General features: G+C 73.3%; 99 protein-coding genes and 6 pseudogenes. 38 read left to right on the forward strand and 67 right to left on the reverse strand.

From position 1 onward, the window contains the following. The coding region (locus ACIQD7_RS29235) for a sigma-70 family RNA polymerase sigma factor (RefSeq protein ID WP_401501730.1) at nt 1-381 on the forward strand (381 nt) is incomplete at its 5' end. Here the strand turns inward: ACIQD7_RS29235 and ACIQD7_RS29240 are convergent. Further along, complete coding sequence (locus tag ACIQD7_RS29240) at nt 341-805, reverse strand: ATP-binding protein (protein ID WP_402445457.1); 465 nt, start codon at nt 803-805, stop codon at nt 341-343. The genes ACIQD7_RS29235 and ACIQD7_RS29240 overlap by 41 nt on opposite strands. Continuing rightward, nucleotides 798-1,211, reverse strand: a complete 414-nt coding sequence (locus tag ACIQD7_RS29245) for an STAS domain-containing protein (protein ID WP_402445458.1) — start codon at nt 1,209-1,211, stop codon at nt 798-800. The genes ACIQD7_RS29240 and ACIQD7_RS29245 overlap by 8 nt, the downstream gene beginning before the upstream one ends. A gap of 263 nt (nt 1,212-1,474) precedes the next feature. On the opposite strand from ACIQD7_RS29245, the gene ACIQD7_RS29250 reads away from it, so the two are divergent. Beyond that, complete coding sequence (locus ACIQD7_RS29250; RefSeq protein WP_402445460.1) at nt 1,475-2,065, forward strand: isochorismatase family protein; 591 nt, start codon at nt 1,475-1,477, stop codon at nt 2,063-2,065. A gap of 40 nt (nt 2,066-2,105) precedes the next feature. Here ACIQD7_RS29250 and ACIQD7_RS29255 read toward each other — a convergent pair whose 3' ends face one another. Both ACIQD7_RS29255 and ACIQD7_RS29260 read right to left on the reverse strand, forming a co-directional pair. Further along, complete coding sequence (locus ACIQD7_RS29255) at nt 2,106-2,465, reverse strand: hypothetical protein (RefSeq protein WP_121833790.1); 360 nt, start codon at nt 2,463-2,465, stop codon at nt 2,106-2,108. Between the two features lie 43 nt (nt 2,466-2,508). Continuing rightward, nucleotides 2,509-4,545, reverse strand: coding sequence for a tetratricopeptide repeat protein (locus ACIQD7_RS29260; RefSeq protein ID WP_402445461.1), 2,037 nt, complete (start codon nt 4,543-4,545; stop codon nt 2,509-2,511). A 264-nt stretch (nt 4,546-4,809) separates the two neighbouring features. Here ACIQD7_RS29260 and ACIQD7_RS29265 point away from each other — a divergent pair, with 264 nt between their 5' ends. Beyond that, nucleotides 4,810-4,986 carry a hypothetical protein gene (locus tag ACIQD7_RS29265; protein WP_402445463.1) on the forward strand — a complete coding sequence of 59 codons (177 nt, stop codon included), beginning with the start codon at nt 4,810-4,812 and terminating at the stop codon, nt 4,984-4,986. Between the two features lie 125 nt (nt 4,987-5,111). On the opposite strand, the gene ACIQD7_RS29270 is transcribed toward ACIQD7_RS29265, so the two are convergent. The 4 genes from ACIQD7_RS29270 to ACIQD7_RS29285 form a co-directional block, all read right to left on the reverse strand. Next, nucleotides 5,112-6,113 carry an LGFP repeat-containing protein gene (locus tag ACIQD7_RS29270; RefSeq protein ID WP_402445464.1) on the reverse strand — a complete coding sequence of 334 codons (1,002 nt, stop codon included), beginning with the start codon at nt 6,111-6,113 and terminating at the stop codon, nt 5,112-5,114. A 329-nt stretch (nt 6,114-6,442) separates the two neighbouring features. Then, complete coding sequence (locus ACIQD7_RS29275; RefSeq protein ID WP_402445466.1) at nt 6,443-7,141, reverse strand: 4'-phosphopantetheinyl transferase family protein; 699 nt, start codon at nt 7,139-7,141, stop codon at nt 6,443-6,445. Nucleotides 7,142-7,151: 10 nt separating this feature from the next. Then, the gene (locus ACIQD7_RS29280; RefSeq protein WP_053642658.1) at nt 7,152-7,382 is read right to left on the reverse strand and encodes an acyl carrier protein; all 231 of its coding nucleotides are present in this window, start codon (nt 7,380-7,382) and stop codon (nt 7,152-7,154) included. A 68-nt stretch (nt 7,383-7,450) separates the two neighbouring features. Then, a complete protein-coding gene (locus ACIQD7_RS29285) occupies nt 7,451-8,308 on the reverse strand; it encodes a hypothetical protein (RefSeq protein ID WP_401423842.1) in 858 nt (285 codons plus the stop codon). Nucleotides 8,309-8,777: 469 nt separating this feature from the next. On the opposite strand from ACIQD7_RS29285, the gene ACIQD7_RS29290 reads away from it, so the two are divergent. The 7 genes from ACIQD7_RS29290 to ACIQD7_RS29320 all read left to right on the forward strand — a co-directional run bounded on the left by ACIQD7_RS29290 (nt 8,778) and on the right by ACIQD7_RS29320 (nt 20,474). Then, nucleotides 8,778-9,866: a phytanoyl-CoA dioxygenase family protein gene (locus ACIQD7_RS29290; RefSeq protein WP_402445468.1), complete on the forward strand. Its 1,089-nt coding sequence runs from the start codon at nt 8,778-8,780 to the stop codon at nt 9,864-9,866. Beyond that, a complete protein-coding gene (locus ACIQD7_RS29295; protein WP_402445470.1) occupies nt 9,848-11,167 on the forward strand; it encodes a DUF6271 family protein in 1,320 nt (439 codons plus the stop codon). Before ACIQD7_RS29290 ends, ACIQD7_RS29295 begins: the two co-directional genes overlap by 19 nt. A gap of 46 nt (nt 11,168-11,213) precedes the next feature. Beyond that, nucleotides 11,214-12,986 (forward strand): condensation domain-containing protein, encoded by a 1,773-nt coding sequence (locus ACIQD7_RS29300; RefSeq protein WP_402445472.1) that lies wholly within the window; start codon nt 11,214-11,216, stop codon nt 12,984-12,986. Beyond that, a complete protein-coding gene (locus ACIQD7_RS29305; protein ID WP_402445474.1) occupies nt 12,983-14,257 on the forward strand; it encodes an MFS transporter in 1,275 nt (424 codons plus the stop codon). Before ACIQD7_RS29300 ends, ACIQD7_RS29305 begins: the two co-directional genes overlap by 4 nt. A gap of 128 nt (nt 14,258-14,385) precedes the next feature. After that, on the forward strand, nt 14,386-15,363 hold the full coding sequence (locus ACIQD7_RS29310) for a hypothetical protein (protein WP_402445476.1): 978 nt from the start codon (nt 14,386-14,388) through the stop codon (nt 15,361-15,363). Nucleotides 15,364-15,626: 263 nt separating this feature from the next. Further along, nucleotides 15,627-17,489, forward strand: a complete 1,863-nt coding sequence (locus ACIQD7_RS29315; protein ID WP_402445478.1) for an HSP90 family protein — start codon at nt 15,627-15,629, stop codon at nt 17,487-17,489. Further along, nucleotides 17,490-20,474 (forward strand): hypothetical protein, encoded by a 2,985-nt coding sequence (locus ACIQD7_RS29320; RefSeq protein ID WP_402445479.1) that lies wholly within the window; start codon nt 17,490-17,492, stop codon nt 20,472-20,474. 56 nt (nt 20,475-20,530) lie between these two features. Here ACIQD7_RS29320 and ACIQD7_RS29325 read toward each other — a convergent pair whose 3' ends face one another. Beyond that, nucleotides 20,531-21,835 carry a ricin-type beta-trefoil lectin domain protein gene (locus tag ACIQD7_RS29325; protein WP_402445481.1) on the reverse strand — a complete coding sequence of 435 codons (1,305 nt, stop codon included), beginning with the start codon at nt 21,833-21,835 and terminating at the stop codon, nt 20,531-20,533. 212 nt (nt 21,836-22,047) lie between these two features. On the opposite strand from ACIQD7_RS29325, the gene tpx reads away from it, so the two are divergent. Next, nucleotides 22,048-22,548, forward strand: coding sequence for a thiol peroxidase (gene tpx / locus ACIQD7_RS29330; protein ID WP_053642641.1), 501 nt, complete (start codon nt 22,048-22,050; stop codon nt 22,546-22,548). A 169-nt stretch (nt 22,549-22,717) separates the two neighbouring features. Here the strand turns inward: tpx and ACIQD7_RS29335 are convergent, their stop codons facing one another. Further along, nucleotides 22,718-23,134, reverse strand: coding sequence for a Fur family transcriptional regulator (locus ACIQD7_RS29335; RefSeq protein WP_402445483.1), 417 nt, complete (start codon nt 23,132-23,134; stop codon nt 22,718-22,720). Between the two features lie 249 nt (nt 23,135-23,383). Here ACIQD7_RS29335 and katG point away from each other — a divergent pair, with 249 nt between their 5' ends. The 7 genes from katG to ACIQD7_RS29370 all read left to right on the forward strand — a co-directional run bounded on the left by katG (nt 23,384) and on the right by ACIQD7_RS29370 (nt 32,510). Beyond that, nucleotides 23,384-25,636 carry a catalase/peroxidase HPI gene (gene katG, locus ACIQD7_RS29340; RefSeq protein WP_402445485.1) on the forward strand — a complete coding sequence of 751 codons (2,253 nt, stop codon included), beginning with the start codon at nt 23,384-23,386 and terminating at the stop codon, nt 25,634-25,636. A gap of 247 nt (nt 25,637-25,883) precedes the next feature. Next, nucleotides 25,884-28,694, forward strand: coding sequence for a hypothetical protein (locus tag ACIQD7_RS29345; protein WP_402445487.1), 2,811 nt, complete (start codon nt 25,884-25,886; stop codon nt 28,692-28,694). 195 nt (nt 28,695-28,889) lie between these two features. After that, the gene (locus ACIQD7_RS29350) at nt 28,890-29,297 is read left to right on the forward strand and encodes an amphi-Trp domain-containing protein (RefSeq protein ID WP_402445488.1); all 408 of its coding nucleotides are present in this window, start codon (nt 28,890-28,892) and stop codon (nt 29,295-29,297) included. 129 nt (nt 29,298-29,426) lie between these two features. Next, nucleotides 29,427-29,897: a DUF6325 family protein gene (locus ACIQD7_RS29355; protein ID WP_237529114.1), complete on the forward strand. Its 471-nt coding sequence runs from the start codon at nt 29,427-29,429 to the stop codon at nt 29,895-29,897. 58 nt (nt 29,898-29,955) lie between these two features. Next, on the forward strand, nt 29,956-30,240 hold the full coding sequence (locus ACIQD7_RS29360) for an SHOCT domain-containing protein (protein WP_402445490.1): 285 nt from the start codon (nt 29,956-29,958) through the stop codon (nt 30,238-30,240). Between the two features lie 15 nt (nt 30,241-30,255). Next, the gene (locus tag ACIQD7_RS29365; RefSeq protein ID WP_402445492.1) at nt 30,256-31,548 is read left to right on the forward strand and encodes a DUF2254 family protein; all 1,293 of its coding nucleotides are present in this window, start codon (nt 30,256-30,258) and stop codon (nt 31,546-31,548) included. Between the two features lie 128 nt (nt 31,549-31,676). After that, nucleotides 31,677-32,510, forward strand: a complete 834-nt coding sequence (locus tag ACIQD7_RS29370) for a class II glutamine amidotransferase (RefSeq protein WP_402445494.1) — start codon at nt 31,677-31,679, stop codon at nt 32,508-32,510. 34 nt (nt 32,511-32,544) lie between these two features. Here the strand turns inward: ACIQD7_RS29370 and ACIQD7_RS29375 are convergent, their stop codons facing one another. Then, complete coding sequence (locus ACIQD7_RS29375) at nt 32,545-33,120, reverse strand: hypothetical protein (RefSeq protein WP_402445496.1); 576 nt, start codon at nt 33,118-33,120, stop codon at nt 32,545-32,547. 433 nt (nt 33,121-33,553) lie between these two features. Between ACIQD7_RS29375 and ACIQD7_RS29380 the strand changes: the two genes are divergently transcribed. The 5 genes from ACIQD7_RS29380 (at nt 33,554) to ACIQD7_RS29400 (ending at nt 38,415) form a co-directional block, all read left to right on the forward strand. Continuing rightward, on the forward strand, nt 33,554-34,537 hold the full coding sequence (locus ACIQD7_RS29380) for a ScbA/BarX family gamma-butyrolactone biosynthesis protein (protein WP_402445497.1): 984 nt from the start codon (nt 33,554-33,556) through the stop codon (nt 34,535-34,537). After that, nucleotides 34,531-35,658 carry an acyl-CoA dehydrogenase family protein gene (locus tag ACIQD7_RS29385; protein WP_402445499.1) on the forward strand — a complete coding sequence of 376 codons (1,128 nt, stop codon included), beginning with the start codon at nt 34,531-34,533 and terminating at the stop codon, nt 35,656-35,658. The genes ACIQD7_RS29380 and ACIQD7_RS29385 overlap by 7 nt, the downstream gene beginning before the upstream one ends. Before the next feature lie 80 nt (nt 35,659-35,738). Then, complete coding sequence (locus tag ACIQD7_RS29390; protein WP_402445501.1) at nt 35,739-36,404, forward strand: HAD family hydrolase; 666 nt, start codon at nt 35,739-35,741, stop codon at nt 36,402-36,404. Nucleotides 36,405-36,539: 135 nt separating this feature from the next. Then, nucleotides 36,540-37,742: a sulfotransferase family protein gene (locus ACIQD7_RS29395; RefSeq protein WP_402445502.1), complete on the forward strand. Its 1,203-nt coding sequence runs from the start codon at nt 36,540-36,542 to the stop codon at nt 37,740-37,742. Nucleotides 37,743-37,908: 166 nt separating this feature from the next. Beyond that, nucleotides 37,909-38,415: a MarR family winged helix-turn-helix transcriptional regulator gene (locus tag ACIQD7_RS29400; protein WP_402445503.1), complete on the forward strand. Its 507-nt coding sequence runs from the start codon at nt 37,909-37,911 to the stop codon at nt 38,413-38,415. Between the two features lie 58 nt (nt 38,416-38,473). Here the strand turns inward: ACIQD7_RS29400 and ACIQD7_RS29405 are convergent, their stop codons facing one another. After that, a complete protein-coding gene (locus ACIQD7_RS29405) occupies nt 38,474-39,352 on the reverse strand; it encodes an NADP-dependent oxidoreductase (RefSeq protein ID WP_402445505.1) in 879 nt (292 codons plus the stop codon). A gap of 41 nt (nt 39,353-39,393) precedes the next feature. Beyond that, a complete protein-coding gene (locus ACIQD7_RS29410; protein ID WP_402445507.1) occupies nt 39,394-40,602 on the reverse strand; it encodes an MFS transporter in 1,209 nt (402 codons plus the stop codon). Nucleotides 40,603-40,660: 58 nt separating this feature from the next. Here ACIQD7_RS29410 and ACIQD7_RS29415 point away from each other — a divergent pair, with 58 nt between their 5' ends. Then, a complete protein-coding gene (locus ACIQD7_RS29415; RefSeq protein ID WP_402445509.1) occupies nt 40,661-41,035 on the forward strand; it encodes a MerR family transcriptional regulator in 375 nt (124 codons plus the stop codon). 59 nt (nt 41,036-41,094) lie between these two features. Here ACIQD7_RS29415 and idi read toward each other — a convergent pair whose 3' ends face one another. The 18 genes from idi to ACIQD7_RS29505 all read right to left on the reverse strand — a co-directional run bounded on the left by idi (nt 41,095) and on the right by ACIQD7_RS29505 (nt 58,771). Further along, nucleotides 41,095-41,622, reverse strand: a complete 528-nt coding sequence (gene idi, locus ACIQD7_RS29420; protein WP_402445788.1) for an isopentenyl-diphosphate Delta-isomerase — start codon at nt 41,620-41,622, stop codon at nt 41,095-41,097. Nucleotides 41,623-41,648: 26 nt separating this feature from the next. Continuing rightward, nucleotides 41,649-42,500: a class I SAM-dependent methyltransferase gene (locus ACIQD7_RS29425; protein ID WP_402445511.1), complete on the reverse strand. Its 852-nt coding sequence runs from the start codon at nt 42,498-42,500 to the stop codon at nt 41,649-41,651. Then, the gene (locus tag ACIQD7_RS29430) at nt 42,494-43,300 is read right to left on the reverse strand and encodes an alpha/beta fold hydrolase (protein ID WP_402445512.1); all 807 of its coding nucleotides are present in this window, start codon (nt 43,298-43,300) and stop codon (nt 42,494-42,496) included. Before ACIQD7_RS29430 ends, ACIQD7_RS29425 begins: the two co-directional genes overlap by 7 nt. Beyond that, nucleotides 43,297-43,959, reverse strand: a complete 663-nt coding sequence (locus tag ACIQD7_RS29435; RefSeq protein WP_402445513.1) for a LysR substrate-binding domain-containing protein — start codon at nt 43,957-43,959, stop codon at nt 43,297-43,299. Before ACIQD7_RS29435 ends, ACIQD7_RS29430 begins: the two co-directional genes overlap by 4 nt. A gap of 2 nt (nt 43,960-43,961) precedes the next feature. Next, nucleotides 43,962-44,789: a DUF6182 family protein gene (locus tag ACIQD7_RS29440; RefSeq protein ID WP_402445515.1), complete on the reverse strand. Its 828-nt coding sequence runs from the start codon at nt 44,787-44,789 to the stop codon at nt 43,962-43,964. After that, entirely contained in the window at nt 44,786-46,000 is a 1,215-nt protein-coding gene (locus ACIQD7_RS29445) for a hypothetical protein (protein WP_402445517.1), read from the reverse strand. The genes ACIQD7_RS29440 and ACIQD7_RS29445 overlap by 4 nt, the downstream gene beginning before the upstream one ends. Next, on the reverse strand, nt 46,000-47,463 hold the full coding sequence (locus ACIQD7_RS29450) for an NAD(P)/FAD-dependent oxidoreductase (protein ID WP_402445518.1): 1,464 nt from the start codon (nt 47,461-47,463) through the stop codon (nt 46,000-46,002). The genes ACIQD7_RS29445 and ACIQD7_RS29450 overlap by 1 nt, the downstream gene beginning before the upstream one ends. Continuing rightward, nucleotides 47,460-48,317 carry an SAM-dependent methyltransferase gene (locus tag ACIQD7_RS29455; protein WP_402445520.1) on the reverse strand — a complete coding sequence of 286 codons (858 nt, stop codon included), beginning with the start codon at nt 48,315-48,317 and terminating at the stop codon, nt 47,460-47,462. The genes ACIQD7_RS29450 and ACIQD7_RS29455 overlap by 4 nt, the downstream gene beginning before the upstream one ends. A 114-nt stretch (nt 48,318-48,431) precedes the next feature. Beyond that, nucleotides 48,432-50,012: a GH3 auxin-responsive promoter family protein gene (locus ACIQD7_RS29460; protein WP_402445791.1), complete on the reverse strand. Its 1,581-nt coding sequence runs from the start codon at nt 50,010-50,012 to the stop codon at nt 48,432-48,434. Nucleotides 50,013-50,134: 122 nt separating this feature from the next. Then, the gene (locus ACIQD7_RS29465; protein ID WP_402445522.1) at nt 50,135-50,770 is read right to left on the reverse strand and encodes a hypothetical protein; all 636 of its coding nucleotides are present in this window, start codon (nt 50,768-50,770) and stop codon (nt 50,135-50,137) included. Next, entirely contained in the window at nt 50,763-51,812 is a 1,050-nt protein-coding gene (locus ACIQD7_RS29470; protein WP_402445523.1) for a ketoacyl-ACP synthase III family protein, read from the reverse strand. Before ACIQD7_RS29470 ends, ACIQD7_RS29465 begins: the two co-directional genes overlap by 8 nt. A 97-nt stretch (nt 51,813-51,909) precedes the next feature. Beyond that, nucleotides 51,910-52,980, reverse strand: coding sequence for a ketoacyl-ACP synthase III family protein (locus ACIQD7_RS29475; RefSeq protein WP_402445524.1), 1,071 nt, complete (start codon nt 52,978-52,980; stop codon nt 51,910-51,912). A gap of 67 nt (nt 52,981-53,047) precedes the next feature. After that, entirely contained in the window at nt 53,048-54,151 is a 1,104-nt protein-coding gene (locus ACIQD7_RS29480; protein ID WP_402445526.1) for a VOC family protein, read from the reverse strand. Between the two features lie 94 nt (nt 54,152-54,245). Further along, nucleotides 54,246-55,031, reverse strand: a complete 786-nt coding sequence (locus ACIQD7_RS29485) for an SDR family oxidoreductase (RefSeq protein WP_351973077.1) — start codon at nt 55,029-55,031, stop codon at nt 54,246-54,248. Nucleotides 55,032-55,081: 50 nt separating this feature from the next. Then, nucleotides 55,082-56,221 (reverse strand): zinc-binding dehydrogenase, encoded by a 1,140-nt coding sequence (locus tag ACIQD7_RS29490; RefSeq protein ID WP_402445528.1) that lies wholly within the window; start codon nt 56,219-56,221, stop codon nt 55,082-55,084. Beyond that, nucleotides 56,218-56,655: a cupin domain-containing protein gene (locus ACIQD7_RS29495; protein WP_351973075.1), complete on the reverse strand. Its 438-nt coding sequence runs from the start codon at nt 56,653-56,655 to the stop codon at nt 56,218-56,220. The genes ACIQD7_RS29490 and ACIQD7_RS29495 overlap by 4 nt, the downstream gene beginning before the upstream one ends. Then, nucleotides 56,652-57,494, reverse strand: coding sequence for a cupin domain-containing protein (locus ACIQD7_RS29500; protein ID WP_402445530.1), 843 nt, complete (start codon nt 57,492-57,494; stop codon nt 56,652-56,654). The genes ACIQD7_RS29495 and ACIQD7_RS29500 overlap by 4 nt, the downstream gene beginning before the upstream one ends. Beyond that, entirely contained in the window at nt 57,491-58,771 is a 1,281-nt protein-coding gene (locus ACIQD7_RS29505) for a sedoheptulose 7-phosphate cyclase (RefSeq protein WP_402445531.1), read from the reverse strand. Before ACIQD7_RS29505 ends, ACIQD7_RS29500 begins: the two co-directional genes overlap by 4 nt. Nucleotides 58,772-59,032: 261 nt before the next feature. Between ACIQD7_RS29505 and ACIQD7_RS29510 the strand changes: the two genes are divergently transcribed. From ACIQD7_RS29510 to ACIQD7_RS29535, 6 genes are all read left to right on the forward strand, one after another. Beyond that, nucleotides 59,033-60,238 carry an MFS transporter gene (locus tag ACIQD7_RS29510; protein WP_402445533.1) on the forward strand — a complete coding sequence of 402 codons (1,206 nt, stop codon included), beginning with the start codon at nt 59,033-59,035 and terminating at the stop codon, nt 60,236-60,238. A 77-nt stretch (nt 60,239-60,315) separates the two neighbouring features. After that, nucleotides 60,316-61,560 carry an acyltransferase family protein gene (locus tag ACIQD7_RS29515; RefSeq protein WP_402445534.1) on the forward strand — a complete coding sequence of 415 codons (1,245 nt, stop codon included), beginning with the start codon at nt 60,316-60,318 and terminating at the stop codon, nt 61,558-61,560. An 11-nt stretch (nt 61,561-61,571) separates the two neighbouring features. Continuing rightward, nucleotides 61,572-62,486 (forward strand): TIGR03619 family F420-dependent LLM class oxidoreductase, encoded by a 915-nt coding sequence (locus tag ACIQD7_RS29520; protein ID WP_402445536.1) that lies wholly within the window; start codon nt 61,572-61,574, stop codon nt 62,484-62,486. 38 nt (nt 62,487-62,524) lie between these two features. Then, nucleotides 62,525-63,427 carry a hypothetical protein gene (locus ACIQD7_RS29525; RefSeq protein ID WP_402445537.1) on the forward strand — a complete coding sequence of 301 codons (903 nt, stop codon included), beginning with the start codon at nt 62,525-62,527 and terminating at the stop codon, nt 63,425-63,427. Beyond that, entirely contained in the window at nt 63,417-64,397 is a 981-nt protein-coding gene (locus ACIQD7_RS29530; protein WP_402445539.1) for an aromatic prenyltransferase, read from the forward strand. The genes ACIQD7_RS29525 and ACIQD7_RS29530 overlap by 11 nt, the downstream gene beginning before the upstream one ends. Then, a complete protein-coding gene (locus tag ACIQD7_RS29535; protein ID WP_402445541.1) occupies nt 64,394-65,257 on the forward strand; it encodes a class I SAM-dependent methyltransferase in 864 nt (287 codons plus the stop codon). Before ACIQD7_RS29530 ends, ACIQD7_RS29535 begins: the two co-directional genes overlap by 4 nt. On the opposite strand, the pseudogene ACIQD7_RS29540 reads toward ACIQD7_RS29535, so the two are convergent. Both ACIQD7_RS29540 and ACIQD7_RS29545 read right to left on the reverse strand, forming a co-directional pair. Then, nucleotides 65,217-66,798: pseudogene (locus ACIQD7_RS29540) on the reverse strand (hypothetical protein). The gene ACIQD7_RS29535 and the pseudogene ACIQD7_RS29540 overlap by 41 nt on opposite strands. After that, nucleotides 66,772-67,029, reverse strand: a pseudogene (locus ACIQD7_RS29545) (hypothetical protein); the annotation flags it as partial. The pseudogenes ACIQD7_RS29545 and ACIQD7_RS29540, both read right to left, overlap by 27 nt. 62 nt (nt 67,030-67,091) lie before the next feature. On the opposite strand from ACIQD7_RS29545, the gene ACIQD7_RS29550 reads away from it, so the two are divergent. Further along, complete coding sequence (locus ACIQD7_RS29550; protein ID WP_402445542.1) at nt 67,092-67,274, forward strand: hypothetical protein; 183 nt, start codon at nt 67,092-67,094, stop codon at nt 67,272-67,274. Nucleotides 67,275-67,871: 597 nt separating this feature from the next. On the opposite strand, the gene ACIQD7_RS29555 is transcribed toward ACIQD7_RS29550, so the two are convergent. From ACIQD7_RS29555 to ACIQD7_RS29610, 12 genes are all read right to left on the reverse strand, one after another. Next, a complete protein-coding gene (locus ACIQD7_RS29555) occupies nt 67,872-68,684 on the reverse strand; it encodes an ABC transporter ATP-binding protein (protein WP_402445543.1) in 813 nt (270 codons plus the stop codon). Then, nucleotides 68,684-69,712 carry a FecCD family ABC transporter permease gene (locus tag ACIQD7_RS29560; RefSeq protein WP_402445793.1) on the reverse strand — a complete coding sequence of 343 codons (1,029 nt, stop codon included), beginning with the start codon at nt 69,710-69,712 and terminating at the stop codon, nt 68,684-68,686. Before ACIQD7_RS29560 ends, ACIQD7_RS29555 begins: the two co-directional genes overlap by 1 nt. Before the next feature lie 82 nt (nt 69,713-69,794). Further along, nucleotides 69,795-70,826 carry an ABC transporter substrate-binding protein gene (locus ACIQD7_RS29565; protein WP_402445544.1) on the reverse strand — a complete coding sequence of 344 codons (1,032 nt, stop codon included), beginning with the start codon at nt 70,824-70,826 and terminating at the stop codon, nt 69,795-69,797. 118 nt (nt 70,827-70,944) lie between these two features. Next, on the reverse strand, nt 70,945-71,928 hold the full coding sequence (locus ACIQD7_RS29570) for a PLP-dependent cysteine synthase family protein (RefSeq protein ID WP_402445545.1): 984 nt from the start codon (nt 71,926-71,928) through the stop codon (nt 70,945-70,947). Next, entirely contained in the window at nt 71,925-73,067 is a 1,143-nt protein-coding gene (hisC, locus tag ACIQD7_RS29575) for a histidinol-phosphate transaminase (RefSeq protein WP_402445547.1), read from the reverse strand. The genes ACIQD7_RS29570 and hisC overlap by 4 nt, the downstream gene beginning before the upstream one ends. Further along, nucleotides 73,064-74,515, reverse strand: coding sequence for an MATE family efflux transporter (locus ACIQD7_RS29580; RefSeq protein WP_402445549.1), 1,452 nt, complete (start codon nt 74,513-74,515; stop codon nt 73,064-73,066). Before ACIQD7_RS29580 ends, hisC begins: the two co-directional genes overlap by 4 nt. Next, a complete protein-coding gene (locus tag ACIQD7_RS29585; protein WP_402445550.1) occupies nt 74,512-75,492 on the reverse strand; it encodes an ornithine cyclodeaminase in 981 nt (326 codons plus the stop codon). Before ACIQD7_RS29585 ends, ACIQD7_RS29580 begins: the two co-directional genes overlap by 4 nt. Nucleotides 75,493-75,539: 47 nt before the next feature. Further along, complete coding sequence (locus tag ACIQD7_RS29590; protein WP_402445551.1) at nt 75,540-76,949, reverse strand: amino acid decarboxylase; 1,410 nt, start codon at nt 76,947-76,949, stop codon at nt 75,540-75,542. Between the two features lie 432 nt (nt 76,950-77,381). Then, on the reverse strand, nt 77,382-78,383 hold the full coding sequence (locus ACIQD7_RS29595) for a DMT family transporter (RefSeq protein WP_121829268.1): 1,002 nt from the start codon (nt 78,381-78,383) through the stop codon (nt 77,382-77,384). Next, on the reverse strand, nt 78,361-79,386 hold the full coding sequence (locus ACIQD7_RS29600; RefSeq protein WP_402445552.1) for a TauD/TfdA family dioxygenase: 1,026 nt from the start codon (nt 79,384-79,386) through the stop codon (nt 78,361-78,363). Before ACIQD7_RS29600 ends, ACIQD7_RS29595 begins: the two co-directional genes overlap by 23 nt. Continuing rightward, complete coding sequence (locus ACIQD7_RS29605) at nt 79,383-80,123, reverse strand: SDR family NAD(P)-dependent oxidoreductase (protein ID WP_402445554.1); 741 nt, start codon at nt 80,121-80,123, stop codon at nt 79,383-79,385. Before ACIQD7_RS29605 ends, ACIQD7_RS29600 begins: the two co-directional genes overlap by 4 nt. 41 nt (nt 80,124-80,164) lie before the next feature. Further along, nucleotides 80,165-81,166: an isopenicillin N synthase family dioxygenase gene (locus ACIQD7_RS29610; protein WP_402445556.1), complete on the reverse strand. Its 1,002-nt coding sequence runs from the start codon at nt 81,164-81,166 to the stop codon at nt 80,165-80,167. Nucleotides 81,167-81,824: 658 nt separating this feature from the next. Between ACIQD7_RS29610 and ACIQD7_RS29615 the strand changes: the two are divergent. After that, a pseudogene (locus ACIQD7_RS29615) lies at nt 81,825-81,875 on the forward strand (hypothetical protein); the annotation flags it as partial. A 257-nt stretch (nt 81,876-82,132) separates the two neighbouring features. Here ACIQD7_RS29615 and ACIQD7_RS29620 read toward each other — a convergent pair. Beyond that, nucleotides 82,133-82,255: a hypothetical protein gene (locus tag ACIQD7_RS29620; RefSeq protein ID WP_402445803.1), complete on the reverse strand. Its 123-nt coding sequence runs from the start codon at nt 82,253-82,255 to the stop codon at nt 82,133-82,135. Between the two features lie 135 nt (nt 82,256-82,390). On the opposite strand from ACIQD7_RS29620, the gene ACIQD7_RS29625 reads away from it, so the two are divergent. Next, nucleotides 82,391-82,975 carry a DinB family protein gene (locus ACIQD7_RS29625; RefSeq protein WP_402445558.1) on the forward strand — a complete coding sequence of 195 codons (585 nt, stop codon included), beginning with the start codon at nt 82,391-82,393 and terminating at the stop codon, nt 82,973-82,975. Nucleotides 82,976-83,493: 518 nt separating this feature from the next. Here the strand turns inward: ACIQD7_RS29625 and ACIQD7_RS29630 are convergent. Next, nucleotides 83,494-84,825: a PP2C family protein-serine/threonine phosphatase gene (locus tag ACIQD7_RS29630; protein WP_402445796.1), complete on the reverse strand. Its 1,332-nt coding sequence runs from the start codon at nt 84,823-84,825 to the stop codon at nt 83,494-83,496. Nucleotides 84,826-85,127: 302 nt separating this feature from the next. Here ACIQD7_RS29630 and ACIQD7_RS29635 point away from each other — a divergent pair, with 302 nt between their 5' ends. Continuing rightward, nucleotides 85,128-85,271 carry a hypothetical protein gene (locus tag ACIQD7_RS29635; RefSeq protein WP_402445560.1) on the forward strand — a complete coding sequence of 48 codons (144 nt, stop codon included), beginning with the start codon at nt 85,128-85,130 and terminating at the stop codon, nt 85,269-85,271. Nucleotides 85,272-86,078: 807 nt separating this feature from the next. Here the strand turns inward: ACIQD7_RS29635 and ACIQD7_RS29640 are convergent. Continuing rightward, the gene (locus ACIQD7_RS29640) at nt 86,079-86,546 is read right to left on the reverse strand and encodes a hypothetical protein (protein ID WP_402445561.1); all 468 of its coding nucleotides are present in this window, start codon (nt 86,544-86,546) and stop codon (nt 86,079-86,081) included. Nucleotides 86,547-86,550: 4 nt separating this feature from the next. Continuing rightward, nucleotides 86,551-89,097: a molybdopterin-dependent oxidoreductase gene (locus ACIQD7_RS29645; protein WP_402445563.1), complete on the reverse strand. Its 2,547-nt coding sequence runs from the start codon at nt 89,095-89,097 to the stop codon at nt 86,551-86,553. A 363-nt stretch (nt 89,098-89,460) separates the two neighbouring features. Here ACIQD7_RS29645 and ACIQD7_RS29650 point away from each other — a divergent pair, with 363 nt between their 5' ends. Next, nucleotides 89,461-90,795, forward strand: coding sequence for an APC family permease (locus tag ACIQD7_RS29650; RefSeq protein ID WP_402445565.1), 1,335 nt, complete (start codon nt 89,461-89,463; stop codon nt 90,793-90,795). Between the two features lie 15 nt (nt 90,796-90,810). On the opposite strand, the gene ACIQD7_RS29655 is transcribed toward ACIQD7_RS29650, so the two are convergent. From ACIQD7_RS29655 to ACIQD7_RS29695, 9 genes and pseudogenes are all read right to left on the reverse strand, one after another. Next, nucleotides 90,811-91,653: a glycosyltransferase family 2 protein gene (locus ACIQD7_RS29655; RefSeq protein ID WP_402445567.1), complete on the reverse strand. Its 843-nt coding sequence runs from the start codon at nt 91,651-91,653 to the stop codon at nt 90,811-90,813. Further along, a complete protein-coding gene (locus tag ACIQD7_RS29660; protein WP_402445569.1) occupies nt 91,638-92,660 on the reverse strand; it encodes a glycosyltransferase in 1,023 nt (340 codons plus the stop codon). Before ACIQD7_RS29660 ends, ACIQD7_RS29655 begins: the two co-directional genes overlap by 16 nt. Beyond that, nucleotides 92,657-93,751, reverse strand: a complete 1,095-nt coding sequence (locus tag ACIQD7_RS29665) for a glycosyltransferase (RefSeq protein WP_402445571.1) — start codon at nt 93,749-93,751, stop codon at nt 92,657-92,659. Before ACIQD7_RS29665 ends, ACIQD7_RS29660 begins: the two co-directional genes overlap by 4 nt. Further along, nucleotides 93,748-94,452, reverse strand: a complete 705-nt coding sequence (locus ACIQD7_RS29670) for a hypothetical protein (RefSeq protein ID WP_402445573.1) — start codon at nt 94,450-94,452, stop codon at nt 93,748-93,750. The genes ACIQD7_RS29665 and ACIQD7_RS29670 overlap by 4 nt, the downstream gene beginning before the upstream one ends. A 381-nt stretch (nt 94,453-94,833) precedes the next feature. Then, nucleotides 94,834-95,037, reverse strand: a pseudogene (locus ACIQD7_RS29675) (DUF5133 domain-containing protein); the annotation flags it as partial. A 384-nt stretch (nt 95,038-95,421) separates the two neighbouring features. Then, nucleotides 95,422-96,372 (reverse strand): helix-turn-helix transcriptional regulator, encoded by a 951-nt coding sequence (locus ACIQD7_RS29680; RefSeq protein WP_402445575.1) that lies wholly within the window; start codon nt 96,370-96,372, stop codon nt 95,422-95,424. Nucleotides 96,373-96,684: 312 nt separating this feature from the next. Further along, nucleotides 96,685-98,958 carry a catalase gene (locus ACIQD7_RS29685; RefSeq protein ID WP_402445577.1) on the reverse strand — a complete coding sequence of 758 codons (2,274 nt, stop codon included), beginning with the start codon at nt 98,956-98,958 and terminating at the stop codon, nt 96,685-96,687. 435 nt (nt 98,959-99,393) lie between these two features. Then, nucleotides 99,394-99,636: pseudogene (locus tag ACIQD7_RS29690) on the reverse strand (hypothetical protein); the annotation flags it as partial. A 39-nt stretch (nt 99,637-99,675) separates the two neighbouring features. Beyond that, nucleotides 99,676-100,233: an isochorismatase family cysteine hydrolase gene (locus ACIQD7_RS29695; RefSeq protein WP_402445579.1), complete on the reverse strand. Its 558-nt coding sequence runs from the start codon at nt 100,231-100,233 to the stop codon at nt 99,676-99,678. Between the two features lie 467 nt (nt 100,234-100,700). Between ACIQD7_RS29695 and ACIQD7_RS29700 the strand changes: the two genes are divergently transcribed. Further along, nucleotides 100,701-101,573, forward strand: a complete 873-nt coding sequence (locus tag ACIQD7_RS29700; RefSeq protein WP_402445799.1) for a DUF2231 domain-containing protein — start codon at nt 100,701-100,703, stop codon at nt 101,571-101,573. A gap of 368 nt (nt 101,574-101,941) precedes the next feature. Here ACIQD7_RS29700 and ACIQD7_RS29705 read toward each other — a convergent pair whose 3' ends face one another. Further along, nucleotides 101,942-102,544 (reverse strand): phosphodiesterase, encoded by a 603-nt coding sequence (locus ACIQD7_RS29705; protein WP_402445581.1) that lies wholly within the window; start codon nt 102,542-102,544, stop codon nt 101,942-101,944. A gap of 606 nt (nt 102,545-103,150) precedes the next feature. Further along, a complete protein-coding gene (locus ACIQD7_RS29710) occupies nt 103,151-103,621 on the reverse strand; it encodes a universal stress protein (RefSeq protein WP_402445582.1) in 471 nt (156 codons plus the stop codon). Nucleotides 103,622-103,954: 333 nt separating this feature from the next. Between ACIQD7_RS29710 and ACIQD7_RS29715 the strand changes: the two genes are divergently transcribed. After that, nucleotides 103,955-104,290: an SAV_915 family protein gene (locus ACIQD7_RS29715; RefSeq protein WP_121829276.1), complete on the forward strand. Its 336-nt coding sequence runs from the start codon at nt 103,955-103,957 to the stop codon at nt 104,288-104,290. A gap of 10 nt (nt 104,291-104,300) precedes the next feature. Next, nucleotides 104,301-105,635 (forward strand): diaminopimelate decarboxylase, encoded by a 1,335-nt coding sequence (lysA, locus tag ACIQD7_RS29720; RefSeq protein ID WP_402445584.1) that lies wholly within the window; start codon nt 104,301-104,303, stop codon nt 105,633-105,635. A gap of 329 nt (nt 105,636-105,964) precedes the next feature. Here lysA and ACIQD7_RS29725 read toward each other — a convergent pair whose 3' ends face one another. The 7 genes and pseudogenes from ACIQD7_RS29725 to ACIQD7_RS29755 form a co-directional block, all read right to left on the reverse strand. Further along, complete coding sequence (locus ACIQD7_RS29725; protein WP_402445586.1) at nt 105,965-108,508, reverse strand: ATP-binding protein; 2,544 nt, start codon at nt 108,506-108,508, stop codon at nt 105,965-105,967. A 13-nt stretch (nt 108,509-108,521) separates the two neighbouring features. Next, nucleotides 108,522-108,644: pseudogene (locus ACIQD7_RS29730) on the reverse strand (DNA-binding response regulator); the annotation flags it as partial. 82 nt (nt 108,645-108,726) lie between these two features. Continuing rightward, a complete protein-coding gene (locus ACIQD7_RS29735) occupies nt 108,727-109,398 on the reverse strand; it encodes a potassium-transporting ATPase subunit C (protein WP_161372265.1) in 672 nt (223 codons plus the stop codon). Between the two features lie 6 nt (nt 109,399-109,404). Further along, complete coding sequence (gene kdpB / locus ACIQD7_RS29740; RefSeq protein WP_402445801.1) at nt 109,405-111,513, reverse strand: potassium-transporting ATPase subunit KdpB; 2,109 nt, start codon at nt 111,511-111,513, stop codon at nt 109,405-109,407. Between the two features lie 29 nt (nt 111,514-111,542). Further along, on the reverse strand, nt 111,543-113,207 hold the full coding sequence (kdpA, locus tag ACIQD7_RS29745) for a potassium-transporting ATPase subunit KdpA (protein ID WP_402445589.1): 1,665 nt from the start codon (nt 113,205-113,207) through the stop codon (nt 111,543-111,545). A gap of 8 nt (nt 113,208-113,215) precedes the next feature. Continuing rightward, a complete protein-coding gene (kdpF, locus tag ACIQD7_RS29750; RefSeq protein ID WP_402445591.1) occupies nt 113,216-113,305 on the reverse strand; it encodes a K(+)-transporting ATPase subunit F in 90 nt (29 codons plus the stop codon). Then, nucleotides 113,302-113,439: a hypothetical protein gene (locus ACIQD7_RS29755; RefSeq protein ID WP_163013782.1), complete on the reverse strand. Its 138-nt coding sequence runs from the start codon at nt 113,437-113,439 to the stop codon at nt 113,302-113,304. The genes kdpF and ACIQD7_RS29755 overlap by 4 nt, the downstream gene beginning before the upstream one ends. Nucleotides 113,440-113,577: the final 138 nt, after the last annotated feature.

Here is a 113,577-nt window from a genome sequence, read left to right on the forward strand (position 1 = left end):
CGCACCGAACTCGCCCACCACCTCCACCTCACCGAAGAAGAAGTCGCGGAAGGACAGCTCGCCGCCCACGGATACGCCACCCGCTCCCTCGACACGCCCGCGGGGGACGACGAGGAGACCTCCGGTGCGAAGCCCCGGCATCTGGCGACCGCCGAGCCCGCCTACGAGCTGATCGAATCCCTGGCCGCGCTGCGGCCCCTACTCGACCGGCTCGACGAGCGCGACCGGCGGATCCTGTCGCTGCGGTTCGGCGAGGAGCTCACGCAGGCCGAGATCGGCCGGCGGATCGGGCTCTCCCAGATGCAGGTCTCGCGGCTGCTCACCCGTGTCCTCGGTGAGCTCAGAGCAGCTCTGCTGGAGGACGGTCGGGAACCCGGCTGATCTCCAGCCACACCACCTTGCCCGCCGCCCCCGCGCCCCTGGCCTCGTGGCCCCACGCCCCCGCCAGCCTGTCCAGCACCATCAGGCCGTGCCCGCCGGGCAGTGCGGGCGAGCGGGGTGCGCGCGGTCGGGGCGGTTCGGGGCTGAGGTCGGAGACCTCCACCCGCAGACGTCCCCGTTCGTGCCGCAGGACGAACTCCTCGGGGCCCCCGGCGTGCAGGCAGGCGTTGGTGACGACCTCGGACACCAGCAGCAGCACGTCCTCGGCCCGCTCCTCCCCCGCCTCGCTCGTCGCCGGGAGCCACCCCCAGTCCGTCAGCGCCTCCGCCGTGAAGTCCCGGCAGCGCGACACCACCCGCCGCGTTCCGCGCAGCAGCAGTCTGCGGACCTGGACGCCGTCCGCGCCGGCGTCGCCGTCAGTCACGGCCGGCTCCGCCGTCGTGCGGCGCCGAGTCGGCCAGGGCCCGGTCGGTGTCCTCGTACACCCGGAAGACGGCCCTGACCCCGGTGATGTCGAACATCCGGTCCACCGGCGGGCGCAGCCCGGCGAGGTCCAGGCGTCCGCCGGTCTCCCGCATCCGCAGGCGGGCCTTCAGGAGGGCGTTGAGCCCCGTCGAGTCGCAGAAGCCGAGGCCCGAGCAGTCGACGACGATCCGCCGGGCCCGGGCGTGCTCCTCCACCGCCTCGCGCAGGGGCGCGACCGTGTCGTGGTCGAGCTCCCCGCCCAGTTCGAGCACCACCACCCCGTCGGCCGTCCCGGGCCGGACCCGTACGTCGAACCGGGCACGGCCGGGCGTCCGCCACGCCCCTGCGCCGCCGTCCACGTCCATGGGCTCGCCTCTCTCCTCGTCCCTCTCGGTGGCTCTTCCCTCCCCCCAGTTTCGGGCAGGTGGCGCCGGATGACCTCCCTGGAGCGCACGGCGGGGCCGACGGCCCGGCCCGGGGCGTTCGCCGGGGATCCGGCGGTTCCCGCCCGGGAGCCCCGTTTCCATGATCCCGATCGGGTGAACGGCGGGCGTGCGCCCCACCCGGGGCACCCCGGGAGCGGGACGATGCCGGGGACTCTTCCACCCCCCGAGGAAAGGCCGCTCCCGTGCGCCGTGCCCTGATCGTCGTCGATGTACAGAAGGACTTCTGCGAGGGGGGCGACGTCCCCGTGAGCGGCGCGACCGAGCTGGCCGTCGCCCTCGCCTGCCTGGTCCGGGACGCCGGCGGCCGGTACGCGCACGTCGTCGCCACCCGTGACCACCACATCGACCCGGGTGGGCACTTCTCGGACGAGCCCGACTTCGAGGACTCCTTCCCGGTGCACTGCGTCGCCGGCACCGAGGGCGCCGAGTTCCACCCGGACTTCGCGGCCGCCGTCGCCTCCGGGGCCGTGGAGGAGGTCTTCTTCAAGGGCGCCCGCTCCGCCTCGAAGAGCGGCTTCGAGGGCGCGACCGGGGACGGTACGCCGCTGGGCGACTGGCTGCGCGCCCGTGGGGTGGACGGGGTCGACGTCGTCGGGATCGGTACGGACCACTGCGTGAAGGCCACCGCGTTCGGCGGGGTCCGGGAGGGCTTCGACGTACGGGTCCTCCTCGACCACACGGTCGGCGTCGCCGCCGACACCACGGACCGCGCGCTCGACGAGCTGCGCGCGGCGGGCGTCGGGCTGAGCGGGCGGCCGGTGGTCCTGGTCTGACCGAGGCCGTACGACGGGGGCCGCCTCCGGCGGGCGGCCTTCAGATGCCGGGGCCGTAGCCCGGGTCGGGGTCCTGGCGCGGGTGCCACACGGCCGACAGGAGCCAGAGGCCCAGGGCCACGACGGCCGCGCAGAGGAGGGCCGCCGCCCACGGGCGGAGCCACCGCGTGGCCGCCGCCCAGGTCAGGGGCGGGACGACGAGCCCGGCGAAGAGGATGAGCGGCAGGTCGACCAGGATCACGCCCCAGTCCCGGGCGTGCGCCTCGAAACCGCCCTCGATGCTGTACGCGGCCCGGGGCAGCGCGAAGGCGCCCGCGACCGTGACGCCGAGGACGGCGAGCAGACAGCCGACGGCGCTCTCCATCCGGTCGCGGGACTCCTCCGAGGGGTTCTCGCTCATGCCCGGGAGGGACGCGGGGCGGCCCCGTACGGTTCCGTGCGCCCTACCGCCCCGGTTCCGGGGCGCGGCGGCGCAGCTCCCCCGCCGCGCGCTCGGTGTCGCGGGCCGTGTCGCGGTGCCCGTGTCTCCGCAGGTACCCGCCGAGCCAGGCCAGGGATTCGGCGAGTGCGGCGACGTCGTTGTTCGGGTGGATCCGGTCCAGGTGCCGCAGGTGGCGGACGGCCTCCGCCGTGGGGGCCGTCACCTCGTCGTGCCGGTCCAGGCGGGCGAGGCGGAGGGCGAGGTTGGCGAGGGCGTGGACGAGTCCGGGCAGGTGGGCCGCGGGGTCTTCGCGGTGGAGGCTCCGCTGGATCTCCAGGGACTCCTCGGTGGCGGCGAGTGCCTCGGCGTGGCGGTCGGCGTCGCAGAGCCGGATGCTCAGGTTGTTGAGCACCCGGGCCAGCTCGTCCCGGTACGCGGCCGGGTCGGCGTGGGCGAGCTGCCGGAAGAGCGCCGCGGACTCGGTCGCGGGGGCGACGGCGTCGCGGTGGCGGCCGAGCACGGCCAGCCGGCTGCCCAGGCTGTCGGTGGCGTCGGCGAGCAGGGGCCGTACGGTCTCGGGCGCGTCGACCAGATGCCGTCGGCAGAGGTGCACGGCCTCGTCGACCGCCTCCAGCGCCTCCGTACGGCGGCCGGACCAGGCCCGTGCGAAGGCGAGGTGGTGCAGCGTACGGGCGAGCGAGACGGCACCGGCGGCCCCCGTGCCGACGGCCGCCGTCCGCCCCAGGGCGAGGGCCTCGGTCAGGGGCTCGACGGCGAGCCCGGGCCGCCCGGAGTCGGCGAGGGCGAGGCCCCGGGCGTTGAGTCGGTCGATCCGCTCGAAGAGGGCGGGGCCGGCCGGGCCGGGGGTCGTGGAGTTGCCCTGGTCGGAGGCTGCGGAGGCGGCCGGACCGAGGCTCGTGGGACCGCCCCGGCCAGGAGCCGCGGGCTCGGCAGGGCCCGAAGTCGCGGGGCCCTCCTCGGCGGAGGCCGTCGGGACGGTGCTGGCGGAGGCCTCGGTGCGGGCAGCGGTCTCGTCTCCGGCGGAGGTCTCGGTGCGGGCGGAGGCCTCGGTCCAAGTGGTGGTCCCCGTCCGGGCAGGGGGCGTGGCGTCGGGCCTGTCGGGAGCCTCCGGGCCACCCGAAGTCGCGGGACCGTCCTCCGGCCGGTCGGAGGACGTCGTCCCGTCCGGGGTCCGCGTCCAGGCCGCGATTCCTCCCTCGTACGTGAGGCGGTGGCCGTGGAGGGCGAACAGGTGGTCGAGGAAGGCGGTGGCAGCCGGTTCGCGGGCGGTGATCTCGGTGTGGAGGGCGGCCGCCTCGGCGAAGTACGGGCGTGCCTCGTCGGTGCGGCCGAGGCCGAGGAGCGCGCGGCCCGTCGCGAACGCGGCCACCGCGTGCCCGCCCAGGTCGCCGACCTCTCGTCCGCCCGCCGTCCCGGCCGTTTCGCGGTACGCGGCGACCGACGCGCGCAAGGGGACGAGGGCCTCCTCCTGGCGTCCCATCTCCCCCAGTTTGACGCCGAGTTCCTGGAGGGCCGAGGCGAGTTCCGTCCGGCCCGTCCCGTCCGCCCGGTCGACGAGGAGGCGCCGCGTCTCCACCGCCTCGTGGATGCGGTCGAGGGCTTCGTGGTGACGGCCCGTCTCGGCGAGCCGGCCGCCGAGGACGAGGAGCGCGCCGGCCAGTTCGGCCCTGCTCCCCTCGACGCCCTCCGCCGCGAGTCCGCGCCAGACCTCCACCGCTTCCCGGGCCGCCCCGAGCCCCTCCTGGTGCCGGCCGAGGGCGCCGAGGCCCAGCGCCTGCCGCTGCAGCGCGATGCCCAGGCCCGGGAGGTGCTCCCCGGAGAGCCGCCGGTACACCTCGGCGGCCTCTCCCAGGACGTCCACCGACTCCGCCATGCGGCCCGGTTCCGTCGCGAGCAGCGAGCCGAACCGCAGGAGGGTGTAGCCGAGTCGGGGAAGGTACCGGCCGGGGTCGGCGCGTGCGGCGCGCCGGAGGGCGGCGACGGTCCGCCCCAGTTCGTCGGGCGGCGTCCCCGCCCCCGGTGTCTCCCGCTCCGCCATGACGCTCCCCCTCGTCCGTCCGTGCCGGAGGCCGTGGTCGCCCGTGCCGGTGAAATCCGCGTGAAGCCGCCGCTCACCGGCCGGAGGCCGCCCCGAGGAGCGCGCGCTTCGCCGGCGTTCGCCGTCCGGGGCCCGGCGGGCGACCATGGAGGACGGGGTCCTGCGGGGGCGAGGAAGCGTCGGAGGTACCCGTGGCGCACCACCGCACCACCACCGACGTCCTGGTCGTCGGCGCGGGCCCGGTCGGGCCTCGCGTCCCTGCCCGTGCCCGTGTACCGCGACGCCGTCGGGGAGTTCGCGCGGCTCCACCTCCCCGACGGCGCCACCGGCTTCGTCGTGCGCCCGGACGGACAGCTCGGCGCCCGGTCCCCCCTCGGGGGTGCCGCGGCCGTCCTGGGCGACTGCCTCAGGGCCCTGTCCGTACGGCCGCGGGACGCGTGAACTCCCCGGGTTCCAGCGCGCCTACGGGGCCCGGTGGTTCCTCGGGGCCGTGACCATCGCCTGGGGCCGGCCACCGGCCGAGCAGCGACTGCCGCTGTCGGCCGGGGTGTTCGGCACCGGTCCGCTCAGGCCTGGGACACCTGTCCGGTCGCCGCGTTCCAGAACAGCCTTCCGTTCTGGAAGTTCTGGATCCGGCCGCCGGGTGCGTCCTGCTCGGGCGAGACGGGACCTCCGATGCCGGATCCGCCGGCGCCCATGGACCTCCAGTGCGCGTGGATGGCGCCGAAGATCTCGACCGCCCCGGTCTGCGGGGTCCAGAAGATCGAGGCCTCGGGCTTCCCCTGGAGGTGGAGCGCCTTGAAGGTGCTCATGCGACCGCTGCCGCTGCTGAACTCGTCGGTGATCGGATACCCGAACTGTTCGCGCCCGATCTGCAGCCAGCGGTCATTGATGGCGCCCCACACACCGTGGGCCCCCGTCTCCGGGTGCCACGAGATGACGCCGGCCGAGAAGTTCATGAAGCGACCCTGCCCGTCGAAGGTGGGGATCTCTCCGGAGACCGGCCGGCCGACCGGTGAAGTGCCGGCGCCCAGCGCGATCCAGCGGTCGCGGATCGTCCCGAAGATGTCGGGCGACACGTCGAACGTCACGCGGTAGCGTCCGCCGTCGCCGTTGTACGAGAGGACCTTGGGCACCAGGTCTCCGGCGGCCCGCTGGAGTTCGGGCGGTTCGTACCGAAGTTCCTGGGTGCCGACGTGGTCGTCGTCGGGGGCGAACGGGATGGGAAGGTCCACGCCGTTCAGCGCTTCGTCGATCTCCCTGACCAGCTTCGACCGCACGAGGTCGAGCGGCTCTCCGATCGACGACGCCAGCGACTTGGGAACGACGAGGCGCAGGAGGTGCTGGTACTGCTCCGGCACGCCGTTGTCGTTCTCTATCACCGAGCCGACGAAGATCGCCTGATCCGGGTCGGCCAGCGGCGCCGTCCAGAACGGCTGGAAGGGCTGCCCCTTCGTGTCGCCCTCCGCGAAGCCTTCGAAGATGCCGAACCGCCAGACGTCGAACGAGGGAACGGGGATGGGGATCCCCTCGACGTTGACGTGTGCCCCGAGGTTGACCGTGCTCATCAGGACGTAGATCTCGTCGTCACCGACCTCGTCCGTTTCCTCGTCGCAGTGGATGTCACGCAGTGAGACGAATGTCGTGATTCGCTCCCGACCAGTCTTGACCGATACGAGTCGTCCAGTCACCGGCGTCCGCGGTTCCGACGGAACGGCACTCGTGCTCCGCCGCATCGGGGATCGAGCGAACAGTGGACCGGAAACCGGCACTTGCGTCCTCCGTGAGGGTTCGCCGCGAACAATGACCCTTCGTCTGCGGCATTGTTCGCGCTGAGCTGCGCCTGCGCCCGGTCAAGGGCACGTGAAGCGGCCCGTCGTCTGCGGCAAGGCCGCTGTCACCGGTCTTCGCTCCGTTGTTCTTCAGCCCCCATGCCTTCGTCCCGGCTTCGTGTCGCGCCGTAGAACGCCCCTCCTTTCCACCCTGCACCCGTTCGTCCGACATCGCGAATCACGGGGGCCCCGGTCGCGACCGCCGCGACCGCTCCCCGTTCGCCGTCGGTCCATTCGAGGAGCCGGAGGCCGGGTCCGCCGCCCGCCTTGAACAGGGCCTCGCCCCGTACCCACAATCGGAGCAGTGCCGGGCCGGGGTCCGGCAGGGCGGCGGCTTCGCGCAGGTCGGCCTCGGGCAGGAGCCGCCGCAGGACGGACGGGGGGCCGGGCCGGCGCGTCGCGGGCTCCACGTCGACGCCGACCGGGCCGGGACCGACGGCGGCCGCGACCAGGCCGTCGGCGTGGCTCATGCTGACGCCGAGGCCGGGCCGGCCGTCGAGGTAGGGGCGCCCGTGGCCGTCCCGTCCGCACGCGGCGCAGTACTGCCCGGGGCCCGACTCCCCGGGGGACAGTCCGGTGAACCGGGCGGCGCACAGGCGGACCAGGAGGCGCGCGGCGAGGACGTCGTCGCGGCGGGCGGGGATCCGCGTCCGGTCGAGGCGCCGCCGTTCCCACGGCGCGAGGAGCCCCTCGTGCAGCTCCGGGTGGGCCAGGACCTCGGCGGTGGTCGCCACCACGGCGAGGACCGCACGGCCCCCGCTCATCGGCGGGCGGTCACCCGGCGGCGCTCAGGAAGCGCTGCCGGACGCGGCCGAGCGTGCGGAAGTCGTCGATGGTGACCTCCTGGAGGTCGATGGAGCGGCCGGAGAGCTCCTCCAGGAGGTCGACGAACTCCAGGAAGTCCATGGAGTCGATGAGACGGGCCTCGATGAGGTCCTCGTCGGGGTCGATCGGTCCGTCGAGGCCGGGGTTCTTCTCGTGAAGCCACTCGGCGATGCGTTCCATGGGGTGGGGTCGCTCCTTACTGAACCGGTGGTGCGCTGTGCGGGGTGTACGGGCGGGGGCCGGGAGGGTCAGGCGGCGGCCTCGCGCAGGCGGTCGAGGGCCCGCCCGGGGGTGCCGTGGGCGAGGACCATCGCGTGGACCCAGCGCTCGACGCCGAAGGCGACGCAGGCGCTGTACGCCGGTCCTTCGGCGCCCGCGCGGATGTCCAGGCGCTCGCCGAAGAAGTTGCGGTGCCGGTTCACGGAGGCGATCGCCGTGCCGTCGGGGGCGCTGAACTCGTGCTTGACCGGGTCGAGGGCCATCAGCCGGGCGCGGGAGCCGCCCTTGTCGTAGAAGGGGTCGTCGGCGACGGCCCGGGTGAGGTCGAGGCCGAGGCGTCCGGCCAGCTCCTGGACGAACGCGGCCCCCTGCTCCAGGTGCTCCAGGGCGCCTTCCTTGGTGCCGAGGTAGAGGACCTCGCGCATGTGGAAGCCCCACAGGCGCCGCAGGCCGTCGAAGTGGGTCTCGTTGCGGAAGCAGCGGCCGGCGGCGGAGAGCCGCAGGCCCTCCTCGCCGACGTCCCGGCCCTCCAGGGAGAGCAGCAGTCCGTAGCAGGTGGCGGACGGCAGCAGGTAGCCGGTCGGCCGGAGCGGGAGTCCGGCCGGGGCCTCTCCGGCCGCCAGTCCGTCGAGCGCGTCGGGCGCGAACCGTCCGGCGGAGACGCCGAGGTGGGGGAAGTTGCGGAAGAAGTCGAGGCGGGCGAGGCCCTCCACGGAGAGCAGCGGCGGTCCCACCACCTCGGGGGCGGAGAGCCGGGCGGCCAGGCCGGTGAGCAGCTCGTCCAGGCCGCGCAGCAGCGCGGTGTGGTCCGGGTCCAGGGTGATCAGACCCGGTCCTGGGCTCCTCAGGCCGCCGTCGGGCAGGACCGTGGTGCCGGGTGTGCTCATGGGGAACCGCTCCCTCTGGGGTGGGCGAAGAGTCGGGGCGCCGGCGGGACGGGCGGACACGCCGCGGCCCGGTCCGCGGACGGCTTCACGGGCGGCCTCGCGGGCGGACGGCGCCGGTTCGCGGCACGGCGGAAGGCCGGCTGACGATCCGTCAGGAACCGGACCGCGCAGGGGGACAGTAAGCCAGTTCCCCGACTGTTGTCTAGACCAAAGTAACCGCCATGACAACGTTTGCCCGGATCCCTCCCCGTCTCAACTCCGCGTATTGAGATGGCACTTGCCAGCCGCTAAGGTCTAAACCAATTCTTTCGCACGGCGTGGCGTCTGACCAGCACCACGGCACGTCCGGCCGTCCGTGCCGTCCGCCGCCGCTCCCTTCGCCGGGGGTCGCCGCGTGCTGCCCGCCGGCCGGGGAGGAGCGCTCCCCGCCCCGGACCTCCTCCCCCGACTCCCGCCCCTGGAGGGACCCATGACGACCCCCGCCCCGCACCGCCCCCCGCGCCGCCCCCATCTGTACCGGGCGGCCTCGGACCTGCCGTACTTCAGCGCGGACGGCGAGTCCTACCTCGCGCAGACCACCCTGCGGGAGCTGAGGAAGTCGCGGCCGCTGCGGGTGCTGTCCGAGGAGGACTTCGCGCACTGGCAGACGTACGGCTACGTCGTCGTCCGGGAGGCGGTCCCGGCGGAGGCGGCCCGGCGGCTCCTGGACTTCGCCTGGGACTTCCAGGGGCTCGACCCGGAGCGGCCGGACACCTGGTACGAGGACCGGCCGTTCCGCTCCGAGCTCGACCGGCAGCTGCACGTCTACGGCTTCGTGGAGGCGTACCACCACCAGCTCCTGTGGGACAGCCGCCAGTCGCAGCGGGTGTACGACGCCTTCGTGGACGTGTGGGACTGCGAGGAGCTGTGGGTAACCCAGGACCGGCTCAACCTCAACCCGCCCAACGTCAAGAACCGGGACCGCGCCCTGATCGAGCCCACCGACCGGGGCTTCGACATCGAGCTGCACTGGGACATCGACACCACGCTCGGCGTGCCGCCGCAGCGGGTGCAGGGGATCATCGCGCTCAACGAGACCCGGCCCGAGTCGGGCGGGTTCCAGTGCTGCCCGGAGCTGTTCCGGCGGTTCGAGGAGTGGAAGGTCGGGCAGCCCGCCGACCGGGACCCGCTCCGGCCCGCCGTGGACCGGGCCGAGTACCCCGTCGTCCGTCCCGACCTGCGCCCCGGCGACCTGCTCATCTGGAACGGGCTCCTCGCCCACGGGGTGGCCCGCAACGCCTCGGAGGACCAGGTGCGGGCCGTCCAGTACCTGTCGATGATGCCCGCCCTGGAGGAGCACGAGCGGCTGCGGAGGTCCCGGGTCGACTCCTGGCGACACCTGCGCACCCCGCGCTGGAACCGCACCCTGGTCGGCGACCCCGTCCGGCACGAGTCCGAGCGCTACCCCACGGCCGTCCTGAACGGGCTCGGCGAGCGGCTGCTCGGGCTCACCTCGTGGAAGGACCGCGACGGGCACGGGAGCAAGGACGGGGAGCCGTCGTGCGCCGCGTCTGCCTGACCCTGCCGACCGACCGGGCCTGCGCCGCGACCCTGCGGGCGGTCGCCGAGGAGGCCGCGTACGGCGCCCGGCACTTCGGCGCCGAGGTGCGCCTGCTGGTCCTGGACTCCTCCGGGCCCGCCGCCCTCGCCGCCCACCGGGAGGCGGTGGCCGCGCTGCCGCCGGAACCCGGCGTGGTCGTCCACCACTTCGACGAGGACGAGCAGCGGAACTTCCTGCGCCGGGCGGTCGCCCGGTCCGGGGTCGCCGCACCGGACCGGGTGCTCGGCCTGATGCTGCCGTCCGGGGTCTCCTACGGGGCCTGCACCAACCGGGCCTTCCTGATCGCGGAGGCCCTGGGCTGCGCCTCGGTGCACCGCAGGGACTCCGACAGCCGCTACCAGTACCTGGACGGGAAGCCCGTCTTCCCGATCCACCACGAGCTGACGGCGCTGGGGCGGCGGGCCGCCGACGTGGCGGGGGCCGTGTCGCGGAGCAGGCTCGACCCGGCGCTCGCGGACCGGCCGGTGGCGATGGTCGGCGGCTCGTTCGTCGGCGAGATGTCCGTGGACGTGGCGGAGATCCGGGCCCTCGACCCCCTCGTGTACGACGACCTCGTCGGCCTGACGGTCCCGGCCGGGTATCCGGAGGTCTGGCGGCGCAACCTCGTCGACGAGGCGTTCCGGGGCGCCGGGACCGCCGCCTTCACCGGAGACCTCACCACGCTCACCACCGTCAGCCCCACGCGCGTGGACATGTGCAACGTCGCCTTCGCGCGCGGGGTGTACGGCCGGGTGCCGCTGCCGCCCGCCACCGACACCATCGGCAGCGACTACTTCCTGCTCCACCTGGTGCACGGCGCCCGGCTGCCCGGCGTCCTGCACAACCGGCACATCGTCAACTTCCACACGCCCGAGCGCCGTTCGGACGCGGGCTTCCTCGCCTACCAGCTGCGGCTGACGAAGTTCCTGCTCGCCGTCCCGTACCTCCAAGCCGTGTACGCCGGGGCGGCGGCGGCCGGCGACGGGCTTCTGGACGACGACGGACTCCTCCGCGCCTCCGCCGTCGCCGCGCTGGTCGGGGACGGCACGGGGATCGACCCGGTGGAGAACGGCGAGCGGTTCGACGTGGTCGAGCGCTCCTACCGCAAGCTCGGCGGCCGGTACGCGGCCGCCGCCGACGTCCTCGCCGCCCGCCGCGAGCGCCTCCTCGACGAGGCGCGGCGGGACATGGCGGACTTCGCCCTGCTCCTCGACGCCTGGGCTCCCCTGGTCCGCGCGGGCGAGGAGGATCCCCCGTCCACGAAAGGCAGCACCGCATGAGCCGCCGTCCACGGCCCCTCCCCCGGCCCGGGGCGGTGGCCGCCCCGTGACCGCGTACGAACGGGACCTGCCGCGCCCGGCGAAGACCCGTACCGTCACCGTCGCCCACGCGGGCGGCGTGGAGCGCCGGGGCCCGGTCACGATGGGCCAGGCCAACATGATCCGGTGCATGGTGCGGGACGAGCCCGAGCACATCAACATCCACGCCGTGTGGCCGGTGCCCGCCGGGACCCGGACGGACGCGGTGATCGACGCGCTGCGCGCCCTGGTCGTCCGGCACGAGGCGCTGCGCACCACGTTCCCGCACGCCGAGGGGGCCGTGCCCCGCGCGCAGGTGGTGGCGGCCGAGGGGGAGTTCACGGTCACCGTCCTCGACCACGACGCGCTTCCCCCGGACGCCGAACGGTACGCCGACGCCGTGGCCCGCCGGGCCCGCGTCGAACGCTTCCGGCTCGACCGGGACTTCGGGCTGCGGATCTCCCTCGTCACCGCGGCCGGCGCGCCGGTCTTCGTCGCGCTCGCGGCGAGCCACGCCGTGACGGACGTCAGCGCCCTCGCCGTCCTGGAGGAGGACTGGCTGGCCCTCCTGACCGGCGAACCCCTGCCGCCGCAGAGCGCCTTCACCCCGCTGGAACTCGCCGCCGAGGAGGCGACCCCGGCCGGGCTCCGGAAGTCGGCGGCGTCGCTGCGGTACTGGGAACGGATCATCCGGACCGGTCCCCAGGCCATGTGCGACGGGCCGGGCGCCGAGGGCACCGAGGTCGACACCCCGGAGGTGACGCTCCGGTCCCTGCGGGGCGCGCGGGCGCTCGCCCGGGTGGCGGAGCGCACCGGCGGGCTGCCGTCCACGGTGCTGCTCACGGCCTGGTGCGCGCTGGTCGCCCACCGGACCGGCCAGGACGTCTGCGTGGCCGCCGTGCCGACCTCCAACCGGTTCCACGACCGGCTCGCCCGCGCGGTGAACACCGTGTCGCAGGACGCGCTGCTCGCCCTCGACGTCCGGGTGCCGTCCTTCGACGCGCTGCTCGCCAAGGCGTGGGGCGCGGCGCTCGACGCCTACCGGCACAGCAGGTTCGACGCGGTCGCCCTGTGGGAGATGATCGACCGGACGACCTTCGAGCGCGGCAGCCGGTTCGCCCGGGACGTGGTCCTCAACGACGTGAGCGCGCTGTCGGAGGCCGGGGGGACGGAGCCGGACGGGCCCGACCTCGAACTGGGCCGGGGCCCGTCCCAGGTCCTGCCGACCCGGCTGCTCGCCTTCGTGCACGAGACGGCGCCCCTGCTGCGGATCGGCCTGTGGGCCGACCCCGCGCTGTTCGCCCCGGACGAGACCGAGGGCTTCCTGACCGGTCTCGTACGGCTCCTGGAGGCGGCCGCCGAGGGGGACGTGCCGCTCGCCTCGCTGACCGGGGTGACCGGGGTCCGTCCGGTGGAGCGCGGCCCGGACTGGATCCGGGTGGACGGCTCCTGGGTCTCGCCGCCGGCCGTGGCGGACGCCCTGGGCGGCGCCCTCGGAGGCGTACCCGTGCACGTCGCGGCGGAAGGGGCCGGGGACGGCCTCACCGCTTTCGTCGCCGCCGGCGGTGGCGACAGCGGCACCCCGCCGGCCCCGGCGGAGGTCCACGCCGCGCTGATGCGCGTCCTCCCGGGCCGCCCCGGAGTCCTGGCGCCCCGCCGGTACGTGATCGTCCAGGGCGCGCCGGACGGGACGGACCGGACGGACCGGACGGACGCGTGGCTCCGGCGGCCCCTCCTCACCGAAGGGGACGGCCGGACGCCGGCGGACCCCGACACGACGACGAACGCGGACCTGACATGACGACGAACGACGTGACCGTGGAACGGGAACCCGGCTCCCCGCCCAGCCCGTGGCGTTCGAGCCGCTTCCGGCTCTTCTTCACCGCCCGCAGCACCTCGCTGCTCGCCGACGGCATGTTGATGGTCTCGCTGACCACCGCCGTGCTCGGCGCGGGGTACGGGGCCTCCGGCGTGGGATACGCGCTTGCCGCGTGGATGGCGCCGATCGTCCTCCTGGTGCTCTTCGGCGGTGTCCTGGCCGACCGGTTCACCCCGCAGGTGATGATGGTCGGCGCGGACGTGGTGCGCATGGTGGCCATGCTCGCGCTCGCGGGGCTGCTCGCCCTCGGGGACGTACGGCTGTGGCACGTCATGGCGCTGCTCGCGGTCAGCGGCGCGGCGACCGCGATGTTCCAGCCGGGTCTGGCGAGCCTGGTGCCGCGGGTCGTCGAGGACATCCAGCGGGCCAACGCGCTGCTGCGGATCTCGGAGTCGATCTGCACCCTCCTCGGCCCCGGCCTCGCCGGTCTGCTCGTGGCGTACTGGGACGTGGCGGGCTCCTTCCTGGTGATCGCGGCGTTCTACGCGTGCAGTGCCCTGGGCCTCGCGCCGCTGCGGAGGCTCGGCACGGCCCCGGACGGGACCGACGAGCCGATCTGGCAGCGGCTCGCCACGGGCTGGCACGAGTTCCGGTCCCGTTCCTGGCTGTGGGGCGTCATCGCCGTGTGGGCCGTCTACGGCCTGTTCGTCTTCGGCCCGGCCCTGCCGCTGGGCGCCGCGCTCCTCACCGAGCAGCACGGCGCCGACGGATACGGCTGGATCGCCTCCGCCGACGGCGCGGGCACCATCGTCGGCGGGCTGCTCGGGATGCGGGTGCGGCCCCGGCGGCCGCTCGTCGCGGGCGCGTGCGCCATGTTCTTCTTCTCCCTCAACCCCCTGGCCCCCGCCCTGGGCTGGTCGTTCGGGCTCACGGCCGCCACGGGCGTCCTGGCGGGCTGCGGGTTCGCCTTCTGGGGCGTCATGTGGGCGACGAGCGTGCAGTCGCACATCCCGCTGGCCGTCCTGAGCCGCGTCTCGGCCTACGACGTCGCCGGGTCCATCATGGTCATCCCGGTGGGCCGGGCCCTGGCCGGTCCGGCGGCCGAGTCCGTGGGCGCCGACCGGGTGCTGCTCTTCTCGTCCGTCATGGGCCTGGTGTGCATCGCGGTCATGCTGGCCGTGCCCGCCGTCCGGGCGCTGCGCCGGGCGCCGGAGAAGCCCTCCGGGGCGGACCGGGCGGTCGCGGACGGCTGAGCGGCGGGGTCCCGGCGCCGGACCCCGGGTAAACGGATGTGCGGTTGTCGTACGCGCGTGATAGTCACTACCTCCACGGGGCGCGTGATCACTGCCCGCCCCGTTCGTACGGAACAAGGGGTGGGGACATGGCGTTGCTCCGTGACTGGGGGCTCGCGCTGGGGAAGAAGGCGGGCCGGCCCGTCGCACGGCTGGAGAAGGACTCGGACGATCCCGAGGTGCTCCGTCTGAAGGGGGCCGCCGCCGCGGCGGACTGGGCCACCGTGCGGGAGGCGCTCGAAGCGCGTTCCGAGGACGAGGGCCGGACGGACCTCCTGTGGACCGTCTGCGACACCGCCGGGGTCGAGCAGTGGATCACCGGGGTGATCGAGGCCGAGCCGGGGGCGGCGCTGCCCCGGCTCGTGGCGGGCCTCCGGCACGTCAGCTGGGGCTGGGAGGCCCGGACCTCGGCCCGCGCCAAGGACGTCTCGCGGGAGCAGTTCGAGGTCTTCCACGAGCGGCTGCGCACGGCCGAGCGGTGGCTGTACGAGGCGGCCGAGATCGAGCCGGGCTGGGCCTCGCCCTGGTACTGCCTCCAGGTCAGCGGGCGCGGTCTGGAGGTCGGGCAGGAGATCGCGCGGCGCCGGTTCGAGGCGACCGTGCGGCGTGCCCCGCACCACCTGGAGGCACACCAGCAGCAGTTGCAGCAGGTCTGCCGCAAGTGGGGCGGTTCGCACGAGGAGATGCACGCCTTCGCGCGCACGTCCGTGCTGAACGCCCCGGGCGGCACCCCGCTCGGCCAGCTCGTCGCGGTCGCGCACCTGGAGGAGTGGCTCTCCCTCGACTCCGGTCCCGACGCGGCCTACATCCGCCGGCCCGAGGTGGCGGCCTCCCTGAACGAGGCCGCGGACCACTCGTACCGGCACCCGGACTTCGTCCGCCGGGGCGGCTGGGTGCAGGTGCTCAACAGCTTCGCCATGGCCTTCTCGCTCGCCGGGGACCGCGAGGCCGCCCGGGAGTGCTTCCGGGCCACCGAGGGACGGGTCAGCGAGTTCCCCTGGTCCTACCTGAACGGCTCCGACCCCGTCGCGGCCTACCGCGAACGGCGCTCGGCGGCCGGCCGCTGAACCGGCGGGACGGCCGGGCCCAGTACCGGACCGGCGACCGTACCGGACCGCTGTCCGTACGGGACCGCTGTCCTCGCAGGGCCGTCGTCCGTACAGGATCGCTGTCCGTACAGGACCACTGTCCTCGCAGGACCGTCGCCCGTACAGGACCGCCGTCCGTACGGAACCGCCGGTCGTGAAGGGCCGGTCCGTCGCCCCCTCTCGTACCTCCTCCTTCCCTTCCGCCCGTCGTCGCGGGCGCGTTCACCGAAAGACTTCACCGGGTGTCTCCTTCCGAGTCAGCGCACACCTTCCAGGTCGACCTGCGCGGTCTGGTCGACCTGCTCTCCCACCACCTCTACTCCAGCCCCCGCGTCTACCTGCGCGAGCTGCTCCAGAACGCCGTGGACGCCATCACGGCCCGGCAGGCGCTCGACCCCGACGCGCCCGGCGCCATCACGGTCCGCACCGGTGACGTCCTCACCGTCACGGACACCGGCGTCGGTCTGACCGAGGCCGACGTCCACCGCTTCCTCGCCACCATCGGGCGCAGCTCCAAGCGGACCGCCGACGGCGCCCTGGACGGCGCCGGACTCGACGCCGCGCGCGGGGAGTTCATCGGCCAGTTCGGCATCGGTCTGCTCGCCTGCTTCGTCGTGGCCGACGAGATCACCGTGGTCAGCCGGTCCGCGTCGGACCCGGCGGCGCCCGCCGTCGAGTGGCGCGGCCACTCCGACGGCCGCTACACCATCCGGACCCTGCCCGCCTCCGAGGTGCCCGAGCCGGGCACCACCGTCCGGCTCGTGCCGCGCGCCGACAACGCCGAGTGGACGAGCCCGGGGCAGGTCGTCTCCCTCGCCCGGCACTACGGCGGGCTCCTGCGGCACGAGGTCACCGTCGTCGACTCCCGGGGCGAGGAGCACCGGATCAACGAGGCGCCGCCGTGGGAGCGGAGCCACCGCTCCCCGCTGGCCCGCCGCGAGGCCCTCACCGCGTACTGCCGCGACCTGTTCGACTTCACCCCGCTCGACAGCATCGAACTCGACCTGCCGGCGGCCGGTCTGCGCGGCGTCGCGTACGTGCTGCCGACGGCCGTCAGCCCCGCGCAGCGCGCGGGGCACCGGGTGCACCTCAAGGGGATGCTGCTCACCGACAAGGCGCCCGAACTCCTCCCGGAGTGGGCGTTCTTCGTGCGCTGCGTGGTCGACACGACCAGCCTGCGGCCCACCGCGTCGCGCGAGTCGCTGTACGAGGACGGCACGCTGTCCGCCGTACGGGACGCCCTGGGCGACCGGATCCGGGACTGGCTCACCGGGCTCGCCGCCAGCGACCCGGCGCTCCTGCACCGCTTCATCGACACCCACCACCTCGCGGTCAAGGCGCTCGCCCGCTACGACGACGAGCTGCTGCGGGTCGTGCTGCCGTGGCTGCCGTTCGAGACCACCGACGGCAACGTGACCCTGGAGGAGTTCGTACGGACCCACCCGACGGTCCTGGTCACCCGGAGCGTCGAGGAGTTCCGCCAGGTCGCCCCCATCGCGGCGGCCGCCGGTCTGGGCGTCGTCAACGGCGGCTACACCTACGACCGCGACCTGGTGCACCGGCTGCCCGAGATCCGGCCGGGCACGTCCGTCACGGACCTGGACCCGGCCACGGTCACCGCGCACCTGGACGCCGTGGACCCGACCGCCGAGCTGCGGGCGGCGGGCTTCCTCGCGGTCGCCCGGGAGACGATCGCCGTCCACGACTGCGACGTCGTGCTGCGCGACTTCCAGCCGGTCACCGCGCCCGCGCTGCTCCTGGACAACCGGGAGGCGCGCCACGAGCGGACGCGGGCGGGCCTGGCCGCCGACAGCGACGGCCTGTGGGCCGACATCCTCGGCTCGCTGCGCCACGAGACCCCGCGCGCGCAGCTCGTCCTGAACCACCTCAACCCGCTGGTCCGCCAGGCGATCACGATCGACGAGCGCGGGCTCGCCGTGACGACCGCCGAGGCCCTCTACGGCCAGGCGCTGCTGCTCAGCCGCCGTCCGCTGCGGGCGAGCGAGAGCGCCCTGCTCAACCGGGCCTTCATCGGCCTGCTGACCCACGCCATGCACCGTCCGGACGCGGCGGCACCCGGCTCCGAGCCCCGGAAGGAACTGTAGATGCTGGACACGCCCGAGGCCGTCGTCGAGGCGCTGCGCGAGAACCACGACCGCCCGCACGGACTCCAGCGGACCGTCACGGCCGAGGAGCTCGTCGAGGCCGCCGAGGTCTTCGACGAGCCCGACACCCTCGTCACGGCCCTCCTGGAGCTGATGACGGCGTACGAGTTCACCGGCGAGCAGCGCAAGTCCCCGGTGGTCTTCGCCCGGCTGCTCAAGCTGTGGGACACCGCCCCGAAGTCCTTCAGCCAGTGGGAGGCCCACCAGGTCTACTGGCGCTTCAAGTGGGTGACGACGTCCCTGCTCCAGGTGCCGGAGATGCCGCTCGACACCGTGCGGGGCTGGATCGACACGATGCGGAAGCGGTACGAGGAGGCCGGGCACGGGATGCAGCCGGTGGCGGCGATGCGCCACCACGTGGCCGCCCACACCGGCACGGGCGTCGAAGACGCCTACGACCTGTGGGCCACCCGGCCCCGTACCGAGCTGAGCGACTGCGAGGCCTGCGAGACCCGGCACCACGCCTGGCACCGGGTGGCGGCGGGCGACGACGCCGGGGCCCTCGACGTCTGGCGGCCCGTCCTGGAGGGCGAGCAGGGCTGCTCCGAGGAGCCGCAGATGAGCCAGGCGCGCGCCCTGCTGCCGCTGCTGCGTCTGGGCCGCACGGACGAGGCCCGCTCCCACCACCTCACCGGCTACCGGCGGGTCCGGGGCGGCACCGGTACGCAGCACGAGGTCGGTCTGCACCTGGAGTTCTGCGCGCTCTCGCGCAACGAGGGCCGGGGTCTGGAGGTCCTCGCGGAGAACCGTCCGCTGTTCGAGGCGACCGGCGCGCCGCTCGACCGCCTGGGCTTCCTGACCGGCGTGGAGGTGCTGCTCGCCCGCCTGGTGGAGGACGGGCACGCGGAGACTCCGGTGGCGGGGCCGCCGGGGCGGAACTGGACCGCCGGGGAACTCCTCGGCCACGTCCGCGCCGAGGCGGACCGGCTCGCCGCCGCCTTCGACGCGCGCAACGGCACCACCGCCGTCGGGGACCGGCGCCGGGAGCGCCTGGCGCGGCGGCCGCTGCTCGACGAGCCGCTGCCGCTCGGCCTTCGGACGGCCGCCCCGGTCCGCACCCCCGCGGGCGCGGCCCCGGCGGCAGCCGCCGTCGGCGGTTCCGGGGCGCCCGAAGTCCCCGGGGACTTCGTCGCCCTGGTGACCGAGGCGCGGCGGCTGGCCCGTCTCGGCCATCCCGGGGACACCCGGCTGTGGTCCCGGATCGCGGAACGGCTCGCGGACGGCTCGGCCGCGCACGACGACCGGCTCGGGCCGGAGGACCTGCTGCGGGCCGAGCTCGCCGAGGAGCGCGCGTACCGGCTCAGGCAGCGGGACGAGGACGCGGAGAGCGGCGCCGAGCTGGAGACGGCCGCCGGGCTCTACGAGGAGCTGGGGATGCCGTGGCAGGCCCTCGCCGCCCGGGCGAGGGCCCTCGCGTGGACGACCGGCGAGGACGACGCCGACGCCGGGCGCGACGAGGCGGCCCGGGTCCGGCTCGACGCGATCCTGCGCGAGGCGGAACGGCTGGCGGACGAGGCCCCGCTGACCGGCGAGAAGCCCGGTGACGCCGAGCGCGCGGCCGGTGCCGACGTGGCGGCGGACCGCGTCCTCGCCCACCTCACCGTGCTGTACTGCGCCGCCTACGCTGCCTATCAGGAGGTGATGCGGCGGGAGCCGGAGGAGCACGGTCCCGCCCCGGAGCGGTTCGAGCGGGCCGTGGGGGCGCTGCGCGCCGAGGCGGAGCGCCTGGGCGTGCCCCACCAGGCGGCCAACGCGCGCCAGTTCCTCGCGGACGTGGCCGGCCGCCGGGGCGACGTCGCCCTCGCCGAGGCGGAGCTGCGCGCGGCCCTCGTGGACGTCGAGGCCTCGGACCGGCCCTGGCGGGGCTCGCGGCCGCGCGCCCTGCTCGCCCAGATCATGCTGTCCCGGCAGGAGCCGGCGGAGGCGGCGGAGTTGCTGCACCGGGCGCTCGCGGACGCGGTGCGGTACGACGACGCGGACTTCCCGCTGGCTCCGACGTACTCGCTGCTCGGTCACGCGTCCTCGCACCTCGGGGACCACGCCGGGGCCGTGCGCCACCTCTCCGAGGCGGCCGCGCGGTTCGACGCGGGCGGGGAGCACGAGGAGGCCGCGGGCGTACGGCTCCAGCTGGCCGACGTCCTGGTGGAGTCGGGGCGGCAGGCGGACGCCGTGGCGGTCCTGGAGTCGCTCCTGTCCGAGGAGTCGGCCGCCGCCCTGGACGAGCGGATGGTGGCCCAGATCCGGCTGTCCCTGGCGCGGGGACTGCGGGAGCTGGAGGAGTACCTGCCGTCGGCGGAGGAGTTCCTGCGACTGGCGGGCACGGTCTCCGGGTGGGAGGACGACGCCCCGATCCGCACCCTGGTGGCGGCGGACACGGCGGTCGCGCTGGTCCTCGCCGACCGCTGGGAGGCGGCGGAGGCCGCGTACGGGCGTGCCCTGGCCGCGCACGAAGAGGCGCCGAACCCGCCGATGATCGTGCGGATGGCGCGGGAGTTCGCCCGTCTCACGGCGGCGGCCCGGGGGGCCGAGGGGGTGGAGGAGGCGCTCGCGCACCTGGCGCGGGCCGACGCGGTCCTGGACGGCGTGCCGGAGGACGCCGAGGGCTTCGCCGTCTGGTACGAGCGCGGCGAGGTGCACTACCGCAGGGCCAGGGTCCTGGCGGAGGCGGAGCGCTTCGAGGAGGCGCTGGCCGAGGCGGAGGCCTCGATCGGCGTCCACGAGGGGGGCGGCGAGCAGGGCGAGCTGCCGAGGGCGGAGTCGGTGCGGTTCGCCGCCCTGGTCGAGGGGAACGGGCTCGGCCGGACCGACGACGCGATCGCCCGGCTGACGACGGCGGCGGCGCGCTGCCGGAAGGCGGGCCACCCCGAGGCGGCGCACGTCCTCGACGCCCTGCGGCAGGAGTACCTGGCCCGGCCCCGGGGCTGAGCCCCCGGGGCCGGGCGAAGGTGGACGGGCGGCCGCCGGGTCGCCCGTCCGCCCTCCTACCGGGTCACCGTCCACTTCTGGTTGGCGGTGCCCCCGCAGGTCCAGATCTGGAGCCGGGTGCCGTTGGCGGAGCTGTTTCCGGTGGCGTCCAGACACTTGTTCGCGCGCGGGTTCACCACGTCCCGGGCGTCGTTGGCGACCCAGCGCTGGGCCTCCGTGCCGTTGCAGTCCCACAGTTGGAGGGGCGTGCCGTCGGCGGTTCCGGCGGAGGTGACGTCGAGGCACTTGCCGAGCGCGCGGAGGGTGCCGTCCGTGCCGACGGTCCACCGCTGGGCGGCGGTCCCGTTGCAGTCGTAGAGCTGGACGGGGGTGCCGTTCGCGGTGTCGGCGGCGGCGACGTCGACGCACTTGCCGCCGATGCCGGTGATCGGTCCGCCGCCGGCCGGGGCGTCGGAGGTGGTGACGCGGACGTGGTCGACGAGGAGCTGGCTCGGGAAGGGGGTCGAGCCGTTCGGGTCGCCGGGCCAGTAGCCGCCGACCGCGAGGTTGAGGATCAGGAAGAAGGGCTTGTCGAAGACCCAGGTCCGGCCGCCGAGGTCGGCGGGCGTGCGGGTCTGGTAGACGTTGCCGTCCACGGACCAGGTGATCCGGTTCGGCGACCAGTCGACGGCGAAGGTGTGGAAGGCGTCGGCGAAGGCCTGTCCGCCGGGCAGGGTGTATCCGGCGCCGATGCCGCCGGAGCCCGAGTAGCCGGGGCCGTGCAGGGTGCCGTGGACGGTGGAGGGTTCGAAGCCGACGTTCTCCATGACGTCGATCTCGCCCGAGTTGGGCCAGCCGACCTGGCCGATGTCGTTGCCGAGCATCCAGAACGCGGGCCACATGCCCTGGCCGCGCGGCACCTTCATGCGGGCCTCGACGCGGCCGTACCGGGTGGTGAACTTCCCGGCGGTGTTGAGCCGCGCCGAGGTGTACTCGCACCGTCCGTACCAGCACTGGTAGTTGCCCGGGTTCTCCTTGCGGGCGGTGATGACCAGGTGGCCCTGGCCGTCGAGCGCGGCGTTGCGGTTTCCGGCCGTGTAGTACTGCCGCTCGTGGTTGCTGACGTTGTCGCCGGTCTCGATCTGCCACTTGCTCCCGTCCACGGCGGCGCCCGCGGGGCCGTCGAAGTCGTCGGAGAAGGTGACGGCGGCCGCCCCGGCGGCGGGCTGGAGGGCGGCGGGGGCTCCGGCGGCGGGCGCGGAGGCGGCTCCCCCGGCGGGGCCGGCCGAGGCCGCGGGGCCGAGCGCCGTGACGGCGAGGGCCAGGGCGAGGGCGGACAGGGCGGAGGACAGCGTGCGCCGTCGTGCGCGGGAGGAGGTCATGGCTCTCTCTTCCGTCGGGTGTGGGGGGACGGCGCCGTGGACGCGCACCGCGGATGCATGTCAGGTACATGACACGCATGGAGACGGACCGCTTCGCCGCCCACCTGATTTAAGAAGTGAAGGAAGGGGGCGTCAAGAGGTGTGACCGCGCGAGCGGTCCGGACTCCGTACGATTCCCCTCGTTGCCATTCGTACCTCTTAAGGAGAACTCCATGGCCCAGGTCACGCTGAAGGGCAGCCCGGTGCAGGTCAACGGCGCCCTGCCGGTTCCCGGCAGCCAGGCTCCCGACTTCACGCTCGTCGCCGAGGGTCTCGCCGACAAGTCGCTGAAGGACTTCGCCGGCGTGCGCAAGGTCCTCAACATCTTCCCGAGCGTCGACACCCCGACGTGCGCCTCCTCCGTTCGCGCCTTCAACAAGAAGGCTGGCGAGCTGGAGAACACCGTGGTGCTCTGCATCTCCGCCGACCTGCCCTTCGCGCAGGCGCGCTTCTGCGGTGCCGAGGGCCTGGAGAACGTCAAGAACCTCTCGACGCTCCGGGGCCGCGAGTTCCACACCGATTACGGCGTGGAGATCGCGGACGGGCCGCTGGCCGGTCTGACCGCCCGCGCGGTCGTCGTCCTCGACGAGAACGACAAGGTCCTGCACGCGCAGCTCGTCGGCGAGATCGCGGACGAGCCCGGCTACGACGAGGCGCTCGCCGTCCTCAAGTAGCACCCCGGCGGCTCCGAGCGGGAGCCGCCACCCCGGAGGGGGCCGTCACCGAACCAACGGTGACGGCCCCCTCCTCGCGTGCGGGACGTACGGGACGCGGGACGTGCGGGATGCGAACTCCCCGGCTCCCCGGCTCCCCGAGCAGTACGAGCCCTCGAACGCCCCGGGCTCACTCCCCCGAGCAGTCCGGGCACAGCCCCCGGTACGTCACGTCCGCCTTCTCCACGGCGAAGCCGAAGCGCTCCTCCGCCGGCAGGACGGCCAGCGGGTCCCCCGTCGGGCGGACGTCCCGGATCAGCCCGCAGCCCGAGCAGACCAGGTGCTGGTGCGCCCGGTGCGCGTTCGGGTCGTAGCGCTTGGCCCGTCCGTCCGTGGAGAGCTCCACGACCTCCCCCAGGGCGACGAGCTCGCCGAGGGTGTTGTAGACCGTCGCCCGTGCGATCTCCGGCAGCCGCGCGACGGCGCGCGCGTGCACCTCGTCCGCCGTGAGGTGGACGTGGTCGCCGGCCAGGACCTCCGCGACCACCCGCCGCTGGGACGTCATCCGCCAGCCGCGGGATCTCAGCCGTTCCAGCAGGTCGCTCATATCGGTTCACCTCTTCGACTCGGCACGGGCCCGTGGTGACCGGTGTGCGGCCGGTGCTCCTCGGACAGGATCTGGCGTTGTTCTTGACTTGGACTAGGTCCATTGTAGGATCGGTTCCGTTAATGGCCAAGGGACAGGAAGACCTCAGCGCGGCGGGAGATCCGATACGTGACGGCTCTCCGGGCACGGCCCGGCCGCTCCGATCGCACTTCCTGAGCACTGTTGTCCGCCAGGTCCGGAAGGATTCCGATGTCTGAGAACCGCGTGCCCGAGAACGAAGCGCCCGAGAACCACGACGCGATCGTCGTGGACGCGAAGCTGGACGAAACCGGGGGCGGTTGCCCGGTCGCCCACGGCCGCGCCGCCCACCCGACCCAGGGCGGCGGGAACAACCAGTGGTGGCCGAACCGGCTGAACCTGAAGATCCTGGCGAAGAACCCCGCCGTGGCCAACCCGCTGGGCGAGGACTTCGACTACGCCGAGGCGTTCCAGAACCTCGACCTGGCGGCCGTGAAGCGCGACATAGCCGAGGTCCTCACCACCTCCCAGGACTGGTGGCCGGCCGACTTCGGCCACTACGGCCCCCTGATGGTCCGGATGGCGTGGCACAGCGCGGGCACGTACCGCATCAGCGACGGCCGCGGCGGCGCCGGCGCCGGCCAGCAGCGCTTCGCGCCGCTCAACAGCTGGCCGGACAACGTCAACCTGGACAAGGCCCGCCGTCTGCTGTGGCCGGTCAAGAAGAAGTACGGCCAGAACCTCTCCTGGGCCGACCTCCTGATCCTCACCGGCAACGTGGCCCTGGAGACGATGGGCTTCGAGACCTTCGGCTTCGCCGGCGGCCGCGCGGACGTGTGGGAGCCCGACGAGGACGTCTACTGGGGTCCCGAGACCGTCTGGCTGGACGACAAGCGCTACACGGGCGACCGCGAGCTGGAGGAGCCCCTCGGCGCGGTCCAGATGGGCCTCATCTACGTCAACCCCGAGGGCCCGAACGGCAACCCGGACCCGGTCGCGGCGGCCCGCGACATCCGGGAGACCTTCCGCCGGATGGCGATGAACGACGAGGAGACCGTCGCGCTCATCGCGGGCGGCCACACCTTCGGCAAGACCCACGGCGCCGGCCCGTCCGAGAGCGTCGGCGACGACCCCGAGGCCGCGCCGATCGAGGCCCAGGGCTTCGGCTGGGCGAACTCCCACGGCACCGGCAAGGGCGGCGACACGATCACCAGCGGTCTGGAGGTCACCTGGACCACCACCCCCGCGCAGTGGGGCCACGACTTCTTCAAGCACCTCTTCGAATACGACTACGAGCTCACCAAGAGCCCGGCCGGTGCCCACCAGTGGGTGGCGAAGGACGCCGAGGCGATCATCCCCGACGCGCACGACCCGTCGAAGAAGCACCTCCCGACGATGCTCACCACCGACCTGTCGCTGCGCTTCGACCCGGCGTACGAGCAGATCTCGCGGCGCTTCTACGAGAACCCGGAGCAGTTCGCGGACGCCTTCGCCCGCGCCTGGTACAAGCTGACCCACCGTGACCTGGGTCCGATCTCCCGCTACCTCGGCCCGGAGGTCCCCTCCGAGGTCCTGCTGTGGCAGGACCCGCTGCCGGAGCGCGAGGGCGAGCTCCTGGACGCGGCGGACGTCGCCTCCCTCAAGGAGCGGATCCTCGCCTCGGACCTGACCGTCGCGCAGCTGGTCTCCGCGGCCTGGGCCTCGGCCTCCTCCTTCCGGGGCAGCGACAAGCGGGGCGGTGCCAACGGCGGCCGCATCCGCCTGGAGCCGCAGCGCAACTGGGAGGTCAACGACCCGGAGCAGCTGGCGCAGGTCCTCCGTGTCCTCGAAGGCGTCAAGGCCGCCTTCGACGCCGAGGGCGGCAAGAAGGTCTCGATCGCCGACCTGGTCGTGCTCGCGGGCTCCGCCGCCGTGGAGAAGGCCGCCAAGGACGCGGGCTTCGACGTCGAGGTGCCGTTCACGCCGGGCCGGGTGGACGCGAGCCAGGAGCAGACGGACGTCGAGTCCTTCGCCGCCCTGGAGCCCAGGGCGGACGGCTTCCGCAACCACCTCGGCAAGGGCAGCCGGCTCCCGGCCGAGTTCCTCCTCGTCGACCGGGCCAACCTGCTGAACCTGAGCGCCCCCGAACTGACCGTCCTCGTCGGCGGCCTGCGCGTCCTGGGCGCCAACCACCAGGGCTCGAAGCACGGCGTCCTGACCACCACCCCGGGCACCCTGACGAACGACTTCTTCGTCAACCTGCTCGACATGGACACCATCTGGCGTCCGGTGGCCGGTGACGCGGACCTCTTCGAGGCCCACGACGCCGCGACGGGCACGGTCCGGTGGACCGGCACCCGCGCCGACCTCGTCTTCGGCTCCAACAGCGAGCTGCGCGCGCTGGCCGAGGTCTACGCGAGCGACGACGCGAAGGAGAAGTTCGTGAAGGACTTCGTCTCCGCGTGGGACAAGGTGATGAACCTGGACCGGTTCGACCTCGTCTGACCCTCCCCCGCCCGCGGCCGGACGGCGCCCCCCGCTGTCCGGTCGCGGCACCTCCGGCCCGGACGGCTCCCCCGCCGTCCGGGCCGGACCCGTTCCCGACTCCCGCCGCCCGGCCCGCACATGACGCCGTACGAGGCAACCCCGGCGCGCCCGCCGCCGTCCTCCGGGACGAGAGGGGGCGCCGGGGAGCCGGGCGGCCGACACCACCGGCGGTGCCCCCACGGGAACGAACGTGAGGAAGACCGCCTTGATACGTGGCATACGCGGCGTGACCACCGCCGCGGCCTTACTCGCGCTGGCGGCGGCGACGCCCGGCGCGGCGCACGCGGGGGAACCGCCGCCCGCCCCACCGGCGACGGCGACCGGGGAACCCGGGTACGGGAACCCCGAACTCCCCCCGGGCTGGCGGGTCACCGGGACCGGAGCCCACCGACAGCTCGTGTGGACCTCGTCCGAACCCGTCCCCATGGGCGACGCCCGGGTCGAGTTCCACTCCGGCGACCGGCTGCTCGGCCGTCCGGTGGCCGAGCGGGACGGACACGCCTTCCGGCTGCCCCTCGGCGACACCCGGCTCGACCGGGACGCCCGGCTGCGGGTGACGGCCGGCAGCAAGCGCCTGGACGCCGCCGCCCCCTCTACGCGCCTGCGCCCCTTCGCGCCGGAGACCCCGCTCCCGTCCGCCGCGCCGGAGGCCCCGTTCCCGGCGAACCCGGTCGACCCCGGGACGCCCGGCCCGTACCGCACCGTCGGCGGCGAGTACGTCCTGCCGTCCGTGTCGCTGCCCGACCTCCCCGTGCCCGTCGAGATGCGCGCCGTCGTGGTGGGTCCGGCCGGCGCGCCGGGCAAGCGGCCGGTGGCCCTCTTCCTGCACGGCCGGCACGCCACCTGCTACACGCCCGGGACCGAGGACGCGACGGGCGCGTGGCCCTGCCCGGCGGGCACCCGGGAGGTCCCCAGCCACCGGGGGTACCTGAACGCCCAGAAGCTCCTGGCCTCCCAGGGGTACGTGACGCTCTCGATATCCGCCAACGGCGTCAACGCGCAGGACCACAGCCTCGACGACTCGGGCGCGCAGGCCCGCTCCTCCCTGGTCCGGCTGCACCTGGCCCGCTGGGCCGACTGGGCCGCGAACCGGCCGTCCGCGCCGGCCGCCGTGCGGAAGACCGCGCCCGCCGACCTCGCGCGCGTGCTGCTCGTCGGCCACTCGCGCGGCGGCGAGGGCGTCAACCGGGCGGCGCTCGACAGCCTCTTCCCGCCGCCCGCCGACCGGGACGGCCACCACGGGCCCGTACGGTGGAAGATCCGCGGCAACGTCCTGATCGGGCCCACGATCTTCGGCCAGAACCCGGCCCCCGACGTGCCGTCCACGACGATCCTGCCGGGCTGCGACGGGGACGTGAGCGACCTCCAGGGCCAGATCTACCTCGACGGCACCCGGGGCGTCGGCCGGGGCACGGCCCTGCACAGCTCGGTGTACCTGGTCGGCGCCAACCACAACTTCTTCAACACCGAGTGGACCCCGGGCCAGGCCCAGGCCCCGGCGTCCGACGACTTCTGGTCCGGCGAGACGCCCGACCCGGTCTGCTCCCCCGGCGCGGCGACCCGGCTGACCGCCGGGCAGCAGCAGAAGGCGGGCGCCGCCTACATCGCGGCCTCGGCCCGGCTGTTCGTCGGCGGCGACGACCGGGTCCGGCCGCTGCTCGACGGCACCGGCCGCCGCGCGCCGTCGGCGGGCCCGGCCCGGGCCCTCACCCACGCCGTCGGCGGGCACCGCACCCCGGCCTTCCTGCCGGACTCCTCGACGGCCGTCTCCGGCGCGGGCCGGCTGTGCGCCCAGGTCGACCCCGACGCCGAGCGGGCCTGCCTGAACCCCGAGGAGGGCGGCGCCTCCCCGCACTTCGCGGCCTGGGACGCCTCTCCCGAGCCGGGCCGCGACTCCGTCGCGCTGCGGTGGGACGCCCCCGGGAAGACCGTCTCGGTACGCCCGTCCCGGCCGGTCCCGCTGGCCGGCTCGGACGCCCTGGCCCTGCGCCTGGCCGTCCCGCCCAACAGCGCGGGCACCCGGTTCGACGTCGCCGTGACCGACGCCTCGGGCCGCCGCGCGCACCTGGGCCGCGCCCGGGTCGACGGCCTGCCGGGCAGCGACCGGACGGCGTCCGTGTGGGCGCGCGAGGTCCGCGTCCCGCTGTCCGCCGCGCGCCGGGCGGGCCTGGACCTGAAGCGGATCGCGTCGCTCGAACTGTCCCCGGCCGGCGGCGCGGGCCGCGCCTGGCTCGTGGACGGGTGGGGCTGGCGCCCCGGCACCCCCGCCGTGCGCCCGGCCGCGCTGCCGCGCGTCGACATCGGCCGCCTGACGGTCGACGAGGGCGACTCCGGGGTGCGGACCTACCGCGTCCCGGTGCGGGTCTCCGGGCGGGGCGGCGGGCAGGTCCGCCTGTTCGTGCCCGGGCCCGACGGCGAGGGGGTCGCCTCGCGCCTGGTGACGGTCCGTGCCGGACGCCATGACATCGACGTGCCGGTCGAGGTCCGGGGCAACACCCGCTTCGGTTACGACGTGCCGCACGACGCGTTCGTGAAGGCGGTGCGCGGGGCCGTGGTCGGCTCCCACCGGGGCGGGGTGACCGCGCGGAACGACGATCCGCTGCCCGCGGTGACCGTGGTGCCCGTCGCGGACGACGTGACCGAGGGCGAGGCCCTGACCTGGCGGGTGACGCTGTCCGCCGCGGCGGACGCCGACGTCATCGGCACGATCGGCCTGCTGCCGGTGACCGGCGGCGCCGAACTGTCCACGGCGGACGTCGACCCCGAATGGCTGGAGCAGCAGATCGGCGAGGTCCCGGACCCGGCCGTACCGCTGTCGGAGGCGGTCCCCGGCGGCCTGTCCCTGTGGTTCTCCGTCCCCGCCGGGGAGACGGTCGCGGAGCTGAGCCTGCCCACCGTCGCGGACGGCGTCACGGAACCGGCGGAGTCGCTGCGGGCCGCCCTGTCGCTCTTCGACGGCTCCTGGGAGCCGGTCCCGGGCCCGGAGTTCACCGGGAGGGTGCGGGACGCGGCGTGACCCCCGTCCCCTCTCCGTACCCCGGCGGGACCGCGTCCGCGTGGCTCCGCCGGGGTGCGGCGGGCCCGGCCACGGCGCACGCTGGGTACGAGACGCGGCCGGGTCCGGAACGACGGCGGGTCCCCGGGCGACCGTGTCCGGCGGCCCCGCCGTCCGGGCGCCGGACACTCCCAGCACCCGAACCGGAGACAGCCCATGAAGGACCTCACATTCGAGCAGAAGCGCCCCGTGTCACGCCTCGAAGCCGCCGAACAGCTCATGGAGCTCGCGACGGCCCTGAAGGAGGGCGGGGAGGTCGAGTGGAACATCGGCCACGGCACGCTGAGCCTGCGCGTTCCCGACGAGCTCCACAGCGAGATCGAGGTCGAGATCGGGGAGGGCAGGGTCGAGCTGGAGATCGAACTGGAGTGGTCGACCGCCCGGCACCGCCCGGCGCCGCCGAAGCCCCCGGCGGGAGCGGAGGAGAAGGAGGCGAAGACGGCGCGGCGCAAGAGCGTCTCCCCCAAGCCCAAGCCCAAGCGCGCCTCCACCTCCACCTCCACCGGCACCGGCACCGGCACCCGCAGGGCCGCCTCCGCGAAGCGTTCCGCCGCGACGTCCTGACCCGGCACGCGGGTGCGCGCACGACTCCCCGGTGTTGCAATGGGAGGCGACGCGCCACCCGGCCGGAGGCACGGGGCCGCAGGGCCCGTCGCGCGTCCGGGACGGACCACCACCCGACGAGGAGCCGCCATGAGCGTCGATGACACGTCCGACGACACGCCCGAGATGGGCCCCGTCGACTACCTGGTCCTGGAGTTCCCCGGCAACCGGATGACCGGGGAGGGGCTGGCCCATCTGCTCGACCTGGTCGACCGGCACGTCATCCGCGTCCTCGACCTGGCCTTCGTGCGCAAGGACGCGGACGGCTCCGTCGTCGCGCTGGAGATCGCCGACCTCGACGGCGACGGAGAGCTCGACCTCGCCGTCTTCGACGGGGCGTCCTCCGGCCTGCTCGACGAGGACGACCTGCGGGAGGCCGCGGCCGCCGTCGAACCGGACAGCTCGGCCGGCGTCATCGTGTACGAGAACCTGTGGGCCGCGCCCCTGGCGGCGGCGCTGCGGCGCGGCGGCGCCCGCATGGTCGCGGGCGGGAGGATTCCCGCCGATGACCTCCTGGCGTCCCTGGAGGCCGTCGAAGCCGAGGCGGGCCTCTCCTCCTGACGGCCCCTCCCCTCCCCCTCACTCTCCTTTCCTCCCTCCGACCACAAGGAGCTCCGCCATGCCCGGACTTCTGCGCGGCGTCGCCCGCACCGCGGTCATCTCGGGTACGGCCACCGCCGTGTCCAACCGCGTCTCCCGCCGTCAGGCCGGCCGCTGGGCGCGGCAGGAAGAGGAGTACGCCCCCCAGCAGAGTTACGCGGCGGCGGCGCCGTCTCCGCCTCCGGCCGCGACGCCGATGGACGCCAAGATCTCCCAGCTCCAGCAGCTCGGTCAGCTCAAGGACCAGGGAGTGCTGAGCGCGGAGGAGTTCGAAGCGCAGAAGAGCCGCATCCTCGCGTCCTGAACCGGAGGAGGCCGGATGCCGGACCATGCCGACGGTCCCGTCCGTCCCGGGGTGCGGGAACGGCGTCGGCGCGCCACGTCGTTCCGGCGGCCCGGGCGCGCCGTGCGCAGGGACCTGTCGCAACTGCTGTGCGCGGTCGCCGGTCTGGGTCTCGGACTGCTGGCCCCGCTGGTCACCGGGGGCCCTCGGGTGGACGCGGGCCGGGTGGTCAGCGTGCTGTTCACCCTGGGTTTCGGCGTCATCAGCCTGGTGAGCATCATCTATTCGGTGCTGTTCCTGGTCGTGCAGTTCTCCGCGAGCACGTTCACCCCGCGTCTCGGCCTGTTCCGTCACGAACCGGTGGTCTGGCGGACGTTCGCCTTCACGATCGGTCTCTTCGTCTTCTGCATCACCTCGGGCCTGGCCATCGGCTCCCGGGAGAGCGTCTCCGTCTTCGTCCCGTGCGCGGCCGTGCTGCTCACCCTGATCGCGCTCGGCCTGATGCGGACCCTGCAGATGAGGGCGTTCGACTCGATCCAGCTCGGCCACTCGCTCAGCGCGATCGCCACCCGCGCACACCGCCTGTACGACGGCCTGTACGTCCACCCGTACGCACCGCCCGGAACGGACACCACCGCCGATACGCCCACGCGTACGCGTACGCGTACGGGCACGGGTACGGAGGTGCGCTGGACGGGACCGCCGGCCGTGCTGCAGGGCATCGACGTGCCCGCCCTCCTGGACGCCGCCCGGGAGCACGACCTCTCGGTCGTCTTCCGCGTCGCGCCCGGCACCACCCTGGCGGAGGGCACGGTGATCGCCCGGGTGACCGGGGACGGGGCACGGGCGGCGCGCGTTCCCGGGTTCCTGTCGACGGGGGTGGAGCGCGCCTTCGACCAGGACCCCGAACTGCCCTTCCGGCTCCTCGCCGACATCGCCCTGCGCGCCCTGTCCCCCGCGGTGAACGATCCGGCCACGGCGGTGGAGGTGCTGGACCGCCTGGAGGACCTGCTGGTCCGCCTCGCCGGCCGGGACCTGGCCGTCGGCCGGTTCCACGACTCCGCCGGACGGCTCCGGGTGAGCGTTCCCGTCCCGGGCTGGGAGCGCTACGTCCGGACCGCCGTCGACGACGTCCTCTTCGCCGCCACCGGGTCCCCGATGGCGCTGCGCAGGACCCGCGACCTCCTGCGCACGCTGCTGGAGCGGGCCCCGGAGGAGCGGCGGGCCGTCGTGCTCGACCGGTTCCGGTGGGCCGAGCGGACCGGCGCGGAGGCGTACCCGCTCGTCTGGAAGGACGGGCCCGGAGCGGGCCGGGAGGGCCCCTCCTGAGGGCACCCGCATGGCACTCCCGGACGAGGGAGCCGAGAATGGGAGGGCCGGACGGGATCTTCCCGGCGGGCCGGACGGGAAGGTCCCGGAGCCGCTCCCGGAGCACGGCAGGGACCCAGGTGATACGCATGTGTCGATGGCTCGCGTACTCGGGCACGTCCGTACTGCTCGACACCATCCTGTACAAGCCCGCGCACTCCCTGATCGACCAGAGCCTGCACTCCAGGCTCGGCGTGGAGACGACCAACGGCGACGGGTTCGGCGTCGGCTGGTACACGCAGGGCGTCGACTCCCCGGCGCTCTTCCGGGAGATCGGCCCCGCCTGGAGCAACCGCAACCTGCGGGAGCTGGCCGACCACGTCAGCTCGCCGCTGTTCTTCGCGCACATCAGGGCGTCGACCGGGACGGCGGTGCAGCAGTCGAACTGCCACCCGTTCCGGCACGGCCGCTGGATGTTCATGCACAACGGCGCGGTCGAAGGGTTCCACCGCCTGCGCCGCGATCTCACGCTGCTCGTCGACCCGGCCCTGTACGCGGACCTCGAAGGGACGACGGACTCCGAGGTCATGTTCTACCTGGCCCTCACCTTCGGCCTCGACGAGGACCCGCCCGCCGCCGTCGCCCGGATGGCGGGGGTGGTGGAGCGCGTCGGCCGCGAGCACGGGGTGGAGTTCCCCCTGCAGATGACGCTCGCCGTCACCGACGGCGAGCGCCTCTGGTTCTTCCGCTACTCCAGCGAGCGCGCCTCCCGGTCCCTCTTCCACAGCAGCCAGGTGGAGGCCCTGCGCAGACTGCACCCCGACGTCACGTTCCTGCGCGACGTCTCGGAGGAGACCCGCCTCGTCGTCTCCGAACCCCTGGGCGACCTGCCCGGCGCCTGGAACGAGGTCCCGGAGAGCAGCTACGGCGTCGTCCAGCCGGGCGGCGACGAACTGCACCCCTTCGTCCCGACGCCGGCGTGAAAAAGGGGGCGGCGGCCGCGCGCCCGTCGCCGCGTCACCAGCTCATGAACCCGTAGCGGTTCAGGCGCGAGCGGGCCTTGGCCTCGGTGATGCCGAGCCCCTCCGCGACGGCCTCGTCCGGGACGTCCTCGAAGGCGATCCGGCGGGCGGCGTACGGGCCGATCGACGCGGCCATGGCCTCCAGTTCGCCCACCACCCGCAGCGCGGCGAGCGGGTTCTCGTCGTCGATCTCGGACAGGCGCTCGCGGAGTCGGCTCAGCAGGGCGGCCACGTCCCCGGGCAGCGGGACCATGCGGGCCGCGACCTCGTCCATGTGCCGTTCCCAGTCACCCTCCGGACCGGAGGTGTCGTACTCCTCGGGGTGGCGGCGGTCGACCAGGTCCCCGTCGATCGGATAGTCGGCCTCGCCGCGCCATCCGCAGGCGCACTTCCCGCGCATCCGGGCCGCCACGGGCGCCCGCAGGGTGCCGTCGTAGACCGGCCAGGCGGTGGACTCGTGGACGTGACTGCCGCTGCCGGTGTCGAAGAACACCGGGCCGGGCTCGGTCCCGTCCTCCAGCAGGACCCCGACCGCTCCCTCGTGGCCGTCCGCCCCGTACCTCTCCCACATACCGCTCCCCTTCCGCACCGGTTCCGACGAAGCAGACCGCCTTCGGGTACGCCGCGTCCCACGATGCCGAGGAGCGGGAGGCCCGCGCAGCAGAACGCGGCATATTCCACAGGCGAAGGGAGCGCGCTCCGGTGACGCGCGCCGTCCGGGACGTCGACCGGCCCGTCTCGCGGGCGGGCGAGGTGACACATTTCCACAGCTCGGTGGCCTCTTCTGGTCGGAGGAGGGTGGGGTGGGCGGGAGCCGCCGGGCCGAACGGGCGGCGGTCCGGGGCCGGATCGGCCGGCGTGTCGCGGGAGGACCGTCCGCTTCCTCGTTCCGCGGAAGTAAGCGGAATTCATTCGTCCGCAACATAGAAAAGTTTTACCTATATAGGATCTTGCATGGAAAGTTCCTTGACCTGGCAATGAAACTCGTCCCTGAGGAGCCTGCCTTGCCCCTGAAATCATCCGACGTCACGGTCACGGCTCAGCGTTCGACTCTTCCCCCGGTCGAGGTCCACAAGGCCGCCGCGGATCAGGTGCTCCTGACCGGCGCGACGAGGACGGGGAACGACCGCTTCACGGTCGCCGCGCTCTGGCCGGGCGACCACCCGCTCTACCATCCCGATCCGCGCGGCTTCGGTGACCCGACCTTCGTGGTGGAGTCGGTGCGCCAGGCCGCCATCCATCTCAGCCACCGCTTCCACGGCATGGACCATTCGGGCGACCGGGTGATGGTGATGAACCGCATCGAGGTCGACGTGGCGCCCCCGGGCCTGCCCCACGCGGGCGAGCGGGCGCTCCCGGTGGTCATGGAGATCACCAGCACCCGGACGGAGAGCCGTCCGTCCCGCGTCGACATGGCGCTGGAGGCCGAGATCCACGTCGAGGGCGTGCGCCACGCGCGGGCCTCGGTGCGCTGGATCGCCCTTCCGTCCCGGCAGTACGCGGTGCTGCGCCGCCGCAACGGCACGGCGGGAGAAGCCGGTTCTCCCCCGCTCGGCGCGCCGCCCGGCAGAAGGCTCGCCCCGGAGGAGGTCGGGCGGCGGCAGGCGCGCGACGTGCTGCTCGCCGCGGCGGACGGGCTGCCGGCGAACTCCTGGCTGCTGACCATGAACCGGTCGCACCCGGTCCTCTTCGACCACGAGTCGGACCACATACAGGGGATGGTGCTGCTCGAAGCCCTGCTCCAGGCGGCACGTGTGACGCGCCGCCGGTCGTCGGGGACGACCGTCCACCGGGACGCGAACGTCGCCGCCCCCCGTTTCGCCGTGGACTACGCGCGGTTCGGCGAGTTCGACCGGCCGGTGGTCGTCACCGCCGGGCGCGGCACGAGCCCCGAGGAGGGGCTCGTCCTCACCGCCGTCCAGGGGGACCGCACGCTGGTCCGGGCCGTGCTCGCGGACGACGAGTTCCAGGAGGCGCTGCCGTGCTGAACGCCACCCCGCCCGCACAAGTGCCCCGGGAATCGGGGGAGTCGCCGCTCGATCCGGCGGCGGTCGCGCCGGTCGCCGCCCGCTGGGCCGCCCGCGTCGAGGAGGAGCGCCGGCTGACGGCCGAGGTCGCCGGGGCGCTGTCCCGGGCGGGCTTCGCACGGCACTTCGTGCCCGAGCGCTGGGGCGGCGGCGCGGGCACCTTCGGCCACCTCCTGGACGCCTCGGCCGAACTGGCCGAGACCTGTGCCTCCACCGCCTGGTGCGCCACCCTGTTCGCCGCGCACGGGCGGCTGGCCGCGTATCTGCCCGAGGAGGGCCGGCGCGACCTCTGGGGCGCGTCGCCGGACGTCCGCGTCGCGGCCGCGGTGGTGCCGCCGAGCGGCAGCGCGGCCGCCGTGGACGGCGGCTGGCGGCTCGACGGGAGCTGGGGGTACGCGAGCGGGGTGGCCCACGCGGACTGGGTGCTGCTCGGCAGCTGGACTCCGGGAGCCGTGGAGGGCACGCGGGACCACCGGGTCTTCGCGGTCCCGCGCGCCGACGTGGAGGTGCGGCACACCTGGCGGTCCCTGGGGCTGCGGGGCACCGGCAGCGACACGGTCGCCGCCGACGGGGTGTTCGTGCCCGCGCACCGCTCCTTCACCGTCGCCGATCTGGCGACGCCGCTTCCCGGCGCGGCCCGCTGCCACGGCGTGCCGTATCCGATGGTGGCGGCCCTGATGTTCGCGGCGCCCGCGCTCGGCGCGGCCCGTGCCGCCCGGTCGGCCTGGACCGCCCGGGTACCGGGCCGTTCTCCCCGGCGCCTCCGCGCGTTCGCCGCCGCCTCGTCGGAGATCCACGCCGCCGGGCTCCTCCTGGCCGACGTGGCCCGCAGGGCGGACGGAACGGAGCCGGTGACACCGCTGGCCGCGGCGGAGTGCCGGCGGGACGCGACGGCCGCGGCGGCGCTGTGCGCGCAGGCCGTCGACGTGCTCTTCCGGGCCGCCGGGGCGGGCGGCCTCATGGACGACCATCCGCTGCGGCGCCCCTGGCAGGACGTCCTCGCCGTCACGGCCCACGCGGCCCTCGACCCGGAGACGGCGGCCGAGGACTACGCCCGCCTGGCCCTGGGCACTCCCGCATGACGGCCCCGACCGGACCGGGCGCGTCCGCCGGGCTTTCCGCGTCCGCCGGGCTTTCCGCGTCCGGTGGCGGCGGGCGTGCGGTGGCGTTCTTCGACGTGGACGAGACGCTGATCCCGGCCAAGAGCATGGTCGCCTTCTGGAGGTGGTGGGCGGCCCGGGAGCCCGGACTGTTGCCGTCGATCGACGCGCTGCTCGCGAGGGACCGCGAGGAGGGCCGGCGGGCCGAGGTGAACCGGGAGTACTACCGGGCCTTCGCCGGGATTCCCGTCACGGAGTTCCTGGCGGCCGGCCGCCGGTGGTACGCGGAGTACCGCACCGGACCGGACGCGTTCGTCACCGCCGCCCTGGCCGCCCTGCACGAGCACCGCGCCGCCGGCCACGCCGTGGTGCTGGTCTCCGGGTCGCACCGGGCGTGCCTGGAGCAACTGGCCGGGGAGCTCGGCGCGGAGCGGCTGCTGTGCACCGAGCAGGACGTCGGCCCGGACGGGCGCCTCACCGGCGGCGTCGTCCGGTCGATGATCGGCGAGGCGAAGGTCGCGGCCGCGCGCGCGTTCCTGGCACGGAGCGGGATCCCGGCCCGGGAGTGCTTCGCCTACGGCGACCACTCCAGCGACCTCCCCCTGCTGACCGGGGTGGGCCGGGCCGGGGTCGTCGGCGAGGATCCCGTCCTGCTGGAGCACGCCGAACGGCTCGGCTGGAGGCGCCTGTCGGCTCGTACGGGCCCCTGGTTACCGGGCGGGGGGTGACGCCCGGCCCCGGTCCGGACACGGGTGGTCAGGCGTCGACAACAGGCTGTGTTCGATCTTACATTCGAGCCGACAGCCCGTGTCGTCGTCATCGATGGGTTACGCTCGCTCGGTCCGCGCACGAGGGGGGATCAGATGGTGAACCGACATGCCGCGTCCTGCGGAACGAAGGAGTTCACCGCCCCAGGGTCACGCCGTCGGCCGGCCGCCTTCGACCTGGACGAACTCTTCGCGGCGGCGCAGCTCCAGCGCACCGAGCCGAGCTCCCTCTCCCCTTGCTTCGTCCCTGCCTACCAGCGGCTCGCCGAGGCGCTCACCGAGGAGGCCGCGCTGACGCCGGCCGGGGTGGATGTCGCCCGCCGGCGGCTCGTGTCCGCCCTCGGCAACCAGATCAAGGTCCGCGAGCTGGTCGAGGCCCATGCCGTCGACCCCGAACTCTACGGCGACGACGCGGTGTTCGTCCTGGGACTGCCCGGCACCGGCCTCTACCGGCTCCAGCGCCTGCTGAACCAGCACTCCGCGTTCAACATCCCCTCCCTCTGGGAGATCCTGTCCCCCTCCGCGGAGTGGCACCCCTGGCAGGCGGCGGGCGCCTCCGACGACCCCTTCGAGCGCGCCCTCTGGTCGCACCTGGGCCAGTGCGACGGGTTCAGGCCGCCCGACCTCGGCGCCCCCTACGGGGACCACCTGCTCCTGACGTACGCGTTCCACACCTTCTCGGCCGCGCTGGAGTACCGGATCCCGTCCTACTCCCGCTGGCTCCACGCCCAGGACACCACCACCGCCTACGAGTTCCACCGCTACGCGCTCGCGGTGATCCTGCAGCGGGTGAGCGGCGGCACGCCGCTCCTCGTCAACGAGTTCCACTCGCTCCAGCTGCCCTCGCTCTTCGCCTCGTACCCGACCGCCCGGGTCATCAGGGTGCACCGCGACCCGCTGGAGTCCCTCTCCAACGTGGTCGGGGTCAGCACGACCCGCCGCCGCGCCTGGTCGACGCGGGTGGACCCGGTCGAGGCCACCTCCGAGTGGGCCGGGCAGCTGGGCGCCGCGATGAGCGTGCCGAGCTGGTCCGACCCGGCGCCGCCCGGGGCGGCGGTCCTGGACGTCACCCACGCCGAGGTGCTGCAGACCCCGCTGCTGACCGTCCGCCGCATCTGCGAGTTCGCGGGGGTCCCCCTGCCCGGCGGGATAGAACGCCGGGTCCTGGAGCAGGTCAGCCAGTTCGAGGGGACGCTGGAGGAACGCCACTTCGCCCGTCCCGACGAGACGACGCTGCCCGAGGACTTCCGCGCCCTGCGGGCCGCGTACTGTCGGCGGTGGGGCCTTTCCTCCTGTTGACCGGCGGCGGAGGGGGCGATCGCGCCGTTCTCCGCGATCGGCATATTCTTGCGCGGAGAAAACATTAATGTATGACTCTGCATCTGTTAAGGTCGCGTTACGGGGATTGCATATCGTCATGTGATTCTCGTGCCGCCGAGGCGGGGTGAGGCTGGAGGGTTGAGCCATGGTGCGGACGTCCCGCGGAAACAGGTCGGCGTCGGACGGCGACACGGAGTCGGACATCGGTCCCACGGCGGACCGCGACGCCACGCAGGACCCCACCCTCGACGTCTGGTGGCAGCTCTCGCGGCTCTCCGGATACGTCTCGCAGATCCTGGAGCGCAAGCTGATGCGCTCCCACGGCATCGGGCTCACCGACTTCATCGCCCTGAGCACGATCCGGCAGGCCGCCCCCAAGGCGCTCCAGATGCAGGAGCTCGCCGACGAGATGGGCGTCAACCAGTCGACGCTGAGCCGGGTCGCGGCCCGGCTGGAGCGCAGCGAGCTGGTCGAGCGCGGGCACAGCGAGCACGACCGGCGCTGCATCGTCATCCGGCTCACCGACGCCGGCCACCGGGAGCTCGAGCACTACACCGAGACCTTCAGCCGCGAGCTCCACACGGCCTTCGAGATGGCTGCGCTCTCGCCCGCGCTCTCCCCGCTCCTCACCCGCATCCTGCCGGAGCGGTAGGCCCCGCCCCGGCGGGCGGGACCCCGCCCGCCGGGACCGGCCGCGCGGTCCGGAGGGATCAGAAGAGCAGGACCACCTTGCCGCTCAGGCCGCCGGCCTCGAAGCGCTCGTGCGCGGCGCGCACCTCCGCCACCGGGTGGTACGCGGCCACCCGCACCCGCAGCCGGCCGGCGTCCACCAGCTCCACCAGGGCGGCGAGGTCCTTGGCGCTCTCCTGGACGTAGCTCTTGGTGGCACCCGGCACGTCCGGCAGCGGGTCGTCGGAGACGGAGACGTAGCGGCCGCCCTCGACGAGCGCCGCCGTGACGTCCACGCCCGCCGTGTCGAACACCGCGTCGTACGCCCGCTCCGGCAGATCGGTCACCAGGTCCGTGACGGTCCCGGCGCCCAGCTCCCGTACCGGCTCGACGTGTTCCGGCCGGGAGACCAGGCCGTCGACCTCCACTCCGGACTGCCGGGCGAGCTGGACGGCGAGGCCGCCCACCGCGCCCGCGGCGCCCGTGACGAGCAGACGGTCGCCCGGCTTGAGCCGCAGCTTGTCGAGCGCCTGTACGGCGGTGGTTCCGGCGAGCGGGAGCGTGGCGGCCTCCACCAGCGAGAGGCTCTTCGGCGCGGGGGTCACCAGGTGCTCGGGAAGGGCGACGAGCTCGGCCCAGGTGCCGCGCCCGGTGGCGACCTGCGCCGACATCGCGACGACCCGGTCGCCCACGGCGAACTCCGGGGACCCGCTGGCGACGACGACGCCCGCCAGGTCCCAGCCCAGGGTCGCCGGGAGCACGGGGCCCACGTCCCAGGCCCGGGTCTTCCAGTCGACCGGGTTGAGGCTGCTCGCGACGGTGCGCACCAGGACCTGGCCCTCACCGCACTGCGGGTCCGGCACCTCCCGGACGACGAGGGCCTCGGGTCCGCCGTGGACATCGATCTGTACCGCACGCATGACAGGAACTCCTTGTGGTTCTCTCGGGGATCTCTGGGGGATCAGACGGTGGTGGGGGCGGGGGAGGTCGCGGCCGTACCGGCCTCGGGGGCCTCGCCCTTCGCGGACTTGGACTTCCGGGGCAGCGCGTAGACGGAGATGGCGAGGCCGAGGGCGCTGAGCACCGCGCCGGCCAGTCCGGTCCAGCGCAGCGCGCCCGCCGCGACGATGACGCCTCCGACGGCCGAGCCCATGGCGGTGGCCAGCTGGAAGGCGCCTACGTTGACGGAGACGGCCAGCGTCGGCGCCTCCTGGGCGTGCCGCAGGATCAGGCCCTGGAGGGGGGCGATGGTCGCGGTGGCCAGCAGGCCCAGCAGCAGGACGGCGAGGACGGCGGTCGGCTTCCACGTCACGGCGAAGGGGGTGCAGGCGAGCAGCAGGGCCAGTGCGGCGAAGACGCCGCGCAGGGTGGCCGCCGGGGCCCGGTCGGTGAGCCGTCCCGCGATGATGTTGCCGAGGAAGCTGCCCGCGCCGTAGGCGAGCAGCAGCACGGAGACGACGAACGCGGCGAAGCCGGTGACCTCGGTGAGCAGGGGCGCGATGTAGGTGAAGACGGTGGCGACGCCGGCGAAGCCGACCGCGGTGGTGGCGATGGCGAGCAGCACCGGGCGCTGTGCCATGACCCGGATCTCGGCGCGGGCGCCGGCCGACTCGGCGGCCTGGCGCGGCAGGACGGCCGCGAGGAGCGCGGTGCCGAGCAGCGTCAGGACGGTGAGGACGACGAAGGGCGTGCGCCAGTTGGTCCGCTCGCCGAGCAGCGCGCCCAGCGGGACGCCGAGGAGGGTGGCCACGGTCAGGCCCGAGACGACGGCGGCGGTCGCCCGGCCCACCTTCTCCTCCGGGACGACCTTGCTGGCGACCACCAGGGAGAGGGCGAAGAACGCGGCGTGGCTGAAGGACGACAGGACGCGGCCGAGCAGCAGCACCTCGTACGAACCGGCGAAGGCGCTGACCGCGCTGCCCACCGCGAAGAGCAGCATCAGCGAGAGCGCGAGGCCCTTGCGGGGCATCCGCGCGGTCAGCAGGGTCACCACGGGGCCGCCGACGACCACGCCGAGGCCGTACGCGGTGACGGTCTGTCCTGCGGCCCCCACCGAGACCCCGAGGTCTCCGGCCACCTGGGGAAGGAGGCCGGCGATGAGGTACTCGGAGGTTCCGACCACGAAGACGGAGACGCACAGCGCGGTGAGGATCACGGAGCTTTTTCTCATGGGGAGACGTTAAAGTCTGACATCAGTGTGAGAGTCAAGCGAGCGAGGAGGCCGATCCATGCGCATGGGAGAGATGGCGCGTCAGACGGGCGTGAGCGAGCGCCTGTTGCGCTACTACGAGGAGCAGGGCCTGCTCAGCCCCACCCGGCTGCCCAACGGCTACCGCGTCTACTGCGAGAAGGACGTCGAGACGGTGCGGCGCGTGCGTACGCTGCTCACCGCGGGGCTGACGACGGAGACGATCGCGAGGGTGCTCCCCTGCGTCCGCACGGAGAACGAGGAGCTCGTGCCGGTGTGCCCGGACCTGGTGGCCCAGCTGCGGCAGGAGCGGGAGCGGATCACCCGGGCCATCGACGAGCTGCGGTCCTCGCGGGGCATCCTGGACCGGGTCATCGACGCGCAGCCGCAGCGGGCGGCGCTCCAGTCGGCCTGAACCGCCGCCCCGGAGGGGCGCTTCCCGATGTGACCCCGTACGCGTCCGCGCGTGCGGGGTCACCAGCCGCCCGGGGCCGTACGGCGGATCTCGGGAAGCGCGGCGTCCAGCACGGCGGGGAACCAGGCCGAGAAGGGCGTCCGGGCACGCAGGTCCGCCAGTTCGGCGGCGTCGACGAGGGCCGTCTCGTGGACCTCGGCCGGATCTGGTGCGGGAGTGCCGGTGAGGGCGCCGACGAAGAGGTGGTTGTACTCGTGCTCCACGAGCCCCGAGGCCTCGTCGCCGTAACGGTAGAGGACGGTCCCGGCCGGCCGGAGCCCGTCCGGCCGGATTCCGAGCTCCTCGGCGGTGCGGCGGGCGGCCGCCCGCGCCGGGTCCTCCCCGGGGTGGGGGTGGCCGCAGCAGCTGTTGGACCACACACCCGCCCAGTGGTACTTGGTCAGGGCCCGGCGCTGGAGCAGCAGTCGGCCGTCCGGGGCGAGCAGGAACACGGAGAAGGCCCGGTGGAGCGTGCCGGGGAAGGCGTGGGCGCTCAGCTTCTCCGCGCTGCCGGTGGTCTCTCCGTCCGGGGTCACCAGCTCCAGCATGACGGGGGCGGGGACCGTGGCGGTGCTCACGCGCCCGCCGGGACGACGCCCACGGTGACGGTGTTGCCCTCGCTGATGTAGCCGTGCGGCCGGCGCAGCGGGTGGGACGCCCCGTCCGGGTCGAGGAAGGGCTCCCAGTCGCCGGGGAACCCCGTGTCGACCGCCTGTCGGGCGATGCTGGCGCACGCGCGCGTGTAGAAGCCCAGGGCCGCCGGTTCCAGCGGGGCGTGGTGCTCGATCAGCATCGTCTGCTGCCGCACCGACGCCAGCCCGGCCCCGTCGAACGCTCCGTGCAGCCGGCGGGTGCGCAGCAGTTGGCGCGCGTAGCCGGGGGTGCGGGCGGCGTGCCGGAAGAAGTCCGTGAACAGGAAGGGGTCCCCCGGGCGCACGGTGATGAGCGAGGCGTCCAGGTCCTTGACGGCCACGATCCCTCCCGGCCTGACGACGCGGCGGAACTCCCCCAGGGCGCGGGCGAGTTCGTCGTCGTCGAGGTACTGGGTGGTGTTGGCACACCAGACGGCGTCGAAGGAGTCGTCCGCGTAGGGAAGGTCGAGCACGTCGCCCTGCCGGACGTCGAAGGCGCAGAAGGAGCGGCTCGCGCGCATCCGTTCGGCGGCGAGCGCCGCGTTCTCCTCGGCGAGGTCGATCGCGGACACCCGGCCGTCGGGACCGACCAGGTCGGACAGCCAGGGCAGGAAGGCGCCGCTGCCGCAGCCCGCGTCGAGGACGTGCCAGCCGGAGCGGACGCCCACCTGGTCCAGGGCCGCCTGGTACTGCGGCGCGCACGCGGCGAAGTGCGCGTCGATGATCTCCTCGTGGGTGAAGCCGAGGCCGGTCGATGCCGCGTGCCCCCAGGCCGCGTGGTCCTTCGTCAGCATGTTTCCTCCCTGGTCCGGTCCGCCGTGGCGGCGGTGGCGGCGGCGTCGAGCAGTGCGGTGAGGAGGCCGGTGATCCGGTCCGGTGCCTCCAGCGGCTGGAGGTGGCCCGCGTCCGGCACGGTGACGAGCCGTCCGCGCGGCAGGGCGTCGCACGTGCTCGCCGCCTCCCGCGCGGTGACGAGTTCGTCCTCCGCCCCGGTGACGACGAGGGCGGGCACGTCGGTGGCGCGCAGGACGGACGTGGAGTCCGGGCGCGCCGCGATGGCGCGCTGGGCCCAGGCCACCGCCTCGGGCGCGGCGGCCGTCGCCATCGCCAGGACCTCGTCCACCAGGTCGGGACGGCGGGCCCGGGTGCCGGAGCCGAGGAGCGAGGGGGTGGTGCGGCTCACCACCTGGTCGCGGAGCGTCTCGTCGAGCATCAGGTCGGCGAACCTCCGGCGTTCGGCCGCCGTCTCCGGCGTGTCCGCGGCGGCCCGGGTGGCGAGCAGGGCGAGGGCGCGGACCCGGCCGGGGTGGCGGCGCAGGAAGGCCATCGCCGTGTAGCCGCCCATCGAGCACCCGGCGAGCGCCACCTCCCGGATGCCGCGCTCGTCGAGGAGGGCGGCGAGGTCGTCGGCCACGGTGTCGAGGGAGGGCGGCTCGGTGCCCAGCGGGACGGCGCCGAAACCGCGCTGGTCGGGCGTCAGGACGGTGTGGCCCCGGGCGCGCAGCGCCTCCGCCTGGGTCCTCCACATGGCGGAGCCGAGGGGCAGGGCGTGCAGCAGGACGACGGGGAGCGCGCCGGGCCGTGCGGGGGTCATCGCCGGGCCTGCCGTTCGGCGTCGGCGAGGAGGGCGGCGGCGGGCGGCGGGAGTTCCGCGTCGCGCAGCCGGGCCAGGGCGACGGGGGCGGGCGGCAGGTCGTGGACGGGCACGGCCCTGATGTGGGGCGGCAGCACGGCTTCGAGCGACGCGAACGACACGTGGACGGCCCGCGTGGCAGTGAGGACCTCGACCATGCCCTCCACCGTGGTCATCGGGTGGACGCGGCGGATCGGGGTGCCGCGGGGGGTGTGCGGCGGCACCACCAGGTCCCAGACGTACGGGGGGAAGTCTCCGGGGCAGGAGAAGGAGTCGTAGGGGGCGGCCTCCTCGATCGAGACCGAGGCGCGGTCCGCGAGGGGGTGGTCGGCACCGACGATCAGCGCGCGGTCGTCGAAGGCCACCGGGTCGCCGACGGCGATGTCCGGCTCCCGGAGGACGTACTTGACGATCATGACGTCCACGGCGCCCTCCCGCAGCGGGCGGAACGGCTCGGCCACGTCGTAGGGGACGAACTCCACCTCCTCCGGGCGGTGGCCGGCGGCCCTGATGATGCGGGTGGCGAGGTGCGGGGCGCCGTGGATGCCGAGGCGGACGGGGCGCGCGGCGGTCCGGGGACCGGCCCCGTCGAGCGTGGCGGTGGGCGGGGTGTCGGGCATGGTCAGCTCTCCTCGGTGAGTCCGGCGTAGGCGCGGAGTCCGCTGGGGGCGTGGGGGTCGGCGTCGACGCGCAGGGCGGCGAACGGGACGGTCGTCCCGGTCAGTCGGGGGACGGGGCGCAGGGTCAGCCGGTCGCCGGGGGCGATCAGTCCGTCCAGGACCGCCTCGACGACGAGGTGGTTCACCTGCACCAGCAGTTCGGAGACGGTGACCCGGGCCGTGGCGACGTACAGGTCGCGGTGGACGGGCGGGCGGACCGTGCCGTCCGGGGCCGGCACCTCGACGGTCACGGGGGTCCACGCGGAGAGCTCCCGGGTGCCGCTGAACGTCTTGAGGATGCGGCGCAGGGCGGTGGTGGCCGCGCCGGGGGCGGGCCCGCACCAGGCGGTGGAGCCGTCCTCGGCCACGTGGTCGAAGGCGAACCGCTCGGTGAGGTTGCCCGGCCGGCCGGCGAGGAAGACGGTGCGGGTGAAGGCCCGCCGCCACGGCTCGGCGCGCTCCCGCGGTACGGACAGCGCGAAGCGGCAGGTCTCGGCCACCCATTCGGGGAGGCGGAAGCGGTCCACGACGACGACGGCCAGGACGCCTCCGGCGGGGTCGTCCTCCTCGGCGGCCAGGGCGGCCCGGGCGTCCAGGAGGCCGTGGAGGGCGGTCAGGTCGAAGCGCGCGGCCAGATCGGGCCGGGCGTCGCGCAGCCGTCCGGCGGCGACGGCGAGCAGCCGTTCGGGGCCGAGCCGGTCGGTCCGGGTCCGGAGCGGGTTCCCGGACCGCGCTCCGGGCCCGCCGTGCGCGCGCAGGGCGCGGAGGGAGTGGAGGGTGCTGAGGTTCATGGCGACACCGTGGTGAGCAGGGAGCGGGCCGGGGCCGGACCGCGCCGGTTCAGCAGGGACGAGGTGAGCCGGTAGGGGTCGACGTGGGTGTGTCCGCGCCGGTGCCGCCGGAGCAGTGCCGACAGGTCGTCGGGGTCCGCGTCCGGCTCCCGTCCGGCCCGGTGCAGCAGTTGTTCGGCGCGGGTCACGCTCTTGCGCAGCAGGTCGTGCCGGAAGGACTCCTGCTGCCCGGGTCCGAGGGCGGCGATGAAGTACAGCCTCATGCCGAGCCGGAGCGCCGCCGGATCGGCGTCGGCGAGGGAGCGCAGCAGGGCGTCCACGGTGTGGTCGTGCCAGCCGCCGTGCCGGGCGGAGGTGATGGTCCCGTCGATGGGCACCCGGCCGATGGGCACCCGGTGCACGGTGGGGCCCTTGTGGGCCAGGACGCGTTCCAGGAGCCGGTAGTCGGGGTCGAGTTCCCGGTCGTACAGGACGACGACCTCGTCGTACCGGGGGGCGAGCGGCAGGAGCTCGCGCAGGGCGCAGGCGAGGTAGTTGGGGCGTCCGTCGGCGGTGACGATCCGCCGCAGGGGAAGGCCGTACCGGGTGGCGTCGAGGTACACCGGGCCGCCCACGTCCCGCTGGTCGATGGCCAGCCCGTCCGCGAGCAGGTCCCCGATCATCTCCTCCAGGCCGAATTCCGGGGGCTGGTGCGCGAGCAGTCCGGGGTCGTGCAGGCCGAGCCGCTCGTAGTGCCCGGCCCACAGCCGCAGCACGCGCGCGCCGGCCGGGTGGACGAAGCCGTCGCTCTCGACGGCCTCCCGATAGGGGCGCAGGTCGTCGGCGGTGACGGTCCGTTCCTCGGCGCGGTGGCGGACGTACAGCTCTCCGATGTCCGTCTCCGACAGGTTCGCGTAGTCGGCGTCCCCCACGGTCCGGTCGAGGAACTCCCAGAATCCCAGGGTCTGTTCGGTGGGGTGGTACGTGGTGTGGCTGTAGCGGAACGTGACGTCGGCGGACGGCTTCGTGGCCCGGTGCATCACGTCCGCCCAGAGCAGCCCCTTGAGGTGGCTGGGCGTCAGCGGCTTGGACGGGGTGACCGTGACCGGGGCCAGCAGCACCCTGCGGCGCGCGCCGGCCGGCCGTTCACCGGCCGCCCGTTCGCTTGCGGGTCGTTCACCGGCGGGGCGTCCACCGGCCGCCCGTACGGCCGTCGTCGGCGTGGCGGCCATCAGTTCCGCTCCCCCGGGCTCAGGGCGGCCAGCAGCTCCGCGCGGGTCGGGGGCCGGAGTCCCGCCGGGACGGCGGCGCCGTCGGCGCGGGCGAGGCGCACCCGCTCCCTGAAGGCGGCCGAGTCGAAGACCTCCGCGGGCGTGTTCAGGCCCATCAGGACGCGGGTCAGCCCCCGCCACACCGCGGTGTCGCCGGCGGCGGCCCCCGCGATCTCGGCCAGGGCGGGACGGCCGGGCGCGGCGGGCGGCACTGGCGGGGATGGAGCGCCCTCGACGCGGGACCGCCACAGCCGGGCGCGCGCCCGGCTGTCGTGGACGGCCTGCTCGAACCAGGGGCGGTGGACGTCCTCGGCGAGCCGTACGGCCCGCTCGCTCTGCTCCGCTCCCGGCTCCGGGTGCGCCCGGAGCAGCTCCGCCAGCGCGAAGGCGTGCCGGAGGGCGAGCGACATGCCCCGTCCGTACAGCGGGTCGGTGACGCAGGCGGCGTCGCCGACGGGGAACAGGCCGGCCACCCGCCACCGGCCGGGGCGGGCGGTGGAGCGCAGGACGTTGGGGGGCATGGTGATGGCCCGTACGCCCGTCAGAGGGGTCACGAGCCGCTCGTCCGTCCACGGCGCCACGTGGGGCGACAGCCGGGCGGCGGCGGTGAAGCCGGCGGTGGTGCGCAGGAGGTTCGTCGCCGGGTCGGCGGTCGGCGCCCCGACGGCGATCGCGAAGGTGCGGTTGTCGGCGAGGTGGACGACGGCGGCGTAGTGGTCCCAGATGCCGCCGGCGGCGTTGCCCCGGTTCAGCGGTCCGGGCAGCGCGTCGCCGGGTGCGTCCAGCCGGTAGAAGCGGGTGAAGCCGCGCAGCTCGGTGGGGGCCGTCAGGTCTTCGCCCACGGGCGTTCCGGCGTCCGTCAGCCAGGAGAGGGAGGAGGCCCGGCGGCCCGTGGCGTCCACCACGAACCGCGCGGGCAGCCGCTCGCCGAGGTCGGTCACGACGCCCGTGACGCGGGACCGGGACGGGTCGAGGAGCAGGCCGCGCACCGTCGTCCCGTGGTCGAGGGTGACGCCCGGCAGGTCGCGCACCGCGCGGTACAGCAGCAGTTCGAGGAACGTACGGCGTACGGCGAGGGCCACGAGGTCGTCGTCGCCCGGCTCGCGCGGCCCGGCGGGCGCCGCCTCCGTCAGGTCCAGGAGCCGCGCGCCTTCCGCGAGGGCGTTCTCCAGGAGCCGCGGGGCGTGCTCGCGCAGGACGCGGACGCCGAGCGAGGTGAGGATGTGCGAGTGGACGCTCTGCGGGGTGGTGGGGCGCTCCCAGAGCTCGGCGGCCTTGGCCGGCGGGCCCTCCGGGGGCGGGTCGGACCGCTCCAGGACCCGTACCGGGATGCCGCGTTCGGCGAGGGCCAGGGCGGTGGCGAGTCCCGCGATGCTGCCGCCCGCGACGACCGCGGGAGCGGTGGAGGTCTCCGGAGCGGTCAACGCCGCCGCCCGTGGACGAAGAAGACCCGGCGCACGTCCTTGACGTCGCGCGGCGGTACCGGGTCGGGCCAGCGCCCGAAGTCGGCGCCGGGCTCGCCGGGCTGGACGGCGGTGACGTCGAATCCGTACCGGTCGAAGAGCGCCTCGGGCTCGTCGCTGCCGAAGAGCCAGGGGCAGCCCCAGCCCGCGAAGACGTCGAGCAGCCCGCGCATGTGGGGCAGCGTCAGCGCGGCCGCGTTGACGAGGTCGGCCGCGACGCGGCTGCCGGGCGCGGAGACGGCGGCCACGCGCTCCAACATGCGGTGCGTGTCGGCTTCCGGGATGTAGTAGAGCAGTCCTTCGAGCAGCCAGGTGGACGGCAGCGCGGGGTCGTACCCGCTGTCCACGAGCCGGCTCTCCCAGTCGTCGTCAGTGAGGTCGACGGCCACGGAGCGGTGTGCCACCCGGGGGGCGACGCCCCGGAGCCGGTCGGCCTTGAACTCCAGGACGGCGGGCCGGTCGACCTCGAAGTAGCGGATGTGGGCGGGCCATTCCATCCGGTAGGCGCGGGAGTCCATGCCGGAGGGCGCGAGGACGATCTGCGTCATCTCCGGGTCCTGCGCGGCGCCGTGCAGGAAGTCGTCGAAGAAGCGGGTGCGGATGGCGTTGTAGTCCGGGGTGCTGGGCAGCGAGCGGGGCCGGTCGGGCGGGAACGTCGCGGCCCGCACCTCGGCCAGCAGCTCGGGTCCGGCGTCGCCGCAGAGGCGGGCGGCGTACGGGTCCTCGTAGAGCCGGTCCTCCCGCCGGGTCTCGGCGGACCGGAGCGCCGCGGTGAGCAGGGCTGTCCGCTCCACCGGGTTGAGCAGTTCGGTCATCGGGGCTCTCCTTGGGCGTGCGTGTGGGCGTGGGTGTGGGTGTCGGGCGTGTTCGGGGGCCGTCCCCGGGCGCCGGGCGGCGCGTCGGGGGCGGCTCGCGGGGTCCGGCCGCCGTCAGGCGGTGCCCGTCAGCCGGCGCCAGAGGGTGGTGTCCTGGCGGAACAGGCGGTCCTTGACCTGGGTGGGGCGGATGCCGGTGGCCACCGCGGCGTGCCAGTCCCGCTGGAAGGCGTCCCGGTCGAGGAGGAGGAGCGCCGGGGCCGCCAGGCGGCGGTCGGTGCGGGCCCTGGCGTAGTCGGCGGACTCCCGCGTCAGGGCCTCGTCCAGGAGGGTGGTGAAGCGGCCCGCCTCGGCGTCCTGCCAGGGGGTGGCCGGGGAGACGGCGAAGACGTAGTGCGGTGCGCTCGCCCCGGAGGTGCGCTCGGTCCGGCAGGCGACGTTGACGAGGTCGAGGCCGGTGGCGTCGAGCGCGCCGCGCAGGGCCCGTACGACCTGGGACTCGCGCAGCCGCTCCCCGGCCGCGTCGGACCGGTTGGCACGGCCCGCGTAGGAGACCCGGGGGACGCCGCCGGGCATGTCCACGACCCGTACGACGTCGCCCACGGCGTACCGGTAGAGGCCGCCGACGTGGCTGAAGAGCACGTGGTACTCGCGTCCCGCCTCCAGCTCGTGCGGCAGCAGCGTCTCGACGTCGGGCGTGAGGTCGGCGTCGGCGTCCACGAACTCGTACGCGGAGGCGGTGACGACCAGGCTGCCCGCCGAGCCGTGCCGGTCCAGCGGCACCCCGACCGGCCCCTCGGACGCCGCCACCGGGGCCGGAAGGGCCGCGACCCCGGCGCCGAAGCGGTGGCGCAGGGTCGGCAGGTAGAGGGAGGCGACGCCGGTCGTCCAGCCGAACAGGGCCCGGATCCTCGGCCACACCCGGGCCGGGGAGAGGGTGCCGAAGTAGTCGGCCAGCCGCTCCAGTTCGGCGGCGCGCGCCGGGTCCGGGTCGCCGTGCGGCACACCGCCCAGCGTCCCGTCGCGGACCTCCTTGACGATCCGCTCCCCCCACAGGCCGAGCTGGTACGGCACGGCCGCGATCATCGCCGGGTTGATGCCGATCAGACAGCGCACGTCGCTCTGGACGGCGAGCCTCAGCCGCAGGTAGGCCTTCTCCAGGTGGTCGTCGGGGGCGACGTCCACGGGCAGGGTGCCCCAGGGCGCGGCGGTGCCCAGCTCGGCCGAGAGAGGTTCGCCGAACTTGGCGCCGAAGTCCACCTGGCTGGCGCCGACGTGGGGCCGGCCGCCGGACGTGGTGGGCGGGGCGGCCAGCGGGTCGTGCTTGAGGTTGAGGACGGCGTCGGGCCGGTGCGCGACGTCGGGGTGGTTCTCGACGAGCGGGGCCCAGGCCGCGTAGTAGAAGGGGAAGAACGTGGTGCGCATGAAGCGCGGGGTGACCGGGATCTTCTTGTGGGCGCCGGTGCTTCCGCTGCTGGTGAAGTAGACGACCGGCTGGTCGGCCGAGAGGAGGTTCGGCTCGCCGGCCGCCATCCGCTCGATGAGCGGGGCGTGGGCGGCGTAGTCCTGTACGGGGACGGCCTTGCGGAAGTCGTCGATGTCGCGTATCCGGCCGAAGTCGTGCCGCTTGCCGAACTCGGTGCCGGAGTTGAAGTCGAGCAGGTCGGTGAGGACGTCGTGCTGCCGTCCCCGCATGTCGCCGAGGGCGGCGGCGAGCCGGGCGCGTTCGGCGAAGACCCGCTCGCGGTAGCGCTCGGCGTGCCCGGGGGCCGCCCAGCCGGTCGCGTCGCCCGTCCCGGCGGGCACGGTGTCCGCGGTCACGGGGCGATCACCTCCACCACGGCGTCGGCGGCCCTGGCCGCGCTCGGCTGTTCCCCGATGATCGTCACGGGCACGTCCCGCACCTCTTCCAGCATCAGTTTGCGAAGGCTCGTCTGGTAGCTCTCGAAGCCCAGCCACTCGGGGCGCTCGCCGAAGTACTCCAGCGGGTTGAGCCGCGCGCCGTCGCCCGAGCGCCGCCAGGCGGACGCGGGCGAGACGTCGAGGTAGACGACCGCGCGGGGCTTCGGGAAGGAGCGCCACCAGGTGTACATGGGGTTGTTCCGCATCCCCGCCAGCCGGCACTTCGCGAGGATCTTGTAGTAGTAGGAGTCCACGAGCAGCGGTCCGTCGTCCTCGTGCCGCTCCAGTTCGTCCCTGAGGTGGACCACGGCGGTCTGCAGGACGCTGGCCAGGAAGTCGGCGGAGTAGCGGGTGCCGAGGTGCGGCAGGACGTCGTCGACGACGTGCCGGCGCAGCGCGCCGACGAGGTCGTGCCCGGGGCCGAGGAGGTCGTGGTCGGTGGAGAGGATCCGCCAGCCGGGCAGCCGGGCGGCGACCTCGGTCATGACCGAGGACTTGCCCGCGCCGTCCGGGCCGAGCAGGACGTGGAACGGCCGGTGGGCGTCAGTCACGGACGGCCTCCCCGCCCGCTCCGGCGAGCGCCCCTCCGGTCACCTCGACGACCGCGCAGGTCCAGACGAACCCGGCACCCACGCCCACCAGGAGGACCCGGTCGCCCGTGTCGATCCGGCCGGTCTCCAGCAGGTGGCTCAGGCCCGCGAACTGGTCGCCGGGGCCGAGGTGCCCGATCCCGAGCCCGTACTCCAGGAGCGTGCGCTTCTCGGGGACGCCGAGCGGGCCGATGCACTGCTTGTGCGCGAGGTCGGCCCCGAAGAAGGGCACCACGACGGCCGCCATGTCGGCGACGTCGCACTCCGCGTCCTCCGTGCAGCGCTTGACCGCCGTGAGCATCCCCGCCTCGTTGCGGGCGATGGTCTCGGCGAGCGGCGTGCCCTCCAGGAAGACCCGCTTGCGCGCCACCAGGTCGAGCGGCGCCGCCGGATCGGCGGGCGGGTGGTGGAGGTCGTCGCCCCGGTGCAGGCCTTCGAGGGAGGGCTCGGAGTGGGTCGCGGTGGCCACGAGCCGCAGTCGGCCCGGGGTCCGCGAGAGCACCGCGGCGGTGCCCCCGTCGCCGAAGACCAGTCCCCGGTCGGCCGTCCACCGGGGGAAGCGCGGTTCGGCGAACCGGTCCGCGGTGGTGAGCAGCGCCGCGGTGACCTCGGGCACGGCGCTCAGGTGGGCGGCGGCCAGTTCGAGCGCGGCCATGCCGCCGTTGGACATCTGGCGCAGCTCGAAGGCCATGGCCTCGCCGTGGCCGAGCGCCCCGTGCTGGACGTAGGAGGCGGTGTTGGCGAAGCTGATGCCCTGGTGGAAGCATCCGGCGTGGATGAGCAGGCCGACGTCCCGGGGGTCCCGGCCCGCCCGGTCGAGTGCCAGCCGGGCCGCGTCGACCGCCAGGTCGGGGGCGGGGCGGTCGCTGACGCGGGCCGCCCGCTGTCGGCTGCGGGCGGCCTCCTCGGCGCTGAAGCGCCCTTCGGCGACCGCCCGCGCGCTGTCGACCGGTTCGCCGAGCACGGCGGCCACCGCGTCGATGTACATCCCTGACCAGCGCATGTCTTCCCCTCCGTCGCTTTGTTCCGTGCCGTGGTGGTGGGTGCGTGCGCGGGGCGGGCGGCGGGGTCGCGTCCCGCGCCCGCCCCGCGCGGGCGGATCAGGCCGCGTCGAGCACCCGGAGGGTCCCGGCGTCCGGGCCGGACCAGTCGGGGACCTCGTCCACCGTGACCACCGCGGTGGTCCAGCTGAAGCCGACGCCGACGCCGACGACGAGCACCTGGTCGCCGCGGCGGAGCTGCCCCGACTCCAGGAGGTACGTCAGCCCGGCGAACTGGTCGCCGCCGCCGATGTGGCAGGTGTGCCGGCCCCAGTCCCACACCGTGCGGTTCACGTCGATCTTGTACGGGGCGAGGAACTCCCATTCGAGGAGCTCCCGGCCGACGTTGGGGACGATGACCCGGGCGATCTGGTCCATGGACGTGTCGGCCTCGGCGAAGGTCCGCTCCGTGTTGGCCAGGAGGCCCTTCACGAGCCGTTCGACGACGAAGTCGTGGCCGACCCGCTTCATGTAGCGGCGCTTGCGCCCGCGCAGGTCCAGGGGCTTGCCGTCGGCGTGGGGCACCGGGGTGAAGCCGCGGTCGACGTCGCGGTAGGCGTCCTCCAGCTCCGGGTCGGAGGTGGAGTTGCTGGCCACGAGCCGGGCGAAGCCGGCGCCGCGGTTCAGGACGAGCGCGGTCGCGCCGTCGGCGAAGACCTGACCGCTGTCGCTGTGCCAGCGGTCGAAGCCGGGCGGGGCGTAGCGGTCGCCCGTGGTGAGGAGGGCCGCGGCGGCGCCGTCGCGGCCGTTCAGCCAGGAGGCGCCCAGCTCCAGGGCGGCCATGCCGCTGTTGGAGGCGTGGTCGACGTGGATGGCGGGTGCCGTGCCCGCGACGGTGTGCCGCTGTACGTAGGAGGCGGGAGTCCAGAAGTCCTCGCCCTGGTGGTACATGCTGGCGTGCAGGACCAGGGCGATGTCGTCGGCCGCGACGGCGCTGCGGGCCATGGCCTGCCGGCCGGCGGCGACGGCCATGTCGACCGCGCCGAGGTCGTCCGACTCCAGCGCGGACACCAGCTGGTTCTCCTCGAACTCGTCGGCCGGGTAGCGGCCTTCGTCCCGCGCCCGCTCCGCGCTCGCGGGAGCGGGGAGGTGGGTGCCGAGTCCGGCGATGTGAATGTCGTCCCAGCGCATGGGGGCCTTTCTCGAGGTCTTCGCGTGCGGGTGCGGGCACGCGGCGGGTCGGCGGAGGTGGACCGCGTCAGCGGTGGTTCCAGGACGGGCTCGGGCCGAAGCGGCGGGCGCTGGTGTGCTGCTCGTAGGGCATTCCGTCGGGCATGTTGAGGACCTCCATCTGGAGGCCCCACGGGGCGCGGAAGTAGACCCAGCGGTCGCCGTGGATGGGGCCGCCGTCCTCGATGAGCTGCGGCTCGCCGAGCACCTCGACACCGGGCACCGTGCGCAGCCAGGCCGCGGCGGCTTCGACGTCGTCCACGTAGAAGGCGAGGTGGTGGCCGCCGACGTCGCTGTTGCGCGGCGGTTCGGTGCGCTGGTCGGCGACGGTGTACTGGAAGAGCTCGACGTTGGTGACCGGGCCGAGGCGGACCATGGCGGCGTCGACCTCGATGTCCTGGGGGACGTCGAGCTGGCGGCCGCAGTAGTCGGCCTCCGCGGCGATGTCGACGCGGTAGAGCAGTTCGCCGCCGAGGACGCCGGTGAAGAAGTCGAGGGCCTGGTCCAGGTCGGGCACGGTGTAGCAGACGTGGTCGACGCCGAGGGCGGTGGGCAGGCCGGGCACCGGCAGCGACGGGTCGGCGGCGGGCCGGTAGAGGCGCGCGCCGGTCTCCTTCTCGTAGGGCGGCTCCTCGGCGACCTGCTGGAGCTCCATCTGAAGGCCCCACGGGGCGCGGAAGTAGACCCAGCGGTTGCCCGCGATCGGACCCTCGGCGATGTGCTGGACGTCGCCCTGCACGACGACGCCCGGCACGTCGCGCAGATGGGCGACGGCCCGGTCGATGTCGGCCACGCCGATGGCGAGGTGGTGGCCGCCGACGTCGCTGTTGCGCGGTAGCTCGGTGCGCTGCTCAGGGGCGGTGTACTCGAAGAGCTCGATGTTGGTGTCGCCGAGCCGCAGCAGCGCGATCCGGGCGCTGGCGCGGGGGTGGACGGCGAGCTGCCGGGTCATCCAGTCGCCGTCGTCGCGGACCGGGCCGAGGACGTAGAGCTCCTGGGCGCCGAGGACGTCGACGAAGAAGCGGACGGCCTGGTCGAGGTCGGGGACCGTGAAGGCGTGGTGGTCGACGTTCCGCGCGGTGGGTATGCCGGTGGTCTGGAGTTCCGTGGCGGCGGAGGGGGCGGGGTTCACCTGGATGCGTTCCTTACGTTGCTTCGGGGGTGCTTCGGGAAGGTGTGGGGGCTCCCGGGAGGCGTGGGGTGCTCCGGGGAGGGCGCGGCCGTGTTCAGAGCCGGCCGGCGTGGGCGGCGTTGGCCTCCGCCGCGACGAGGCTGAGGCCGCCGTCGACGACGAGCGAGGTGCCGGTGGTGTAGGCGGCCCCGTCCGACACCAGGTGGGCGATGAACGCCGCCACCTCGTGGGGGCCGCCCGGGCGGCCGGCCGGAATGGCGGGCCGTGCGATGGCGGTGGCGGGGTGGCCCGCGGGCACGCCGTTCATGGGGGTGGCGGTCTCGCCGGGGGCGACGGAGTTCACGGTGATGCCGTGCGCGGCGAGTTCCATCGCCATGACCTTGGTCAGCATCCCGAGGCCGCTCTTGGCGACGCAGTAGGTGCTGCCGCCGCTGATCGGGATGTGCTCGTGGACGCTGGTGACGTTGACGATCCGCCCGCCCCTGCCCTGGGCGATCATCGTCCGCGCGGCCTCCTGGGCCAGGGCGAACGGGCTGGTCAGGTTGGTGTCGAGGACGCGGTACCAGGACTCCAGGTCCTCGTCGACCGCAGGCGAACGCCGGTTGATCCCGGCGTTGTTGACCAGGACGTCGATGCCGCCCGCGGCGCGTACGGCGGCGCGCAGCTGTTCGGCGGCGGCGGTGGGCCGGGCCAGGTCGAAGGCGACGGGGGTCGCCTCGACGCCGTGTCCCGCGGCGAGTTCGGCGGCGAGTTCCTTCGCCGCCCGTTCGTTGCCGCCGTACCCGACGATCACGTCGTGGCCTGCGGCGGCCAGCGCGCGGGCGGTCTCCGCGCCGATGCCGGAGCTGGCGCCGGTGATGAGGCTGATGGGCCTGGGCATGGGTGTCCTTCGTCCGTGGTGGGTGTACGGGTACGGGCCGGGGCGCGGCGTCAGGCGGCGTTCCGCGCCGGTTCCCGGAGATCGGCCGGGGGACCGTCCTCGCCGTCGGCGGTGGCGCTCGGGTCGAGCGCGACCTTGGGGGCGGTGCGTCCGGAGTCCTGGAGCAGCCGGAAGGCCTCGTCCACCTGGTCCAGCCGCAGGACGCCGGCGATCATCCCGTCCGGGGTGAGGGCCCCGTCCCCGAAGAGCTTCAGGACGCGGTCGTACTGGTCGAGCCCGTGCCGGATGCCGTGCACCGTGATCCCCCGCAGGACGAGGTCGCCCAGGTCGACGCCGTCCACGGCCTCCGTCGCGACGCCGACCGCGGCGATCCGGCCGCCGACCCCGGTGGTGCGCAGCGCTTCGTGGAACGCGCTGGTCGCGCCGGACGCCTCGACGACGACGTCGTAGTGGCCGGCCGGGGCCTCGCCGGGCCGGAAGGCGCGGCGCGCGCCCATGCGCCGGGCCGTGGCGAGTCCGGAGTCGTCGACGCCGACGACCTCGACCGATCCGGCCAGTCCGGCGGTGAGCTGGACGGCCAGCAGGCCGATGGTGCCGGTGCCGATGACGAGCGCCCGGTCGCCGGGGGCGCAGCGCGCCCGCTCCAGTCCCTCCAGGACGGTGACGGCCGGTTCCACGAGCATCGCCGCCTCGTCGGTGACGTCCTCGGGGACGACGCTGAGGGCGTGGGCGGGCATCCTGAGGTACTGGGCGGCGGCGCCCTGCTGTCCGTAGAGGCCGACCTCGCGCAGCCGTCCGCACTCGTTGCGGCGCCCCCGGTGGCAGGCCCGGCAGTCACCGCAGCTGATCATGGTGTGGCCGACCACCCGGTCCCCGACGGAGATCCGGTCGTCCGTGGCGCCGGTCGCGCCCGGTGCCACCGCGACCACGCGGCCGACCCATTCGTGGCCGAAGACGTGGGGGTACGGGGCGCGGCCGTCCCGCACGTAGCTGGCGGTGCCGTGCAGCAGCTCCAGGTCGGTGCCGCAGAGGCCGACGCGCAGCGGGGTCACGAGCACCTCGCCGGGCGCGGGGTCGGGTATCGGCACCTTGAGGAGCCGGGTGGTGTGCGGGGAGGCCACGGCGGCGGCGCGCATCATGCCGGCCGGCCAGTCGGCCGGAGTCCGCTCCCACGTGCTGTCCTGTGTCATGCGGCACGCTCCTGGTGGGGCCCGGGGGCCGGGTTTCCGATCGCGCGCTCGCGCGGCGGGAGTTCGGGTACGCGCGGCGGCAGCGCGGTGTGCGAGGCCTTCGACAGGACCCGCAGGACGAGGAGTTCCGCTCCGTCGGGTCCGGCCTCGACGAGGGCCGCGGTCCCGGCCGGGACGAGCACCACGTCGTCCGCGTCGAGCCGCCGGGCCGTCCCGCCGAGCCGCAGTTCCGCGGTGCCCCGCAGGACGTGGACGGCCTGCTCGACGCCCGGGTCGTCGTGGCGCCCGGTCCGGCCCGGCGGCAGGACCACGTGGTCGAAGGTCTCGCACTCGCTGTGCAACATGCCGCGCCGCGCGAGGCAGCGCCAGGTCGGCGCGGCGGCTCCGGCGGGCCCCAGGGCGCGGGTGGGGGTGCCGGTCCCGGTGACGATCACTCGTCCTCCACGGCGGCCGTGGTGAGGGAGAGTTCGGCGTGGAAGAGCCGCAGCCCGTCCGGTTCGCCGTCGGCGGCGCCGGAGCGCTCCGCGCGGATCCGGGCGGACGTGCCCCGGGGCAGGGTCACCGACACCCCGGGGCCGAGCGGTGCCTCGCTGTCGCCGGAGACGGCGGTGCCGCTGCCGGAGAGGACGAAGACGGTGTGCTCGGTCTCGGTGGCGGCGAGGTCGAGGCCCTCGCCGGCGGCGACGGTCACGGTCTCGATCAGCCGCAGCGGCCCGGTGAGGAAGGTGGTGGGGTCGATGCGCTGCTCGTCGCCGAGCCGGTGGATCCGGGCGTTCACGTCGGCCTCTTCCTCCGTCCGCCGGCGCGGGGCGTCGCCGGACGGGTTCGTGGTGCGGCCCCGGAGGGCGCCGCTGGTGTGCGGGGAGCGGATCTCGGCGACCAGCCAGTCCAGCCGGGTGGTGCCGGTGTTCACCAGGCCGTGGACGGTGCCCAGGCCGGTGAGGATCAGGGAGCCCGCGGACACGGCGTGGGGGGTGCCGTCGAGGTACATCTCCCCTTCGCCGGACAGCAGGAAGTACAGCTCCTCGGTGCGGGTGTGCCGGTGTTCGCCGCTGACGCCGCCGGGCGGGATGCTGGCCCACTCGACGGCCTCCCACTCCCCCGTCAGGTCGTGGCGTCCGGCCAGACACTTCCAGTGCGAGAGTCCGGCGGCGCCGTGCACGCCGTGCACGTCCGCCGGGGTGGTGACGTCGGCCAGCAGGACGCCCCGCGGTTCCCCGGCGGTGGCCGCGGTGTCCCCGGCGACCGCCGTGTCGGTGACGGCCGTGGTCATCGGGTGGTCCCCCGCTCGGCGGTCCGGCCCGCGTTCTGGAGCGCGCGCAGGTCCTCGACGGCGGAGGCGAGTTCCAGGGCGGTCACGTCGTTGACGAAGGCGGCCCCGCCGATGCCGACGGGCAGCGGCAGGCGCTGCTGTCCGTCGCGGTGGCGGACGGTGTCCTGGAGCGCGTCGGTGAGGATCTCCCCCGTCAGCAGGTCGTTCCAGCTGGGCAGTCCGAGGGCCCGCATGGTGGCGAGGATCCGGTCCCGGTCGGTCTCGCTCACCATGCCGCGGTGCTGGGCGAGGACGGTGGTGAGGGCCATGTCGACGCAGACGGCCTCGCCGTGCAGCAGTTCGGGCAGCGCGCGCATCTCGACGGTGGGGCTGAAGGTGTGCCCGTAGTCGACGACCCGCTCCAGCTGGGCCTCCCAGAGGTTGGGCTGGAGCTCTTCGAGCATTCCGTGGATGGCGCGGCGCAGGGTTTCGGCCCCGGCCAGCTCGCCGGTGGAGGACAGGCCCTGGAACTTCTCCTCCAGGAGCAGGCCGCCGTGGCGTTCCAGGAGCTGGAAGAGGCCGCCGTCCTTGATCAGCGCGATCTTGAGGATCTCCGCGAGGCCGTTGCTGATGTGCCGCCGGTCGAGGGTGTTGAGGAAGCAGCGGTCGAGGAGCGTCAGGTCGGCCGGGAAGTAGGTGCCCAGACGGTTCTTATGGCCGTTGAAGTTGACGCCGGTCTTGGCCCCGACGCCGGCGTCCACCAGGCCGATGAGCGTGGTGGGGACCCGGACGAACGGGGTGCCCCGCCGATAGAGGCTGCTCACCAGGCCGACGATGTCCATGAGGACGCCGCCGCCGATGACGACGACGGGCTCGTGGCGGCGCGCGATGCCGAAGTCGTCGATCTCCCGGATGATGCGCGCCGCGGTGTCGAAGCCCTTGACCGACTCGTCGGCCGGCACCACGCAGATCCGGTGCTCCACCTTGTGGTGGTCGAAGTAGGCGCGGATCCGGTCGCCGTGCAGCAGGTCGACGCGGGCGTCGACGACGACGAAGCGCCGCACGGGGGCGGCGTCCGTGCCCGTGACGCCCCGGGAGCCCGCCTCGACGAGGTCGGTGCTGGAGGGGTCGAGCACGTCGTCGACGAAGCGGATCTCGTAACTGACGGGCTTGGCCGTCCGTACGACCCAGGAGTCGACCTGCTGGCTGAAGGTGAAGAGCCCGGACGGCTCCTGCGCGGCGCCGTCACTGGACCGCGACGCGCTGGCGTGGGACCGCAGAACGTCGGAAGGGGTCATGGGAGCACACCTCGTACGTAGGAAGGGCGGCAGGGGGCGGCGGACGACGGGACCGGCCGGGTCCGGGGCTCGACGCGCCGTGGTTTCGGGGCGCTTCGAGCGTTCGGTTCTCGTGGCGATCGGTCCGCCGCGACAAACACTCATTCACAATGTATGACTTGTCAAGTATTTTGAAATGCATGCGCCGTGCATTACGGTGAGCGCCACCCGTCCCCACCCCGCCCCGGCCCGCCGGGCCCTTCTCACATCCCAGGGACCACCATGCCCTTCCCCCTCTTCGCGCTGATGCTGTGCGTCTTCGGCGTCGGCACCTCCGAGTACGTCATCGCCGGCATCCTGCCCGGCCTCTCCGGCGACCTCGGGGTCGACATCCCCACCGCCGGACTCCTGGTCACGGCCTACGCGTTGGGCGTCGTCATCGGCGGACCGATCGTCACCATCGCCACCGCGCGCATCGAGCGGAAGACCCTGATGCTGCTGCTCATGGGCGTCTTCATCGCGGGCAACGTGCTCGCCGCGGTCGCCCCCGAGTACTGGGTCGTGGTCGTCGCCCGCGTCGTCGCGGCCCTGGTCCACAGCACGTTCGTCGCCGTGGGCATCATGCTCGCCGTCTCGATGGTCCCCGAGGGCCAGTCGGGCTCGGCGGTGGCCAAGGTGTCGCTCGGGCTCAACCTCGCCACCGTCCTGGGCGTGCCGCTGGGCACCTTCATCGGCGAGAGCCACGGCTGGCGGGCCACCTTCTGGGCCGTCGCCGGCATCACCACGCTGGCCACGCTCCTCGTCGCCGCGGTCGTCCGCCCCGCACCGGCGACCGGCGGCGGAGCCGCGTCCGAGCTGAAGGTCCTCGGCAACCGGCGCGTCCAGATCGCCATCGCGATGACCGTGCTCGGCAGCGCCGGCTTCGGCACCGTCTTCACCTACATAGCCCCGCTGCTCACCGACGTCACCCACTTCTCCACGGGCGCCGTGACGGTGCTGCTCATCGTCTTCGGCGTGGGGTCCGTCGTCGGCACCGTGCTCGGCGGCAAGCTGGCCGACCGGTCGCTGATGCCCGCCCTGTGTGCGCTGCTCGCGGCGCTGACCGGAATCCTGCTGCTGTTCGGTGCCACGGCGTCGGCGCAGATCGTGACCGCGGTCCTGGTCTTCGTCTTCGGAGCGGCGGCCTTCTCCATCATCCCCGGTCTCCAGACCCGCATCCTGAGCGCCGCGGCCGGTGCGCCCACCCTCGCGCTCGCGGTCAACATCTCCGCCTTCCAGCTCGCCAACGCGGGCGGCTCGTGGCTCGGCGGACGGGTCGTCGACACCGCCGGAGTGCGCTGGACCACCGTCGCCGGCGCCGCGGTCACCGTCCTGGGACTCGTACTCGGCCTGCTGGAGCTCCGCCGCGACCGGCGCGAGCGGAAGGCGGAGGTCACCGGGGCCGCCGAGAGCACCGGCGGCGGTCCGCGCACGGCGACGGTCGGCTGACCCGCCGTGCGACACGTCCACCGCACCGCGCCGGAGCCGCGGACACGGATCGCCCCGAACCGGACCGGAGGCGCGTCATGACCGGAGAGAGCACCGCCCCCCGCCCCCGGCTGACCTCCATCACCGGCGTCCGCTTCTTCGCCGCGTTCCTGGTCTTCCTCTTCCACGTGGCGATCATGAAGCCCTTCGCCGACCAGGACGTCTCCGAAGGCCTGTTCACCGTCTTCAGCAAGACCGGCTGGGTGGGGGTCTCCTTCTTCTTCGTCCTCAGCGGCTTCATCCTGACCTGGTCGGCCCGCCCCTCAGACACGGTCGGCGCCTTCTGGCGCCGCCGCCTGGTCAAGGTGTTCCCCAACCACCTGGTCATGTACGCCGTGACGATGGCGCTGTACGCGGCGGCCACCGTCACGGGCACGACCGCCGTCCTCAACCTGCTGCTGCTGCAGTCGTGGGTGCCCGAGGAGTCGGTCTACTTCAGCGTCAACAACCCGAGCTGGTCACTGGGTTGTGAGCTGGTCTTCTACCTGCTCTTCCCGCTGCTGCACCGCTGGATCGGCGGGATCGGCGCGCGCCGCCTGTGGTGGTGCGCCGGAGCGCTGATCGCGGTGATCATCGCGCTGCCCGCGGTCGTCACCGCGCTCCTTCCGGCCGAGCCGAGCATGATGATGCCGGACAAGTCCGGTCCTGCCCTGGGCTTCTGGCTGGTCTACGTCTTCCCGCTCACCCGGGTGCTCGACTTCGTCCTGGGCATCGTCATGGCCCGGATCGCCCTGGAGGGCCGCTGGATCGGCATCGGCCCGCTGCCGCTGGTCGCGCTCTTCACGCTCTGCTACGCCGGCTCGCTGTACCTGCCGGCGCTGTACGCCCTGAACGCCGCGACGGTCGTTCCCCTGGCCCTGCTCATACCCGCCCTCGCCCACCTCGACGTGGAGGACCGGAAGACGTGGCTGCGCGGCCGGACCCTCACCCTGCTGGGCGAGATCTCGTTCGCCTTCTACCTGGTCCACTGGCCCCTCCTGGTCTACGGCCGCCGACTCCTGGGCGAGCAGCGGCAGTTCTCCCTCCCTGTCGGCGCCGCGCTGATCGCCCTGTGCACCGTGCTCGCCCTGGCCCTCGCCTGGCTGCTGTACGTGGGCGTGGAGCGCCCCGCGATGCGCCGCTGGGCGAAGGCGCGCCGCCGCCCGGCTCCCGCCCGTACCGCTTCCGGCGGCACTCCGCCCACCCGCCCGGCCGCCGGGAGGCCCGTCGCGGCCGTTCCCCCGCAGCCCGGCCCGCACGACGACGCCCCCGCACCGCCCGCACCGGCGAGACCCGCCCGCTGAAAGGCCCCACCATGCGATTCGGCATCAACCTCCCCAACTTCGGCTCCGGCACCGATCCGGACACGCTGCGGGGCTGGGCCACGACCGCCGAGCGGCTCGGCTACCACCTCCTGACGGTCTCCGACCACATCGCCCTGACCTCCGACGCCCACAGCCGCTCCCCCGCGCCGTTCTACGACTCGTTCACCACCCTCGCCTGGCTCGCCGGCCAGACCAGCACCGTCGAGCTGGGCACCGGGGTCGCCATCACCCCGCAGCGCCACCCGCTGCAACTGGCCCGCATCAGCGCCTCCCTCGACCAGCTCTCCGGCGGACGGCTCGTGCTGGGCGTCGGAGTCGGCTGGGCGTACCACGCCTTCCAGGCGCTCGGCGTGCCCTACGAGAAGCGGGGGGCCCTCACCGACGAGTACCTGAGCGCCCTCCGCGTGCTCTGGACCGAGGAGGTCGCGAGCTTCCACGGGCCCACCGTGGACTTCGACGGCGTCCACACCGCGCCCCGCCCGGCCCGCTCGCCCCACCCGCCCGTCTGGGTGGGCGGCAACAGCCGCGCGGCCGTCCGCCGGGCGGCGCGCTACGGCGACGCCTGGCACCCGATGTGGCCGCAGGGCCCCGAACTGGCCCCCGCCCTGAAGACGCTGGCGGCCGACGCGGCGGCGGCCGACCGGCCCACTCCGGCGTTCTGCCCGACGATCCCCCTGGCCCTGACCGACAAGCCGGTCCCGAGCCACCTACGGCGCCTGGGCCAGGGAACCCTGGAACAGCTCCACTCCGACCTCCTCTTCCTGGAGCAGCTGGGCGCCCAGTACGTCGGCCTGAACACCGAACTAGGCGACCACCGGCGCCGCCGCCCCGCCGAGGACGACTGGGCGATCTTCGAACACCTGGCGAACACGGTCATCGACACCACCGGAGAATCCCTCCGCTGACCTCGACGCGGCCCGGGCCTCCCGGCACCGGTGGACGGGTGACGGTGGCACTGCCGCGCGTCGAACAGATCTACGCCGTCGCAGGGTGCACGTTTCACTCCGAAGGCGGAAATCCAGGTCTGGAAGTCGTCTTCACTCCGCGCCGCAAGAAGGACGGCCGTCCTGTCACCGGTGGCGGAAGGGAGATCTCCCGTCACGGGGAGGGACACCGTGTCGTCGGGGTCTCCTGGGCCGATCTCCGGCGGACCGCCCGAATTCCATCGGATTCGCGGGCGCGGTGCGGGTGGGGAGAGCGGGGGTGTGACGTGCTGGGTGACGAGGACCGGGGCCGTCTGCGTCGGCTGGTCGACGTGGTCGAGGGGTACGGCCTGCGGCGAGTGGTGGAGGAGGTGGCCGGCGGCGGCGTGGATCCGGGGGTGATGGCGTCGCTGGCGTCGTGGTGCGTGTTCGACCACGTCGCGACGCTGGTCTTCCCCGACCGCGTCGAGGACGTGGTCGACGTCCTGCGCCGGTGGGAGTTCGAGGTGCACGGGCCGGTGCCGAGCGTGGTGGTACGGGACTGGCTGACGCGGCGTCACGGCCTGGACGCGGCCGACCGCGACGTCTCGATCGTCAAGGCCCGGACCGCCCGCGCGACGGGCCCTTCCCGGGGCCTCGAAGTGTTCGTGTTCCCCAGGCCGCGGCGGGACGACCCCGTCGCGGCGGCCGAGCGGCGCTCGTGCCGCGAAGACCATTTCGCCCTGCGCGTCACCCGTCCCGCCGACGGCGGCCTGGGCCTCGTGCGGTCGTTGCTGGTCGACGACCTGGCGATGGTCCCGGACGGCGGCGGCCACAATCCCCACGAAGGCGCGGGGACGGGCGGCCGCTCGGTGCTGTACTTCACCGCCTCCGGCGGACGACTGGAACTCACCCATGACGGGAGCCCCGCTGATGGCGCATGACGAGAACGACGGACGACGACACCCGTCCGCCGCCGACCGCTTCTCGCGGACACGGTTCCTCGCCGATCTGCGGGCCACCGCCACGGCCCTCGGCGCACCGTACTCCGAGGACGTCACGAACACGGTGCTGGACGCCTACGCCCCGGCGTTCCACGAGGGAGCCGTGCTCTGGCGGACCACCGACCGGCCCGGAGCGGGGCTCGACTACCGCTTCTACGCGCGCCGCCCCACGGACACCGTGACCATCGCCCAGCGCGCGGGCTTCATCACCGGTGACGACCCGCTGGCCGGGCTCGTACGGACGTGGAGCGGTCTGTACGGAGGTGCTCCGGAGCAGTCCTGCGACTTCGACGCGGCCCTCGGGCCGACCAAGACGTGGGTGTATCTGGCGGGCACCCGGCCCCTGGACGACGTCCTCGGCGCCCCCGGGATTCCCGGCGCACTGCGGCGAACGGCCCCCGTCTTCCACGGGCTGGGGCTGGACCACGTACGGCATGTCGCGGTGGACTACCGCCACCGGACCGTGAACCTCTACTTCCGCGCCCGCGGGCCCGTCGACCCGGAGCAGTGCCGGCGGTTCACGGCCCTGGCGGGCGCCGAGCCGCCCGGGGAGCGGCTGTTCGGCGAGATGGCCGCCTTCCTCTCCCGGGGCGCCTACACCTTCTCGGTCACCGTCTCCCCCGCAACCGGTGAGGTGGAGCGGGTCGCGTTCTACGCGCTGAAACTGCCGCCCGGCCGGTTCCCCTCCCTCGGCGGCCGGTTGCGCACCTTCTTCGCCACCGCACCCTCCTACGACCCCGAGGACATGAACGCGGTCGCCTGGTCCTTCGGCGCGGGCGGCGCGACCTACGTCAAGGCGGAACGGAGCCACTGCGGAGATCTGGTGGACCTCATCCGCGGCTGGAACACCTTCTTCAGCGGGTCCGAGACCACCGACCCCGCGCTGGCGGCGCCGGGCGGTGCCCCGTGAGGCCGGACGCCCCGGTCCCGGCCTACACCCTCGGACACGCTCCCGCCGAGATGGACCGGCTCCTCCTCCAGGCCCGGCTGTACGGGCCCGTCACGGCGCGGGCGTTCCGGCAGGCGGGGCTGGGGCCCGGGATGCGGGTCCTGGACGCGGGCTGCGGCGCCGGGGACGTGACGTTCATCGTCGCTGAAGCGGTCGGCCCCGGCGGCTCCGTGACCGGGGTGGACGCCGCGCCCGAGGCGCTGGACCTGGCACGTGCCCGGCTGAGCGACCGGGACCGGGGTCCCGGGGCGGGCAGGGCGGGCACCGTGGACTTCCGCCGGGCGACGCTGCCGGACATCGCCCTCGACGAACCGGTGGACGCGCTGGTCGGCCGGCTCGTCCTGGGGCATCAGGACGAGCCGGCCGCCTTCCTGCGCCGCCTTGCCGGCCTGGTCCGCCCCGGGGGCCTGATCGCCTTCCAGGAGTTCGACAACCACGCGCTCCGGACCGTCCCGGAAACCCCCCTCGCCGGAGCGGTGCTGCGGAGCATCGGCGAGGCGCTCCGTACCGGCGGGAAGGACCGGGGTGCGGGCGCACGCCTCTACTCCCTGTTCCGCCGGGCGGGGCTCGCCCCGGCGGGGATCTCCGCCACGACGCCGATGGGCGGGGTCGAGGACCCCTTGGTCCTCCCGCTCGCCGTGCACACCTACCGCACGCTGTGCCCGCGCCCCTCCGGCCCCGGCGGCGGGACGGCCACCGACCAGGAGGCGATCGGGCTCGAGGACCGTATGCGCGCGGAACTGGACGCGGCGGGCGCCGTGCTGATCATGCCGACCGCCGTCACCGTCTGGGCCACCGCCCCGGCCCGGCCGACCCCTTGACCGGAGCACGCCCGGACAAGGGTCGGCGGGACCTCCACGGGGCGCGTTCACCCCGCGACGGGGTGTCGGAAGTGCGCGGGACGATGTAGGTGGTGGCGCCGCTCGTGCCGCTCTTGGCGTACGAGACGTTGTGGCCCGGCACCGTCCATGTGTGGCCGTCCAGCGTGATCTTCCAGTACCCGATCGTCTCGCGCAGGACGGGTGCGATCTCCACTGGAGTACTCCGCGTCCCGGTCGGGGCTCTGGCTGTACAGCACCTGCCCGCTCACGCACCCCTCGGCGGCCCGGTACGCCTTCGGCGTCTCCAGGGCGACGAACTCGCACGTGGTGGTCTCGGGGCTCACCGCACACCGTTCGGCGGCCTGCTTCAGGACGATGTCCAGCACCCCGGGAGCGGTCGCCGTCGTCTGTCCCGGGCTCGGGGACTTGTTGCCGAGCCGCCAGGTGTTGTGGTCGTTCTCCCCGTCGGTGTCGCAGTCGATCAGCTCCACCTTCCTGGCGGTGTGCGACCAGGCGTCCTCCGCCAGCGCGGTCAGGCGGCTGTCGGGATCGGAGCGGTGGCGCAGGCGGAACGTGGACGCGGCCGCGCTCCGCGTCCCGGGTGACGTTGCCGTCGGGGTCCAGCGAGTTCCCCAGGCCCAGGACGAACTTCAGATCGGTGCTCTCGATGCTCAGGCACTCCAGGGAGCCGGTGCCCGAGCACGGTCCGGAGCCGACGGGCGAGAGGACGGCCCAGTCGAGCCAGACGTCCTCGCGGCTGCCGTCACCCGTGCCGACGGACAGGCGGGACCGCTGGTGGAGCGTGGTCGAGTTCTTTCCGATGGCGAACACGTCGAACGCGGTGGACGTTCCGAGCGACGCGGAGCGCACCGCGAGGGAATCGACCTGCCGGTCGCCGAGGGCCTTCCAGCCGGCGGCCCAGATCCCGTTCGGAGCGGTCTGGGCGGAGGAACTCGTCTGCGTCCGGTAGGCGACGTGGCCGTCGGCGTCGATGCCGTAGACGGCGAGGCGGCCGTCGCTGTGGGGGACGACGACGGGACGGCCGGGCACCGCGGGGCCGATCCTCTGCGCACCGTCCGCGGCCCAGGTGCCCGTCGGGTTCTTGCCCGTGCCGGGCTCGGACTGGGAGACGGTCCACAGTCCGTTCCCGCCGCGGTTGCCGAAGACCTGGAGGAACGTGCCCTCCTTGCGGTTGTTGAGCGCCACGGTGACGTTGCCGGTGTATCCGGTCCCGATCTCCTGCCAGGGGGCCCAGTTGTCCGCGGGCAGGGGGTGTCGGGCGTGCTCGGACGCTTCTGCGCCGTCACCCGCAGGCGTCCGTCGGGCTTGCGCGCGAAGACGCTGACGCGCCCGTTCCCGGAGACGACGGCGGTGGGGTTGCCCGTCCACGTGCCCGGCAGCGCCTCCCAGCCGCTCCAGCTCGAACCGTTGGGCGCTTTCTGGACCCGGTGCCAGATCTGGTTGTCGGCGCCCCGGACGAAGAGTTCGAGCCGCCCGTCGGTGTTGCCCCGGACGAGCCCGTGACCGCCGGCGGCCGCCAGGACCAGGACGATGGCCTCGGGCCCGTACGCCACCGACGCCATCGCGTCCAGCGACAGCGCGGCGAGGCCGGTGACGGCCGTCGGTCCGTGTCGCGTCCCTGCTCTGTCGAGGGGCTCGGCCCAGCGTCCGTCCCGAACCGGATGACGTCCGCGCTTCCTGGCGCGTTCTTGTCGTCGCGCGCTCTTCTTCCGACATCCCCTTGGCGTGCCCGGAGCCGCCCACCGCGTCATGAACCCGTGAAGAGCCGGCTCGCGGCGGCCCGTTCCCGGCGGTGCTGTTCTACGGTCGCCTCATGAGCAGATCCGTCGGCCGGATGCCGGCCGACCGCAGTATGCGCCGCCGCTCGGCGGCCCTCGCTCTCGGCGCCTTCGTCCTCTGCGCCCTGGGCATCGCGACCGGCAGCGTGTGGGTGCTCGGCGTCGGAGCCTGGTTCCTCATCGCCGCCGTCCTCCTGGAACTCGTGTACCGGCCCTGACCCCGCGCTTCCCGGTTCCGCGCATCCGCTGGGCACCGACGCCCTCGGCCGCGTCCAGCGGGTCGGGGCGGGACTTGACGGGCTTGCGGGGGTCCTGGCGGCGAGCCGTCGGCCCTCGCCTCCGTAGCCGCGGCCGTTCCGCCGGCCGGTCCGAGTCCGACGCGTGCGGCGGCCGTCCCGGATGCGACTGCTGCGGCTGACCGCACCGACGGCGCACCGACCTCGTCGAAGGGCCTCTCGCACCGGACCGGTTCACGGCCCACCGGATGGCGACCCGGCATCACGCGAGGGAGAGGACGGCTTTCTTGTGCCCCTCGCTCTCCTTGCTCTTCCGGGAGAAGTCCTCCGAGACCGGGCAGGGGTGAGCGCCTCCCGGGGAAAGTGGACGGGGCCATCGTCCGCTGGTCGCGCACTGCGGAACCGTCAACCGTGTGCGGCCCCCTCCCGGTCCCGAGACCTCGGCGCAGGGAGCGCCCTCGCGAGGCAGGCCCGGCGGACCGCCCGGGTGGAGGTGGTCCGGAGCGCTCCGGACCACCCCGCGTGACGGCCGGGACGGGGTCCTGGTGAGCCTCGCCCTCTGACGCCGGGCGGCAGGTCCTACCGGGGAGCAGGTCGCCCTGTCGGCACGGCGGCCGTTCGCGCGGCCGTGGCCAGGTAGGTGACGCGCAGGGTCCCGGTGGCCGGTTCACGGTCGACGAGCACCTCCACGCCGTAGACCCGCTTGATCAGGTCCGGGGTCAGCACGTCCTCCGGGGCCCCGGCCGCGGCCACCTCACCCTGGTCGAGGAGGACGAGGTGGTCGCAGTACCGCGCCGCGAGGTTGAGGTCGTGCAGGGCGACGACACAGGTGACGTCCAGCGAAGTCAGCAGGTCGAGGAGTTCCAGCTGGTGACGGATGTCCAGGTGGTTGGTGGGTTCGTCGAGCAGGATCTCCCGGGGCTCCTGGGCGAGGGCGCGGGCGAGCTGGGCGCGTTGTTTCTCCCCGCCGGAGAGGGTGTGCCAGCTCCGGTGCTGCTTGTCGGTGATCTCGGTCCGTTCGAGTGCCTCGTCGACGATCCGCCGGTCGCGCTCGGTGAGTGCGTCGAAGCGGCCGCGGAACGGGGTGCGGCCGAGTTCCACGACCTGGCGGACGTTGACGTGGTGGTGGGCGGACACGTCCTGCTCGACGACGGCGAGCCGTCGGGCCAGCACCCGGCGGCCGAGGTCGCTCAGGCTGGTGTCGTCGTAGCGGACGGTTCCGGTGTCGGGGCGGCGCAGTCCTGCGAGCAGGCGCAGCAGGGTCGACTTGCCGGAGCCGTTGGGGCCGAGGAGTCCGACGACCTTCCCGTCGTGGACCGCCATGTCGATGCCGTCGAGGAGTCGGTGGCCCTTGACCGACCAGGAGAGCCGGTGGGTGGTGATGCGGCCCATCAGGCCTCCAGACGCTTCAGGACCAGCGCGAACGCGGGCGCGCCGAGGAGCGCGGTGATGACGCCGGCCGGCAGTTCGTGGGGCGCGAACGCCGTCCGCGCGAACACGTCCACCCAGATGAGGAAGACGGCGCCGACGATCGCGGAGAGGGGGAGCAGGGAGCGGTGCGCGGGGCCCGTCACGATGCGGACGCCGTGCGGGACGAGCAGCCCGATGAAGCCGATCGCTCCGGAGGCGGCCACGGCGGCGGCCGTGATGACCGAGGTCAGCACCATGAGCCAGATCCGGGCCGCGGTGACGTTGATCCCCAGGGCCGTCGCGGAGTCCCACCCGAAGGTGAAGGCGTCGAGGGCGGGCGCGAAGAACTGGAGGGCGACCACCCCGGCCAGGATGACCAGGACGGTGACGGTCACCCCCTCCCACCGGGCGCCGCCGAGGGTGCCGAGCAGCCAGTAGGTGAAGCCGCGTGTCGAGTTCGCGTCCCCGTTGACCATGAGGATGACCGACGTGACTCCGGCGAAGAACTGGGACACGAGCACGCCGGTCAGCACCACGCGGGAGGGGCTGGCGACGCGCCCTCCGCCGAGCAGGAGCAGCAACAGGCCGAAGGAGACCAGTCCGCCGGCGAAGGCTCCGGTCGACAGGGAGACGCTTCCGCCGATGCCCAGCAGGAGCACGGCGACGGCGCCGGTGGAGGCGCCGGAGGAGACTCCGAGGAGGTAGGGGTCGGCGAGGGGGTTCCTGGTGACCGCTTGCAGGACGGCGCCCGAGACCGCGAGGGCCATGCCGATGGCCACGGCCAGCAGCACCCGGGGGAATCGGGACTCCCAGATCAGGGCGTCGAGCAGGCCCGGCAGTGGCGGGGTGGGGGCGATGCCGCCCAGACCGATGTGCCGGAGGATCGTGGAGACCACGTCCAGGGGCCGGACGTCCGCGCTGCCGAACAGCGACGCGGTGACGATCGACACCAGGAGTCCGGTCACGGCGAGGAGGTGGAGCACCACGGTCGTGGTGCGCCGCCGTCGCACCGGAGCCTTCTCACCCCTGGTGATCGGGGCTCCGGTGCGCGCGGCGGTCGTGTGTGAACTCGTCGTCATGATGGTGGAGGGGTCAGCCGAGCTTGTTCAGGCCGTCGACCAGGACGGGGACGGCGGACGCGCTGCCATAGCCGGGGTCCATGTGGCTGCCGGGGATGGTGATGAACCTGTCGCCCTTCACCGCGGCGAGCTTGCTGGTGAGCGGGTCCTTCTTGAGGAGCTGGATCTTCTCCTCGGCGGTGTCGTTGGGTTCGCCCCGGGTCAGGTCGGCCAGGATGATGACGTCGGGGTTCCGTGCGGCGACTTCGTCCCAGCTCACCTCGGCCCACTTGGTCTTGGCGTCGGCGAAGATGTTCTCGACCCCGACGAGCTCGGAGACGTGCTGCGGCAGACCACCCGGACCGGCCGCCCAGGGTGTGCCCTCGTAGGTGGAGTAGAACCACATCGCCTTGAGCGGCTTGTCGCGCTTCTCGACGGCGCCGACCGCCTTGTCCACCACGGCCTTCTGCTCGGCCGCCAGCTTCTCGCCGGCCTCGGGCACGCCCATGATCCTGCCGAGGCGGCGGTACTCCTCGAACAGCATGGTGAAGTCCGCGTTCGCCACGCTCTCGTGGTACGTGCAGTCGAACTCGGTCAGATAGGTGGGCACGCCCAGGTCGTGGAGCTGCTTGCGCTCACCGGACTGCTCCTTGGTGAACATGCTGGCGAAGGAGCCGTAGACGAAGTCCGGCTGGGCCTCCAGCAGCTTCTCGTGCTTGATCTCCGCCCCGGGCGCGGACAGGACCGGGATCTTCTCGTACGGAGCGGCGATCGCGGGCGGCGTCTTCTCGATCTCGTAACCCGTGCCGGCGATCCGGTCCCCCACCCCGAGGTGGATGAGGATCTCCGCGGCGGTCTGGTTCAGCGTGACGGCCCTCTTCGGCGCGGCCTTGTAGGTCACGTCGGTGCCGCAGTTCTCGAGCGTGAACGGATAGGTCGTCGCGCTCGTCGCCGTCGCCGCGCCCTTGGCCTTCGCGTCGGCCTCGGAGGACGCGTCCGTTCCGCATCCGGTGGCCGTGAGTGCCGCCAGAGCCGTACCGATTATGACAATCGTTTTCGTTCTCATTATGAGGAGGCTACCAGTCCATGGAGAAGGGGAGAAAGGTAAAGAGGGGAAAGGGAGTTGATGACTCCGGGCAGGCCCGGGGCGTCGGGGAGACTGCGCTGACGCCCAGGTCGCGCGCCTACCGCAGCAGCGCGGCCAGCCGGTGGACGACCTGCTCGTCGAAGAGGCCGTTGGCGGCCATCCAGTCGTCGTCGAACACGGTGTCGAGGTACTTGTCGCCGCCGTCGCAGACCAGTACGACGATGGTGGATCCCGGCGGCGCGCTCTGCGCCTGCTCCAGGGCCTTGTAGACCACGCCGCCCGCCGAACCACCCACCAGGAGACCGAAGTTCCTCGCCAGGAAGCGGCAGGTCTCGAAGGCCTCCGCGTCGCCGACCTTGAGTCCCCGGTCGATCAGTTCGTAGTCGACGACGGGGCCGATCTCGGAGCCCTCGGGGGTGCCGGTGCCGGACTGGTGGTAGGGCGCGCCCTTTCCGCCGAAGAGGACGGATCCCTCCGGTTCGACGCCGACGATCCTCAGGTCGGGGATGCGTTCCCGCAGGAAGCGACCGGTGCCGCAGAGCGAACCACCGGTGCCGACGGCTCCGTACAGGTACTGGATGTCGTCGCCCAGGTCGTCGTGGAGCTCGCGGGCGAGCGGCCGGTAGCCGTTGGGGTTGCCCTGGTTGCGGTGCTGCGCGGTCCAGTAGGCGCCGTGCTCGGCCGCGAGCCGCTCGGCCGTGGTGTCGCGTTCGGCGGTGGCGAGGCCGTCCTCGTCCCCGGCGACGTTGAGGATGTCGGCCCCGTAGGCGCGCATACCGCGCAGCTTGTCCGCGCTGGAGTGGTTGTCCACCACGGCCGTGAACTTGTAACCGCGCTCGGCGGCGATGAGCGCCAGGCCGAGACCGGTGTTGCCGGAGGTGGACTCGACCAGCCATCCGCCGGGGGCGAGCAGTCCGGCCTCCTCCGCCTCGTCGACCATGTTCCTGGCCATCCGGATCTTGGCGGTACCGGTGGGGTTGAACTGCTCCAGTTTCAGCAGGACGGTCGCCCCGCCTTCCGCGGTGTGGAGCTTGAGCAGGGGTGTGCGCCCCACCAGGTCGGAGATCTTGGTCCTGATCACGTCGTGTCCTTCGCGCAGATCTCCGTCAGGCACCGTACGAAGACGTCGTTGTCTCCGGGGGTGGACAGAGAGGCTCGGATGTAGGTCTCGTATCCCGGCTCGCGCCACGCCTTGACGATGATTCCGGCGCGGTGCAGCTTCCGGGCCACCCGGTCGGAGGCGCGGCCGGTGTCGATGAAGAGGAAGTTGGCCGAGGACGGGACCACCCGCAGTCCCGCGCCGCGCAGGCGGTCGGTGACCCTGGCGATCTCCAGCGCCGTCCGGCGAACCGTTTCCGCGAGGTGCTCCCGGTCGCCCAGTGCCGCGACGGCGGCGTCCTGCGCCGGCCGGTTCACGTTGTACGGGGTACGGACCCGGTCCAGCGCCTGGATCAGGGCCGTGTCGGAGGCGATGCCGTAGCCCACCCGGACGCCCGCCAGGCCGTAGGCCTTGGAGAAGGTGCGCAGGACGATCCACGGCCGGTCCAGCGCGCGGAGCGCGTCGAGGCCGTCGGGGTAGTCCGGGCGGGTGCGGGCGAACTCGCCGTACGCCTCGTCGAGCACCAGCAGGGCCGACTCGGGGACGGCGGCCACGACCTGCTCCAGCTCGCCGGCGTCGAGCATCGCACCCGTGGGGTTGCACGGGTTGGCGAGGAAGACGAGCTTGGGGCCGGCGGCCAGCGCGTCGCGCCAGGCGGCCGCGTCGAACCCGAACTCGGCGGTGACCGGGACCTTGTGGACCCGGGCGCCCATCACGCGGGGGAAGATCTCGTGCAGGCTGAATCCGGGGGCCTGGGTGACCACCAGGTCACCGGCGTCCAGCACGGCCTGGCACAGCAGTTCCAGGATGTTCTCCGAACCGTTGCCGAGCACCACGCGCTCGGCCGGCACGTCCAGGCTCGTCCCGATGGCCTCGGCCAGGCGCTTGCCGGCGGGATCCGGGTAGCGGGAGACACCGCCGGCCAGCACTGCCTGGACGGCCTCCGCGACCGCGGGAGAAGCGCCGTACGGGTTCTCGTTGTTGGAGAGCTTGATGACACGTCCGGCGCCGCTGAGGGCGGCGACCTCGTCGGGGTCGGCGCCGGGGTCGTAGCCGGGCAGGCCCGCCACCTCCCCGCGTATCAGGGAGACCGAGGTGACCGGCGCGAGGGTGGGGTTCATGACGACTCCGATGGGGGAACGGGTGCGCCGGACGTCTCCCGGTGGAGCCGGTCGACGCGGCGCAGGAAGGCGGCCAGCAGGATGGCGGCGGTGGCCGCGAGGCCGATGGTCTGGCCGATCCAGACGCCCTCGACGCCCCAGTCGGCCGTGACCCCGAGCAGGTAGCCCGCGGGGAGGCCGATCAGCCAGTAACCGACGAGGGAGATCCGGAAGGGGCCCGCGGTGTCGCCGATGCCGCGGAGGATGCCGTTGCCGATGTTCTGGGTGGCGTCGAAGACCTGCATGAGGGCGGCGATCAGCAGCCCGGTCACGGTCAGCGCGATGACGTCGGCGTTGTCGGCGTGCTCGGCCGAGACGAACAGCGACACGATCGGATTCGGGATCACCAGGTACACGACCGCGACGAGCAGCGTCGCGATCACGCCCCAGGCCGTGCCGAGGAGGCCCGTCCTGCGGGCCGTCACGTAGTCGTTGCCGCCGTCGGCCTCGCTGATGTGGATCGACGCCGCGTGGGAGAGTCCGGCGGAGATCATGAAGACGATGTAGACGATCTGGTTGAGCACCGTCTGCGCGGCCAGCGCCTCCACGCCCAGGGAGCCGATGACCAGGGTGAGCACGCTGAAGAACCCGGCCTCCGAGGCGTACGTCCCCGAGATCGGCAGGCCCAGACGCCAGACCGACCGGACCGCGTCGCCGTTCCAGCGCCTCGCCGCGGGCGAGGTGAGGTACGGGCGGAGGACACCGTCGCGCAGGATCACCGCGACGAACGCCAGGAAGGAGAGCAGGAACACGGTGACGGTGGCGATCGCGACACCGACGAAGCCGAACGCGGGCAGACCGAACTTCCCGTGAATGAGTACGTAGTTGAGACCGATGGTCACGCCGACCGAAACCAGCGTGATGACCAACAGGGGCCCGGGCCGCTTGAGTCCGGTGGTGAAGTGCCGCAGGTTCTGGAACCACAGGCACGGCAGCATGCCCGGCGCCAGGACCATCAGGAACTCACCCGCCTTGTCGACCACGGTCGGGTCCTGGCCCAGCAGGACGAGCAGCGGGCCGATCAGCAGGAGTGCCGCGCAGAACACCACGCCGCACACGGTCGCCCAGAAGAACCCCGCGAACAGCAGCGCGCCGATCCGCTCCCCGTCGTCCCGCACCCGCGCCTCGGCCACCAGGTTGCCGACCCCGGTGACCAGGCCGGTTCCGGTGGTGCGCAGCTGGTTGAACAGCGCGATGGCCAGACCGGCGGCGGCGATCTCCACCGCGCCGAGCCTGCCCAGCATCACGATGTCCACGGTGGTCAGCGCGACGTAGGCGAAGTTGGTCAGGATCAGCGGGAGCGCGAGCTTGAGCAGCGCGCGGGAGTTCGCGACCCACCATCCGACGCCCGCCTCTTCGGCCCGGGTCGCGCCGGTCTTGTCGGTCGTGTCGGTCGTGTCGGTGCTCACCAGAAGTCGACCTTTTCCCCGCGCCCGCTCGCCAGCGCGAGATCGGCTATGTACCGGCCCAGGGCGGCGTCGGTGACCGCCATGCCGCTGTTGTAGGCGAAGACCACGTCCTCCGGGCCGCGCCGGGCGGGCGCCCGGCCGAGCAGGATGTCCGGCAGCTGGGCGTCCACGGACGGCAGGCCGCCGTCCGGGCCCCGCAGGTCGTCGCAGGTGGCGTGCATCTGGGCGGTGTCGGTGGCGATCCGGTAGTCCGCGCCGTGGCACACGTCGGCGTGTACGCCGTACCCGAGGAGTACGGCGACCGAGCCCGGCTTCATCCAGTCGCGCCGTACCTCCTCCGTGGCGGAGAGGCCGGCGGCACCGATCACGATGTCCGCCTCACCGGCGGCTTCACGAAGGTCCTCGACGACCTCGACCTCACGGCCGCCGACGCTGTCCCGGACGGCGCGCAACCCCTCGGGATAGGTGCCGAACACCCGCAGCCGCTCCAGCTCCGGCAGGCCCGCGACGAGCATCGGCAGGGCCGCCTGCCCCTGGACGCCGGTGCCGACGACGAGGGCGGTGCGCGCGTCGGGGCGGGCCGCGCGGGCGAACAGGGCGGTGGTGGCGGAGGACCGCAGGGGGCCGAGCTTCACCACGTCCATCAGCGCGATGGGGGCGCCGGTGGTGTCGTCGACCAGGAAGACGAACGAGTGGAAGCCGTAGGCGTCCCTCGTCCGCCGGGGATCGAACTCGTAGACGGCCTTGAAGCAGACGGTGCCGCTGCCGGCGTCCCTGGCCACCATCGAGTAGCTCAGCGAGCGGTGGTCGGGGTCGTCGATGATCGTCTTCACCGGGTTGTTCGAGCCGCCTTCGCGCAGCGCGCGGTAGGCCTGTTCGACGACCGCGATCACCTGACGGTGGTCGAGGTCGAGGCCTTCCTGCTGCGCCTGCGGCAAGAGCCACAACTGCCCGGGCGGGGCGTAGCTCGGGGACATAGGAGCCTTCTCCTTCAAGGGTGTTCGCATCGGACGGGTCAGAGGTCTCAGTGGATTCCGTCCAGTCGCCAGCGGGGCGGGGCCCCGTCGACGCCGAGGTCGCCGCCGAGCCGGAGCACGACCTTCGACGGCAGGGGGGCGTCATGGAACGGGGACTCGTTGGAGTCCATCTGGTAGCCGGCCGTGTTGAGGTAGACCAGGTGGTCACCGCGGTGCACGGGCCGCGGGAAGCCGATCTTCCGCCAGGTGACCATGTCGCTCTCCAGGCAGGTCGATCCCGCGACGCACGCCGGGAAGAGCTCGTCGGCGGCGGACCCGGCGGAGATCAGCAGGGGATCGGGGAGGTAGTCGCTGCCGAACCACTGCTCGGAGAGGCTGAAGCTGCTGCCCGCGACGGTGACGATCGCGTACCCGTCGGACTCCCGGCGGTCGTCGACCTGCTGGACGCGGTACATCGTGAACCCGGCCTGGTCCAGGAGGGCCCGGCCGGGCTCGACGACGAACCGGATGCCGTGGCGGTTCGCTTTCGCCGACAGGCTCTCGCCGCCGCCGACCGGGTGCGCCATGATCGCCCGCACGGCCTCGGCGGCCGGTTGCCCCCCGTACGGATAGAAGTCCTCGAAGTCCTTGGCGGCGTGGTAGTGGGCAGGTTCGTTCTGCGCGAGGAACTCGTTCCACAGCCTCGGCTCGACGTAGCGGACGGGCAGACCGCCGCCGATGTCGACGAGTTCGGCGGGGAGCGAGCCGCGCCGCCGGGCGTCGAGGCAGTGCTCGATCATCTCGTTCGCGGCCGTCGCACGCTCCGCCGGGGAGTAGCCGTTCAGATGGAAGGAGAATCCCCGGAGGACGAGGTGGTCGGCGAGTTCCCCGCACAGGCCCACGGCGGCACGGCGCTCGTCGCCGGACAGGCCGAAGCGGCTTCCCGGCTGCCCGGCCGTACGGGACCGCAGCAGTACCGCGGCCCGGCGCCCGGCGAGCCGCGCGGTCCCCGCGAGTCTCCTCAGTTCGCTGATCGAGTCGACGGCGACCAGACAGCCGTGCTGGACGGCGAGTGCGAGCAGCGCGTCGTCCTTCTCCGGGCCGGACACGCCGATCCGACGACCGGGCACTCCCCCGGCCAGCGCCTTGACCAGTTCGGGGGCGCCGGCGACATCGACGCCGATGCCCAGGGCTGCGGCCGAAGTGACATAGCAGTCGGCCTTGTTCGCCTTCTTGGCGAACAGGATGTCGGCGGTGGCGCCGGACTCCGCGAACGCCCGGCGGAGTTCTCCGACGTTCTCCTCGAAGACCTCAGGCAGCACGACGTGCAGCGGTGACCCCAGGCCGTCCAGGAGGTCGGCGAGCAGGGCGCGGTGGTCCGCCAGGAGCCTGGAGACCACGGGATGCCGGAGTGCGGTGAGCGCGAAGGGCCGGGCTCCGGCCATCGGGCGCTCCGAACGCTGTCGGGAGATGAGCACATCGTACTTCTATACGATGATGACACTCATTTTCAATAAGACTCCGAGAAAGGGCCCCAAGTCGAGGTGCGAAAGGTGCGTAAAGGGAACAGATCAGGCGCCCGATCGGGAGAACGCGTCGAGCCGCGAAGCGACCGGCCGAGGCAGTCGTCCTGAAGGTCACACGCGTCGGCCCGGAGACCGTGCGATCGGTCGGCGACGGCCAACCGAAGTCCGTCGAAGCCCGAGATCATCACCGACCCGCCTCGGGACCTCCACCGCCTCCGAGACCCCTCCCGGGCGTGTTGATCGAGATCCCGAGAAAAGCGACGGTCTTCTTCATGAAGGAGAGCGGGCGGTGGCCGTATCGCACCGGTTGATCCACCCGGAGAAGGAGAAGACGACGGGTTCGCCGCGGAGCCCGGCGGGCTCCGCGGCGAACCTCCGTACCGCCTAGAGAGTGCCGTCCGAGCGGGGGGCGGCCGCGACGGGATCCGGTCCCGGCGCCGGCTCCGGCTTCTCCTTCGACCGCGCCTTCGTCCACATGTTCTGCAGGCTCTCCAGCATCGACGCGAGGAAGATGACCGCGCCGCCGAAGATCTGCGACAGGCTCAGCGACTCGCGGTTGACCAGCCCGAAGAGGCTGGCGAACACCAGGTCGAGGTTGAAGATGACCGAGGTGCGCGCGCTGCCGACGCGCCGCTGGTAGCGGGTCTGGAGGTAGATCGCGAGGGCGGTCGACATGACGCCCATGAAGACGATCGCGATCCACACCTTGGTCTCGGCGAGCGGCGCGAGGTCCCGCTGGAACGGGAAGTACAGCAGGGCGAGCGTGCCGAACAGGACCTGGAAGAAGCCCAGGGCCAGCCGGTCGACCTGTCCGGACTCGGGCTCGGAGGTCAGCTTGCCGATGATCGAGATGGTCATGGCGATGGCGAAGGCGGCGAGCCCGCCCCACAGGTAGCCGACGGAGATGTCGTCGAGGTCGGGTCCGAGCACGATGAACGCGCCGACGACACCGACGACCACCGAGGCGAGGTCCACCTTCGACGGCCAGCCCTGGCCGAGCGCGGCCGAGACGAAGGGGATGAAGACGATGCACATCGTCACGCAGAACGCCGTACTGGCCGAGGAGAGGTAGTGCAGCGCGTAGCTCTGGCTGACGATGTTGAGCGCGCTGAACAGGCCGAGCACGAGCCCGCCCAGGACCGCCTTGCGACTGGCCCGCAGCGCGACCGGCAGGGCGAACGGCAGCAGGGCGACCGTCGCGACCAGGGAGCGGGCGAAGGCGTACAGGCCGGGGTCGACGACGGCCACGGCGTTGTGCGTCAGCGGGAAGCCGATGCCCCAGATCAGCGGGATCGCGAAGATCGCGAGGAGGGCGACCCGGTCGTGCCGCTTCTCCGCCCTGGCGTCGGTGAGGAGGGCGGGGTCATCGGTAGTCGACGTAGCCATAGAACTTCCCGGGCTCGTAGTTCCACTCCACGGTCCGCCGCGTGTCACCGAGCAGCATCTCGGCGCGGCGCAGGTCACGCGAGACCAGCAGCCGCTGCAGCCAGCGGTCGGTCCCGTCGTAGCGTGCCGTGAAGGCGGTCCTGCCGTGGACGGTCTTGAGGTTGTCGAGCAGCAGGGTCTCGCCCGGCCCGAGGTCGACGGCGTACATGTTCTCGTGCAGGATCACGCGCAGCCGGTCCAGGGCCTCCTGGGCGCGGGGGTTCGTGCCGGCGATGTACTCGTCGTCGTACGCGATCATGGGTGAGGCCGGGTCGCCGAAGAGCACCCGGATCGCGGGGCCGTTGCCGCGCTCGGCGTCGCTGTTGCCGAAGTTGTAGTCGACGCTCGTACGGAACTGGAACGAGGAGAGCGTGTCGACGTCCTCCGCGCTGAGCAGCGGCAGGATCTCGTCCGCGCCGATCACGAGCGTCTTGGCGACCCCGGCCGGGTCGCGGCGCAGCCCGCTGAGCATCAGGTAGTCGGGCTGGACCGGGTGGTAGATGTTCTCGTTGTGGAGGTCGAGGATGACCGCCGAGCTGTCCGAGGAGATGTTGGTCTCGTTGTGCTTGGCCGGACGCACGTTGTGGATGATCGCGCCGTTGCGCTCCTGGCTGTAGCTGAAGGGCTCGCCGAGCAGCTTGCCGAGCATGATCAGCGTGAACTCGCTGTAGTAGGTGCCCTTTCCGTTCTCGATGTCCTCCGTGGACTCCGTGGTGGGCATGAGGTCGGGGTCGATCGCGCCGTTGCGTATCAGCAGCCGCCCGCCGGGCCCGCCCTTGCGCTTGAATTCGAGCAGGGCGCGGACGTCGTCGTGGTCGAGGGAGGCGAGCGCCTCCTCGGCGTGCGCGGCGGTGCGCTCGAACTCCCGGTAGGGGTTGGCGCGTACGGCATGGCGCCGGATCGTCTCCGCCCAGGAGGAGATGTCGACGGTCGGCATGGGGACGTGGGTGGTGGTACGGGTCACAGCGCTGCCCTCGCAGTCTCGCCGCCGTCGACGATGTAGTGCTGACCGGTCATGAAGCGTGCCTCGTCGGAGGCCAGGTAGACGAGGAAGCCGGCGATCTCGGAGGGGTCGGCGTGACGCCCGAGCGGGATGTTGGCGTTGACCTCGTCGAGCATCTCGTCGGTGTACTCGGCCCGCTGCATGGGCGTGAGCACGGCCCCGGGGGCGAGCGCGAGGACCCGGATCCCGGGCGCGAGTTCGACGGCCATCGTGCGCGAGAGCGCGAGGATGCCGGCCTTGGAGGCGTTGTAGTCCGCATAGTGCGGGAACGCGGCGAGGCCGTTGATCGAGGACATGTTGACGATCACGCCCTCGTCCATGCGGCGGACGGCCTCGCTCGCCACGTAGAAGACCCCGTTGAGGTTGGTGTCGACCACGGTGCGCCACTGGGCGGGCGTGATGGAGCGGAAGCTGTCGTGCCGGACGCTGATCCCGGCGTTGTTGATCACTACGTCGAGCTGCGGAAACCTCTTCTCCAGTTCCTGGAAGGCCTCCGCCACGGCGACGTCGTCGGAGACGTCCACGGTGATCGCCGCGGCGATCTCCGGAATGGCCGCCACCGTTTCGTCGATGGCGCGCTTGTCACGGTCGAAGATCGCCACGCGGGCGCCTTCCGCGACGAATCGGCGGACGGTGGCCTGGCCGATTCCGCTCGCGCCGCCGGTGACCAGCACCCTTTTCCCTCTGATGCCCTGCATGGAAGAAATCCCCTGAGTCTCGGAAGTGGCGTCGGAACGGATCACAGCTGCTCGAAGACGTTCCGGTCCGGAATGGCGAAATCGACGGGCCACTTTCCGGAGTCGACGCGCTCCTTGATGTACGGGAAGTCGCGGTAGAGCTGGCCGAGGAGGTGGTGCCCCACGGTGATCCGCTCGTCGCTCGCCCCGAACTTCGGCAGGACGCGCAGTTCGGTCTCGAAGTCGAGATTCATGAAGAAGGGGAAGCTGTAGCGCTCCTCGCCGGTCGTGACCACCCGGTGCAGAAGGGACTTCACCTTTCCGCCGGTGAGGAACTGGAGCATGTCGCCGCCGAGGACGAGCAGGGTGTTCTTGAAGACGGGCATGTTCCGCCAGGTCTTCGTGGGGCGGTCGTACGCCAGCAGACCGGGCGAGGTCTGGTGGATGAGGGTGAAGAGCTCGTAGTCCGTGTGCGCGCCCATGGACGTGTCGCCGCTGTTCACGAGCACGTCGTTGGGGACGTAGTGGATCAGGCGCAGCTGCGAGGCGGGGCGGGTGATCCAGCGGTCGAAGTACTCCTCGCCCTCGCCGACGCCCCGGGCGATGAGCCGCAGGATGTGGCGGGAGATGGCGAAGTTGGCGGCGTAGTAGGCCTCCGCGGTGGCGGCCATGCCGTCGATGTGGGCGGGATAGCTGTTCGGCCCGACGAGTTCGAACCCGAGGCTGCGGTCCGGCGGCAGGGGCTCGGTCTCGTAGCCGATGTCGAAGGCCTCGTAGGCCCGGAGGGACTCGTCGCCGTATGCGCCCTGTTCGGTGACGGGGACGTAGCCGCGGTGGTGATCGGAATCGCCGATGTAGTACTCCATCTTCGACTCCACCGAGGAGTCGAAGAAGTTCTTCGAGACGTCCTGCAGCGCCTTGAAGAGCTGCGGAGAGATGACCTTGTCGAGGTCGGAGAGATAGAAGTATCCGGTTTCAGCCAGGGTTTCGAGGACGTGTATGGGTGTCACGTGCCCGGAAATTATTTCTTCGTAGCTGATGACCGGGATGGAGTGAATCGCCATGTGAGGGCTCCCCCGAGCTTCATGCTTTCGGACAGGTCTTGCCGATCGAGAGTGTGGTGGAGCACGGAGGGGAACTCAATCTTCCATTTGCGGTCGTACACGGCGTGATGATTGAGCATCGAACAACGAGGCTTCGCTTTGTTCGAATATCCCCCACTGTCGGCAACGGGAAATCAGACAGCGTGGCCTCATCCGGCCCCCCTGGGAGTGACCGTCATCACATGGCCAAGTCTGTTTGGTTACCGTCTGGTTACGCCCTCTCACGCCCTCCCTCCAGGACCCGGCCGGCATCGAGCCTCACTATCGAGTCACCGGACTTGCACGGCCGAGGTCACTTTCTCTTTACTTGCGGAGCCCCGAGAAGTACCCCTAAGGCCCCTGGATACGTCCTTCGAGGCGGACGGCATACGGCTCACGGTGGCGCTCGCCGTGGTCGCCGCTCCGACCGACGGCTTCCGGCTCCTCGGCTTCTTGGGGTGTCGCTGAAGGCGGCCGACATGGGATGGGCGAAGCAGCAGGCCGACGGGCGGGACGCGCTGGTCACGCGTCTGCGGGGCAAGCCGGTGGGACATCAGGTGCTCGGGGCGGCCGAGCAGGACCGCCGTGCGGCAGGCTGTCCTCGATCACCGGCCCTGCGACGTGGGCCTGAGCGGGGCAGTTGTGGACGCGGCGGCTGATCGATGACCTGATCGCGAAGCTGTACCGGGTGCGGCTGACCGATGTGGGGGTGGGCAAGTACCTGAAGCGGTGGGGCTGTTCTTCCAGCGCCCGGACAAGCGAACCGTCGAGCCGCACCTCCTGCCGACGTACTCGCCCGAGCCGAACTCCGACGAGCTGGTCAACGCCGATCTCAAGCACAGCCTGTCCGGCAGCGCCGAGCCCGCGTCCAGACCGAACTCGACGCCCAACTCCTCACCTCTGCCGCCGCGCAGATCGTCACCGTCCTGCACGGCCGTCCTCGGCCTGCTACCGCTCGCCGCCGCCCCGTACGCCTGGGGCGCCGTACGAGCCGCGCGGATCGAGCACGAAGCGCACCACCATCACCACCACCACCACCGCCGCCGCCACCGAGGTCCGCGCCGGCACCATGGCCGACTTCCTCACCGGCCAGCACCGCATCATCGTTCTCGAGGACGGCCATGGCCAGGCATCGGCTCTGCCAGTCGTTGCGGACCCCGTGCGGGATCTTGAGACCACGAACGGCCCGTGGCAGGCTCGTGTCACATGATCGCTGACTTCGCGAAAGACAACCTGCACGGGAGGCTGCGGCGGGACCGTGAGGCGCTGCTCTGGAAACTCGACGGCTTGTCCGCGTACGACGCCCGCCGGCCCCTGACCGCGACCGGAACCAACCTCCTCGGTCTGGTCAAACACGTGGCCACCGTCGAGGCCCGGTACTTCGGCGAGGTCTTCGGCCGTCCTTCCCCGGAGCCGCTGCCCCGGTGGCAGGACTCCGACGGCGGCGATCTGTGGGCGGCCGAGGACGAGACCCTCGATGAGATCGTCGGGTTCTACCGGCGCACGTGGGAACACTCGGACGCGACGATCGAGGAGCTCGCCCTCGACGCCCCCGGCCACGTGCCGTGGTGGCCGGAGCCCTATGACGACACGAACCTGTTCGCCGTCATGGTCCATGTCCTCGGCGAGTCCGTCCGGCACACCGGGCACGCCGACATCCTGCGCGAAGGACTCGACGGCCGGACCGGGTTGCGGCCCGAACACGAGAAGCAGATCGACGAGGAAGCCCGCGCAGCCTACTGCGCGAAGATCGAGCAGGCCGCGAGGTCGGCCGCAGCAATCAAGGCGTAGGAGTTGTCTCACGTGACTTGATGTCCGTGCGTCACGATGCCGGTCGCAGGTGCTGATCTGTCGAAGCGTCAGGTTCCTGATGAACTCTGGGAGTCGGCAGCCTCGTTGCTGCCGTCGTTCACTACTCGTCCGCAAGGCGGCGGGACCGGATCCTCGGGAGGGGGCGGGCCGTGTTCACGACCGTGGTGTACGCGCTGACCAGCGGCTGTGCCCGGCGGCATCTGCCGCCGACGTTCGGCACGTCGCCCGCCACGGCACATCGGCGCTTCACGCCATGGACCGAATCGCTGCGGCCAGCGCCAACCCGGCCGCGTGCCTGTACCGCTTCCAGGGGGTGCGCATCCTCATGTTCTCGTCGCCCGCCGCCTCGAGCATCCCGACGGCGCCGTCGAGCCCGTGGAGGCGACGCTCTGCGTGGCCGACGCGGACCTGGCCGTCGTGAGGCGGGGGCAGGAGGCGGTCGCGTAGACGAAGTCGGCTTCCAGGTCCTCGGCGTCGTCGAGGTCGGCCGTGCAGGGTCAGGACGTAGGCGCCGGTGAGGTGGCGCGCAGGGCGAGCAGGGCGGTGTCGTCGCTGGCCCAGCCGCCGTGGTGGGCCTCCAGGACGCCGGTGAGGTGGGCGATGGTGGCGGTGGCGGCCATGCCATGGCTGGCGGCCAGGGCGGCGGCGAGGTCGTTCTCGCCGAAAAGGGTCTCGGCGGTTTCGGGGGCGGCGTCGGGGCGGGGGCGGGCTTCGATGGCGCCGTCGGTGTAGAGCAGGAGCAGGTCGCCGGGGTCGAGGTGGAACGGCACGTCGGTCAGGTTCAGGGTGTCCATGATGCCCAGCAGGGTGCCCGGGACACCGAGTCGTTCGATCCGGCCGTCGGCGCGGCGAATCAGCGCCGGGGGGTGCCCGGCCAGGGCGAGGGTGCCGGTCAGGCCTTCGGCGGTGGGGTGGAAGGCGGTGTAGACGGCGGTGAGGAAGCGAGGAGCGTCCTGGGCGAGGAGGGCGGTGTTGAGGCGGGTGAGCCGGTCGGCCGGGGAGCCGGTCTCGTCGGTGTCGGCGCGGACGGTGTAGCGGGCCATCGAGCTGACCTGGGCGGCCTGGATGCCCTTGCCGCACACGTCGCCCAGGACGGCGGCGTAGTGGGGGCCGTGGGTGTGGAAGAGGTCGTAGAAGTCGCCGCCGACCTCGATGTCGGTGCGGTGCCGGTTCGAGGCCGGCAGGTAGGAGGCGGCCGCCTCGGCTCCGGGGATCGTGCGCAGCCGTGGGGGGAGGAGTCCGGCCTGGAGGGTGTGGGCGAGGTCGGCGGAGCGCTGGTGGGCGGCCTGGGAGGCGGTCAGGCTCTGGCGCAGGTGGATCTCCGCCGCCACCGACCGGGCCAGGGTGGCCAGGGTGGTCAGGTCGGCCGGTGACCAGGCGCGCGGGGAGTCGTCGATGACGCAGAAGCTGCCCAGGACCCGCCCGTCGGGGTCGAGCAGGGGGTAGCCGGCCCAGGCGCCGATGTTCATCGGTCCCACGGAGGGGTGGTCGGCGGTGCGCGGGTCGGCCGCGGCGTCGTCGGCGATGAACGCCTCGCCCTCCAGCCCGACCAGGAAGTAGCAGAAGCTCTCCCCCACCGGGTTCTGCCGCTCGCCGAGCGCTTCGGCGTCGACGCCCACGCACGCCTTCCAGAACGAGCGGTCCGCGTCGACCAGCGTCACGAACGCCCGCCCGGCCCCGGTGATCTTCGCGGCCAGGTCGGCGAGGTCCTCGAAGACCGGCTCGGGTCCGGTGTCTAGCAGGGCGGTGGCTTCCACCGCGGCCAGGCGCGCGGGGTCCGACAGCGCGGCCGGCAGGCCGTCCGCCCGCAGCCCGCCGGGGAAATCCATGCTCGCCACCTGTCCGGCCGTCCTTTCGTCGTGCACGGGAACACCAGTACCAACAAGTGCATCACGCCGGGTACTCCCCGTACGCCCCCTCAATCCTCCGAAATGGTGCGATTGACACCTGCTGCTCCTCCGGCCGGTCGTCCTCGGCCGGCCCTGCGCGTGTCGGCGGGCAGGGCGGGCTCCGCCCCGGTGAGCCCCCGGGCGGGTTCCGCAGGCCCGGGGTGGGCGGCGGTGGACACTGGAGGCATGAGCACTCTGCACGAGAGCAGCGCGTGGGGTTCGACGACGAGGGGATGCTGTCGGTGAGTGATCATGAGCGCGACGTGCGGGGGCGGCGGATGCTGGCCGGTCTGCTGGCCGCGAGCCATCTGATGCCGCTGGAGCTGCTGCCCTCGACCGTGGCCGAGCACGCCAGGGCGGTGGGCTTCACCCAGGTGCTGATCTAGCTGGGAGATCTCCAGCGTGACGTGCTGCGACTGCTGACCGGCCGGGGCCTGGACGCCGGGCAGGACAACGCCGGCGAGGAGGCCGAGCTGAAGGTCGAGGGCAGCCTCGCGGGGCGCGCCTACCAGTACGGGCAGATCCTTCCCGAAGGACCGCGGAACCCGGAGGAGAGGCACTGGTGGGTGCCGCTGCTGGACGGCACCGAGCGCCTGGGCACCCTGCGGGTCACGACCGCCGACGACGACGTGCGGGCGCGTGAGGACATGACGCTGCTGGCCGCCCTGGTCGCGCTGGTCCTGCACAGCAAGGAGGCGGACAGCGACGCGCTGGCCCGGCTTCCGGGCCCGGCAGCCGGTGCGGTCCGGGTCGGGCCCGCGGGCGGACTTCTCCAGGACGTCCTCAGCACTTCGCGGGCGGTTCCGCTCGTCCGGCGCCCAGGACACAGGCCCCTCCGCGTGCCCGGGTCCGGAACCGCCGGCGTCCCGGTAGTGCCGGACGATCGACGCCTTGTCCTCCGTGCCGAACAGACCGTCGCCGAGTTCCGCGGCGAGCCGCGCCGAGCGCGGGCCGCCGCGGTCACTGGGACCCACAGGGCCGGGGTCAGGGCCGCGAGCGGGAGCAGCGGCCCCACGGCCCTGCCGGTGCTTCCGGGCGGCCGGGCGGCGGACGCGACGGGGGGACCACGGCGGACGGCGTCGAGGGCGCGGGGGCGCTGCCCGTCATGGGTCCTCCCGGCTGCGGTGCGGTGCGGTCTGCGTCCGCCGCTGTCGGGAGTGCGGCGCGGCTCGTCGTTCGTCCGTGCGACCGGTTCACCCGGCGGTTCCAGAGGCGATCAGGGCCTGGGGAGCGGCTTGTTTGATGCGCGTGTTCAGCCACTTCAGCTGCTTCTGGGTGTCGCTTTCGCAGGAGGCCACCACGTCCAGGAGTTCGCGGTCCCGGACCCCCTGCGCCGCCTGCCCGAGGACGGTCCAGGTGATGTCGACGAAGGACGCCAGGAGGTAGAGGTCCTGCAGGTCGCGCAGGAGGCCGACGCCGCCGGAGCGGGTCTCGCTCAGTCCGTCGGCGTGCAGCCGCTCCGGCTCGTCCTCGTGCTGTTCGCCGTAGCGGTCGGCGACGGGTGCGAGCCGGTCGACGTGGACGTCGCTCATGGCGGCGAGGGTGTGGCAGAGGGTGTGCACGTCGGGTTCGCCGGCGTGGCCGTCGGCGACCTGGCGGAAGGAGTCGGCCAGGGTGCGGGAGGCGGCGTGCTGCAGACCGACGTAGGTGGCGAGGTGCACGGGGTCAGCCCTTCGTGCCGTTGGCGGAGGTCGTGGTGCCTCCGGAACCTGGTCGTTCCGCCGTCCCGGGCGTCCGGACGGGCGGCGGCGCGGCGGCCTGGACGTGTTCGTGCGCGTCGGCGTCCGGACCGCCGACGGTGGGCGGGACCCCGTCCGGGTCGGCCGGCGCCGATGCCGTGGTGGTGGGAGCGGGTGCGGGTCCGGTGGCGTCGGCGATCCTGGTGATCCTGACGGCTCCGATCTTGAACGTCGGCTGTTTGGAGACCGGGTCCCACTCCGTCATCGTCAGCTCGTTCGCCGCCCGGGGGGCGCCGTCGGTGGTGCCGTCGGCGGGCCGGTCCCAGGAGCCGTAGTGGAACGGGACGAACACCACGCCGTCCCGGCCCCGTCCGATCCGCGCCGGGGCCTGCACGGCGCCCCGGCGGGACTCCACCCGTACGACGTCCCCCTCCCCCACTCCCAGCCGTGCCGCGTCGTTCACGGACAGCTCCACCCACACGTCGGGGGCGGCGCGGTGAAGCCGGCGGGAACGTCCCGTCTTGGTGCGGGTGTGGAAGTGGTAGACGGTGCGCCCGGTGGTGAGGACGAACGGATAGTCCTCTCCCGGACTCTCCGGCGGCGGGACATGGGCGACGCTCTTGAGGAACGCGCGCCCGTCGGGGTTCTCGGCGCGGTACTCCTGCTCGCTGAGCGCCCCGCCGGTGAGCAGGTCGTGTCCGTAGGTCTCGCAGTCGTCGGCGCGGGTGGGGAAGTTCGCGTCGGCGTACAGGCGCTCGGTGCCCTCGGGTGCCCGGTCGTTCACGGGCCAGGGGATGCCGCTGCCGCCGCGCAGCTTGTCGTAGGTCAGGCCGGTGTAGTCCACCGGGCGGCCCCGGGTGCACTCCTTCCACGCCTCGAACGCTCCCCGCGGGTCGGACCACGGGATCAGCGGGGCGCCGTCCTTGTCGCGGAAGTCCATGCGCCGGGCGTAGTCCAGCCAGATGTCCAGGTCGCTGCGGGCCTCGCCGGGCGGGTCGATCGCCTTCTCCGACAGGTGCACGGTGCGGTCGGCGTTGGTGAACGTGCCCTGCTTCTCGCCCCACAGGGCGGCCGGCAGGACGACGTCGGCGTAGCGGGCGGTCTCGGTGAGGAAACCGTCCTGCACGACCGTGAAGAGGGAATCCTGCCGGAGGATCCTCCGGACGCGGGCCAGCTCCGGCAGGGAGACCGCCGGATTGGTGCCGGAGATCCACAGCAGGCCGATCGAGCCCTGCTCGCAGTAGCGCCAGATCTGCAGGGCGTGGGTCGGCGGAGCCCAGTGCGGAATGGTCATGGGGTCCACGTTCCAGAGGTCCGCCAGCTGCCGCACGTGTTCGGGGTTGTCCCAGTTGCGGAAACCGGGTAGATCTCCGTCGGCGCCGCATTCGCGCGTGTTCTGGGCGGTGGGCTGCCCGTTCATCTGCAGGACCCCGCAGCCGGGGCGCCCGAGCATTCCCCGCAGCAGGTGCAGGTTGTTCACCGCGCACGAGGCGGCGGTGGCCTGGTGGGACTGGAAGAAGCCCTGGAGCACCGTGGACAGCACCCGCTCGGAGGTGCCGAAGACCTCGGCCGCACGGCGGATGTCCGCGGCCGGGACGCGGCAGACGCCGGCCGCGTGTTCGGGCGTGTACGGCTCGACGGTGGCCTTCAGCTCCTCGAAGCCCACGGTGTGCGCCGCCACGTACTCCTCGTCGACCCAGCCGTTGTGGACGACCTCGCGGATCAGCGCGTTCATCAGGGCCTGGTTGGTCCCCGGCAGCGGCGCCAGGTGCACCCCGCCGGTGCCCCGCGCGGCTTCGGCCACCTCGGTCGTACGGGGGTCGACGGCGACGACGCGCGGCGGGTTCGGGCCGTGGACGCGGTCCAGGACCCGCGCCCACAGGACGGTCTGCGTCTCGGCCATGTTGTGACCGAACAGGAACACGGCGTCGGCGGCCTCGATGTCGCCGTAACCGCCCGGCTGCCCGTCCGATCCGAAGCTCTCCTTCAGCGCGGCCGCCGCGGTCGCCGTGCACAGGCGGGTGTTGCCGTCCATGTGCGGCGTGCCGAGGCCGGCCTTCCCGATGACTCCCAAGGTGTAGTACTCCTCCAGGAACAGCTGCCCGGAGGTGTAGAAGGCGTGGCTGAGCGCCCCCGCGTCGGTCGCGAGGAGCTGCCGTGAGCGCTCGACGACACGGCCCATCGCCGTGTCCCAGTCGCTCTCCACCAGCTCCCCTCCGGCGTCACGGATCAGCGGGCGGGTGAGCCGGTCGGTACGGCTCCACTGCCACGAGCCGTACAGCCCCTTGGGTCCCAGGCGGCCGCGGTTGACGCGGTCCGCCGCCCGGCCGCGGACACCGACCATGCGGCCGTCCTTGACCGCGATGTCGCACCCGCACCCGTTGCTGCACAGCACACAGGCCGACTGCACCCACCGGTCGACGTCCTGTTCGGTCAGGGACCCGTCCAGGTGGGTGTCGACGCGGACCGGCCAGGGCGTGTCCCTCGCGTGCGGCGTACGCGTGCCCCAGACATCCGCGATCCGGTCGCTCACGAACGGCCTCCTCCGCGCAGAATTCACCGGCGGCACACACGTACCCGCTCGACGCCGGCCGGTACCGAACGCGACGGACGAATCACCCACTGACCGGCAGGGGAGCGGGAAGGACTCGTCGCTCCTCCGCCCACCACGTCGCCTCCGCCGTGATGGATCCCGGAAGCCCGTGCCGGTTCTTCGCTCGTGGCGCCACTGACATCGGCCGGAAGGGGCAGAGACGGTGACGGAAACGAGTCACTCCTTCTGAGAGCGGGAACCGATGAGAGAGCAGAACGAGCGGATCGGCGGGCTTGCCGTCCGTGAGGGGGAACCGGTGCGGTCGCGCCACGGCTCCGCCGTCCACGTCATGGCGGTGCCGCGATGAGCGCCGGATCCGCGGCCACTCCCCCGCCCGGGCTGCGGCGCGCCCTGACCACTCCCCTGCTCTACTTCTTCGTCCTCGGCGACGTGCTCGGCGCCGGGGTCTACGTACTGGTGGGACAGGTCGCCGCCGCCTCCGGCGGCGCGGTGTGGGTGCCGCTCCTCGTGGCGCTGGTGCTGGCCCTGCTGACCGCCGCCTCCTACGCCGAGCTGGTGACGAAGTACCCGCGGGCCGGCGGGGCCTCCCACTACGCCACGCGGGCGTTCGGCCCGGCGGTGGGGTTCGTCGCGGGGTTCTGCATGGTGGCGGCCGGCGTCGTCTCGGTCGCCGCGCTCGCCCGCGGCTTCGCCGGCGACTACCTCGGCGCGTTCGTCACCCTGCCCGTCGCACTGGTGGCCGTGGTCTTCCTGGTGCTCCTGGCCCTGGTCAACGCGCGGGGCATCAAGGAGTCGACCCGCGCCAATGTCGTCGCCACCGTGGTCGAGGTCGGCGGCCTGGTGGTCGTCGTGGTGCTCGGTGCCTTGCTGGTGCTGCGCGGGGAGGGCGATCCGGGGCGCCTGTTCCAGCTCGGTACGCCGGAGAAGGGCGCCGCGGCAGCCGTGCTGAGCGGCTCCGTCCTCGCCTTCTACTCCTTCGTCGGCTTCGAGACCTCGGTGAACGTCGCCGAGGAGACGCGCGACCCCCGGCGCTCCTACCCCCGTGCCCTGTTCGCCGCGCTCGCCACCGCCGGGGCCGTCTACGTCCTGGTCGGCGTCGCCGCCTCGGTCACCGTGCCCACCGGCGTCCTCGCGTCCTCCAGCGGCCCCCTGCTCGAAGTCGTCCGCGAGGCGGGCGGCGTGCCGCTGCGGCTGTTCAGCGCCGTCGCCCTGGTCGCCGTCGCCAACGGAGCGCTGCTCACCGGCATCATGGCCTCGCGCCTGGCGTACGGGATGGCCCGCGACGGGTTGCTGCCCGCCGCGCTGACCCGGGTGCTGCCCGGCCGCCGCACCCCCTGGGCCGCGATCGCCGCCACCACCGTCCCCGCCCTCCTGCTGGCTCTGACCGGCAGCGTCGCCACTCTGGCGTCCACTCTGGTCCTGCTGCTCCTGGTGGTCTTCCTGATCGTCAACACCGCCGTCCTCGTGCTGCGTTCCGACCCGGGCGAGCCGGACCACTTCCGGGCCCCGACCGTCCTGCCCGTCCTCGGCGCCGCCTCCTGCGTGCTGCTCGCCACCCAGGTCGAGGCGGAGGTGTGGCTGCGCGGCTCGGTGGTCCTCGCGCTTGCGGTGGTCCTCGCCGTGGTCGCGGCGGCGCGGCGCCGCCGTCCGGAGGCGGAGAAGGGCGGGAAGGCCTGACTCCCCCTCGGGGGCTCAACGGCGGGGCCCGGTGTGCGGGGACGCGCACCGGGTCCGGTCGTCGGTGACCGGGTCGTGGCGCACGAGTCCGAGGCGGGCGAAGTCGCGCAGCCATCCCTCCATGGGCCAGGTGCCCCACCGTTCCCGGTGGACGGCGCCGTTGCGGAGGATGTCGTCCAGGTGCTCGACGGGCGGGCGGCTCACCGGGTGGTGCTGGTGGTGGGCGGGGGCGCCGTCGACCCACCACAGGTCCACGTCCCGCGCCGCCGCGGTGCGGCCGAAGTCGGTGTCCTCGCCGCCGTATCCGGTGTACCGCTCGCAGAAGCCGCCGATCCGTCGCCAGGTCGGCGCCGTCACGGCGAAGGACAGGGACCAGAACAGCCGGTGGTCGCCGCCGGTGAGCACCTCGTCGTCCGCCGGTACGGGCCGTCCCGGGTGCGGCGGAGCGAGGGCCGGCAGGGCGTCGAGGCGGTAGCCGCCCGACGGCGGAGGCGGCAGGTAGGCGACGGTGCCGCACAGCAGGGCGCCGTCGCGGGCCGTTTCGGCGTAGCGGGACAGGAGGGCGGGGCCGGGGACGCAGTCCACGTCCAGGAAGACGAGGAGGTCCGCCCCGGCGTCCAGGGCGCGGCGGGCTCCGGCGTTGCGGGCGGCGGCCAGCGGGAGCCGTCCGGCGTCCCGGGCCAGGGGCAGGACGTCGGCCGCGGGCCGCCGGTCCCGCACCACCCCGGCGGCGTCGGGGTCGTCGAGGGTGACGACCACGTAGTGGTCGGGGGCCTGGTCGGACGCGGCGAGGCCGCGCTGCTGGAGGGCGAGGTGCCGGTGGCGGCCCGCGACCAGCGTGATCACCGCGACGCGCACGGGGGCTCCTTCTCGTCGTCGGGGGAGGCGGCCAGGTGGTCGAGGAGCCGGGCGGCGCGGGCGGCGCCGTCGCCGGGGGCCCACAGGTGCCAGCGGTCGCCGCCGGCCCGCCGGGCGGTGTCGAGCAGCGCGGGCCACTCGTGCGGTTCGGGCCACCGTTCGCGGACGGTGGCGAGTCCGGCGCCGGCCAGTGCGCGGGCGGTGGCGAGCTGTTCGCCGTGCGGCCGGTCCTGCGGTACGACGACGGCGGGGGTGCGGGCGGCGGCGCACTCGGCCAGGGCGTTCTGTCCGGCGTGGGTGACCACGACCGTGGCCCGGCACAGCAGGGGCCAGGGGTCGTCGGCCCAGCCGCCGGGGCCGCCGAGCACGGTCCAGCGCCAGCCCGGAGTGGCCTCCGCCGCCTTCCGCGCGTCGGCCCCGGTCAGTGCGGAGCCCCCGGCGCCCAGCATGAGCAGCACCTCGCGCGCACCGACGGGGCGTTCGGCGCGGGGCCGGCCGTCGTGGCGGGAGAAGGCGCCGGTGTGCTCGGTCCCGGCCCGCCACTCCGGGGGCCAGCCGGGCTCGGGCAGGGCGGCGGGCCAGGGGGCGAGCAGGGCGTCGGCCAGGTCGTACGCGAGGCGGTGGGCCGGGTCGGAGCGGTCGCCGCGCATCGCGGAGACCACCACCGGCACGCCCATGAGCCGGGCCAGGACGGCGATCTCCACCGAGACGTCGCTGACCAGGAGGGACGGGGCGGCACGTTCGATCCAGGCGGCGACGGCCGCCGACCTGGCGCGCAGTCCGGCGTGGTGGCGGGGCACCCAGTGCAGCCGTCCGTGGGCCGTGGGGTCCGCCGCGGCCGTCGCGCCGGGGCCGGTGTCCGGGGGCAGGTGGATCCACTCGCCGGCCCAGCCGTCGGGCCGGGGCAGGGAGGAGAGCCCGGTGACCGGGGTGCGGGTGTGCCGGGCGACGCACAGGGCACGGTGCAGATGGCCGCGGCCCTGGTGGTGGACGTAATAGCCGATCACGCGGCCAGCTCCTCGTACAGGGCGGTGTACCCGTCGGTCATGGTGTCCAGCGAGCAGAAGCGCTCGGCGCGTTCGCGCGCGGCCCGGCGGTCCAGGCGCACGGTCTCGTGGACCAGGTCGGCGAGGACGGCGGCGTCGTCGGCCGGGGCGAGTCGCCCGCAGTCGGGGGTGAGGATCTCGCCCAGCGCTCCCCGGTCGAATCCGCACACCGGGGTACCGCACGCCAGCGCCTCGGCGACGACCAGGCCGTACGGCTCGTCCCAGCACGGGGTGACCAGGGCGGCGGCGGCCCCGCCCACCAGCCGGGCCAGGTCGTCGCGGCCCAGGTGCCCCACGTACTCGACGCCGTCCCCGAGGAGCGGTGCGAGACGGTCGGCGAAGTACCGCCGGTCCCCCACCGGCCCCGCCATCCGCAGCGGCAGTCCCGCCTTGCGGGCCGCCTCGGCCGCGAGGTGCGGTCCCTTCTCCGGGACGATCCGGCCGCTCCACACCAGGTGGGGGCCGCCCGGGCCGACGGACCACCGGCGGATGTCGACGCCGTTGCGCACCACCCGGGCCGCGGGGACGGTGGCGTGCCACGCCTTCGCGGTGTGGGCGCTGACGGCGGTGAAGGCGACCGGGCAGTGGTCCTGGGACTGGACGGCGGACTCCAGCCAGGGCGTGGGCGGGGTGTGCAGGGTGGTCACCACCGGCAGCCGCAGGGCGGGTGCCATCGCGACCGGCAGGTGGTGAAGGCTGTTGTTGTGGACGACGTCGAAGCGCCGTTCGCCGTCCCGGGCCAGGTCCAGCATGAGCCGGAGGTAGGCGTGGTGCTCAGCCGTCCAGCTCTCCGAGGGCATACTGACGTCCGCGCGGGCGTCCTCGGTCAGCACCGGTCGGCGCACCGGCAGCTCGCGCAGCCCGAGGGACGGGTCGGAGCCGGGCGCGGCGAACAGTGCGACGCGGTGCCCACGTTCGGTCAGCGCCTTCGCCGGCGTCCAGGTGTGGGCTTCGAGACCGCCCGCGAACGGTTCGCGGACGGGGAAGCGCGCGGAGGCGATCAGGGCGACCCGGAGGGGTGCCGCGCGCGGGGCGCGGGAGTTCCTCGTCACAGCAGTTCGCCGTAGATCTCGCGGTGGGCGGCGGCGACCCGGGTCCGCTCGGCCGCCCGGTCACCGGTCGAGGCCCGCCACGCCGGCCGCGTCCGGTACGCCTCGCGCACCGCCTCGTCCAGCGACGCCGCGTCCAGACCGCCCCGCTGGGAGTGGCCGTAGGTGAGGCAGGGGCGCTGCTGGGCGTAGTGCCCGCAGTCGGGTGCCGCGACGGCGGTGCCCAGGTCGTGGCACCCCTCCAGCCAGCCGGAGTGGGTGCCGAAGGAGTACGGCAGCACGGACAGGTCCAGGCCGCTCAGGTACTCCCACAGCTGGTCGTCGAAGTAGTCGTGCACCCGCAGGGTCAGCGCCCCGCGGTCGGCCAGCTTTCGCAGCTCCGCCATGAGGGCGGGGTCGTGGGCGTGCGCGGCCGGGTCGTCCACCTCGCGGTGGATGTTCACGACCAGTTCCGCGCCGTCGAGTCCGGCGACGGTCTCGGCCAGGACGCGCACCACCGGCGGCACGGCCATGTTGGCCCGCAGGCTCTTGGCGTGCACCCCGACCCGGAAGCCGTCCCGGTGCGGGCGGGGGCGGGCGATGAGGAGGGAGGGTTCCACCACGTGCGGGTGGGGCAGCACGGTGGCCGTGCGGTTCCACCGGGCGGCGATCTCGGCCGCCGCGCCGGGGGTGGGGGTGATCAGCCGGTCGGCCGCCGGGACCAAGCACGTCTAGGGCCGCCAGGTGGGGGCCCGGGTCGGCCTGGTGCGGGTTGCGCAGGTCGTGCGCGGTGTACACGAGGGGTTTGCCGTGGCGGCGCAGGGCGGCGACGAGGGCGGCGAGCGCGGCGGGCCCCTGGGCGTCGAAGCCGAAGTGCAGGTGGAAGACGTCGAACTCTCCGTGGTGCGCGTCCACCCAGTCCGGGTCGAGCATCACCGGCGGCCACCAGCGCTGCGAGGTGCTCGGCGCCCCGTTGGGCCGCGGGTCGGCCAGGCGTACGACCCCGTCCGCCCCGTCCGGGTCGGCGCAGTGCCGTACGTAGACGTGCCCGGCCGGCACGGAGGCCACCCGCACGGTGTCGCGGCGGGGCGTCGACGAGGGGCGCTCTCGGGGAGCGTGCCGGACAGCCGCTCACGAGCGGCGAGCAGGGCGGACTCGGGATCCTTGACGCCCGTCGTCACGCACAGGGTGTAGGAGACGTCCTTCAGTCGCCGTCGGGCCTCGGTCGCCTCCTCCGCGGCGCTCAGGAGAGCCAGCGCCTCGTACTGCTCCACGAGGTTCCTCAATACCGTCGGGTGCGCCATCAGCATCGGTCGTTCTCCTTGGGAAGGGGCACACGGCCCGTGCCCGGTCCGGCGGGCGCCATGCGTGAGGACGCGATCGGAACGGGATCGTGGAAGGGGGCACCGGCTCGTTCGGCCGGTGGGGGCGTGAGGAGCGGTGGTCGGCGGGCGATCGTCCCACGCGTCCCGGTGATGGCCTCTCCCCCTCTCGCCACCGCGACGGCGGCCTCCGGGGCCGTGCCGCGGACCGTCCGGTACAGCCGGGTGCCCCCGTGGCGGCCGGGGGAGAACCCCGCCTCGTCACGTGGCCTCAAGTCTTCGCGGAGGGGATCGCGACCGTTCGTTCCACGGCTGGAGCCCGTCGCCCGTACGGCGGACGGGGAGGGAGGTCCGGGCCTCCCGGCGGCGGGTTCAGCGGTCGGCGTCCTGGAGGGTGGCGGACGGCGGAACGCCGTAGACGGTGCGGTAGGCGGCGGCGAAGCGGCCCTGATGGGCGAAACCCCACTTCACGGCGATCGCGCCGACGCTGGTGAGGCCCGGGTCCGCGGCCTTCAGCTCGGCGTGGGCGCGGTCGAGGCGGACCCGGCGCAGGTATCCGAGCGGAGTGGTGCCCGCGTGGCGGCTGAAGGCGTACTGGGCGGCCCGCGGGGTGACGTACGCGGCGGCGGCGATGTCGGCGAGGCCGATGTCCCGGTGGGCGTTGTCCTCGATGAAGGCGATGGCCCGGCGCAGGGTGGCGCCGCCGGCGTCCCTGCTGTCCGTGCGGTGCGGTTCTTCGCCCGTCGTGGAGTTCGGCAGACAGGCCAGGGTGACGGCGGCCAGGTGCCGGACGGCGGTGGCGACGACCAGGCCTCCGGCGTCCGGGTCGACGAGGACGTGGTCCCGCAGGAACGCCACGGTGGCGCCCAGGCGCCGATTGGCCGCGGGATCGATCGCGCGGTTGCCGGTGAGGGCGACCGGCCCCCGGGTCCGCGCGCCGGTGACGGCTGCCTCGGTCAGGAGCTCGGTGTCGAACAGGGCGACCGTGTAGCGGGCCGCGCGGACCTCGCCGGTGTAGGGCCGGTCGGGCTGGGTGATCAGAAACGATTCGCCCGGCCCGTAGAGCTCGTCGCGGCCCGGGGCCGTGGCCGCGATCGCGCCGGTGTGGAGGGTCAGCAGGGCGACCCGGTTCAGCGCTCCGACGTCGTAGGCCATCGTGAAGTCGATCGCCACCTTGTCGACGCCGACCCTCTCGGCCGCCGTGCGGGCGACGCGGGCGCGGGTGTCGCGCGCCCGGCCTCCGATCCGCATCGGGGCGTACGCCCGCGACATGAACGCCTCGGTCGCCTCCAGGTCGCTGCTCTCAAAACGAAGGGTTTCCACCCCGTTGCCTCCCGGCCCGATCCGCCCGAGGCCGTGCCCGGTCCTCCGACCGTACGCCCGACCACGGACCACATGCGAACGCCCGTTCACTTCAGGCCTTCGGGCGGGCACCGTCGCGGACGATGCTCCGGCGGCCCGTCCCGTGGACCTGGCGAGCGTACGCGGGCCGCGCGGGCCCGGCCGTCACCTGTCCACCGAACGAAACCTCCGGGTCGGAGCCGGAGCCGCACGTGCCGGACGCCCGGACGCCCCGCCGGCCTTGGTCGGCCGACGGGGCGGGGGAACGGGCGGGGCGGGGGGACGGACGAGGCGTCACACGGCGGCGGGGAACCGGTCCCAGACGCGGTGCTTGGCCAGGAGCGGGGTCAGGCCCGACAGGACCGCCTCGCCGCTGTCGGCGAGGACGACGCCGGGGGCGCCGGTGGGGATCGCGGCCGCTGCCAGGACGGTCTCGGCGCCCGCCCAGCCGCCGATGGCCTTGGCGTGCCGGAAGGCTTCGGAGACCAGCAGCGCCAGGCGCGGATCGACCGGCGCCGTGCCCTGTCCGGGCTCGCCGGCCTTGGCGTCACGGGCCCCCTGGGCGTCGGCGCCCGGCGCCGGGGCGCCGGCGAGGACGAGGGCGTCGAACTCGACCGAGCGGGCGGTGGCGAAGGTGCGCTGGACGGTGACCGGGTCGGCGTCGCCGCCGATCGTGCCGCCGGCGGGGGCGACGACCAGCGGGACCATGCCCGCGTCCAGGACCGCCCGGCGCAGGGCGCGCACCCCGTCGGCGTCGGCGGACCCGTCGGTGACGATGCCGACGATCCGGCCGTCGGCGGGCCATTCCCCGCCGACCTGGGAGAGCGCGGGGCTGGGGGTGCTGTCGGGCGCGGGTTCGGTGGCCCGGGGCACGGGGAGGCCGAGACCGGTGGCGACCTGGACGCACAGCTCGGAGTCGATGTTGGCGAGCGCCTGGAGCTGGCGCTCCTTGATGGCCTGGTCCCAGCACTTGCCGAGTTCGAAGGTGTAGGCGGCGATGATGTGCTCGCGCTCGACCGGGGTCATGCTCAGCCAGAACAGCCGCGCCTGGCTGAAGTGGTCGGCGAAGGAGGCGGGCGCCTCGCGGACCTTGCGTCCGGCCGGGACCTCCACGGGCACCTCGACGAAGGCGCCGGTGTCCGCGCCCGCGAAGAACGGGCAGCCGCCGTCCAGCGAATTCGGCTTGTAGGGCGCCACCCCGGTGTGCACGGCCTGCTGGTGGAAGCCGTCGCGGAGCATGTCGTTGACGGGGGCGTGCGGCCGGTTGATCGGGATCTGGTTGAAGTTGGGCCCGGCCAGGCGGGTGATCTGGGTGTCCAGGTAGGAGAAGAGGCGCCCGGCGAGCAGCGGGTCGTCGGTGACGTCGATGCCGGGGACCAGGTGGCCGACGTGGAAGGCGACCTGCTCGGTCTCGGCGAAGTAGTTGGACGGGTTGCGGTTGAGGGTGAGCAGGCCGATCGGCCGGACCGGGGCGAGCTCCTCGGGGACGATCTTCGTCGCGTCGAGCAGGTCGATGCCCTCGAAGGTCTGGTCCGGGGTGTCGGGGAAGGTCTGGATGCCCAGCTCCCACTGCGGGTAGGCGCCCGCCTCGATGGCGTCGGCCAGATCCCGGCGGTGGAAGTCGGGGTCCACACCGCCCGCGAGCTGCGCCTCCTCCCAGACCAGGGAGTGCACGCCCAGCTTCGGCTTCCAGTGGAACTTCACCAGCGTCGTGGCGCCCTCGGCGTTGACCAGCCGGAAGGTGTGGACGCCGAAGCCCTCCATCGTCCGGTAGGAGCGGGGGATGCCCCGGTCGGACATGTTCCACATGGTGTGGTGCTGCGCCTCGGTGTGCAGCGAGACGAAGTCCCAGAAGGTGTCGTGGGCGCTCTGTGCCTGCGGGATCTCCCGGTCGGGGTGGGGCTTGCCCGCGTGGATGACGTCGGGGAACTTGATGGCGTCCTGGATGAAGAAGACCGGGATGTTGTTCCCGACCAGGTCGAAGACGCCCTCCTCGGTGTAGAACTTCGTCGCGAAGCCCCGGGTGTCGCGGACCGTGTCGGCCGAGCCGCGCGAACCGAGCACGGTCGAGAACCGGACGAAGACCGGGGTCTCGGCGTCGGCGGCGAGGAAGGCCGCCTTCGTCACGCCCGCCGCCGTGCCGTACGACTGGAAGACGCCGTGCGCGCCGGCACCGCGCGCGTGGACCACGCGCTCCGGGATCCGCTCGTGGTCGAAGTGCATGATCTTCTCGCGCAGGTGGTGGTCCTGGAGCAGGACCGGCCCGCGCGGACCCGCCTTGAGCGAGTGATCGGTGTCGTACAGCCGGGCGCCCTGCGCGGTGGTCAGGTAGGAGCCGCTCTGCGCGACCCGCGCCTGGTCCGCGCCGGTGGGCTGACCGGTGGGACCGACCGTCTCCGGGCCGGTCTGGTCCGGCTTCGGGGGCAGCGGCCCGCGCGGCTCGGTGGGCTCCTCCAGCGACGCGGGCGCCGAGGAGGGCACCCCGGGGACGCCCTCGGCGGGCCCGCCCTCCCGGAAGGGTTCGGTCAGCTTCTCGACGGCTGCTTTCAGCGGGTTCTCGTGGGACATTCTTTTCCTTCGAGTTCGAAACAGGGACCGTGCGGGACTGCCACAGCCATGACCGCCGTTGTCGGCGCCGTAACGGGTGTGCCGCCGTCGTCCGCCCAACGGCACAACCCCTCCACACGGGTGCCCCCGCACCGGGGTGGGAATCGCACGGTTTCGTTTCGCGGACGAAACGACCGCGACCTCGGAGGGCGACGGCGGAAGGACACCGGGCTTCTCCGATCACTCTGCGTACGGATCGGTCGGCACACCTGTCCGGAGCGGCGTCCGGGGCCCTTCCGGGAAGGCCGTCACGGCACGGCGGACGGCCCCGGGAGCACGCGCGGAACCCATGGGACCTGGGAGGGAACCCGAAGCGGGCTGCCGGACCCGGAGGGACGTCGGCCGTGTGCGCGGACTTGGGCCGGACGGGGGACGCGCGTCTCTCCGCCGTGCCGTTCAGGGGCGCGGGTTCACGCGGTGCCACCGCGGGCGGGCGTCGGCGCCCCGGCGCCCCGCGACGGACGCGCGGCGCGGGCACACCCTGCGTACCCGGTCGGCGGCACCGTCCGACTCGGGGAACCTGTCGGTCCGGGCGACGTGCGACAGCCGTGTCAGCCGGGAGCGGTGCGGGGAGAGGCCGCACACGGTCTGGTCGAGACCCGGTTCCCGGGCGCGCGCCTCACCGGCGGGCGGACGACGCCCGTCCGGGGCCTTTTCCGCGGTGGGACAGGAGGGCGTTCACGCGTCCGGTTCGGCGGAGTCGAAGGTGAGGGCGTCCAGGGGGCGGACGTGGGCCGACATGTTGCGCTCCATCATGCGCAGGGCGGCGTCCGCGAGGTCCGCGTCGATGTGGGCGACGGCTTCGGGGGCGAGGCTGACGTCGAAGTGCCGGATGTGGGCGTCCAGCGCCGAATAGAGGATGCACTGTTCGGTGACCTGACCGCACAGGACCACGCGCCGGACTTCCAGCTGCCCCAGGAGGTAGGCCAGGGGGGTTTCGAAGAAGGCCGAGTGCCGGGCCTTGACGACGAAGAGCGACTCCTCGTCGGGAGCGATGGTCTTGACCAGGTCGGGGTGACGGCCGGCGAGGGCCGCCTCCAGGATCTCGCCGTGGTGGGAGCGCCACCGGCCGAAGTTGTCGTTGACGTAGATCACCGGGGCGCCGGCCTCGCGAGCGCGCCTCAGGAGTTCTTCCACGCCCGGCAGCGCCTCGCGCACGGAGGGGACGAGGGCTTCGGCGTCCTCGTGCTCGTAGGCGTTCAGCATGTCGATCACGACGAGCGCTGTCCGCGCCATGGTGGTCACCTCTCTTCTTCCGCTCCTCCCGCCGGAGCCACTGCGCTCGGACGGGCACCGCGGTCGGCCGGTGCGGTGATGCGCGTCGACGGGACCGGGACCGCCCGGGGGCCGGACGGCGAAGGCTCTGCGCAGGGCCGTCCGTCCGGAGAACGACGGCGGAGGCCGTGTCGTCGTTCTGGGGAGGCGCCTGCCCCGGGCGACGCGTTCGTAACATCGGAGCCGTCCGCTCGGACGGGCGCCGTCTTCCTCCGGGCGGTGGCGGGCTCGCGGGTGGCCGGGGGCGGCGGGGGGCGGGGCGCCGGGGAGCCGCCCGGGGTCCGTTTCGCCGCTCGCTGGTGGGTTAGAGGCGGTTCATGACGTACGAACCGGATTTCGAGGGTCGTGTTGCTGCGGACGGCACCGTACGGCAGGTGCTGAAACGCGCACTGCCGACGGCGTCGGGTCCCGGCCGGGTGCTGCGGGGCATGGACCGCCTGGAACGCGCCGCCGTTCTCGACGGCTGTGCCGGGCGCCTGGCCGACGCGGTCCGGGCGCTCCCCCTGGGCCGGGGGCGGGACGTCCTGCACGGGCGGTGGCTGGGCCACCCCGTCCATCCGGTGATGGTGCAGGTGCCCATCGGTGCCTGGTTCTCGGCGGCGGTGCTCGACGCGGTTCCCGGACAGCGGCGGGCGGCGGGCACGCTGATCGGCGTGGGGCTCGCGGCCGCGGTTCCGGCCGCCGTGGCGGGCTGGGTCGACTGGGCCGAACTGGAGCGCCGCCAGATGCGGGTCGGTCTGGTGCACGCGGCGGCCAACGCCACGGGAGTGGCCCTGTACGCGGGGTCCCTGGCGGCACGGGTGCGGGGCCGTGCCTTCCTGGGCAAGGCGCTTGGATTCGCCGGCCTGACCGTCGTGGGCGTCGGCGGGGCGATCGGCGGCCACATGGCCTACCGGCAGGGCTCCGGCGTCAACCACGCGGCGTCGGCACCGGAGCTGGTGGCGCCGGGATGGCACGGGATCGGAACGGTCGAGGGCCTCCCCCTCGGCCGGGCGGTCCGGCGGCACGTGGGCGACGTGGCCGTCCTGGCCGTGCGTGAGGACGCGGACCGCGTGCGCGTCCTGCTCGACGCGTGCGGCCACGACGCCGGTTCCCTGTCCGAGGGCGTGGTCGAGGACGGCCGGGTGCGCTGCCCGCTGCACGGGTGCGTCTTCCGTCTGGAGGACGGCTGGAACGTGCGCGGTCCCGCGACCGCCCCGCAACCCGCCTTCGACACCCGCGTCGCCGACGGGCGGGTCGAGGTGCGGCTGCGGGCCCCCGAGGCGCAGGACACCGGCTCCCCCTCCCACGACGAGACGTGACGTGACGTCTCCGCCGTACGAAACATCCGGGTACACGGACGTCTGGAGCGTGGCGACACGTACGCGCGGATCGAAACTCCCGGACCGCCGCACCCTGCCGAACCCCCGGCCGGTGCGCGTACGGGGGCCGTTCACGCGTCGTGCGTACGCGCACCGGGCAGCCGGGACACGACTGAACGCTGCGGAAGAACGCCGGGCGAGACGGATCCGAGCGGCGGGGAACGAAGCCTTCCGCGGCGCGGTGGCACTGTTGACATGAGCGGAACCGGCGGGCCGACCGGGCACCCCGGCACCGGAGCCGAGCGAAGTGACGCGGCTGACGGCGGCATTGAGCGATGCGGCCGGCAAGCTCGGGGGCTGAACCTCTCCTACGGGTGCCCGGCGGGTCCTTCCGCGCCGGGTTTCCCTCGCGAGGGCGGCTCCGCGTGCCGGCCAGCCCGTGACCCCGCGTAAGCGGCGAGGCGCAGCGACCGAAGACGGTCGACGGGGCGGAAGTCGGGCAGGAAGTGGAGATAGGGGTCGAACCCTTCCCCGTTCAGGAGGGGCCGGGACGTGTCTTCGTGGAGCGTGAGGCGGGCCAGGGCCCGCCAGGACCCGCCTGTCCCGAAGCAGAGCTGGAAGGCCACCGGTCGCCGGACCGCGGCGGCCCGCACCGATGCGGCACGGGCGGGGATCCTCGCGGTCCCGGGCACGGGGAAGGCGGCCACCACTCCCCTCCGCCGGCCGACGACGTACGGCAGGAGGGTGGAATACGGACCGGCCGTGGCGGACGCGCGGGGAAGCGGCAGGTGCCGGGTCCACCGGCCCCGGCCACCGGTGGTGAGGAGCAGGTCCAGGGGATGCCCCGGCCCGCCCGCTTCCTCCACCCGCAGCGCGAGGCCGAGCCCGTCCGGCAGCGGATGCGGCAGTCCGGCGCCCCGGGACCAGCGGGCGGTCACCGCGTACGAGGCCGGGACGTCGAGCCACGGCACGCCCCAAGGGTCCCGGTCCCGGTGACCGGGCACGACGAGACGTCCCGCGACGACCACTCCGTGAGGGTGCAGGGCCGGTCGGCCGCCGCGGCGGCGGGCGACGGCCCGTGCCGTACGGAAGGCCACGAGATCGAGAAGGTTCACCCGGTCACTCGTTCCCCTCCGGACCGGAACGTATCTTTTCCTCGGTGATGACCTGGATCTCATTGGTCGCTTCATTGCGTATCCGGTATACGTCGTCTACAAGACGACACGGCTCGTCGGCCCGGAGGCCGGAGTCCGTTGGAGGCTGAGGACATGACCGATCCGACTCAGAATCCCGACTTCCTCCGGGACCCCGATCCGACCTGTGCGGCCATGCGGTCGACCAGCCCGGTGCAGCACGTGCCCGCCGGCTCCGGCGGGCGTCCCAGCTACCTGGTCACCGGCTACGCGGAAGCCCGAGCGGCTCTCGGTGACGCCCGGCGCTCGAAGGACACGGCCGCGTTCTTCGCGGGCAACGGGTCACGACGCCGTCTGCACCCTGCCGTCGCTCACATCATGCCGGCCAGTGATCCGCCTGCTCGGCGCTCTGCCCGGATCGCGCCGTGCGAGTCGGTACGGGTCTCACGCGGAGAGCTCTCCCAGGTCCAGCGGCCTTCTCCAGAAGTTGCGGCGGTGCACTGCCTCGAGTTCGGTCTGGAGCGGGGACGGGGGCACCACCAGCACCGGGCAGGCGGCGTGGACGAGGCAGTACCGTGCCACCGAGGGGCGGACGAGGCGGTGGAACACCGTACGCGGCCCCGTACCGACCACCAGGAGGTCTTCCGGGTCGTGGGCGACGCCCACGAGCGCCGCACCGGGGGTCCCGCGAACCGTGAGACCCGCGAGGGCGACGCCGGGTCCCGCGGTACCGAAGACCGTGGCGAGGACGTCTCGCAGCCGCTCGACGGCCGCGGCCCGGTGCTCCGCCGGGTCGGAGGGCCCACAGTCGTTCCGGCTTCCGATCTCGCCGCCGGGCGGCTGCCAGGCGAGGACGGCCCACAGTTCCGCGTCGCGCACGCGGGCCTCCGCCGCCGCCCTGTGCAGCGCGGTCATGCCCCCGGGGTTTCCGTCGCGCCGACCACGACTCTCCGCACGGCCTGTGTCCTTTCCTTCTCGTCCTCCGGTTCACAGGAAAGGGCTTCGCCGACGGTTCGACGCGGTCGTTGACGCTTCCCTCACTCCGTGGCCACGGGTCATGACGGATCCCTGATGCCAGGCGGCGCCGTCCGTCAGTGACGCGTATGGACCGGGCCGGTCGCCGTATGGGACCCGTCATGGGCCGTCCTCGGGCGAGGAGGTCCGGGGATAGCTTCGTCGTCGTGCCCCGGACCGCCTCCCCGCGTTCGGGGCCCCACCCGTCCCTCGCGGTTCCCTCAGGAGAGCCCCATGTGTCTGTTCCAGTACGACGACGATCCCGAGCCCGAGGAACCGGTCCCGGCCGGACTCCTCCACGTGCCCGTCCGGCCGGGAACGACAGAGGTGGTGCTGCGCACGTTCCGCACCCCGCTGGGCGAGCGCACCGCCGTCGGATTCACCCGCACCGACCTGCTGGTCTCCGTCCTCGGCCCGGAGCAGCCCTGGATCCGGCTGTCCGAACCGGCGCTGCGCGCTCTGGCCTCGCCCCTCGGCGCGTGCCGGCTGACGATCGACCCGACGCTCACCGCCTCCGCGGTCACCCGCCTGCCGGCGGACACCGCCGGGGTCGCGGCCCGTGCCCTGTGAGGAGGTTCCGATGACCACCGAGACCGTCACCGAGGTCGCCGCCGGCGCGGCGGACCTGTCCGTGTGGCCCGCGTCCACGCGGCGCCTCCCGCACGGCGACCTGGCCGTCGGCGGGGTGTCCCTGGCGGAGGTGGCCGAGCGCTTCGCCACCCCCGTCTACGTCCTCGACGAGGGCGAGGTGCGCGAACGCTGCCGGATCTACCGGGACGCCTTCCCCGACGCCGACGTGCTGTACGCGGCCAAGGCGTTCCTGTCCCGCGGGATGGCCCGCTGGGTCCGGGAGGAGGGCCTCGGCCTGGACGTGTGCTCCGCCGGGGAACTGGAGCTCGCCGTCACGGCCGGCTTCCCGCCGGAGCGCGTCGTGCTGCACGGCAACGCGAAGTCGCCCCGCGACCTGGAGACGGCTCTGCGGCTCGGCGTGGGGCGGATCGTCATCGACGGTCCGTCGGAGATCGCCCGGATCGCGGCCGCGGTCGCCCCGGGCGAGCGGCAGAAGGTCATGGTGCGCGTGGTGCCGGGCGTCTCGGCCGGCGGTCACGACAAGATCCGCACCGGCACGGACGGCCAGAAGTTCGGGCTGTCCCCCACCGACGGTTCGGCACAGCACGCCCTGGCGCGGATCCTGGACCAGCCCGGGCTCGAACTGACCGGCCTGCACTGCCACATCGGCTCCCAGATCACCGAGGTGAAGCCCTACCTGGTGGCCCTGCGCCGCATGGTCGGGCTGATGACCCGCGTCCGTGACGCCCACGGCGTCGTCCTGCCCGAGCTGGACATGGGCGGCGGCCACGGCATCGCCTACCGGCCCGGCGAGCCCTCCCTCGACCTCACCGCCCTCGCCCGGCGGCTGCGCGCGGAGCTCGTCGAGGGCTGCGCCGCCGCCCGGCTGACCGTCCCCCGGCTCGCCGTCGAGCCAGGCCGGGCCGTGGTCGGGCCGGCCGGAATCGCCCTGTACCGGGTGCTGGCCGTCAAGGACACCGGCGGAAAGGTGTTCGTCGCGGTGGACGGCGGCATGGGCGACAATCCGCGGCCCGCCCTGTACGGAGCCCGCTACGCACCCCGTCTCGTCGGGCGTCGTTCGACCGCCGGGATCCGTGCGGTCACCGTGGTGGGCCGGCACTGCGAGGCCGGCGACGTCCTCGCGGCCGACACCGAACTGCCCGGCGACATCCGGCCCGGCGACCTGCTCGCCGTACCGGTGGCCGGTGCCTACCAACTGTCCATGGCCTCCGGCTACAACCTCGTCGGCCGCCCCGCCGTCGTGGCGGTCCACGACGGCACGGCCCGGGTGCTGGTCCGGCGCGAGACGCTGGACGACTTCCGCGGCCGGGACATCGGGGAGTGAGGCCGCCTCCCCGGCCCCGCCCGTGAAGGGGCCGGGGTGACGGGGTCGCGGCGTAGTGCACGGTGGGCGGCGGCGCACACCGTGATCATGGTCGGCCAGACGGCCGGGTGGCCGTGGGGAGGGGTGGGTTCGGGCACGTGCTCGAAGTTCATGCCGTAGATGCCGGCGGTGAGTATGCCGACGATCAGTTCGTCGAGGGACAGGGTCTGTTCGCTGACGCGCTGGTGGTCGTCGGCGACGTCTCGGAAGGAGGTGGCCGCCTTCGGTGGGCTCCCCGTCACGTCGTTGTCGCTCAGGCGCCGCAGGGCCGTTCCGCTGTGTCACCGACCTCATGTCACCCTCCCCGTGAAGGGGGCTGGGAGCGGCAGGTGAGGGCCGTCCGCCGTGCGGAGGCCGAGCACCATGGTCAACCCGCCTCCGGGGGTGTCCTCGATGGTCACCGTGCCGCCCATCGCCTCGACGAATCCGCGGGCCACCGCCAGGCCGAGGCCGACGCCCTCGCCCCGCGGTGCGTCGCCATGGCGCTGGAAGGCCCCGAAGACGCGCTCCTTGGCCTCGTCGGGGACGCCGGGGCCGCGGTCGACGACGCGGAGTTCGACGCGGTCGGCGAGGGCGCTCGCCGAGACGAGGACGGACCCTCCGTGCGGGCTGTACTTGACGGCGTTCTCCACGATGTTGGCGACGGCCCGTTCCAGCAGGCCGCGGTCGACGGCGACCATCGGGAGCGTCTCGGGGACGTCGAGGTCGACGCTGCCCTCGGGGACGCCGAGCAACGCCATGGGGACGACCTCGTCGAGGTCGGTCTCCCCGATCACGGCCGTGACGGTTCCGGTCTCCAGGCGGGACACGTCGAGGAGGTTGCCGACCAGGTGATCGAGCCGGTCGGTGCCGTCCTCGATGTTCGCGAGCAGTTCCGCGCGGTCCTCCTCCGACCATTCCACGTCGTCGGCCTGCAGGGAGGAGACGGATGCCTTGATGCCGGCGAGCGGAGTGCGCAGGTCATGGCTGACGGCGGCGAGGAGCGAGGTGCGGATCCTGTGGCCCTCGGCGAGCTCGCGGGCCTTCTCCGCCCGGTCCACGAGGCGCTGCCGGTCGAGGACGACGGCGGCCTGGGCGGCGAAGGCTCCGAGAACGCGTCTGTCCTCGGCCGGCAGGACACGGCCCGTGAGAGCGAGGGCCAGGTGGTCGCCGACGGGTACGTCCACATCGGCGGCCTCGGGACGGCCGACGGGACGGTGGCCGACGGCGGCGACGCGGGACCACGGTCCGGTGTCCGCATCGCGCTCCAGGAGCGCCACCGACTCCATGGAGAAGGTCTCCCGGAGCCGTTCGAGCAGGGCGTCCAGACCGGTCTCCCCGCGCAGCACGCCGCCGGCGAGGAAGGAGAGCGTCTCCGCCTCCGCCCGCAGCCGGGCGGCCTGATGCGTGCGGCGGGCGGCGACGTCCACCACGGAGGCGACCGAGACGGCGACCCCGACGAAGACCACCAGGGCGACGATGTCGCGCGGGTCGGCGATCGTGAGCCGGTGGAGCGGTGGGGTGAAGTACCAGTTGAGCAGGAGCGATCCGACGGCCGCGGACCCCAGGGCCGGTCTGAGCCCGCCGAGCAGGGCCGCGGCCACGGTGAGCGTCAGGAAGAGCAGTACGTCGTTGGCCAGGCCGACATCGGGCAGGACGCCGCTCAGCAGCAGGGTGAGCGGGACGGGCCCGGCGAGACCGACGGCCCAGCCCCACAGGGTGCGGGACCGACCCAGCCGCACCCGGGCGGGGACCGGCAGGCCGCGGCCCTTCGCCGCCTCGTCGTGGGTGACGATGTGGACGTCGAGATCGGGGCCGGACTCACGGGCGACCGTGGCGCTGACGCCCGGCCCGAAGACGTACTGCCAGGACCGGCGGCGGCTCACGCCGAGGACGATCTGGGTGGCGTTGACCCCACGCGCGAACGCGAGGAGGCCGGCGGACACGTCGTCGCCGACGACGTGGTGGAAGGTGCCTCCCAGCTCCTCGACGAGCGTGCGCTGGACGGCGAGCTCCTTCGGGGACGCCGAGGTCAGGCCGTCACTGCGGGAGATGTGGACGGCCAGCACCTCACCGCCCGCGCCCTTCTCCGCCAGGCGTACGGCACGCCGTATCAGGGTCCGGCCCTCGGGCCCCCCGGTGAGGCCGACGACGATCCGTTCCCGCGAGCCCCAGATCTTCGAGACGCGGTGCTCGGTCCGGTACTCCTGGAGGTACTCGTCGACCCGGTCGGCCGTCCACAGCAGGGCGAGCTCGCGCAGGGCGGTGAGGTTGCCGGGGCGGAAGTAGTGGGAGAGGGCCGCGTCGACCTTGTCCGGCTTGTAGACGTTGCCGTGCGCCATGCGCCGGCGCAGCGCCTGCGGCGACATGTCGACCAGCTCGATCTGGTCGGCGCGCCGGACCACTTCGTCGGGGACCGTCTCCTTCTGCCGGACGCCGGTGATCGACTCGACGACGTCCCCGAGCGACTCCAGGTGCTGGATGTTGACGGTCGAGACGACGTCGATGCCGGCCGCGAGCAGTTCCTCGACGTCCTGCCAGCGCTTGGCGTTGCGCGAGCCCGGGACGTTCGTGTGCGGCAGTTCGTCGACGAGCGCGACGGCGGGCCGCCGGGCCAGGACCGCGTCCACGTCCATCTCCGTGAAGGACGTGCCCCGGTACTCGATCGTCCGGCGCGGGACCGTCTCCAGGCCGTGCAGCATGACCTCGGTCCGGGGCCGGTCGTGGTGCTCGACGAACGCGACGACGCAGTCCGCACCCCGCTCGACGCGCCGGTGCCCCTCGGAGAGCATGGAGTACGTCTTGCCGACGCCCGGGGCGGCTCCCAGGTAGATGCGCAGCTTTCCGCGTCTCATGTGCGCGTCTCTCCTACGGCTCGAACCGGTGGCCCGTGCCGGGCTCGGTGATCAGGTGACGCGGGTGCGAGGGGCCCGCTTCCGGCTCGCGTCGCAGCCGGGCCGTGCAGACCCGTAGGCAGTCCGTCTTGGTGCCGTTCGGTCGGCGTGGGACGAGGGCCGGTGGTCCAGGACCGTTCCCGGGACCCTCGTCTCCTTCGCTGTCGGGACAAGACCCATCAGCCCTTGGCCGTCAGGTCCTTGAGCGCGGTGTTGAGCTTCAGGACGTTGACGCGGGGTTCGCCGATGAAGCCGAGGACGCGGTCGTCGGTGTGGTCGGCGACGAGCTTGTCCACCGCCGCGACGGTCAGGTGGTTCCTCTCCGCGACGCGGTGGACCTGGAGCCGGGCGTACTCCGGAGAGATGTGCGGGTCCAGGCCCGAGCCGGAGGAGGTGACGGCGTCGGCCGGCACGTCCGAGGGCTTCACCGTGTGGCCGGGGACCGAGTTGTCCTCGACCACGGCGGCCTTGGCGTCCTCGACCCACTGGATCAGGTCGGCGTTGTCGCCGGAGCGGTTGGTCGCGCCGGACAGGAGGAGCGAGTACCGGGTGTTGACGCTGTTGGTGCCCAGGCCGTTGGAGGGGCGCGGCTGGAACCACCTGAGGTCCGGGGCCGCGGTCTCCTCGCCGTCCTTGAGGGGCAGGTCGTAGCGCTGGCCGATGAGTGCGGAGCCGACGACCTTTCCGCTCGCGTCCTCGATCTCCGAACCGTTGGCCTTGCCGGGGAGGGCGAGCTGGGCGACGGCGGTGACGGCGAGCGGGTAGAGCACGCCGCACACCGCGGTGAGGACGAGGAGGGCGCGCAGTCCCGCCCAGAGCACTCGGCCCGTGTTCACTGCTGAGTTGTTCATGGTCGGTCAGCCGATTCCGGGAATGAGGGAGAGGAGCAGGTCGATGAGTTTGATGCCGACGAACGGGGCGACCAGGCCGCCGAGTCCGTAGACCGCGAGGTTGCGGCGGAGCATCGCGTCGGCGCTGGAGGGCCGGTAGCGCACGCCCTTGAGGGCCAGCGGCACGAGGGCGACGATGATCAGCGCGTTGAAGATGACGGCGGAGAGGATCGCGGACTCGGGCGAGGCCAGGCCCATGATGTTGAGCTTGTCCAGGCCCGGATGGGCGACCGCGAACATCGCGGGGATGATCGCGAAGTACTTCGCGACGTCGTTGGCGATCGAGAAGGTCGTCAGGGCGCCCCGGGTGATGAGGAGTTGCTTGCCGATCGCGACGATCTCGATGAGCTTGGTCGGATTGGAGTCGAGGTCGACCATGTTGCCGGCCTCCTTCGCGGCCGACGTGCCCGTGTTCATGGCGACGCCGACGTCCGCCTGGGCGAGCGCGGGGGCGTCGTTGGTGCCGTCGCCGGTCATCGCGACCAGCTTCCCGCCGGCCTGCTCCCGCTTGATGAGGGCCATCTTGTCCTCGGGGGTGGCCTCGGCGAGGAAGTCGTCGACGCCGGCCTCCTCGGCGATGGCCTTCGCGGTCAGCGGGTTGTCACCGGTGATCATGACGGTCCTGATGCCCATGCGGCGCAGCTCGTCGAACCGCTCCCGCATACCCTCCTTGACCACGTCCTTCAGGTGGATCACCCCCAGGACGCGCGCGCCCCCGCCGTCTTCCACAGCCACGAGGAGCGGCGTGCCGCCGGCTCCGGCGATCCGGTCCGTGAGCGCGTGCGCGTCCTCGGTGACGTGCCCGCCCCGCTCCTCCACCCAGGCCACGACCGAACCGGTCGCGCCCTTGCGCACCTTGTGGCCGTCCACGTCCACGCCCGACATGCGGGTCTGGGCGGTGAAGGCGACCCACTCGGCGTGGACGAGTTCGCCCTGGTGCCGCTGGCGCAGACCGTACTTCTCCTTGGCGAGAATCACGATCGAGCGGCCCTCGGGCGTCTCGTCGGCGAGGGAGGAGAGTTGGGCGGCGTCGGCCAGCTCCGCCGCCGTCGTGCCGCGTACGGGCAGGAACTCGGCGGCCTGGCGGTTGCCGAGGGTGATCGTGCCCGTCTTGTCGAGCAGCAGGGTGCTGACGTCGCCCGCTGCCTCGACGGCGCGCCCCGACATCGCGAGGACGTTGCGCTGGACGAGCCGGTCCATGCCCGCGATGCCGATCGCGGAGAGCAGCGCGCCGATCGTCGTCGGGATCAGGCAGACGAGCAGGGCCGTCAGGACGATCAGGGAGGTCTGCTCGTCGGCGCCCGCGTACACCGCGAACGGCTTGAGGCTCACCACGGCGAGCAGGAACACGATCGTCAGGGACGCGAGGAGGATGTTGAGGGCGATCTCGTTCGGCGTCTTCTGTCGCGCCGCGCCCTCGACCAGGCTGATCATGCGGTCGATGAACGTCTCGCCGGGCTTCGTCGTGATCTTCACGACGATGCGGTCGGACAGCACCTTCGTACCACCCGTGACCGCACACCGGTCGCCGCCGGACTCGCGGATGACCGGGGCCGACTCGCCGGTGATCGCCGACTCGTCGACGCTCGCGACGCCCTCGACGACGTCTCCGTCGCCCGGGATCACGTCGCTCGCCTCGCAGACCACCAGGTCGCCGACGCGCAGGTCGGTGCCGGGCACCCGCTCCTCGCCCGTCTGGGTGACGCGGCGGGCGACGGTGTCGGTCTTGGCCTTGCGCAGGGTGTCGGCCTGGGCCTTGCCCCGGCCCTCGGCGACCGCCTCCGCCAGGTTGGCGAAGACCGTGGTCAGCCACAGCCAGGCGGTGATCGCCCAGCCGAACCGGTCCGTGGGGTCCATGACCGCCAGGACGGTGGTCACCACCGAGCCGACCAGGACCACGAACATGACCGGCGACTTGATCATCACGCGCGGGTCGAGCTTGCGCAGTGCGTCGGGCAGGGAGGCGACCAGCTGCCGGGGGTCGAAGAGGCCACCGCCGACCTTGCCCGGCGTCGGCCGGTGACCGGTGGGGTCGTCGTGTCGGGGGTCTGCTGCGGGTGAGGTCATGGTGGACATGGCGTCCTGCTGTTTCTTCGTATCGATGGTCATGCCGCGAGCCCTTCGGCGAGCGGGCCGAGGGCCAGGGCCGGGAAGTAGGTGAGACCGGCGATGATCATGATGGTGCCGATCAGGAGACCGGTGAACAGGGGCTTCTCCGTACGGAGGGTGCCCACCGTCTCCGGGACCGGCTTCTGCTCGGCGAGCGAGCCGGCCAGGGCGAGGACGAAGACCATCGGCAGGAACCGGCCGAGGAGCATCGCGATGCCGAGGGTGGTGTTGAACCACTGCGTGTCGGCGTTGAGGCCGGCGAACGCGGAGCCGTTGTTGTTGGCGCCGGAGGTGTAGGCGTAGAGGATCTCGGAGAAGCCGTGCGCGCCGGAGTTCGTCATCGAGTGCGCCGGAGTGTCCAGGACGAACGAGGCCGCCGTGAAGCAGAGCACGAGCGCCGGGGTGATCAGGATGTAGCAGGCGGCGAATTTGATCTCGCGGGTGCCGATCTTCTTGCCGAGGTACTCCGGGGTGCGGCCGACCATCAGGCCCGCCAGGAACACGGCGATGATCGCCATGATCAACATGCCGTAGAGGCCGGAGCCGACGCCGCCAGGCGCGATCTCGCCCAGCTGCATGCCCAGCATGGTGATGCCGCCGCCGAAGCCGGTGTAGGAGGAGTGGAAGGAGTTGACCGCGCCCGTGGACGTCAGGGTGGTCGCCACCGCGAAGAGCGACGAACCGCCGATGCCGAAGCGGGTCTCCTTGCCTTCCATGGCACCGCCGGCGAGGTCGAAGGCGGGTCCGTGGTGGGCGAACTCGGTCCACATCATCAGGGCGGTGAACCCGAGCCAGATGGCGGCCATCGTGCCGAGGATCGCGTACCCCTGCTTGAAGGAGCCGACCATGCGGCCGAAGGTGCGGGTCAGTGCGAAGGGGATGACCAGGATCAGATAGATCTCGAAGAGGTTGGAGAGCCCGTTGGGGTTCTCGAAGGGGTGGGCGGAGTTGGCGTTGAAGTAGCCGCCTCCGTTGGTGCCCAGCTCCTTGATGACCTCCTGGGAGGCGACCGCGCCGCCGTTCCACTGCTGCGTGCCGCCGGTGAACTGCCCGACCTCGTGGATGCCGGAGAAGTTCTGGATCGCGCCGCACGCCACCAGGACGAGCGCGCCGACGACGGAGATCGGCAGCAGGATCCGGACCGTGCCCCGGACCAGGTCGGCCCAGAAGTTGCCCAGCTCACCGGTGCGGGAGCGGGCGAAGCCGCGCACCAGGGCGACGGCCACCGCCATGCCGACGGCCGCCGACACGAAGTTCTGCACCGCGAGGCCGCCGGTCTGCACGACGTGGCCCATGGCCTGCTCGCCGTAGTACGACTGCCAGTTGGTGTTGGCCACGAAGGACGCGGCCGTGTTGAACGCCTGGTCCGGGTCGATCGACACGAAGCCGAGCGAACCGGGCAGCGACCCCTGCACCCGCTGGAGCAGGTACAGGAACAGCACGCTCACCGCGGAGAAGGCGAGGACTCCGCGCAGGTAGGCGGGCCAGCGCATCTCCGCCGACGGGTTGGCGCCGATCGCCCGGTAGATCCACCTCTCGGGCCGGTAGTGCCTCTCCGAGGAGTACACCTTCGCCATGTGGTCGCCCAGCGGCCGGTAGGACAGGCCGAGGGCGACGACCAGCGCCAGGAGCTGGAGCACACCAGCAAGAACAGGACTCATCTCTTGGCTCAGAACCTCTCCGGCTTGAGGAGGGCGAGGACGAGATAGCCCAGGAGGGCGGTGGCGACGAGCAGACCGACGACGTTCTCGACAGTCACGGCTTCGCCACCCCCTTGGCGATGAACGCCACCAGCGCGAAGATCGCGACCGTGGTGACGACGAAGGCCAGGTCGGCCATCGTGAGCTCCCGATGAAGAAGGAAAGCGGATTCTCGGACGAGATGAGGAAACATCCTTTTCAGCCGCCCACCGCCTTCGTTGACGCCCCCCTTACGCCCTTGACGCCCCTTTTGACGCGCCCTCTACGCGGAGCCGCCTCCGCTGGCCCCGGAGACCGGCCGCCGCCCGCCCTCGAAGCCGGCCGGCCTCTC

The organism is Streptomyces sp. NPDC093071 (assembly GCF_044754545.1).
Taxonomy (GTDB): domain Bacteria; phylum Actinomycetota; class Actinomycetes; order Streptomycetales; family Streptomycetaceae; genus Streptomyces.

Coding starts and splice junctions, on each gene's coding strand:
- ACIQD7_RS29585 (WP_402445550.1), bottom strand. CDS start 75,492: ATGTCCCCGAGCTACGCCCCGCCCGGGCAGTTGTGGCTCTTGCCGCAG.
- ACIQD7_RS29435 (WP_402445513.1), bottom strand. CDS start 43,959: ATGCCCGACACCCCGCCCACCGCCACGCTCGACGGGGCCGGTCCCCGG.
- ACIQD7_RS29280 (WP_053642658.1), bottom strand. CDS start 7,382: ATGGAACGCATCGCCGAGTGGCTTCACGAGAAGAACCCCGGCCTCGAC.
- ACIQD7_RS29310 (WP_402445476.1), top strand. CDS start 14,386: ATGGCGTTGCTCCGTGACTGGGGGCTCGCGCTGGGGAAGAAGGCGGGC.
- ACIQD7_RS29555 (WP_402445543.1), bottom strand. CDS start 68,684: ATGGGCCGCATCACCACCCACCGGCTCTCCTGGTCGGTCAAGGGCCAC.
- ACIQD7_RS29255 (WP_121833790.1), bottom strand. CDS start 2,465: ATGAGCGAGAACCCCTCGGAGGAGTCCCGCGACCGGATGGAGAGCGCC.
- ACIQD7_RS29505 (WP_402445531.1), bottom strand. CDS start 58,771: ATGACCCCTTCCGACGTTCTGCGGTCCCACGCCAGCGCGTCGCGGTCC.
- katG (WP_402445485.1), top strand. CDS start 23,384: ATGTCTGAGAACCGCGTGCCCGAGAACGAAGCGCCCGAGAACCACGAC.
- ACIQD7_RS29360 (WP_402445490.1), top strand. CDS start 29,956: ATGCCCGGACTTCTGCGCGGCGTCGCCCGCACCGCGGTCATCTCGGGT.
- ACIQD7_RS29335 (WP_402445483.1), bottom strand. CDS start 23,134: ATGAGCGACCTGCTGGAACGGCTGAGATCCCGCGGCTGGCGGATGACG.
- ACIQD7_RS29440 (WP_402445515.1), bottom strand. CDS start 44,789: ATGAACCTCAGCACCCTCCACTCCCTCCGCGCCCTGCGCGCGCACGGC.
- ACIQD7_RS29650 (WP_402445565.1), top strand. CDS start 89,461: ATGAGCGCCGGATCCGCGGCCACTCCCCCGCCCGGGCTGCGGCGCGCC.
- ACIQD7_RS29735 (WP_161372265.1), bottom strand. CDS start 109,398: ATGAACAACTCAGCAGTGAACACGGGCCGAGTGCTCTGGGCGGGACTG.
- hisC (WP_402445547.1), bottom strand. CDS start 73,067: ATGAACCCCACCCTCGCGCCGGTCACCTCGGTCTCCCTGATACGCGGG.
- ACIQD7_RS29365 (WP_402445492.1), top strand. CDS start 30,256: ATGCCGGACCATGCCGACGGTCCCGTCCGTCCCGGGGTGCGGGAACGG.
- ACIQD7_RS29270 (WP_402445464.1), bottom strand. CDS start 6,113: ATGAGCACGGTCAACCTCGGGGCACACGTCAACGTCGAGGGGATCCCC.
- kdpA (WP_402445589.1), bottom strand. CDS start 113,207: ATGAGTCCTGTTCTTGCTGGTGTGCTCCAGCTCCTGGCGCTGGTCGTC.
- ACIQD7_RS29550 (WP_402445542.1), top strand. CDS start 67,092: ATGAGCAGATCCGTCGGCCGGATGCCGGCCGACCGCAGTATGCGCCGC.
- ACIQD7_RS29685 (WP_402445577.1), bottom strand. CDS start 98,958: ATGTCCCACGAGAACCCGCTGAAAGCAGCCGTCGAGAAGCTGACCGAA.
- ACIQD7_RS29290 (WP_402445468.1), top strand. CDS start 8,778: ATGACGACCCCCGCCCCGCACCGCCCCCCGCGCCGCCCCCATCTGTAC.
- ACIQD7_RS29710 (WP_402445582.1), bottom strand. CDS start 103,621: ATGACCGCGCTGCACAGGGCGGCGGCGGAGGCCCGCGTGCGCGACGCG.
- ACIQD7_RS29305 (WP_402445474.1), top strand. CDS start 12,983: ATGACGACGAACGACGTGACCGTGGAACGGGAACCCGGCTCCCCGCCC.
- ACIQD7_RS29430 (WP_402445512.1), bottom strand. CDS start 43,300: ATGACCCCCGCACGGCCCGGCGCGCTCCCCGTCGTCCTGCTGCACGCC.
- ACIQD7_RS29510 (WP_402445533.1), top strand. CDS start 59,033: ATGCCCTTCCCCCTCTTCGCGCTGATGCTGTGCGTCTTCGGCGTCGGC.
- ACIQD7_RS29605 (WP_402445554.1), bottom strand. CDS start 80,123: ATGCAGGGCATCAGAGGGAAAAGGGTGCTGGTCACCGGCGGCGCGAGC.
- ACIQD7_RS29515 (WP_402445534.1), top strand. CDS start 60,316: ATGACCGGAGAGAGCACCGCCCCCCGCCCCCGGCTGACCTCCATCACC.
- ACIQD7_RS29415 (WP_402445509.1), top strand. CDS start 40,661: ATGCGCATGGGAGAGATGGCGCGTCAGACGGGCGTGAGCGAGCGCCTG.
- ACIQD7_RS29375 (WP_402445496.1), bottom strand. CDS start 33,120: ATGTGGGAGAGGTACGGGGCGGACGGCCACGAGGGAGCGGTCGGGGTC.
- ACIQD7_RS29520 (WP_402445536.1), top strand. CDS start 61,572: ATGCGATTCGGCATCAACCTCCCCAACTTCGGCTCCGGCACCGATCCG.
- ACIQD7_RS29625 (WP_402445558.1), top strand. CDS start 82,391: ATGATCGCTGACTTCGCGAAAGACAACCTGCACGGGAGGCTGCGGCGG.
- lysA (WP_402445584.1), top strand. CDS start 104,301: ATGACCACCGAGACCGTCACCGAGGTCGCCGCCGGCGCGGCGGACCTG.
- ACIQD7_RS29475 (WP_402445524.1), bottom strand. CDS start 52,980: ATGCGCTGGGACGACATTCACATCGCCGGACTCGGCACCCACCTCCCC.
- ACIQD7_RS29610 (WP_402445556.1), bottom strand. CDS start 81,166: ATGGCGATTCACTCCATCCCGGTCATCAGCTACGAAGAAATAATTTCC.
- ACIQD7_RS29595 (WP_121829268.1), bottom strand. CDS start 78,383: ATGGCTACGTCGACTACCGATGACCCCGCCCTCCTCACCGACGCCAGG.
- ACIQD7_RS29500 (WP_402445530.1), bottom strand. CDS start 57,494: ATGACCACGGCCGTCACCGACACGGCGGTCGCCGGGGACACCGCGGCC.
- ACIQD7_RS29725 (WP_402445586.1), bottom strand. CDS start 108,508: ATGAGACGCGGAAAGCTGCGCATCTACCTGGGAGCCGCCCCGGGCGTC.
- tpx (WP_053642641.1), top strand. CDS start 22,048: ATGGCCCAGGTCACGCTGAAGGGCAGCCCGGTGCAGGTCAACGGCGCC.
- ACIQD7_RS29490 (WP_402445528.1), bottom strand. CDS start 56,221: ATGACACAGGACAGCACGTGGGAGCGGACTCCGGCCGACTGGCCGGCC.
- ACIQD7_RS29565 (WP_402445544.1), bottom strand. CDS start 70,826: ATGAGAACGAAAACGATTGTCATAATCGGTACGGCTCTGGCGGCACTC.
- ACIQD7_RS29455 (WP_402445520.1), bottom strand. CDS start 48,317: ATGACCGAACTGCTCAACCCGGTGGAGCGGACAGCCCTGCTCACCGCG.
- ACIQD7_RS29410 (WP_402445507.1), bottom strand. CDS start 40,602: ATGAGAAAAAGCTCCGTGATCCTCACCGCGCTGTGCGTCTCCGTCTTC.
- kdpB (WP_402445801.1), bottom strand. CDS start 111,513: ATGTCCACCATGACCTCACCCGCAGCAGACCCCCGACACGACGACCCC.
- ACIQD7_RS29370 (WP_402445494.1), top strand. CDS start 31,677: ATGTGTCGATGGCTCGCGTACTCGGGCACGTCCGTACTGCTCGACACC.
- ACIQD7_RS29485 (WP_351973077.1), bottom strand. CDS start 55,031: ATGCCCAGGCCCATCAGCCTCATCACCGGCGCCAGCTCCGGCATCGGC.
- ACIQD7_RS29470 (WP_402445523.1), bottom strand. CDS start 51,812: ATGCGCTGGTCAGGGATGTACATCGACGCGGTGGCCGCCGTGCTCGGC.
- ACIQD7_RS29700 (WP_402445799.1), top strand. CDS start 100,701: ATGGACCGCCTGGAACGCGCCGCCGTTCTCGACGGCTGTGCCGGGCGC.
- ACIQD7_RS29460 (WP_402445791.1), bottom strand. CDS start 50,012: ATGCGGGGACGGCAGCACGACGTCCTCACCGACCTGCTCGACTTCAAC.
- ACIQD7_RS29395 (WP_402445502.1), top strand. CDS start 36,540: ATGGTGAACCGACATGCCGCGTCCTGCGGAACGAAGGAGTTCACCGCC.
- ACIQD7_RS29715 (WP_121829276.1), top strand. CDS start 103,955: ATGTGTCTGTTCCAGTACGACGACGATCCCGAGCCCGAGGAACCGGTC.
- ACIQD7_RS29285 (WP_401423842.1), bottom strand. CDS start 8,308: ATGAGCACACCCGGCACCACGGTCCTGCCCGACGGCGGCCTGAGGAGC.
- ACIQD7_RS29245 (WP_402445458.1), bottom strand. CDS start 1,211: ATGGACGTGGACGGCGGCGCAGGGGCGTGGCGGACGCCCGGCCGTGCC.
- ACIQD7_RS29325 (WP_402445481.1), bottom strand. CDS start 21,835: ATGACCTCCTCCCGCGCACGACGGCGCACGCTGTCCTCCGCCCTGTCC.
- ACIQD7_RS29695 (WP_402445579.1), bottom strand. CDS start 100,233: ATGGCGCGGACAGCGCTCGTCGTGATCGACATGCTGAACGCCTACGAG.
- ACIQD7_RS29755 (WP_163013782.1), bottom strand. CDS start 113,439: ATGTTTCCTCATCTCGTCCGAGAATCCGCTTTCCTTCTTCATCGGGAG.
- idi (WP_402445788.1), bottom strand. CDS start 41,622: ATGCTGGAGCTGGTGACCCCGGACGGAGAGACCACCGGCAGCGCGGAG.
- ACIQD7_RS29275 (WP_402445466.1), bottom strand. CDS start 7,141: ATGAGCGGGGGCCGTGCGGTCCTCGCCGTGGTGGCGACCACCGCCGAG.
- ACIQD7_RS29425 (WP_402445511.1), bottom strand. CDS start 42,500: ATGCTGACGAAGGACCACGCGGCCTGGGGGCACGCGGCATCGACCGGC.
- ACIQD7_RS29320 (WP_402445479.1), top strand. CDS start 17,490: ATGCTGGACACGCCCGAGGCCGTCGTCGAGGCGCTGCGCGAGAACCAC.
- ACIQD7_RS29355 (WP_237529114.1), top strand. CDS start 29,427: ATGAGCGTCGATGACACGTCCGACGACACGCCCGAGATGGGCCCCGTC.
- ACIQD7_RS29350 (WP_402445488.1), top strand. CDS start 28,890: ATGAAGGACCTCACATTCGAGCAGAAGCGCCCCGTGTCACGCCTCGAA.
- ACIQD7_RS29630 (WP_402445796.1), bottom strand. CDS start 84,825: ATGGATTTCCCCGGCGGGCTGCGGGCGGACGGCCTGCCGGCCGCGCTG.
- ACIQD7_RS29405 (WP_402445505.1), bottom strand. CDS start 39,352: ATGCGTGCGGTACAGATCGATGTCCACGGCGGACCCGAGGCCCTCGTC.
- ACIQD7_RS29620 (WP_402445803.1), bottom strand. CDS start 82,255: ATGGTGCCGGCGCGGACCTCGGTGGCGGCGGCGGTGGTGGTGGTGGTG.
- ACIQD7_RS29400 (WP_402445503.1), top strand. CDS start 37,909: ATGGTGCGGACGTCCCGCGGAAACAGGTCGGCGTCGGACGGCGACACG.
- ACIQD7_RS29530 (WP_402445539.1), top strand. CDS start 63,417: ATGGCGCATGACGAGAACGACGGACGACGACACCCGTCCGCCGCCGAC.
- ACIQD7_RS29445 (WP_402445517.1), bottom strand. CDS start 46,000: ATGGCCGCCACGCCGACGACGGCCGTACGGGCGGCCGGTGGACGCCCC.
- ACIQD7_RS29260 (WP_402445461.1), bottom strand. CDS start 4,545: ATGGCGGAGCGGGAGACACCGGGGGCGGGGACGCCGCCCGACGAACTG.